General features: G+C 73.4%; 88 protein-coding genes and 1 riboswitch (2 of these 89 cut by a window edge). Of the genes, 54 read left to right on the forward strand and 34 right to left on the reverse strand.

What is annotated here, in order from left to right; all coding sequences use genetic code 11:
* The 3 genes from ACFYUZ_RS30550 to ACFYUZ_RS30560 all read left to right on the forward strand — a co-directional run.
* On the forward strand, window positions 1-379 hold the 3' portion of the coding sequence (locus tag ACFYUZ_RS30550; protein ID WP_389314645.1) for a YdbC family protein. The gene continues 227 nt to the left of window position 1, outside the view; only the last 379 of its 606 coding nucleotides appear in the window; the start codon falls outside the window, past its left edge; the stop codon is at window positions 377-379.
* Window positions 380-471: 92 nt separating this feature from the next.
* Window positions 472-1,131 (forward strand): histidine phosphatase family protein, encoded by a 660-nt coding sequence (locus ACFYUZ_RS30555; RefSeq protein WP_389314647.1) that lies wholly within the window; start codon window positions 472-474, stop codon window positions 1,129-1,131.
* 12 nt (window positions 1,132-1,143) lie between these two features.
* Window positions 1,144-2,052: an ADP-ribosylglycohydrolase family protein gene (locus ACFYUZ_RS30560; protein ID WP_389314649.1), complete on the forward strand. Its 909-nt coding sequence runs from the start codon at window positions 1,144-1,146 to the stop codon at window positions 2,050-2,052.
* Between the two features lie 160 nt (window positions 2,053-2,212).
* Here ACFYUZ_RS30560 and ACFYUZ_RS30565 read toward each other — a convergent pair whose 3' ends face one another.
* The gene (locus ACFYUZ_RS30565; RefSeq protein WP_389314650.1) at window positions 2,213-3,766 is read right to left on the reverse strand and encodes an MFS transporter; all 1,554 of its coding nucleotides are present in this window, start codon (window positions 3,764-3,766) and stop codon (window positions 2,213-2,215) included.
* A 133-nt stretch (window positions 3,767-3,899) separates the two neighbouring features.
* Between ACFYUZ_RS30565 and ACFYUZ_RS30570 the strand changes: the two genes are divergently transcribed.
* From ACFYUZ_RS30570 to ACFYUZ_RS30580, 3 genes are all read left to right on the forward strand, one after another.
* Window positions 3,900-4,517 carry a TetR/AcrR family transcriptional regulator gene (locus ACFYUZ_RS30570; RefSeq protein WP_389314652.1) on the forward strand — a complete coding sequence of 206 codons (618 nt, stop codon included), beginning with the start codon at window positions 3,900-3,902 and terminating at the stop codon, window positions 4,515-4,517.
* A 117-nt stretch (window positions 4,518-4,634) separates the two neighbouring features.
* Complete coding sequence (locus ACFYUZ_RS30575) at window positions 4,635-5,345, forward strand: ribonuclease HII (protein WP_389314654.1); 711 nt, start codon at window positions 4,635-4,637, stop codon at window positions 5,343-5,345.
* 107 nt (window positions 5,346-5,452) lie between these two features.
* The gene (locus ACFYUZ_RS30580; RefSeq protein WP_389314656.1) at window positions 5,453-6,085 is read left to right on the forward strand and encodes a hypothetical protein; all 633 of its coding nucleotides are present in this window, start codon (window positions 5,453-5,455) and stop codon (window positions 6,083-6,085) included.
* A 63-nt stretch (window positions 6,086-6,148) separates the two neighbouring features.
* Here ACFYUZ_RS30580 and ACFYUZ_RS30585 read toward each other — a convergent pair whose 3' ends face one another.
* Both ACFYUZ_RS30585 and ACFYUZ_RS30590 read right to left on the reverse strand, forming a co-directional pair.
* On the reverse strand, window positions 6,149-6,778 hold the full coding sequence (locus tag ACFYUZ_RS30585) for a hypothetical protein (protein ID WP_389314657.1): 630 nt from the start codon (window positions 6,776-6,778) through the stop codon (window positions 6,149-6,151).
* Between the two features lie 231 nt (window positions 6,779-7,009).
* Window positions 7,010-9,193 carry a RecQ family ATP-dependent DNA helicase gene (locus tag ACFYUZ_RS30590; protein WP_389314659.1) on the reverse strand — a complete coding sequence of 728 codons (2,184 nt, stop codon included), beginning with the start codon at window positions 9,191-9,193 and terminating at the stop codon, window positions 7,010-7,012.
* 141 nt (window positions 9,194-9,334) lie between these two features.
* On the opposite strand from ACFYUZ_RS30590, the gene ACFYUZ_RS30595 reads away from it, so the two are divergent.
* The 7 genes from ACFYUZ_RS30595 (at window position 9,335) to ACFYUZ_RS30625 (ending at window position 19,724) form a co-directional block, all read left to right on the forward strand.
* Window positions 9,335-10,786 (forward strand): DUF4192 domain-containing protein, encoded by a 1,452-nt coding sequence (locus ACFYUZ_RS30595; RefSeq protein WP_389314661.1) that lies wholly within the window; start codon window positions 9,335-9,337, stop codon window positions 10,784-10,786.
* A 115-nt stretch (window positions 10,787-10,901) separates the two neighbouring features.
* Window positions 10,902-12,974 (forward strand): glycogen debranching N-terminal domain-containing protein, encoded by a 2,073-nt coding sequence (locus ACFYUZ_RS30600; protein WP_389314663.1) that lies wholly within the window; start codon window positions 10,902-10,904, stop codon window positions 12,972-12,974.
* 109 nt (window positions 12,975-13,083) lie between these two features.
* Complete coding sequence (locus tag ACFYUZ_RS30605) at window positions 13,084-13,848, forward strand: NUDIX domain-containing protein (RefSeq protein WP_389314665.1); 765 nt, start codon at window positions 13,084-13,086, stop codon at window positions 13,846-13,848.
* Window positions 13,849-13,970: 122 nt separating this feature from the next.
* Window positions 13,971-15,788: an ATP-binding cassette domain-containing protein gene (locus ACFYUZ_RS30610; protein WP_389314667.1), complete on the forward strand. Its 1,818-nt coding sequence runs from the start codon at window positions 13,971-13,973 to the stop codon at window positions 15,786-15,788.
* Between the two features lie 160 nt (window positions 15,789-15,948).
* Window positions 15,949-16,836, forward strand: a complete 888-nt coding sequence (locus ACFYUZ_RS30615; RefSeq protein ID WP_389314669.1) for a FadR/GntR family transcriptional regulator — start codon at window positions 15,949-15,951, stop codon at window positions 16,834-16,836.
* 378 nt (window positions 16,837-17,214) lie between these two features.
* The gene (locus ACFYUZ_RS30620) at window positions 17,215-18,762 is read left to right on the forward strand and encodes an RNA polymerase sigma factor (protein ID WP_389314671.1); all 1,548 of its coding nucleotides are present in this window, start codon (window positions 17,215-17,217) and stop codon (window positions 18,760-18,762) included.
* Between the two features lie 143 nt (window positions 18,763-18,905).
* Window positions 18,906-19,724: a S1 family serine peptidase gene (locus ACFYUZ_RS30625; RefSeq protein ID WP_389314673.1), complete on the forward strand. Its 819-nt coding sequence runs from the start codon at window positions 18,906-18,908 to the stop codon at window positions 19,722-19,724.
* Window positions 19,725-19,923: 199 nt separating this feature from the next.
* Here the strand turns inward: ACFYUZ_RS30625 and ACFYUZ_RS30630 are convergent, their stop codons facing one another.
* Window positions 19,924-20,157 (reverse strand): hypothetical protein, encoded by a 234-nt coding sequence (locus tag ACFYUZ_RS30630; protein ID WP_030687247.1) that lies wholly within the window; start codon window positions 20,155-20,157, stop codon window positions 19,924-19,926.
* A gap of 433 nt (window positions 20,158-20,590) precedes the next feature.
* On the opposite strand from ACFYUZ_RS30630, the gene ACFYUZ_RS30635 reads away from it, so the two are divergent.
* From ACFYUZ_RS30635 to ACFYUZ_RS30655, 5 genes are all read left to right on the forward strand, one after another.
* Entirely contained in the window at window positions 20,591-22,708 is a 2,118-nt protein-coding gene (locus tag ACFYUZ_RS30635; protein WP_389314676.1) for a type IIA DNA topoisomerase subunit B, read from the forward strand.
* 97 nt (window positions 22,709-22,805) lie between these two features.
* The gene (locus ACFYUZ_RS30640; protein WP_389314678.1) at window positions 22,806-24,056 is read left to right on the forward strand and encodes a sensor histidine kinase; all 1,251 of its coding nucleotides are present in this window, start codon (window positions 22,806-22,808) and stop codon (window positions 24,054-24,056) included.
* Window positions 24,057-24,130: 74 nt separating this feature from the next.
* The gene (locus ACFYUZ_RS30645; RefSeq protein ID WP_389314846.1) at window positions 24,131-24,958 is read left to right on the forward strand and encodes a response regulator; all 828 of its coding nucleotides are present in this window, start codon (window positions 24,131-24,133) and stop codon (window positions 24,956-24,958) included.
* A gap of 140 nt (window positions 24,959-25,098) precedes the next feature.
* Window positions 25,099-25,542, forward strand: a complete 444-nt coding sequence (locus ACFYUZ_RS30650) for a DUF485 domain-containing protein (protein WP_389314680.1) — start codon at window positions 25,099-25,101, stop codon at window positions 25,540-25,542.
* The gene (locus ACFYUZ_RS30655) at window positions 25,539-27,131 is read left to right on the forward strand and encodes a cation acetate symporter (RefSeq protein ID WP_389314682.1); all 1,593 of its coding nucleotides are present in this window, start codon (window positions 25,539-25,541) and stop codon (window positions 27,129-27,131) included. The genes ACFYUZ_RS30650 and ACFYUZ_RS30655 overlap by 4 nt, the downstream gene beginning before the upstream one ends.
* Before the next feature lie 16 nt (window positions 27,132-27,147).
* Here the strand turns inward: ACFYUZ_RS30655 and ACFYUZ_RS30660 are convergent, their stop codons facing one another.
* Both ACFYUZ_RS30660 and ACFYUZ_RS30665 read right to left on the reverse strand, forming a co-directional pair.
* A complete protein-coding gene (locus ACFYUZ_RS30660) occupies window positions 27,148-27,837 on the reverse strand; it encodes a response regulator (RefSeq protein WP_389314684.1) in 690 nt (229 codons plus the stop codon).
* Window positions 27,837-29,558, reverse strand: a complete 1,722-nt coding sequence (locus tag ACFYUZ_RS30665; RefSeq protein WP_389314686.1) for an ATP-binding protein — start codon at window positions 29,556-29,558, stop codon at window positions 27,837-27,839. The genes ACFYUZ_RS30660 and ACFYUZ_RS30665 overlap by 1 nt, the downstream gene beginning before the upstream one ends.
* Window positions 29,559-29,668: 110 nt before the next feature.
* Between ACFYUZ_RS30665 and ACFYUZ_RS30670 the strand changes: the two genes are divergently transcribed.
* Window positions 29,669-30,721 (forward strand): CobW family GTP-binding protein, encoded by a 1,053-nt coding sequence (locus ACFYUZ_RS30670; protein ID WP_389314687.1) that lies wholly within the window; start codon window positions 29,669-29,671, stop codon window positions 30,719-30,721.
* A 30-nt stretch (window positions 30,722-30,751) separates the two neighbouring features.
* Here the strand turns inward: ACFYUZ_RS30670 and ACFYUZ_RS30675 are convergent, their stop codons facing one another.
* Window positions 30,752-33,208 carry a DNA topoisomerase (ATP-hydrolyzing) subunit A gene (locus ACFYUZ_RS30675; RefSeq protein ID WP_389314688.1) on the reverse strand — a complete coding sequence of 819 codons (2,457 nt, stop codon included), beginning with the start codon at window positions 33,206-33,208 and terminating at the stop codon, window positions 30,752-30,754.
* 181 nt (window positions 33,209-33,389) lie between these two features.
* On the opposite strand from ACFYUZ_RS30675, the gene ACFYUZ_RS30680 reads away from it, so the two are divergent.
* The 4 genes from ACFYUZ_RS30680 (at window position 33,390) to ACFYUZ_RS30695 (ending at window position 38,149) form a co-directional block, all read left to right on the forward strand.
* Window positions 33,390-34,739, forward strand: coding sequence for a M16 family metallopeptidase (locus ACFYUZ_RS30680; protein WP_389314689.1), 1,350 nt, complete (start codon window positions 33,390-33,392; stop codon window positions 34,737-34,739).
* The gene (locus ACFYUZ_RS30685) at window positions 34,736-36,133 is read left to right on the forward strand and encodes a M16 family metallopeptidase (RefSeq protein ID WP_389314690.1); all 1,398 of its coding nucleotides are present in this window, start codon (window positions 34,736-34,738) and stop codon (window positions 36,131-36,133) included. The genes ACFYUZ_RS30680 and ACFYUZ_RS30685 overlap by 4 nt, the downstream gene beginning before the upstream one ends.
* Before the next feature lie 201 nt (window positions 36,134-36,334).
* A riboswitch (cyclic di-AMP (ydaO/yuaA leader) is annotated at window positions 36,335-36,499 on the forward strand.
* Between the two features lie 12 nt (window positions 36,500-36,511).
* On the forward strand, window positions 36,512-37,282 hold the full coding sequence (locus ACFYUZ_RS30690) for a M23 family metallopeptidase (protein WP_389314691.1): 771 nt from the start codon (window positions 36,512-36,514) through the stop codon (window positions 37,280-37,282).
* Between the two features lie 183 nt (window positions 37,283-37,465).
* Entirely contained in the window at window positions 37,466-38,149 is a 684-nt protein-coding gene (locus ACFYUZ_RS30695) for a GntR family transcriptional regulator (protein WP_389314692.1), read from the forward strand.
* A gap of 158 nt (window positions 38,150-38,307) precedes the next feature.
* Here ACFYUZ_RS30695 and ACFYUZ_RS30700 read toward each other — a convergent pair whose 3' ends face one another.
* On the reverse strand, window positions 38,308-38,589 hold the full coding sequence (locus tag ACFYUZ_RS30700; RefSeq protein WP_015036698.1) for an HPr family phosphocarrier protein: 282 nt from the start codon (window positions 38,587-38,589) through the stop codon (window positions 38,308-38,310).
* A 196-nt stretch (window positions 38,590-38,785) separates the two neighbouring features.
* Between ACFYUZ_RS30700 and ACFYUZ_RS30705 the strand changes: the two genes are divergently transcribed.
* From ACFYUZ_RS30705 to ACFYUZ_RS30720, 4 genes are all read left to right on the forward strand, one after another.
* Window positions 38,786-41,887, forward strand: coding sequence for a GNAT family N-acetyltransferase (locus tag ACFYUZ_RS30705; RefSeq protein ID WP_389314693.1), 3,102 nt, complete (start codon window positions 38,786-38,788; stop codon window positions 41,885-41,887).
* Window positions 41,888-41,954: 67 nt separating this feature from the next.
* Window positions 41,955-42,551, forward strand: coding sequence for a DUF5998 family protein (locus ACFYUZ_RS30710; protein WP_056556995.1), 597 nt, complete (start codon window positions 41,955-41,957; stop codon window positions 42,549-42,551).
* Window positions 42,551-43,756, forward strand: coding sequence for an alkaline phosphatase family protein (locus ACFYUZ_RS30715; protein ID WP_389314694.1), 1,206 nt, complete (start codon window positions 42,551-42,553; stop codon window positions 43,754-43,756). Before ACFYUZ_RS30710 ends, ACFYUZ_RS30715 begins: the two co-directional genes overlap by 1 nt.
* A gap of 41 nt (window positions 43,757-43,797) precedes the next feature.
* A complete protein-coding gene (locus tag ACFYUZ_RS30720) occupies window positions 43,798-44,448 on the forward strand; it encodes a thymidine kinase (RefSeq protein WP_093873670.1) in 651 nt (216 codons plus the stop codon).
* On the opposite strand, the gene ACFYUZ_RS30725 is transcribed toward ACFYUZ_RS30720, so the two are convergent.
* The 8 genes from ACFYUZ_RS30725 to ACFYUZ_RS30760 all read right to left on the reverse strand — a co-directional run bounded on the left by ACFYUZ_RS30725 (window position 44,435) and on the right by ACFYUZ_RS30760 (window position 51,819).
* On the reverse strand, window positions 44,435-45,253 hold the full coding sequence (locus ACFYUZ_RS30725) for a polyprenol monophosphomannose synthase (protein ID WP_389314696.1): 819 nt from the start codon (window positions 45,251-45,253) through the stop codon (window positions 44,435-44,437). The genes ACFYUZ_RS30720 and ACFYUZ_RS30725 overlap by 14 nt on opposite strands.
* 25 nt (window positions 45,254-45,278) lie before the next feature.
* Complete coding sequence (locus ACFYUZ_RS30730) at window positions 45,279-46,151, reverse strand: alpha/beta fold hydrolase (protein ID WP_389314698.1); 873 nt, start codon at window positions 46,149-46,151, stop codon at window positions 45,279-45,281.
* Window positions 46,151-46,363: an MbtH family protein gene (locus ACFYUZ_RS30735; RefSeq protein WP_389314700.1), complete on the reverse strand. Its 213-nt coding sequence runs from the start codon at window positions 46,361-46,363 to the stop codon at window positions 46,151-46,153. The genes ACFYUZ_RS30730 and ACFYUZ_RS30735 overlap by 1 nt, the downstream gene beginning before the upstream one ends.
* A gap of 25 nt (window positions 46,364-46,388) precedes the next feature.
* Window positions 46,389-47,186, reverse strand: coding sequence for an enduracididine biosynthesis enzyme MppR (mppR, locus tag ACFYUZ_RS30740; protein WP_389314702.1), 798 nt, complete (start codon window positions 47,184-47,186; stop codon window positions 46,389-46,391).
* Window positions 47,183-48,313, reverse strand: a complete 1,131-nt coding sequence (locus ACFYUZ_RS30745; RefSeq protein ID WP_389314703.1) for an aminotransferase class I/II-fold pyridoxal phosphate-dependent enzyme — start codon at window positions 48,311-48,313, stop codon at window positions 47,183-47,185. Before ACFYUZ_RS30745 ends, mppR begins: the two co-directional genes overlap by 4 nt.
* Before the next feature lie 59 nt (window positions 48,314-48,372).
* Window positions 48,373-49,524, reverse strand: a complete 1,152-nt coding sequence (gene mppP / locus ACFYUZ_RS30750) for an enduracididine biosynthesis enzyme MppP (protein ID WP_389314705.1) — start codon at window positions 49,522-49,524, stop codon at window positions 48,373-48,375.
* A 103-nt stretch (window positions 49,525-49,627) separates the two neighbouring features.
* Window positions 49,628-50,803, reverse strand: coding sequence for a tryptophan 2,3-dioxygenase family protein (locus tag ACFYUZ_RS30755; protein ID WP_389314707.1), 1,176 nt, complete (start codon window positions 50,801-50,803; stop codon window positions 49,628-49,630).
* Window positions 50,800-51,819, reverse strand: a complete 1,020-nt coding sequence (locus ACFYUZ_RS30760; protein WP_389314709.1) for a methyltransferase — start codon at window positions 51,817-51,819, stop codon at window positions 50,800-50,802. The genes ACFYUZ_RS30755 and ACFYUZ_RS30760 overlap by 4 nt, the downstream gene beginning before the upstream one ends.
* Before the next feature lie 434 nt (window positions 51,820-52,253).
* Between ACFYUZ_RS30760 and ACFYUZ_RS30765 the strand changes: the two genes are divergently transcribed.
* The 5 genes from ACFYUZ_RS30765 (at window position 52,254) to ACFYUZ_RS30785 (ending at window position 71,252) form a co-directional block, all read left to right on the forward strand.
* Window positions 52,254-53,006: an ABC transporter ATP-binding protein gene (locus tag ACFYUZ_RS30765; protein ID WP_389314710.1), complete on the forward strand. Its 753-nt coding sequence runs from the start codon at window positions 52,254-52,256 to the stop codon at window positions 53,004-53,006.
* Entirely contained in the window at window positions 53,000-55,699 is a 2,700-nt protein-coding gene (locus ACFYUZ_RS30770) for an FtsX-like permease family protein (RefSeq protein ID WP_389314712.1), read from the forward strand. Before ACFYUZ_RS30765 ends, ACFYUZ_RS30770 begins: the two co-directional genes overlap by 7 nt.
* 246 nt (window positions 55,700-55,945) lie before the next feature.
* Entirely contained in the window at window positions 55,946-60,850 is a 4,905-nt protein-coding gene (locus ACFYUZ_RS30775; RefSeq protein WP_389314714.1) for an amino acid adenylation domain-containing protein, read from the forward strand.
* Between the two features lie 17 nt (window positions 60,851-60,867).
* Window positions 60,868-69,993 (forward strand): amino acid adenylation domain-containing protein, encoded by a 9,126-nt coding sequence (locus ACFYUZ_RS30780; RefSeq protein WP_389314716.1) that lies wholly within the window; start codon window positions 60,868-60,870, stop codon window positions 69,991-69,993.
* Window positions 69,990-71,252 (forward strand): serine hydrolase domain-containing protein, encoded by a 1,263-nt coding sequence (locus ACFYUZ_RS30785; RefSeq protein ID WP_389314717.1) that lies wholly within the window; start codon window positions 69,990-69,992, stop codon window positions 71,250-71,252. Before ACFYUZ_RS30780 ends, ACFYUZ_RS30785 begins: the two co-directional genes overlap by 4 nt.
* A 53-nt stretch (window positions 71,253-71,305) precedes the next feature.
* On the opposite strand, the gene ACFYUZ_RS30790 is transcribed toward ACFYUZ_RS30785, so the two are convergent.
* Both ACFYUZ_RS30790 and ACFYUZ_RS30795 read right to left on the reverse strand, forming a co-directional pair.
* Window positions 71,306-71,947 carry a response regulator gene (locus ACFYUZ_RS30790; protein WP_389314719.1) on the reverse strand — a complete coding sequence of 214 codons (642 nt, stop codon included), beginning with the start codon at window positions 71,945-71,947 and terminating at the stop codon, window positions 71,306-71,308.
* Window positions 71,938-72,960 carry a histidine kinase gene (locus tag ACFYUZ_RS30795; protein ID WP_389314721.1) on the reverse strand — a complete coding sequence of 341 codons (1,023 nt, stop codon included), beginning with the start codon at window positions 72,958-72,960 and terminating at the stop codon, window positions 71,938-71,940. The genes ACFYUZ_RS30790 and ACFYUZ_RS30795 overlap by 10 nt, the downstream gene beginning before the upstream one ends.
* A gap of 323 nt (window positions 72,961-73,283) precedes the next feature.
* On the opposite strand from ACFYUZ_RS30795, the gene ACFYUZ_RS30800 reads away from it, so the two are divergent.
* On the forward strand, window positions 73,284-73,925 hold the full coding sequence (locus tag ACFYUZ_RS30800; protein WP_389314723.1) for an ATP-binding cassette domain-containing protein: 642 nt from the start codon (window positions 73,284-73,286) through the stop codon (window positions 73,923-73,925).
* 30 nt (window positions 73,926-73,955) lie between these two features.
* Here ACFYUZ_RS30800 and ACFYUZ_RS30805 read toward each other — a convergent pair whose 3' ends face one another.
* From ACFYUZ_RS30805 to ACFYUZ_RS30815, 3 genes are all read right to left on the reverse strand, one after another.
* Window positions 73,956-74,864 carry an ArsR/SmtB family transcription factor gene (locus ACFYUZ_RS30805; protein WP_389314725.1) on the reverse strand — a complete coding sequence of 303 codons (909 nt, stop codon included), beginning with the start codon at window positions 74,862-74,864 and terminating at the stop codon, window positions 73,956-73,958.
* A gap of 474 nt (window positions 74,865-75,338) precedes the next feature.
* Entirely contained in the window at window positions 75,339-76,367 is a 1,029-nt protein-coding gene (gene gntD / locus ACFYUZ_RS30810; RefSeq protein ID WP_389314726.1) for a guanitoxin biosynthesis L-enduracididine beta-hydroxylase GntD, read from the reverse strand.
* Window positions 76,368-76,389: 22 nt separating this feature from the next.
* Window positions 76,390-77,640 (reverse strand): MFS transporter, encoded by a 1,251-nt coding sequence (locus ACFYUZ_RS30815; protein WP_389314727.1) that lies wholly within the window; start codon window positions 77,638-77,640, stop codon window positions 76,390-76,392.
* Window positions 77,641-77,893: 253 nt separating this feature from the next.
* Here ACFYUZ_RS30815 and ACFYUZ_RS30820 point away from each other — a divergent pair, with 253 nt between their 5' ends.
* Window positions 77,894-79,483: a glycosyltransferase family 39 protein gene (locus tag ACFYUZ_RS30820; RefSeq protein WP_389314729.1), complete on the forward strand. Its 1,590-nt coding sequence runs from the start codon at window positions 77,894-77,896 to the stop codon at window positions 79,481-79,483.
* An 84-nt stretch (window positions 79,484-79,567) separates the two neighbouring features.
* On the opposite strand, the gene ACFYUZ_RS30825 is transcribed toward ACFYUZ_RS30820, so the two are convergent.
* The 6 genes from ACFYUZ_RS30825 to ACFYUZ_RS30850 form a co-directional block, all read right to left on the reverse strand.
* Window positions 79,568-80,215 carry an FHA domain-containing protein gene (locus tag ACFYUZ_RS30825; protein ID WP_389314730.1) on the reverse strand — a complete coding sequence of 216 codons (648 nt, stop codon included), beginning with the start codon at window positions 80,213-80,215 and terminating at the stop codon, window positions 79,568-79,570.
* Window positions 80,203-80,877, reverse strand: coding sequence for a 4Fe-4S single cluster domain-containing protein (locus ACFYUZ_RS30830; RefSeq protein WP_389314732.1), 675 nt, complete (start codon window positions 80,875-80,877; stop codon window positions 80,203-80,205). The genes ACFYUZ_RS30825 and ACFYUZ_RS30830 overlap by 13 nt, the downstream gene beginning before the upstream one ends.
* The gene (locus ACFYUZ_RS30835; RefSeq protein WP_389314734.1) at window positions 80,874-82,769 is read right to left on the reverse strand and encodes an AAA family ATPase; all 1,896 of its coding nucleotides are present in this window, start codon (window positions 82,767-82,769) and stop codon (window positions 80,874-80,876) included. Before ACFYUZ_RS30835 ends, ACFYUZ_RS30830 begins: the two co-directional genes overlap by 4 nt.
* A gap of 124 nt (window positions 82,770-82,893) precedes the next feature.
* Window positions 82,894-84,201: a hypothetical protein gene (locus tag ACFYUZ_RS30840; protein WP_389314736.1), complete on the reverse strand. Its 1,308-nt coding sequence runs from the start codon at window positions 84,199-84,201 to the stop codon at window positions 82,894-82,896.
* On the reverse strand, window positions 84,198-86,417 hold the full coding sequence (locus tag ACFYUZ_RS30845) for a protein kinase (RefSeq protein WP_389314738.1): 2,220 nt from the start codon (window positions 86,415-86,417) through the stop codon (window positions 84,198-84,200). The genes ACFYUZ_RS30840 and ACFYUZ_RS30845 overlap by 4 nt, the downstream gene beginning before the upstream one ends.
* 191 nt (window positions 86,418-86,608) lie before the next feature.
* The gene (locus ACFYUZ_RS30850; protein WP_389314740.1) at window positions 86,609-87,298 is read right to left on the reverse strand and encodes a TetR/AcrR family transcriptional regulator; all 690 of its coding nucleotides are present in this window, start codon (window positions 87,296-87,298) and stop codon (window positions 86,609-86,611) included.
* Window positions 87,299-87,476: 178 nt separating this feature from the next.
* Between ACFYUZ_RS30850 and ACFYUZ_RS30855 the strand changes: the two genes are divergently transcribed.
* The 4 genes from ACFYUZ_RS30855 to ACFYUZ_RS30870 all read left to right on the forward strand — a co-directional run bounded on the left by ACFYUZ_RS30855 (window position 87,477) and on the right by ACFYUZ_RS30870 (window position 93,283).
* Window positions 87,477-88,094, forward strand: a complete 618-nt coding sequence (locus ACFYUZ_RS30855) for an isochorismatase family protein (protein ID WP_389314742.1) — start codon at window positions 87,477-87,479, stop codon at window positions 88,092-88,094.
* A 182-nt stretch (window positions 88,095-88,276) separates the two neighbouring features.
* The gene (locus ACFYUZ_RS30860) at window positions 88,277-90,829 is read left to right on the forward strand and encodes a YfhO family protein (protein WP_389314744.1); all 2,553 of its coding nucleotides are present in this window, start codon (window positions 88,277-88,279) and stop codon (window positions 90,827-90,829) included.
* Window positions 90,830-90,958: 129 nt separating this feature from the next.
* Window positions 90,959-91,924, forward strand: coding sequence for a glycosyltransferase family 2 protein (locus tag ACFYUZ_RS30865; protein ID WP_389314746.1), 966 nt, complete (start codon window positions 90,959-90,961; stop codon window positions 91,922-91,924).
* 3 nt (window positions 91,925-91,927) lie between these two features.
* The gene (locus ACFYUZ_RS30870; protein ID WP_389314747.1) at window positions 91,928-93,283 is read left to right on the forward strand and encodes a polysialyltransferase family glycosyltransferase; all 1,356 of its coding nucleotides are present in this window, start codon (window positions 91,928-91,930) and stop codon (window positions 93,281-93,283) included.
* 87 nt (window positions 93,284-93,370) lie between these two features.
* On the opposite strand, the gene ACFYUZ_RS30875 is transcribed toward ACFYUZ_RS30870, so the two are convergent.
* On the reverse strand, window positions 93,371-94,144 hold the full coding sequence (locus tag ACFYUZ_RS30875) for a VOC family protein (RefSeq protein WP_389314749.1): 774 nt from the start codon (window positions 94,142-94,144) through the stop codon (window positions 93,371-93,373).
* A gap of 159 nt (window positions 94,145-94,303) precedes the next feature.
* Between ACFYUZ_RS30875 and ACFYUZ_RS30880 the strand changes: the two genes are divergently transcribed.
* Window positions 94,304-95,131, forward strand: coding sequence for a sulfurtransferase (locus ACFYUZ_RS30880; protein ID WP_389314751.1), 828 nt, complete (start codon window positions 94,304-94,306; stop codon window positions 95,129-95,131).
* A 330-nt stretch (window positions 95,132-95,461) separates the two neighbouring features.
* On the opposite strand, the gene sepH is transcribed toward ACFYUZ_RS30880, so the two are convergent.
* Window positions 95,462-96,502, reverse strand: coding sequence for a septation protein SepH (gene sepH, locus ACFYUZ_RS30885; RefSeq protein WP_389314753.1), 1,041 nt, complete (start codon window positions 96,500-96,502; stop codon window positions 95,462-95,464).
* Between the two features lie 486 nt (window positions 96,503-96,988).
* Here sepH and ACFYUZ_RS30890 point away from each other — a divergent pair, with 486 nt between their 5' ends.
* Complete coding sequence (locus tag ACFYUZ_RS30890; protein WP_389314755.1) at window positions 96,989-97,891, forward strand: hypothetical protein; 903 nt, start codon at window positions 96,989-96,991, stop codon at window positions 97,889-97,891.
* A gap of 3 nt (window positions 97,892-97,894) precedes the next feature.
* Here the strand turns inward: ACFYUZ_RS30890 and ACFYUZ_RS30895 are convergent, their stop codons facing one another.
* Entirely contained in the window at window positions 97,895-99,232 is a 1,338-nt protein-coding gene (locus tag ACFYUZ_RS30895; RefSeq protein WP_389314757.1) for a D-arabinono-1,4-lactone oxidase, read from the reverse strand.
* Window positions 99,174-100,433, reverse strand: coding sequence for an MFS transporter (locus tag ACFYUZ_RS30900; RefSeq protein WP_389314759.1), 1,260 nt, complete (start codon window positions 100,431-100,433; stop codon window positions 99,174-99,176). The genes ACFYUZ_RS30895 and ACFYUZ_RS30900 overlap by 59 nt, the downstream gene beginning before the upstream one ends.
* A gap of 145 nt (window positions 100,434-100,578) precedes the next feature.
* Here ACFYUZ_RS30900 and ACFYUZ_RS30905 point away from each other — a divergent pair, with 145 nt between their 5' ends.
* Both ACFYUZ_RS30905 and ACFYUZ_RS30910 read left to right on the forward strand, forming a co-directional pair.
* Window positions 100,579-101,706, forward strand: a complete 1,128-nt coding sequence (locus ACFYUZ_RS30905; protein WP_389314761.1) for a ferrochelatase — start codon at window positions 100,579-100,581, stop codon at window positions 101,704-101,706.
* Window positions 101,707-101,715: 9 nt separating this feature from the next.
* Window positions 101,716-102,516, forward strand: a complete 801-nt coding sequence (locus tag ACFYUZ_RS30910; protein ID WP_389314762.1) for an inositol monophosphatase family protein — start codon at window positions 101,716-101,718, stop codon at window positions 102,514-102,516.
* 113 nt (window positions 102,517-102,629) lie between these two features.
* Here ACFYUZ_RS30910 and ACFYUZ_RS30915 read toward each other — a convergent pair whose 3' ends face one another.
* Entirely contained in the window at window positions 102,630-102,803 is a 174-nt protein-coding gene (locus ACFYUZ_RS30915; protein ID WP_389314764.1) for a hypothetical protein, read from the reverse strand.
* A 363-nt stretch (window positions 102,804-103,166) separates the two neighbouring features.
* Between ACFYUZ_RS30915 and ACFYUZ_RS30920 the strand changes: the two genes are divergently transcribed.
* From ACFYUZ_RS30920 to ACFYUZ_RS30935, 4 genes are all read left to right on the forward strand, one after another.
* Window positions 103,167-103,820 carry a response regulator transcription factor gene (locus ACFYUZ_RS30920; protein ID WP_030687123.1) on the forward strand — a complete coding sequence of 218 codons (654 nt, stop codon included), beginning with the start codon at window positions 103,167-103,169 and terminating at the stop codon, window positions 103,818-103,820.
* Window positions 103,821-103,824: 4 nt separating this feature from the next.
* Entirely contained in the window at window positions 103,825-105,063 is a 1,239-nt protein-coding gene (locus ACFYUZ_RS30925) for a sensor histidine kinase (protein ID WP_389314766.1), read from the forward strand.
* Window positions 105,064-105,458: 395 nt separating this feature from the next.
* On the forward strand, window positions 105,459-105,755 hold the full coding sequence (locus ACFYUZ_RS30930) for a DUF4193 domain-containing protein (RefSeq protein WP_003955561.1): 297 nt from the start codon (window positions 105,459-105,461) through the stop codon (window positions 105,753-105,755).
* Window positions 105,756-105,767: 12 nt separating this feature from the next.
* Window positions 105,768-106,811 carry a hypothetical protein gene (locus tag ACFYUZ_RS30935; protein ID WP_389314768.1) on the forward strand — a complete coding sequence of 348 codons (1,044 nt, stop codon included), beginning with the start codon at window positions 105,768-105,770 and terminating at the stop codon, window positions 106,809-106,811.
* A gap of 19 nt (window positions 106,812-106,830) precedes the next feature.
* Here ACFYUZ_RS30935 and ACFYUZ_RS30940 read toward each other — a convergent pair whose 3' ends face one another.
* Entirely contained in the window at window positions 106,831-107,322 is a 492-nt protein-coding gene (locus ACFYUZ_RS30940; RefSeq protein WP_389314770.1) for a DUF3093 domain-containing protein, read from the reverse strand.
* Window positions 107,323-107,380: 58 nt separating this feature from the next.
* Between ACFYUZ_RS30940 and ACFYUZ_RS30945 the strand changes: the two genes are divergently transcribed.
* From ACFYUZ_RS30945 to ACFYUZ_RS30980, 8 genes are all read left to right on the forward strand, one after another.
* Window positions 107,381-107,965 carry a PaaI family thioesterase gene (locus ACFYUZ_RS30945; RefSeq protein ID WP_389314771.1) on the forward strand — a complete coding sequence of 195 codons (585 nt, stop codon included), beginning with the start codon at window positions 107,381-107,383 and terminating at the stop codon, window positions 107,963-107,965.
* Window positions 107,965-108,477 carry a dUTP diphosphatase gene (gene dut / locus ACFYUZ_RS30950; protein WP_389314773.1) on the forward strand — a complete coding sequence of 171 codons (513 nt, stop codon included), beginning with the start codon at window positions 107,965-107,967 and terminating at the stop codon, window positions 108,475-108,477. The genes ACFYUZ_RS30945 and dut overlap by 1 nt, the downstream gene beginning before the upstream one ends.
* A 1-nt stretch (window position 108,478) precedes the next feature.
* The gene (locus tag ACFYUZ_RS30955) at window positions 108,479-109,237 is read left to right on the forward strand and encodes a DUF3710 domain-containing protein (RefSeq protein WP_389314774.1); all 759 of its coding nucleotides are present in this window, start codon (window positions 108,479-108,481) and stop codon (window positions 109,235-109,237) included.
* Between the two features lie 361 nt (window positions 109,238-109,598).
* Window positions 109,599-110,327, forward strand: a complete 729-nt coding sequence (locus ACFYUZ_RS30960) for an ABC transporter ATP-binding protein (RefSeq protein WP_389314776.1) — start codon at window positions 109,599-109,601, stop codon at window positions 110,325-110,327.
* 184 nt (window positions 110,328-110,511) lie between these two features.
* Window positions 110,512-113,058, forward strand: coding sequence for an ATP-binding protein (locus tag ACFYUZ_RS30965; RefSeq protein WP_389314778.1), 2,547 nt, complete (start codon window positions 110,512-110,514; stop codon window positions 113,056-113,058).
* A gap of 110 nt (window positions 113,059-113,168) precedes the next feature.
* A complete protein-coding gene (locus ACFYUZ_RS30970; protein ID WP_389314780.1) occupies window positions 113,169-113,855 on the forward strand; it encodes a response regulator in 687 nt (228 codons plus the stop codon).
* Window positions 113,856-113,924: 69 nt separating this feature from the next.
* Window positions 113,925-114,323, forward strand: a complete 399-nt coding sequence (locus tag ACFYUZ_RS30975; RefSeq protein WP_123455838.1) for an OB-fold nucleic acid binding domain-containing protein — start codon at window positions 113,925-113,927, stop codon at window positions 114,321-114,323.
* A 3-nt stretch (window positions 114,324-114,326) separates the two neighbouring features.
* Window positions 114,327-115,076, forward strand: a complete 750-nt coding sequence (locus ACFYUZ_RS30980) for a DUF3159 domain-containing protein (protein WP_389314782.1) — start codon at window positions 114,327-114,329, stop codon at window positions 115,074-115,076.
* A 69-nt stretch (window positions 115,077-115,145) separates the two neighbouring features.
* Here ACFYUZ_RS30980 and ACFYUZ_RS30985 read toward each other — a convergent pair whose 3' ends face one another.
* Window positions 115,146-115,343, reverse strand: the end of a protein-coding gene (locus ACFYUZ_RS30985) for a TrkA family potassium uptake protein (RefSeq protein ID WP_041131657.1). Its footprint extends 480 nt past the window's final position; 198 of the gene's 678 nt are visible here — the last part of the coding sequence; its start codon lies off the right edge, out of view; the stop codon is at window positions 115,146-115,148.

The raw sequence follows: 115,343 nt of genomic DNA on the forward strand, positions 1-115,343 counted from the left end.
CACGTTCAAGGACGCCCAGGTCAAGCTCTTCGACCACCGCTTCGACGTGAAGACCGGCTTCGAACCGCGGTTCGCCGACGCCGACGTGGCGCGGGTGGCGCACTGCCGGGTCCACGAGGACCGTGCCGAGCACTTCGCGCTCATGCAGGAGAAGGTGTGGAATCCGGCCATGGCCGGGTCCCCCGGCATGCTGCGCGGCCTGTTCGGCGAAGCGCCCGGCAGCGAGTTCCTGGTGCTCTCGATGTGGCAGTCCGCCGCCGAACACGGAAAGTACCGGGTCGAACGCGTGGAGCGGCTCGGGCTGCGGGCCCGTACCGCAGCCGACGTGGCGGCGCTGAACGGGGACGTGGTGCAGCTCGAACCCTCCTGGACGGTCTGACCCGCCGACGCCGCCCCGGGGCACCCCCTCGGACGGACTCCGGGCCCGGCCTCGACTGAGCCCGCCGGAGAGCGGCGATCTAGGGTCGGGGTATGGCACGACCGCGGCGCATCGTTCTCGTACGACACGGAGAGTCCGAGGGCAATGTCGATGACACGGTGTACGAACGCGAGCCCGACCATGCCCTGAGGCTGACCGAGACCGGCCGGCGCCAGGCCGAGGAGACGGGGGAGCGGCTGCGGGAGCTCTTCGGCGAGGAGCCGGTCAGCGTCTACGTCTCGCCGTACCGCCGCACCCACGAGACCCTCCGGGCCTTCCGGCTCCCCGCGGAGCAGGTCCGGGTGCGGGAGGAGCCCCGGCTCCGGGAGCAGGACTGGGGCAACTGGCAGGAACGCGAGGACGTACGCCTGCAGAAGGCCTACCGGGACGCGTACGGCCACTTCTTCTACCGCTTCGCCCAGGGCGAGTCCGGCGCCGACGTCTACGACCGCGTCGGCGCCTTCCTGGAGAGCCTGTACCGCAGCTTCGAGGCGCCCGACCACCCGCCCAACGTCCTGCTCGTCACCCACGGGCTGACCATGCGGCTCTTCTGCATGCGCTGGTTCCACTGGACGGTCGCGGACTTCGAGTCGCTGTCGAATCCCGGCAACGCCGAGACCCGCATGCTCCTGCTCGGAGAGGACGGCCGGTACCGCCTGGACAGGCCGTTCGAACGCTGGCGCACCCCGGAACCGTACGGACCCACCGGATAGAGTGGCAGATCGATGACCGCTGACTCCTCACTCGACCGGCGCTTCGACCGCGCCCTGGCCAGCCTGCGCGGGCTGTCCGTGGGAGACGCCCTGGGCTCCCAGTTCTTCGTACCCTCCCACTACCCCCTGCTGAAGCGGCGCGAGCTCCCCGCCGGCCCCTGGCAGTGGACCGACGACACCGAGATGGCCTGCTCCGTCCTGGCCGTCCTCGTCCACCACGACCGCATCGACCAGGACGCCCTGGCCCGGTCCTTCGCGGAGCACCACGACTTCGACCGAGGCTACGGCCCTGCCGTCAACCGGATGCTCCGGCTCATCCGCGAGGGCGGCGACTGGCGCGAGCTGGCCGCCGCGCTCTTCAACGGCCAGGGGTCCTGGGGCAACGGCGCCGCGATGCGGATCGCCCCGCTGGGCGCCTGGTACGCCGACGATCCCGAGCAGGCGACGCACCAGGCCGAGATCTCCGCGTACACGACCCACCAGCACCGGGAGGCCGTGGTGGGCGCCATGGCCGTCGCGGCCGCGGCCGCGATCGCCGCCGACCCCGCCGGACCGCCCACGCCCGAGGCGCTGCTCGACGGGGTCATCGCCCTGGTGCCGCGCAGCGCGGTCGGGGCGGGCCTGCGCAGGGCCCGCGACATGCTCGACTACGGCGACGCCGGCACGGTCGCCGCGGTCCTCGGCAGCGGCCGCCGGACGAGCGCCCACGACACGGTCCCCTTCGCGCTCTGGTCGGCCGCGCGCGGGCTCGGCGACTTCGAGCGGGTGTTCTGGACGACCGCGCAGGTCGGCGGCGACGTCGACACGACCTGCGCCATCGCCGGCGGAGTGGTCGCTTCCACGACGGACGGCGCACCGCCGGAGGGCTGGCTGCGGCAGACCGAGGACCTCCCGGGATGGGTCTCGGAGGGGACGGCCTGAGACGGCTCGGTCACCCGACGGCCGAGGCCGGCCGGTGCGCCCACGACGCACGGCCGGAAACGGTCGGTGTCCCCACGCCCGGCAACGGACCGGTGTCCCCACGGTCGGCAACGAACCGGTGTCCCCGGCCCCGCTCGGGACCGGGGACACCGGGGTGTGATCAGGCCACCGGCCCCGCGGCTTCGGCGCGGCCGCTCAGTGCTTCCAGGTCGCTCTTGCGGACCCGGATCACCAGGACGGCCGTGACCAGCGCGATCAGCACCATGCCGACGGCGGCCGTGAAGGCCGAGGAGATGCCGGAGGTCAGCACCTCGTGGCCCCAGGGCGCGGGCAGCTCCTTCGTCTTCAGCGCCTCCGCCTGCTGCTCGGGCGTCGCGTGCGCGAGGAAGTCCGGCAGCTGCCGCTCGCTCTCCTCGCGGCCGGCCGTGCCGAAGACGGTGACCAGGATGGAGAGGCCGAGAGAGCCGCCGACCTGCTGGGTCGCGTTGAGCAGGCCCGACGCGGCGCCCGCCTCGTGCTGGGCCACTCCGGAGACGGCCGTGAGCGTGAGCGTCACGAAGTTGAGGCCCATGCCGCAGCCGAACACGACCATCGGACCGAGCACCCCGGCGACGTAGCTGCTGTCCGACGAGATGAACGTCAGCCAGAAGAGTCCCACGCCGGTGAGCGCCGAGCCGGTCACCATGAACGGCTTGGGGCCGAGGACCGGCAGGAGCCGCTGGGCGAGCCCCGCGCCGACGCCGATCGCGACGGTCACCGGAAGGAAGGCCAGCCCGGACTGGACCGGGCTGTAGCCCAGGACGTTCTGCACCCACAGCACGATGAAGAAGAACATGCCGAACATGGCGGCCGACAGGCTGAGCATGATGACGTACGTGCCCGAGCGGTTGCGGTCCGCGAACATGCGCAGCGGGGTGATCGGTTCCCTGGCCCGCGACTCCACCACGGCGAACGCCACGAGCAGGACCACCGCCGCGGCGAAGGAACCGATGGTCAGCCCGTCCTTCCATCCCTGCTCGGAAGCCCGGATGAACCCGTAGACCAGCGCGGCCATGCCGAGCGTCGACGTCGTCGCGCCCGCGATGTCGAACCGGCCCGGGTGGCGCTCGGACTCCGCGATGTAGCGCGGGGTGAGGAAGGCGATCAGCAGGCCGATCGGCACGTTGACGAAGAAGACCCAGCGCCAGTCGAGCCACTCGGTGAGCGCTCCGCCGGCGAGCAGGCCGATCGCGCCCCCGCCGGCCGAGACCGCGGCGAACACGCCGAACGCCCGGTTGCGCTCCGGCCCTTCGGGGAACGTCGTGGTGATCAGCGCGAGCGAGGTCGGTGAGGCGATCGCGCCGCCCACGCCCTGCAGGGCCCGTGCCGCGAGCAGCTGCCAGGGCTCCTGGGCGAAGCCGCCGAGCAGCGAGGCGAAGGTGAAGAGCAGGATGCCGGCCATGAACACCCGGCGACGGCCCAGGATGTCGCCGGCGCGTCCGCCGAGGAGCAGGAGGCCGCCGAAGGTGAGTGTGTAGGCGCTGAGCACCCACGACAGGTCGGTGGTGGAGAAGGAGAGCGCGTCCTGGATGTGAGGCAGCGCGATGTTCACGATGGTGGCGTCGAGGACGACCATCAGCTGGCAGGCGGCGATGACGGTCAAGGCGATGCCCGGCCGACCTCCGGCGCGGGCTGGCGCGTCCTTGATCTGTGTGTCCACCGGAGAAGTTGTCACTATGGAATCCCCCACGGAAGAATTAGTGAACGCCCACGTTCACTGTTCGCCACGGTAGTGAGTCCCCCTCAGTGAACGCAACCGTTCACTGAGCACTGCCGACGAATCGAATCGCGTCAACGGAGAGATCCTGATGGTTACTTCGCGCTCCACGGCCGCCGCCCGGCCGGAGGGGGCGGCGCTGCGGCGCCGCGGGCCCGTGCTCGAGAGGGCGATTCTGGAGGCCGCGCTCGACCAGCTGAGCAGTGTCGGCTGGAGCGGCCTCACGATGGAGGGTGTCGCGGTCGGCGCGCAGACGGGCAAAGCCGCGGTGTACCGGCGGTGGCCGTCGAAGGAAGACCTCGTCGCGGACGCCCTCCAGGCCGGACTGCCCACGTTCGACGAGGCTCCGGACACCGGCCGTGTGCGTCAGGATCTCTACGAACTGTGCCTCCGGGTCCGGGACGTGATGTACTCCAGGCCCGGCTTCGCCCTGCGCGCGGTGCTTCACGAATGCGATGCCGAGTCCGCCGAGCGCTTCCACGGGCTGATCGAGACGGGCGTGATCCAGCCCTGGAAGCATCTCTTCCGAGACGTACTACGCCGTGGAATCGCGCGCGGAGAGGTGCGACACGACGCGATCGACGACCTCGTCCTCGATGTGGTCCCCGCCATGATGATGTACCGCTCCAAGGTGTGCGGAAGCGAATGGCCGGACAGTGAGATCGCCGATGTGATCGACCGGATCATGGTGCCCCTCCTGCGTGCCTGAGGCCTTCGACGCGTGGTGCGGGTGAGGTCCGGGGAGGAGCGGGGCGGGCGCCTTCGGGCGTCTGTGGCGAATCCGGGTATCGCAGGTGAGGTCAGGCGGCGTAACCTGTCTGGCGCCATGCCGTACGAACCTCCCACCCACACCGTCGAGCGGTCGCTCCGAGCCACCACCGGCGCCAAGATCGTCGCCGGGGTCGACGAGGTCGGACGCGGAGCGTGGGCCGGCCCCGTCACGGTGTGCGCGGCCGTCACCGGCCTTCGCCGACCCCCCGAGGGGCTCACCGACTCGAAGCTGCTCGCCCCCAAGCGCCGCGACGCGCTGGCCGTGGAGCTGGAAGGGTGGGTCACCGCGTACGCGCTCGGCGACGCCTCCCCGCAGGAGATCGACGAACTCGGGATGACCGCGGCGCTGCGGCTCGCGGCCGTCCGGGCCCTCGAAGGCCTTCCGGTGCGGCCCGACGCGGTGATCCTGGACGGCAAGCACGACTACCTCGGCAGCCCCTGGCGGGTCCGCACGGTGATCAAGGGCGACCAGTCCTGCATCGCCGTCGCGGCCGCCTCCGTCATCGCCAAGGTCCGGCGCGACGCCCTCATGGCGGAGCTGGAGGCCGAGGGCGGCCAGTACGCGGCGTACGCCTTCGGTGCCAACGCGGGCTACCCTTCGCCGGTCCACAGAGCGGCACTCGAAGAGCTGGGGCCCACTCCCCACCACCGTCTCTCCTGGTCGTACCTGGACGCGCTGCCCCAGTGGCGCCACCTCAAGAAGGTCCGCCTCTCCGCCGAGGCGGCCGCGCTGGAAAGCGGGGGCCAACTCGGCTTCGACTTCTGAACTTCCGGTCAAGGAGGCCCTGCTCAGGGGCCGTCCACGCGGCCGGGGTGCACATGTGTGCCCACCCGCCGGTGCTTCGCGCAGCGGCATTTGATAGACATCCATTCATGCCTCTCATCCCCGAGGAGCCTCAGATTCACGAGAGCGCCCAGGGTCCCCGCGCCGCCACGGCCGCCGGCCGCCCCGCGTCGACCCCCCGTCCCGTACCCGGCCCGCGTTCCGCGGCCTCTCCGCGTCCCGGACGCCCCGTCCCCGGTCCGGCCAGGCCTGCCGCGCCGGCACCGCGCCCCGGTGCCGGGCAGTCTCCGGCCAAGGGCCCGGAAAATCGTTCCGACCAGCGGTCCACCCCGCAGCTCCAGCTGATCCCGGCCCCGGCCGACGGCGCGCTCGACGCCGCCGAGGAGGCCCTGGACCTGCTCCTGGACAGCGGACGGACCCCCGGCGAGATCCTGGTGCTCACCACCGGCGACCCGCACCCGTGGGCGGCTCACGAGCTGTCCTTCGGCGAGGCCGCCTACTGGGCCCAACAGGACACCAACGACGACGTGTTCTTCGCGGACGCCTCCGCCGTGGAGCGGGCCGCGGCCCGCCCCGTGGTGATCGTCGCCGTCAACGGCGGAGACGAGGAGACGGCCGCCCGGGCCCTTCCGGCGGCGATGGCCCGCGCGGGCGCGCTGCTCGTCGTCTGCGGTGACCCGCAGCGCATCACGGCGCTCCTCGGCGCCGGCGCCGGCGTCTGACCCGACCGCGCTCCTCCGCCGGGCCCCGTCGGGGCCGGCGGGGGCCCGGCGCCGCCCGAGCGATCAGCGTGCGGCGGCCCGGCGCAGGGGTTCGGTCGCGCCGCTCGCGGTCCTCGGTGTGAGCCGGTCGAGCTCGGCCGGCCCGTCACCCAGCGGCAGGGGGAGCGAGTCGGAGCTCGGCCGACGGCCTCCCCGGCCCTCGCCGAGCACCTGCCAGCCCGCCCCGGTCAGGGTGATGTACGCGCCGCAGCGGAGCCCGTGCAACGTGCAGGCGTCCCGAAGCCCCCACATCCAGGCCCCGTCCTCCTCCGTCCAGCGCTCGTCGCCCTCCCGGCAGTACAGCAGGACCGCGGTCCGCACGGGCGCGCGTCTGCGCAGGTCGTGCGGGATGACCCGCCGCAGATGCGCGAGGAGCGCGTTGCGGAACTCCCAGCCGTCCGCCGCGACGGGGCGTCGGACGAACGAGGCACTGGCGGCGAGTCGCTCCTCGTGGTCCAGGACGGCGAGGACCGCCGTCGAGGGCTTGGGCGCGTGCCGTGAGTGGAGCCCGCTGACGACCTCACGAGGGTTGCGCAGCAGGGGGATTCCCGCCGCGGCCCACTCGGAGGGCTCGAGTATCCGGGCGAGGCGGCTGGCGGACTCGGACGACGATCTGAGCGAGGCGGCTGTGGGCGGAGCGAATCCGAGGGTCACGGTCCTCCCTTCGGATACGCGCCCGCTGGGCGGCGGGCAGGGTCGGGTGAGGGCGCACCACGGCACAGTCCTTCCGGACCGCTGACGGGCCGTGTGGGGCGGTTTCCCAATTCTTGCTGGCCCGTGCGCGAGCGGCAACGAGCAATTGAGACCGCTGACGGGAATGGGTTGGTATGCCACTCATATCCCTGCCCAGTTGCCCATTGTTCACTCCCCGTTTCCCCTCCTGTTTCACCCCTGGACGGCGAGCACCAGCGGGAACACCCCTTCCGCACCGGCCCGCCGCAGCAGCCGCGCGGCCACCGCCAACGTCCAGCCGGTGTCGGAGAGATCGTCCACCAGGAGAACCGGCCCGCCGGCGCCGGCCAGCCGCCCGGCCAGCTCCGGAGGAACCGTCAGCATCCGCTGCAGACCGACGACCCGCTGGGCGCTGTTGGTCCGCGAGAGCCGGAGCTCCTCCGCCTCCGGCGCGTACTCCACCGCGCCGAGGAGGGGCATCCTGCCGATCTCGGCGATCCGCTGCCCGAGCGAACCCACCAGACGCGGCTTGCGGTGCGAGGCGACCGTGACCACACCGGCGGGCCGGGCCGGCGCGTCCGGCGCACCGGAGGCCCACCCGCCGGGCCCCTTGGCCCAGTCCGCCAGCACGTGCACCACCGCCTGTACGACATCGTCCGGCACGGGCCCGTCCGGCGTGCCGTCGGCCAGCAGCGGACGCAGCCGGTTGCCCCAGCCGATGTCCGACAGCCGCCCCAGGGCCCGGCCGCCGAGGGACTGCTCCCCGGGCGGGATGCGCCCCTTCAGATCGACCCCGACCGCGGCGAGCCCGGTGGGCCACATCTTCCGCGGCTCGACCTCCACGCCGGGCCGCCCCAGCTCGCCCTTGGCCGCGTCCAGCGCCGCCTCGGACACCTTCGGATCGAACCGGCTCCCCGCGCAGTTGTCGCAGCGACCGCACGGAGCGGCCTCCTCGTCGTCCAACTGGCGCCGCAGGAACTCCATCCGGCACCCGGTGGCCGCCGCGTAGTCACGCATCGCCTGCTGCTCGGCCGCCCGCTGCCGCGCCACCCAGGCGTACCGCTCGGTGTCGTACACCCAGGGCTGCCCGGTGCTCTCCCAGCCGCCCTTCACCCGGCGCACCGCGCCGTCCACGTCCAGGACCTTGAGCATGGTCTCCAGCCGGGTCCTGCGCAGCTCGACCAGCGGTTCCAGGGCGGGCAGGGACAAGGGCCGGCCCGCCTGCGCGAGCACGTCGATCGTGCGGCGCACCTGCTCCTCGGGCGGAAAGGCCACCGAGGCGAAGTAGCGCCAGATCGCCTCGTCCTCCTGGCCGGGCAGCAGCAGCACCTCCGCGTGCTCCACCCCTCGCCCGGCGCGGCCGACCTGCTGGTAGTACGCGATGGGGGAGGACGGCGACCCGAGGTGCACCACGAAGCCCAGATCGGGTTTGTCGAACCCCATCCCGAGGGCCGAGGTCGCCACGAGCGCCTTGACCCGGTTGGCCTGGAGGTCGTCCTCCGCCTGCTGCCGGTCGGCGTTCTCCGTCCGACCGGTGTAGGAGGACACGACGTGCCCGCACTGGCGCAGATAGGCGGTGACCTCGTCGGCCGCGGCGACCGTCAGCGTGTAGATGATGCCGGAACCGGGCAGCTCGCCGAGGTGGTCGGCGAGCCAGGCCAGCCGGTGCGCCGCGTCCGGCAGTCGGACCACGCCCAGACTCAGGCTCTCCCGGTCGAGCGGCCCGCGCAGGACGAGGGCGTCCGTGCCCGCGCCCGTGCCGAGCTGCTCGGCCACGTCCGCGGTCACCCGCGCGTTCGCCGTCGCCGTCGTGGCCAGGACCGGGACACCGGAGGGCAGGTCCGCCAGCATCGTCCGCAGCCGGCGGTAGTCCGGCCGGAAGTCGTGGCCCCAGTCCGAGATGCAGTGCGCTTCGTCCACCACGAGCAGCCCGGTGGCGGCGGCCAGCCGGGGCAGCACCTGATCGCGGAAGTCGGGATTGTTGAGCCGCTCCGGGCTCACCAGGAGCACGTCCACCTCGCCGGAGGCCACTTCCTCCTGGACCGTCTCCCACTCCTCGGTGTTGGACGAGTTGATCGTCCGTGCGCGGATGCCCGCCCGGGCCGCCGCCTCCACCTGGTTGCGCATCAGCGCGAGCAGCGGGGAGACGATCACGGTGGGGCCGCTGCCGCGCTCGCGGAGCAGCGAGGTCGCGACGAAGTACACGGCCGACTTGCCCCACCCGGTCCGCTGCACGACCAGGGCCCGGCGCCGGTCGGCGACGAGCGCCTCGATCGCCCGCCACTGGTCCTCGCGCAGTCTGGCCCTGCCGGTCGGGTCGGAGACGAGACGGGCGAGCACGGCATCGGCGGAGGCTCGGAGGGCGGCGCGGTCTTCCAGCGGGGCTGCTTGGGTCATGCCTCCATGCAACCTGATGCCTCGGACATCGCGCGAATGAGACCTCGAACCTGTGGACAACCCGGCGGTCGGCAGATGCCCCGTTCCAGGAGTTATCCACAGGGGTTTCGGATTTCGGGAGATCACGAGACTGTCCTGACCATGAACGCGAATCACCACGAATCCAGTGGACCCTCCCGTACCCAGCAGATCACCCTGCGCGGCCCGGCGGAGCTGGCCGACGCCCTGCCGTTCGTGCTGGGCTTCCACCCCACCGACTCCGTCGTCCTGGTCGCCCTCCACGGCGAGCACGGCCGCTTCGGGGGCCGGGTCAGGCTCGGCATCCCGCGCTCGCCCCGGGAGTGGGCGTCCACCGCCGACCACCTGGCCGAGTGCCTGGTGGAGGGAGGAGCCCGAACCGGCTCCCGGCCGGACGGCATCGTCGTCTTCCTGTGTCAGGACCCCGAACCCGGCGAGACGGGTCGCAGGGTCATGGAGCGGCTGCGGCCGTTCGCACAGCGACTGCGGACCGCCTGTGGCGCCCTCGACATCCCCGTCTACGAGGCCCTCTGCATCACCGACGGGCTCTACTTCTCGTACTGCTGTCCCGACCAGCGCTGCTGTCCGCCCGACGGCACCCCGCTCGCCCTCAGCGGCACCTCGGTGATGGCGGCTGCCGCGACCTACGCCGGAGTGCAGGTACGGGGCTCCCTGCGGGACATGGAGGCCCGGCTGAAGCCCCGCGGCGGCCCCGGGGACGAGGAGCAGCGGGCCGCCCTCGACGCGGCCGCCGCCTCGATCGTCCCCCGGATCCTCGAAGGCGCCGAAGCACAGGGACGGGAAGAGGTACGCGAAACCACGCTGCGTCTCGCCCGACAGGTCCTGCGCCGGTTCGTGAATCCGAAGGGCCCGAACGGCACGGGGGGCCGGTCCGGTGCGGTGGGGGCGCGGGGCACGGCGCGCCCGGTGCGGCCGCTCGTGCCGGGACGAGCCGTCGGGGCCACGAACACGGCTGCGGACGACGACGCCGACGACGCCCTGGTCACGACCGACGAGGCGGCGGCCCTGGTCATCGGCCTCCAGGACCGGGTCACCCGGGACCGCGCCGCCGAGTGGATGGAGGGCTGGGAGGGGACCGCCGCCCTGCGGCTCTGGCGCGTCCTGGCACGGCGCTGCGTCACGCCCTACCAGGAGCACGCCGCCGCGCCCCTCACCCTCGCCGGCTGGACGGCCTGGTCCACGGGCGACGAGCCGACCGCCCGGGTGGCCCTGGGGCTCGCACTCGACGCCGACCCCGAGTACGTCTTCGCCCGACTGCTGCACCAGGCGTGCAACGAAGGACTGAACCCCGAGTCGCTCCGCTCCTGCCTGCGCAGCGAGCGGGATGCCCGGGCCGCCTCGGAGCAGAAGGATCCGTCGCCCTCCCGGCGGGTGCGGATGCGGGCCACCCGCAGGCCGGGCACCCCGCCGACCCTCAAGAAGCCGGGCCTGCCGGCCGGTGGTACCGGACGCCGGGCGACTGCCGGCGTCCGCCCCGGCGGGCCCGCGACGGGGAGGCCGGGGAGCGGGACTCCACGGCACGGTGGACAGCGCGGCTCCAGGAGCGGCCGATGACGACCGTGACCCGGCCGCCCGCGAGCGCGTTCAGCTCTCTGGCGGAGTCGTACGAACCGTCCCGCCGACAGCCTGCCGGCCGCCCGGTCCGCACAGAGAGCACTCCGTACCCGCCATGGCCCCCAGCCCAGCTCCGGCCCCCGGCCGCCCCGCCGGACCGCCCACCAGCCAGTCGTCCGGACACACGTCAGGCTCCGGCATCGCGTTGCCGCGTGCGACGCGCCCCGCGGAACTTCCCGCGGTGCACGGTGCGCTTCTCTGCGTGGCCCTGCCCGCCCTCGCCGTCTGCGCCGAGCACGGGCAGCTCACCGGCGAAGGACCCGAGGGGGTGTACGAGGCGGGGCGACGCCTCCTGTCCCGCTGCGTCCTGCGGGTGGCGGGTCGTGAACCCATCCCGCTCCAGGGCCGCATGGCGGCCTCCGACCGGGCGGTTTTCCTCGGCGCCCTGCGCCTCCCCGGCGACACCGGCCCCGACCCCGCCCTCACCGTCGAACGCGTCCGGAGCGCCGACGGAACCGAGCGGATCACGCTGCGCAGCGCCGCGACCCGGCCCCTCCGGCTCCCCGTGGAAGTCGCTCTGGGCACGGATCTCGCGGACCTGGGCACGGTGGCGTCCGGGAGAACCGCACCCGAACTCGCAGCGAGCGTCCACGGCACCGGACTGCGATGGACCGGCGACGGCCGATCCGTCGCCGTCACGGCGGACCCGCCGCCCATGGACTCCCTGGCGGTGGCGGGAGTGCTGCGCTGGGAAGCCGAACTGGCGCCCGGAGCGGCGTTCACGCTCCGTCTGCGGGTGCGAGGGGAGTCGGCCGCCCGCCCCACCGCCTCCCTGGGGGCGGGCTCCGGACGGCCCGGCGGCCACCTCCTGGCCGAGGCCCGAGCCGAGGGCGACGACCCGAGGCCGGGCGAACTGCTCCGCGCCTCCGTCGACGACCTGCGCGCCCTGCTCCAGCGCGACCCGGCCCACCCCGCGGACGTGTACCTCGCGGCCGGCGTCCCCTGGCGCTGCGGACCGGCCACCTCCGAGGCGCTCTGGGCGGCCCGCATGGTCCTGCCGCTCGGCACCCGGCTCGCCGCCACCACCCTGCGCGCCCTCGGGCGCACCCAACTCCCCGGCGACGGAGCGGAGTCCGGTCGCCTTCAAGGACCCCTCAGGGACGCGGGCCCGACCCTCCCGCCCCGCTGCACGGGCATCGAAGCCACCCTGGCCTTTCCGACCGTGCTCGCCGAGGCGCGCCGCTGGGGGCTCCCGACCGCGGACCTGGAGGAGCTGCTTCCCGTGGCGGAGCGCTGCCTCCACTGGCTCCTTCGTACGGCCGGCCGGAACGGGTTCGTGCCGGACCCGGGGCCCGCCGGGCCATGGCGAGCCGAGACCCAGGCGCACGCCCACCGTGCCGCCCTGCTCGGTGCCGATCTCCTCGACGACTGCGGGCGGCCCGGCGCAGACGCCCTGCGCGACGGGGCACGGACCCTGCGCGAGCGGTTCCGGCGCGAGTTCTGGCTCGACGATCCGGCGGGCGGCCGTCCCGCCGTCGCCCGGGCGCAGGACGGCCGGACCTGGCCCCAGATGGGCGGATGGGCCGCACACCTGCTCGACAGCGGGCTGTTGGGCGGTGGCCGGTACGCGCCGGGCCTCCTGGACCGGGCGGAGACGGAACAGGTGGCCAGGCTGCTCGGTACCCCGGCGCTCGACTCCGGTTGGGGGCTGCGGAGCCTCGGGATCAAGGAGTCGGGCCACAACCCCTTCGGCCACCGGGCCGGAGCGGTCAGGGTGCACGAGACGGCGGTCGCCGTGGCAGGTCTCGCCGCCGCCGGTCACGAGAAGGAGGCCGCCTCCCTCCTGCGGGGGCTGCTCGACGCGGCGGAGGCCTTCGCCCACCGGCTCCCGGAGATGTACGCGGGGGAGCAGCGGACGACGGGCGGGCGCCCGGTGCCCCACCCGGCGGCGTGCCGGCCGGCGGCCGTCGCGGCCGCCGGAGCGGTTCAGGGACTCCTCGTCCTCGCGGGCATCAGACCCGATGTGCCGGGCCGGTCCGTCTCGGTGCACCCGCTGGCCTCGGCCCCGCTCGGCGCGATCAGGCTGTCGGGGCTCGTGGTGGCCGGTGAGGCCTTCGCCGTGAGGGTCGGCAGGCTGGGGCTCGGTATGGTCGAGGAGGCCGCCGAGGGCCTTCAACTGGGGGTGTGACGGGATGCCGGGCGCAGAGACGCGGGAAGCCCCGCGGCGCGGTGAGGAAGCCGCGGCCGATGCTTTGGCGAGGCGTGTTTATCGTCAGGAAGACGACTATGATCGCGGCATGCCTCCCTACGACCCGTCGGCCTTTCCTCCCTTCGCCGTGACCGTCGACCTGGTCGTGCTCACCGTGCGACGCCACGCACTCTGCACCCTGGTCGTACGGCGAGGAGAGGCGCCGTATCAGGGGCGTTGGGCACTGCCCGGCGGTTTCGTGCGGGCCGAGGAGGACCTCGGGGCCGCGGCGGCGCGCGAGCTGGTCGAGGAGACCGGGCTCCGCGCCCACGACCCGGCCGCCCCGCCGCCCGTGCCGACCAACGGCGCGCACCTGGAGCAGCTGGCGACGTACGGGGCGCCCGACCGCGACCCGCGCATGCGGGTGGTGAGCGTCGCGCACCTGGCGCTGGCGCCGGACCTTCCCGCCCCGCGCGCGGGCGGCGACGCGAACAGCGCCCGCTGGGCGCCGGTCGAGGAGCTCCTCGGCGAGGACGAGGCCGCCGAGGACGGGGGGCCGGGGGCGCTCGCCTTCGACCACGCCCGGATCCTCGCGGACGGCGTGGAGCGCGCCCGATCCAAGATCGAGTACTCCTCCCTGGCCACGGCCTTCTGTCCGCCCGAGTTCACGGTCGGAGAACTGCGCCGCGTCTACGAGGCGGTCTGGGGCGTGTCCCTCGACCCGCGCAACTTCCACCGCAAGGTGACCGGCACGCCCGGCTTCCTGGTCCCGGCCGGAGGCACCACGACGCGTCAGGGAGGGCGTCCCGCGCAGCTCTTCAGGGCAGGTGGGGCCACTCTTCTCAACCCGCCGATGCTGCGCCCCGAGGTCTGAGAGCTGCGCGCGTCCGGCGCCCCTGGGCGCCAAACCTGCACGGAAAGTCCGAAATGTAGCGTTATCTTGCTGCGATAGCGCCGCCCTGCCGCGGAGCGGTGTCACCTACCGCGAGAGAAGCGATGCTCCAGGCAATCGGACTGACCAGCACTCCCCGCCGCGATCGCCCGCCCGCCGTGGACGATCTGACCTTCGAGGCCCGGCCGGGCGCCGTGACCGCCCTCCTCGGCCCCCGGGGGTCCGGCAAGACCACCGCCCTCCGGCTCATGCTCGAACTCGAGCCGGGCCGTGGAGTCACCTACTTCCGGGGTCGGCCGCTGCACCGCATCGCCCACCCGCCTCGCGAGGTCGGCGTGCTCCTCGGCGACGTCCCCGGGCACCCCTCCCGCACGCTCCGGGGGCAGCTGCGGATGCTCTGCGCCGCCACGGGAGTTCCCGCCGCGCGCGCCGACGAACTGGTGCGGACCGTGGGCCTCACCGGCCTGGAACGCCGGCGGATCGGCACCCTCCCGATCGGCGCGGACCGTCGACTCGGTCTCGCCGCGGCCCTGTTGGGCACCCCCCACACCCTGCTGCTCGACGAGCCGGCCGCGGGGCTCTCCGTACCCGAGCGCGCGTGGCTCCACGAGCTGCTGCGCGCACACGCCGCCGAGGGGGGAACCGTGCTGTACACCACGGAGGACCCCAAGGACGCGGCCGGCAACGCCGACCGCGTCGTCACCCTCGACGGCGGCCGGCTCGTCGCGGACCAGGACGCCGTCGAGTTCGCCCGAACCCGCCTGCGCCCCCGGGTCGTCGTCAGGACCCCGCACGCCGCGCGCTTGGCCGCGGCCGTCACCCAGGAGGCCAGAGCGGCCCGCCGTCCCGTCGAAGTGGTCGCCGAGGGCGGCAGTCGCCTCTCCGTCTACGGGAGCGACTGCGCGGCCGTCGGCGACACCGCCTTCCGGCACGGCGTACCGATCCACCGGCTCGCCGACGAGAGGGGAGGCGACGGCGGCGCCGGCACCGGTCGCGGCGGCGTCGCCGGGCAGGTGCGGAGCGTGCGGGAGGGCGAGGAGGCGGGAGCCCCCGGAACCCGTGCCGTCGCGTCGGAGGGCGCCGGGCAGCCGCCCGGTGACGCGGGCCGGGAGGTCCCGGGCGGGCGCCGAGGCGCCGCGCGGCGGCCCGCACGCTCACCCCTGCGTCCCCTGCGGTACGAGCTCCACCGCCTCCTGGGCGTGCCCTCCACTCCGCTCGTCGTGGCCGCCGTCCTGCTCGTCTCCGTGACGCTCGCCCTGCTCCTCGGCCGCGGCGGCCGAGCCGAGCTGCCCGCCGTGGTCGCCGGCTGGCCCCCGCTCTCCCCGCTGCCGCCCGCGGCCCTCGGGGCCGGGCTGCTCGGGGCCTTCTCCTTCGGCGAGGAGTACCGCTATCCCGCACTCACCACCGGGCGCGGGGCCGTCCCCCGCAGGCCGGGCCTGCTGCTCGCGAAGCTCGCCGTGGCCGCGGTCGTCGCCCTGGTGCTGGGGGCGCTCGTGGCGGGGGTCGACCTGGGGGCGCTGCGGTTCGTCTACGGCGCCGAGTTGGTTCCCGTACCACGGAACTGGCCCACTCTCTGCTCGAGTTGGCTGGGCCTGGTCGTCGGCTGCGCGTGGGCGGGGGTGCTCGGCGCCGGGGTGTTCCGGGCCGCCGCGGCCGGGGTGGCGGCGGTGCTGGCGGTGCCCGTCGCCTTCGTTCCGCTGTTGCAGAAGGTACTGACGGGGCCGTCGGTGCGATCGGCGGCCGGACTCCCGGCGCGGCTGCGCGAGTTCGCCGGACCGCAGTGGTCCCCGGCCCTGGACCGGTGGCTCGCGGGGGTGCTGCGAGTGGTCGGTCAGCCCGCGGGAGTGGCGCTCTCGTTGACGTTGACAGGGTTGCTCTGCGCCTATGTGTTCACGGGCCTTCGCCGTAAGGCCCGTTGGTGATCACTTGGTGACCGAAAGGCTCCGCTTCCCCGTCAACTACCTTGGAATATGTCGCAAATGTCCAATTAATCGTCAATTGTGTAGCGGGTGCCGATCACCCTTTCGTGTGCTTTTCACCAAAGACCTCAAGGGTCACGGAGGCAACGCCGACAAAGGATGCGTGAGTACCCTTGCGCACACCATGATGACCGCCGCCCGCCCCGTCGACTCCGGCCTCGGCGCCCCGGGCGATCTCGACCGCTACCCCTACCCGGAGGCGCCCGCCACCGGCCGCGTGAGCCCGCCCTCCTGGGAGGGAGTGGACACCGACCTGGGTCGAGTCGGCCGCCGGCCCGCCGGAAACCGGGGCCGCGGACTGCACGGGCAGCTCGTCCAGCAGCTCGGCCAGATGATCGTCTCCGGCGATCTCGGGGCCGACCGTCCGCTCGTCCCCGAGGAGATCGGCCAGCGGTTCGAGGTCTCGCGCACCGTCGTGCGCGAGTCGCTGCGCGTCCTGGAGGCGAAGGGACTCGTCAGCGCCCGCCCGAACGTCGGTACGCGGGTCAGGCCCGTCAGTGACTGGAACCTCCTCGACCCGGACATCATCGAATGGCGCGCCTTCGGCCCGCAGCGCGACGACCAGCGCCGCGAGCTGAACGAGCTGCGGTGGACGATCGAGCCCCTGGCCGCCCGCCTGGCCGCCGGACACGGCCGCGAGGACGTGCAGCAGCGCCTCGCCGACATGGTCGAGATCATGGGGCACGCGTTCGCCCAGGGCGACGGCATCACCTTCTCGCGGGCCGACACCGAGTTCCACTCCCTCCTGATCCAGCTGGCCGGGAACCGCATGCTGGAGCACCTGTCCGGCATCGTCGCCGCCGCCCTCCAGGTCTCCGGCGGCCCCGTCACCGGTTGCGACCGGCCGAGCGAGGCCTGCCTGGGCCACCACGCCCGGATCGTGGACGCGCTCGCCACCGGGGACGCCCACGGAGCCGAGAGCGCCATGCGGCAGCTGCTCACCGTCCACCCCGAGGTGGAGCGCGTCGTCCCCGCCCCTCGCGAACACTGACCCGCGGGCCGTGGTCGGGAGTGCGGAGGCGCGCGCACCGCGTGCCGCCGGGTTCCGGGCGCCACCTGGGGCCCGGCAGGGGATCCCCGGACGGCGCCCGGGTTCCGGCGGCGCGGAATGTGCGGGGATCATCCGCCCTGGCCGTTTCGTCGCAAATGGGGTGTGACTCGGGCCACGAAGATTGGGCGTAACACTCCTCCGAGCCGTGCGATGACCTAAGAGGTGACAGCCGAGGAAGGAATACAGCAGCCGACGGAGGCGCTGTGCAGTTCCCCGGCCCAGCCCGCGCCGTCGACACATTCCCCGTCGACGGTCGTCGGCTCCAGCCCGATCCAGGGCGGGGCCGGAAGCCGTTTCCATCGTTCCGAGAGGTTGTTCGTGTCGGCCAGCACATCCCGTACGCTCCCGCCGGAGATCGCCGAGTCCGAGTCTGTGATGGCGCTCATCGAGCGGGGAAAGGCTGATGGGCAGATCGCCGGCGATGACGTGCGTCGGGCCTTCGAAGCCGACCAGATTCCGCCAACCCAGTGGAAGAATGTTCTGCGCAGCCTCAATCAGATCCTCGAGGAAGAGGGTGTGACGCTGATGGTCAGTGCAGCGGAGTCGCCGAAGCGCGCCCGCAAGAGCGTCGCAGCGAAGAGCCCGGCCAAGCGCACCGCCACCAAGACCGTCACTGCCAGGACGACCGTGACGAAGAGCACCGTCTCGGCCTCCACGGCCCCCACGGCCGAGGGCGCCGACCCGGCCGACGAGGCCGGATCCCCCGCCAAGAAGGCGGCCGCGAAGAAGACCGTCGCCAAGAAGGCGGTCGCCAAGAAGACCGTCGCCAAGAAGACGGCGGCCAAGAAGACCACGTCCAAGAAGGACGCCGACGAGCTCATCGAGGGCGAGGAGCTCCTCGAGGACGTCGCGCCCGGCAAGGGCGAGGACGAGGAGACCGAGGGCGAGAGCAAGGGCTTCGTCCTGTCCGACGAGGACGAGGACGACGCTCCGGCGCAGCAGGTCGCCGTCGCCGGCGCCACCGCCGACCCGGTCAAGGACTACCTCAAGCAGATCGGCAAGGTCCCGCTGCTCAACGCCGAGCAGGAGGTCGAGCTCGCCAAGCGCATCGAGGCCGGTCTGTTCGCCGAGGACAAGCTGGCGAACTCGGACAAGCTGGCTCCGAAGCTCAAGCGCGAGCTGGAGATCATCGCCGAGGACGGCCGCCGGGCCAAGAACCACCTCCTGGAGGCCAACCTCCGTCTGGTGGTCTCGCTGGCCAAGCGCTACACCGGCCGCGGCATGCTCTTCCTGGACCTGATCCAGGAAGGCAACCTGGGTCTGATCCGCGCCGTCGAGAAGTTCGACTACACCAAGGGCTACAAGTTCTCCACGTACGCCACCTGGTGGATCCGTCAGGCGATCACCCGCGCCATGGCCGACCAGGCCCGCACCATCCGCATCCCGGTGCACATGGTCGAGGTCATCAACAAGCTCGCGCGCGTGCAGCGCCAGATGCTCCAGGACCTGGGCCGTGAGCCCACCCCGGAGGAGCTGGCCAAGGAGCTCGACATGACCCCCGAGAAGGTCATCGAGGTCCAGAAGTACGGCCGTGAGCCGATCTCCCTCCACACCCCGCTGGGTGAGGACGGCGACAGCGAGTTCGGCGACCTCATCGAGGACTCCGAGGCGGTCGTGCCGGCCGACGCGGTTAGCTTCACGCTGCTCCAGGAGCAGCTGCACTCCGTCCTCGACACCCTCTCCGAGCGTGAGGCGGGCGTCGTCTCCATGCGCTTCGGCCTCACCGACGGCCAGCCGAAGACGCTGGACGAGATCGGCAAGGTCTACGGCGTGACGCGGGAGCGGATCCGCCAGATCGAGTCGAAGACGATGTCGAAGCTCCGTCACCCGTCGCGCTCGCAGGTCCTGCGCGACTACCTCGACTGATCCGTACGAGGCGCGCGGCGACACACGGAAGGGCCCGGTTCCCCGAGAGGGGGAGCCGGGCCCTCCGGCTTTGCGCGGGTGCACGGTGGGGACGCGTGTTGGACGCTGGGTGAGCCGACATCACCCGAGAGTCAGGAGGCTCCATGCGTGGTTTCCTCACCCGAGCATTGACGGGCGCACTGGGCCTGGCCGCCGCGGCGGCGGGACAGCTCGCCACCGCCGGTCCCGTGGCCGCCGACAGCGTCGTGGTGGGCGGGCAGCCGGCCCGGATCGCGGAAGCGCCGTGGGTCGTGGCGCTGTCCAGCCGTGACCGGTTCGGGGGTACGCGGGCGGGTCAGTTCTGCGGGGGTGTGGTCGTCGCGCCGACCAAGGTGCTCACGGCGGCCCACTGCCTGGGCCGTGAGGTGCTCGGCGGGGAGCCCTGGGAGGTGCGCGACTTCGTGGTCATCGCCGGTCGCGCGGCGCTGCGCGGACAGGAGGGGACGGAGGTCCGGATCTCCGACACCTGGATCAACCCCGACTACGACCCGACGACCAACTCGGGTGATCTGGCCGTGCTGACGCTGGTGAGCGCGCTGCCGCAGTCGTACGTGATCGGCGTCGCCCGGTCGGGAGACGCGGCGTACGCGCCCGGGACGGAGGCGGACGTCTACGGCTGGGGCGACACGACAGGGAACGGGTCCTACGCCTCCGCGCTGCGGACGGCGCCCGTCCAGGTGCTGCCGGACACGGCGTGCGAGCGGGCGTATCCGGGCGGTTTCGGCGTCCACTACCAGCGCGGGACGATGCTGTGCGCCGGCGACCCGCAGGGCGGGAAGGACGCGTGCCAGGGGGACAGCGGAGGACCGCTGGTGGCCAAGGGGCTCCTCGTCGGCCTCGTGTCCTGGGGGAGCGGCTGCGGGCAGGCGGAGAACCCGGGCGTCTACACGCGGGTCTCCGCGGTCCTCCCGGCGCACTTCTGACGCCTCGGAGGACGGGCGCGGATGCGCCCTGAATTCGGAGGAGGGGGCAGAACGCCGATTCCGCCGGAGCAGGGGACGCCTATTCCGCCGGGGGCGGAAGGGCGTCGGGTACGAGAACGGGCGGTCACCCACGCGGAACGCGTGGCGCGACCGCCCGTCGTCCGGTCAGCGACCGGCCCTGGGCTCGTCGTGGATGGCGTCAGGCGTGGTCTTCGCCCATCGTGCGGGCCGGCACGTCCGTGAGCCGGTCCGTCTCATCCTGTATCTCAACGGCGATCTTCTTGAGTTCCGGCTCGAACTTGCGACCGTGGTGGGCGCAGAAGAGCAAGTCACCTCCGCTGGTCAGAACGACGCGCAGGTATGCCTGGGCGCCGCAGCGGTCGCAACGGTCAGCGGCCGTCAGGGGGCTCGCGGGGGTCAGAACAGTAGTCACGTCGCCTCTTCTCTAGCTCGACGAGCTGTCGTACCAGGGTCAACATCCAACCAGGCCGAAAACGTTCCCGCTCGTGCCTTTTCCTTGAAACTTCTTCCCAAGGCGGCTGTCTGCTGCCGGTTGGCGGCGAATGAGCCGTATTGCGTCGCTCTACGGATTTCGCGTTGCTTGTGTCGGTCAGCCCTCCCGGCCGGGTTGCCGGTTGTTCATGAGGACGTGCCCGGAGCCTAAATGGTTCATGCCTGGAAGGGAACGTGATGTTCACGTCACCCCATCGAGGGATCGAACATCCATGCGAGTCTGGACTAGCATGAGGAATCAGGGTGGGTGGCGTTACAACGGCTCTACCAGGCATCGGTACCCTCTGAGCGGTGACCGACGCCGGGCCTTACCCCACCGGGCCAGATTTCAAATTCAGCGAGGAGCGAACCGCGTGACCGCCGAGACGTCCGTGCCGTCCAGTGCGCTGCTGACCGCAGACCGTGACGGTTCCAATTACACCGCTCGGCACCTGCTCGTACTCGAAGGGCTCGAAGCGGTCCGCAAGCGCCCCGGCATGTACATCGGGTCCACCGACAGCCGCGGTCTGATGCACTGCATCTGGGAGATCATCGACAACTCGGTCGACGAGGCCCTCGGCGGCTACTGCGACCACATCGAGGTCATCCTCCACGACGACGGCTCCGTCGAGGTCCGGGACAACGGCCGGGGCATCCCGGTCGACGTCGAGCCGAAGACCGGTCTCTCCGGCGTCGAGGTCGTCATGACCAAGCTGCACGCCGGCGGAAAGTTCGGCGGCGGGTCGTACGCGGCCTCCGGTGGTCTGCACGGCGTCGGCGCCTCCGTCGTCAACGCCCTGTCGGCCCGCCTCGACGTCGAGGTCGACCGGAACAGCGCGACCCACTCGATCTCCTTCCGTCGTGGCGTCCCCGGCATCTTCACCGAGCCGGGCCCCGACAGCCCCTTCGACCCGGCCAACGGCCTCGTCAAGGGCAAGCGCGTCCCCAAGACCCGCACCGGCACGCGCGTCCGCTACTGGGCGGACCGGCAGATCTTCCTCAAGGACGCCAAGCTCTCCCTGGAGACGCTCCACCAGCGCGCCCGGCAGACCGCCTTCCTCGTCCCGGGCCTCACCATCGTCGTCCGCGACGAGCGGGACCTGGCCGGCGTCGGCAAGAGCGAGGAGACCTTCCGCTTCGACGGCGGCATCAGCGAGTTCTGCGAGTACCTCGCCCAGGACAAGGCCGTCTGCGACATCCAGCGCCTCACCGGACAGGGCACCTTCAAGGAGACCGTCCCGGTCCTCGACGAGCGCGGCCACATGACCCCGACCGAGGTCACCCGCGAGCTCGCCGTCGACGTCGCCCTGCGCTGGGGCACCGGCTACGACACCACGGTCAAGTCCTTCGTCAACATCATCGCCACCCCCAAGGGCGGCACCCACGTCTCGGGCTTCGAGCAGGCCGTCACCAAGACGGTGAACGAGGTCCTGCGCTCGGCCAAGATGCTGCGTGTCGCCGAGGACGACATCGTCAAGGACGACGCTCTGGAGGGACTCACGGCCGTCGTGACGGTCCGCCTCGCCGAGCCGCAGTTCGAGGGGCAGACCAAAGAGGTCCTCGGTACCTCCGCCGCCCGCCGGATCGTGGCGAACGTGGTGGCCAAGGAGCTCAAGGCCTTCCTCACCTCCACCAAGCGGGACGCCAAGGCGCAGGCCCGCGCCGTGCTCGAGAAGGCCGTCGCCGCGGCGCGGACCCGGATCGCGGCCCGGCAGCACAAGGAGGCGCAGCGCAGGAAGACCGCGCTCGAGTCCTCCTCGCTGCCGGCCAAGCTCGCGGACTGCCGCAGTGACGACGTGGAGCGCAGCGAGCTCTTCATCGTCGAGGGGGACTCGGCCCTCGGTACGGCCAAGCTCGCCCGGAACAGCGAGTTCCAGGCCCTGCTGCCGATCCGCGGAAAGATCCTCAACGTCCAGAAGTCGTCCGTCTCGGACATGCTGAAGAACGCCGAGTGCGGCGCGATCATCCAGGTCATAGGAGCGGGCTCGGGCCGCACCTTCGACATCGACGCCGCCCGGTACGGCAAGGTCATCATGATGACCGACGCCGACGTCGACGGCTCCCACATCCGCACCCTGCTGCTCACGCTCTTCCAGCGCTACATGCGGCCCATGGTCGAGCAGGGCCGGGTCTTCGCCGCGGTGCCGCCGCTGCACCGGATCGAGCTCGTCCAGCCCAAGAGGGGCCAGGACAAGTACGTCTACACGTACTCGGACAACGAGCTGCGGCAGACCCTGCTGGAGTTCCAGCGCAAGGGGGTCCGCTACAAGGACGCCATCCAGCGCTACAAGGGTCTGGGCGAGATGGACGCCGACCAGCTCGCGGAGACCACGATGGATCCGCGCCACCGCACCCTGCGCCGGATCAACATCGGCGACCTGGACGCGGCGGAGCAGGTCTTCGACCTCCTCATGGGCAACGACGTGGCACCCCGCAAGGAGTTCATCACCGGCTCGGCGGCGACGCTCGACCGCTCGCGCATCGACGCCTGAGCCTCTCCACCCGTGGGTGGAGCCACACGCTCCACCCACGGGCCGATCACAGCGGCGCCTACTCTCCGTAGCATCGAAGTGTCGGAGGGAGACGGACATGATCGGGAAGCGCGACCCAGGACTCGCGAGCGCGAGTACGGGTACGAGTACGGGCGAACAGATCGGCGAGAGGCGGCCGCGCGGCGCTTCCTGGCGCTCCTGGCCCTCGCGGGAGGCGCTCACCCGCGTCGGTGTGCCCCGGGGACGGATCGTCCTCGACCACACCATGATCGCGGGCCTGAGCGTCCTGGTGGTGAGCGGCTGCTACACCTCGGGCGCGTTCGACGGCTGGTACGCGCTCTTGCCTCCGCTGGGGTTCGGGCTGTGTGTGGCCGCGGCGCTGCGGTATCACCACACGACCCTGGACCATCGTCTGGCGGCCTCGCTGGGACTGCTCGCCGGGATCGCGCTCTGCGGCCTCGGTGCCTATGCGGCAGGCGCTCCGACGCCCGCGACGGTGATCTGGATCGTCGTCTCGATCATGGCGATGGAGAGACTGCCCCTCCCCGTGGGACTGGCCACCGTGGTGGTCCTCGTGGCCGGGTTCGTGGAGGCCGACGAGACGGGGATCGTCGGGGCCGGTCTCACCACGGCGGCCGTGCTGCTCGCCGGCTACTCGCTCCGGCTGGACGCCGAGGCACGGGGGGCCGGGTTCCAGCTGCTCGCCCAGGAGCGGCTCGCCCGGGAGGCGGAGGCCGCCTCGGCGGCGCTCGCCGAACGGGCCAGGATCGCCCGGGAGATACATGACGTGCTCGCGCACAGCCTCTCCGCCCAGATGGTGCACCTGGAGGTCGCACGGCTCCAGATCGAGGCCGGAGCGGACCGCTCGGAGATCCTCAAGCTCGTGACCTCGGCCCGTTCCATGGCCAGAGAGGGACTCGCCGAGACCCGTCACGCACTCTCGGCCCTGCGCGGCGACATGGCGCCGGTCGAGGACTATCTGCGGGAGCTGGCGCGGGAGGACCGGGCCGAGGTCGATGTCACCGGCGAGCGCCGGGACCTGCCCGCCGAGGCCTCGCAGGCGGTGCGGCGGGTCGCACAGGAGGCCCTCACCAATATCCGCAAGCACGCGCCGGGCGCCCGGACCAGGATCCGGTTCTCCTACGGGACGGGCGAGGTCTCCCTGGAGATACGCGACTCCGGGCCGCCCCGGACGGTCGACGGGGCGCCGGTGGCGGAGGAGCTCGGGGCCTCCGGCTCCGGATACGGACTGCTCGGCATGAGGGAGCGGGCCGAGCTGCTCGGCGGCAGCCTGGACGCGGGGCACGAGGGACCGGGATTCACGGTGCGGCTGCGGGTGCCGGCGTGAGCGCCGCGAACGGCGACCGGGTCGCACGAGTCGTCGTCGCCGACGACCAGGCCGTCGTGCGGGAGGGGATCGTGATGCTGCTGGGTCTGCTTCCCGGGATCGAGGTCGTCGGGTCGGCCCGGGACGGGGAAGAGGCGGTCGCGCTCACGGCCGAGCTCGCTCCCGACGTCGTCCTGATGGATCTGCGGATGCCCCGCTGCGACGGCGTCGAGGCCACCCGTCGGATTCGCGACCGGCACCCCGGGACGGAGGTCGTCGTGCTCACCACCTACGCCGACGACGACTCGCTGTTCCCGGCGCTGCGGGCCGGGGCGCGGGGTTACCTCACCAAGGACGCCGGCGGGGAGGAGATCGCGCGGGCCGTGCGGGACGTGATCGACGGGCGGGCCGGGCTCTCGCCCTCCGTACAGCGGCGACTCCTGGAGCGGCTGATCGACCGGGAGGCCAGGGACGACCGGGAGGCCAGGGACGACCGGGAGGCCAGGGACGACAGGGAGGACGGGGGCGACAGGGAGGACGGGGGCGACAGGGAGGACGGGGAAGACCGGGAGGGCCGCAGTGGTCGGGAGGGGCAGGGCGAACGGGGCGGGCGGACTGGTCCCGGGACCGGATCCGGGGCGTGGTCGGCGATGGACGGGGGCCCTGGGGTGGCGCCGGGGGCGGGCGGCTCGTCCGGGCCGTACGCCGACGGTCTGACCGAGCGGGAGACGGAAGTGCTCGCGCTGGTCGCGGACGGGCTGTCCAACGCGGAGATCGCGGGGCGGCTGCGGATCTCCACGGCCACGGTGAAGACCCATATCAACAACCTCTTCGCCAAGACCGGGGTGCGCGACCGTGCCCAGGCCGTGCGGTACGCATATCAGCACGGTCTGGTCAGGGCGCCTGGGAGAAGAGTCACCTGATGGGGTGAAGAGAGGGGGGAGAAGAGTCCGGGATGTTCCCGCTCTGTCCATCCTTGGGCACGCGGCCGAAACGGTTCGCTGACAAGGAGAGTTGGTCGGTGGAGCAGGTGGACAGGCAAGAGGGGCGCGACGCTACGGCGATGGCGGTCGACGACCCCTGGTACGACGCGACGGCTTCCGGTGGGAGCGGCGAGGCGGCGGCCGGGGCGGCCGGCGACGGACGCCCCGACGCGGTGCCGAGGCAGCGGGTCCACAGCGCGGCGGAGATCTACCTGGAAGTCCAGCGGAGTCCCGCCTTCCAGGAAGTGCGTGGCCGCTACCGCCGGTTCGTCTTCCCTGCCACCCTGGCGTTCCTCCTGTGGTACCTCGCCTATGTGGTCGCGGCGACCGTCGCACCCGGGCTGATGGCGCGGCCGGTGGCCGGAGCGGTCAACGTCGCGATGGTCGCGGGGCTCGGGCAGTTCCTCACCACCTTCCTGTTGACCTGGGCGTACGCGCGTCATGCACGGCTGCGCAGGGACCGGGCCGCGCTGGAACTGCGCTGGGACACCCAGGAGATGACCCGAGGGGTGGTGCAGCCGTGACCGGAAGCCATCAGAGCCTGGCGCTCGTGCTGTTCAGCGTGTTCGTCGCCGTGACGCTGGGGATCACCACCTGGGTGGGCCGCCACCGGCGCGGTTCGGCGGAGGAGTTCTACGCCGGAGGGCGACTGTTCTCCCCTCTGGAGAACGGGTTCGCCATCGCCGGGGACTACATGTCCGCGGCCTCCTTCCTGGGCATCTCCGGGCTGATCGCGCTCTACGGCTACGACGGCATGCTGTACTCCGTCGGCTTCCTCGTCGCCTGGCTGCTCGTGCTCCTGCTGGTCGCCGAACTGGTGCGCAACTGCGGGCGGTTCACACTGGCCGACGTCGTCGCCGCGCGGATGGCGGAGCGGCCGGTGCGGATCGCCGCCGGAACGTCCTCGGTGGCCGTCTCCGTGCTCTACCTCGTGGCCCAGATGGTGGGTGCGGGGAGCCTGGTGGCGCTGCTGCTCGGCGGTTCCAGCGAGGCCGCGCGCTCGTGGACGGTGATCGGTGTGGGCGCGCTGATGGTGATCTACGTGACGCTCGGCGGCATGCGGGCCACCACGTGGATCCAGATCGTCAAGGCGGTCCTGCTCATGGCGGGCACGGTCGCGCTCACCGTCCTCGTCCTGCTCCGGTTCCACGGCGACGTGAACAGCCTGCTCTCCACCGCGGCCGAGCGCAGCGGGCACGGTGCGGGCTTCCTCGCGCCCGGGCTGCGCTACGGCGGGGACTGGACGGCCCGCCTCGACTTCATCAGCCTCGGGCTCGCCCTCGTCCTGGGCACGGCGGGGCTGCCGCACATCCTGTCGCGCTTCTACACCGTGCCGACCGCCCGCGCCGCCCGTCGCTCCGTCGTCTGGTCCATCGGGCTCATCGGCAGCTTCTACCTGATGACCATCGTGCTCGGCTTCGGGGCGGCCGCGCTGATCGGCCCCGACGAGGTCCGCGCGTCCAACGCCTCTGGGAACACCGCCGTGCCGCTGCTCGCCCTCGACCTCGGCGGCGGCGAGGGCTCCACCGGCGGCATCGTGCTCTTCGCGGTCGTCGCCGCCGTCGCCTTCGCGACCATCCTCGCCGTCGTCGCGGGGATCACGCTGGCCTCCTCGGCCTCCGTCGCCCACGACCTGTACGCCTCGCTGCGCCGTCGGCACGCGAAGCAGTACAGCGAGGTGGCCGTGGCCAGGGTCGCCGCCGCCGGGATCGGGGCGGCCGCCATCGGCCTCGGACTGCTCGCCCGCGACCTCAACGTGGCCTTCCTCGTCGGCCTGGCCTTCGCGGTCGCGGCCTCCGCCAATCTGCCGGTGCTGCTCTACTCGCTGTTCTGGCGGAAGTTCACCACCCGGGGCGCGGTCTGGTCGGTGTACGGCGGCCTGATCCCCGCGGTGCTGCTCGTCCTGGTCTCCCCGGTCGTCTCGGGCAGCCCGGAATCGCTGTTCCCGGGCGTCGACTTCCACCTCTTCCCGCTGCAGAACCCGGGCGTGGTCTCCGTCCCGCTCGGCTTCCTGGCCGGATGGATCGGTACGGTCACCTCGTCCGAGCCGCCCGACGAGGCCCGGCACGCGGAGACCGAGGTGCGCTCCCTGACGGGGGCGGGTGCCGTCTGACCGCCCCGGGCGGGCGTCAGCCGGTGGGCGGTGAGCTCGCCCAGGCGTATCGGTGCTCGGGGCGGCCCGTCTCGCCGTATCGGAGGGAGAGGCGCACCCGGCCGGTGCGCTCCAGGAGCTTGAGGTAGCGCTGTGCGGTCTGGCGGCTGACGCCGGCCCGCTCGGCGATCTCCTGCGCGGACAGCGGGCCGTCGGCGGCGAGCAGCACCTGCCGGACCACCTCGGCCGTGGTGGGGGAGTGGCCCTTGGGCAGGTCGGGGGCGACGGCGCCGGCCGACAGGACCCCGAAGATCCGGTCCACCTCGGCCTGCTCCGCCTCGCCGCCGGTCTCCAGGGTGCGACGGAGCGTCGCGTACGCCTCCAGCTTGGCGCGGAGCCCGGCGAAGTTGAACGGCTTGACCAGGTACTGCAGCGCCCCGTGTCGCATCGCCGACTGCACGGTGGCCACGTCACGAGCCGCCGTCACCATGATCACGTCGCACTGGTGGCCGCGCGCGCGGAGCTCCCGCACCGCCGCGAGTCCGTTCTCGTCGGGGAGGTAGTGGTCCAGGAGGACGAGGTCGACCGGCCGGCCGTCCAGGGCGGCGAGCGCCTCGGCGGTCGAGTGGGCGAGGGCGACGACCCGGAAGCCGGGCACCTTGGCGACGTAGGCGGCGTTGATCCGCGCGACCCGCACGTCGTCGTCCACCACGAGCACGTCGATCATCACGCCTCCTCGGAGGACGCCGGGACGGAGGACGCCGGGACGGTGGGCTCTGGGGTGGCGGACCCCGGGTCGGCGGACTCCGGGTCGGCGGACTCCGGGTCGGTCAGGGCGTCCGGGAGGACGACCGTGAACACGGCGCCGCCCTCGGCGCCGTCGGCCACCTCGGCTGTGCCGCCCCGGCGCTCGGCGAGCCGGTGCACCAGGGCGAGGCCGAGTCCGCGCTTGCCGTGGGACGGCAGCGCCTTCGTCGTCCAGCCCTCGGTGAAGATCAGCTCGCGGCGGTCCTCCGGGACGCCCGGGCCGCTGTCCGAGACCCGCAGCACCACCGTACGGCCCTCGGCGCGGAAGGAGACCTCGATACGGCCGCCGGGAGTGCCGGCGACGGCGTCCAGGGCGTTGTCGACCAGGTTGCCGACGACGGTGACCAGTTCGCGCGGGTCGACGAGCCGGTCCGGCAGCAGGGAGTCGGGCGCGAGCCGCAGCGAGACGCCCCGCTCGGCGGCGACGGTCGCCTTCCCGACGAGGAGCGCGGCGAGGAGCGGGTCGTGGACCTTCTCCGTGACCTGCTCGGCGGTGGCCCGGTGCACGCCGACCACCTCCGTGACGAACTCGACCGCCTCCTCGTGCATCTCCAGCTCCAGGAGGCCGAGGAGGGTGTGCAGCCGGTTGGCGTGCTCGTGGTCCTGGGCGCGGAGCGCGTCGATCAGGCCCCGGGTGGAGTCGAGCTCGCGTCCGAGGCGTTCCAGCTCGGTGCGGTCCCGGAGGGTCGCCACCGCGCCGCCGTCGTCCGTGGGCATCCGGTTGGCGATCAGCACCCGGTGTCCCCGGACGGTGAGCAGGTCCTCGCCGGTCACCCGGCCCGCGAGGACGTCGGCGGTCCGGCCGGCGCCGAGGACCTCGTCGAGCGGTCGGCCCTCGGCCTCGCGGCCGAGGCCGAGGAGGCGCTGCGCCTCGTCGTTCATGAGCCGTACGGAGCCGTTCCGGTCGAGGGCCACGACGCCCTCGCGGATGCCGTGCAGCATAGCCTCGCGCTCGGCGAGCAGGGCGGAGATGTCGGAGAAGGCCAGGTCGTGGGTCTGCCGCTGGAGCCGCCGGGAGATCAGATAGGCCGCGAGCGCCCCGGCGGCGAGCGCACCGCCCGCGTAGGCGAGGAGGCCGGGGATGGCGGCGAGGAGCCGGTCGCGGACGCTGTCGTACTCGATGCCGACGGAGACCGCGCCGACGATCCGCCCGTCGGCGTCCCGCAGCGGCACCTTGCCGCGCGCCGAGCGGCCCAGGGTGCCGCTGTCGATCTCCATCACCTCGTGACCGGCGAGGGCGCTGCTCGGGTCCGTGGAGACCACCCTGCCGATCTCGGCGGGGTCGGTGTGCGACCAGCGCACCCCGTGGGTGTCCATGACCACGACGTACTCGGCGCCCGTGGAGATCCTGATCCGCTCCGCCTCGGTCTGGACCGGGCCCCGCGCGGACGGCGGGCCGCCGGTGAGGTCCGCGGCGAGCCGGGGCGACGCGGTGGTGCCGGCGATGGCCAGGGCCCGCCGCATGGCCTGGTCGTCGAGCTGGGCGCTCAGCGGGGCGAGGAAGAGGCCGGTGGCGAGGACGGTCACACCGGTCGCGATGGCCAGTTGCATCAGCAGGACCTGGGAGAACACCCGCTGCGGCCACCCGAACCGTCGACGGCGCGCGCCGGGGCGCGGGGGGCGGGTCTGTGCGGGGCTCATGCCGGAAACGGTAAGGGGAGGCGGCCCGGGACCGGAAACGGTGACGGAACGGACGCCTATTCTGGGGGTTTCCCACGCCCGTGGGACGCGAAGGAATGGAGGCACGTCCCTTGAGCACGCAGCAGATCCCCGTCGTCGTCCTGGCCGGGTTTCTCGGGGCAGGGAAGACCACGCTCCTCAACCATCTGCTGCGCAGCGCCCGGGGCACCCGGATCGGGGTCATGGTCAACGACTTCGGTGACATCGGCATCGACGCGATGACCGTCGCCGGCCAGGTCGGCTCCACCGTCTCCCTCGGCAACGGCTGCCTGTGCTGCGCCGTCGACGCCGGCGAGCTCGACGAGTACCTGGAGGTCCTGACCCGGCCCGAGTCCCGGCTGGACGTGATCGTGATCGAGGCGAGCGGGCTCGCGGAGCCGGAGGAGCTGGTCCGCATGGTGCTGGCCAGCGAGAACGACCGGGTCGTGTACGGAGGGCTCGTCCAGGTCGTCGACGCGTCCGAGTTCGCGGCCACCCGGCAGCGGCACCCCGGGACCGACCGGCACCTCGGCCTCGCCGACCTCGTCGTCGTCAACAAGGCGGACCGGGTGGCCCCGGACGAGCTGCGGAGCGTCCGGGAGACGGTGACCGGGCTCGCCGGGCGCGCCGCCGTCGTCGAGGCCTCCCACGGGCGCGTCGACCCGGAGCTGCTCTTCGACCGGGTCGTACCGGAGGGCGAGATCGAGGGCCAGATGTCGATCGAGGACATCCTGTACGGCTCCGAGGAGGCCGGTGACGCCCATCCGCACGCGGCCTACGAGAGCCTCTCGGTGACGGCCACGACGCCGCTGCACCCGCGCCGCCTCATGGCCTTCCTCGACTCCCGCCCCGAGGGCCTCTACCGGATCAAGGGCTTCGTCGACCTCGGCCCCGCCGATCCGGACAACCGCTACGGTGTGCACGCCGTCGGCCGCTTCCTGCGCTTCTACCCCGAGCCCTGGCCCGCCGGCGAGGAGCGCCTCACCCAGCTCGTGCTGATCGGCTCCGGCATCGACGCGCCCGCCCTGCGCAAGGAACTCGCCTCCTGCGAGCTGAACGGCCCGCAGGACGCCCCCGACGAGCACGGCATGTGGGGCGTCCTGCGGTACGTACAGCGGACGGAGGAGGAGCCGGACGCGTCCTAGGACGCGTCCGGCCCGGGCCGCGGGCGGGTCCTAGAGCGCCGGGCCCGCCACCACGTCGACCGGCTTCGGAAGGGGAGTGCCCGAACCGTCGCGGCGGGGGTCCGCCTCGGGCAGCTCCACCGGGGTGCCGGTCTTCTGGGCGGCGCGGGCCGGGGTGGCGCCCGCCCAGGCGAAGGTGAGGACGTCCTCGCCCTTCAGGAAGCGCTGGCAGCGGACACCGCCGGTCGCGCGGCCCTTGCGCGGGTACTGGTCGAAGGGGGTCAGCTTCGCCGACGTCCCCGCCGAGGAGTCCAGGGTGCCCGTGGAGCCCGCGACGGTGAAGACCACGGCGTCGGCCGCCGGGTCGACGGCCGTGAACGAGATCACCTCGGCGCCCGCGGCGAGCTTGATGCCCGCCATGCCGCCCGCCGGACGGCCCTGGGGCCGCACCTGCGAGGCCTGGTAGCGCAACAACTGGGCGTCGGAGGTGATGAAGACCAGGTCCTCCTCGCCCGTCCGCAGCTCCGTCGCGCCGACGATCCGGTCACCGTCCTTGAGGGTGATGACCTCCAGCTCGTCCTTGTTCGCCGGGTAGTCCGGCACCACGCGCTTCACCACGCCCTGCAGCGTGCCGAGGGCGAGGCCCGGTGAGGACTCCTCCAGCGTGGTCAGGCAGACCACCGTCTCGTCCGCCTCCAGGGAGAGGAACTCCGACAGCGGCGCGCCGCCCGCCAGGTTCGGGGCGCTCGCGGTGTCCGGGAGCTGCGGCAGGTCGATCACCGCGAGGCGCAGCAGCCGGCCGGCCGAGGTCACCACGCCGACGTCACCGCGCTGGGTGGCCGCGACCGTCGAGACGATCACGTCGTGCTTGGACCGCTTGCCGTCCTCCGCGGGCGGGAGGTGCTCGGTCACCGTCCGGGCCAGCAGGCCCGTCGAGGAGAGCAGCACCCGGCACGGGTCGTCCGCGACCTCCAGGGACACGGCCGCGACGGGCGCGCCCGCCGACTCCAGGAGGACCGTCCGCCGGTCCGTGGCGAACTTCTTGGCGACGCCCGCCAGCTCCGCCGAGACCAGCTTGCGCAGCTCCGCGTCGGATTCGAGGATGCCGGTCAGCTCGTCGATCTCGCCGTTGAGCCGGTCGCGCTCGGTCTCCAGCTCCAGGCGGTCGAACTTGGTGAGGCGGCGCAGCGGGGTGTCCAGGATGTACTGCGTCTGGATCTCGCTCAGCGAGAAGCGCTCCATCAGGCGCTCCTTGGCCTGGGCGGAGTTCTCGCTCTCCCGGATGAGCCGGATGACCTCGTCGATGTCGAGCAGCGCGACGAGGAGGCCCTCGACCAGGTGGAGCCGGTCGCGCTTCTTGGTGCGGCGGAACTCGGAGCGGCGCCGGACCACCTCGAAGCGGTGGTCGAGGTAGACCTCCAGGAGCTCCTTGAGACCGAGGGTGAGCGGCTGTCCGTCGACCAGCGCCACGTTGTTGATGCCGAAGGACTCCTCCATCGGCGTCAGCTTGTAGAGCTGCTCCAGGACCGCCTCGGGCACGAAGCCGTTCTTGATCTCGATGACCAGACGCAGGCCGTGGCTGCGGTCGGTGAGGTCCTTGACGTCCGCGATGCCCTGGAGCTTCTTGGAGCCGACCAGGTCCTTGATCTTGGAGACGACCTTCTCGGGGCCCACCGTGAAGGGCAGCTCGGTCACGACGATGCCCTTGCGGCGCGCCGTCACGGTCTCCACGGTCGCGGTGGCGCGGATCTTGAAGGAGCCGCGGCCCGACTCGTACGCGTCCTTGATGCCGGAGAGGCCGACGATCCGGCCGCCGGTGGGCAGGTCGGGGCCGGGCACGAAGCGCATCAGCGTCTCGAGGTCGGCGTTCGGGTGGCGGATCAGGTGGCGGGCGGCCGCGACGACCTCGCCGAGGTTGTGCGGGGGCATGTTCGTCGCCATGCCGACCGCGATCCCGGACGCGCCGTTGACCAGCAGGTTCGGGTAGGCGGCGGGGAGCGCCACCGGCTCCTGCTCCTGGCCGTCGTAGTTCGGCGCGAAGTCGACCGTGTCCTCGTCGATGGACTCGGTCATGAGGAGCGCGGCCGGGGCCATCCGCGACTCGGTGTACCGCATGGCGGCCGGCGGGTCGTCGTTGCCCAGGGAGCCGAAGTTCCCGTGGCCGTCGACGAGGGGGAGGCGCATGGAGAAGGGCTGCGCCATGCGGACCATCGCGTCGTAGATCGACGCGTCGCCGTGCGGGTGGAGCTTGCCCATCACCTCGCCGACGACACGGGCGCACTTGACGAAGCCGCGGTCGGGGCGGAGCCCCATCTCGCCCATCTGGTAGACGATGCGCCGCTGGACGGGCTTCATGCCGTCGCGGGCGTCGGGGAGGGCGCGCGAGTAGATCACCGAGTACGCGTACTCGAGGAAGGAGCCCTGCATCTCGTCGACGACGTCGATGTCGAGGATTCGCTCCTCGAACGCGTCGTCCGGCGGCGGTGTCTTCGTGCTGCGGCGGGCCATCGCGGCTGCGGCTCCTTCACCAACAAGGTTGATCTGACGCGGACCATTGTGGACCGTGCCACCGACAACGCCGACCGCGACCCGGAAGAGGGACATCACGAAGGGTCGGGAACTTCGCCAGGTGTCGGCGCGCTTGCATACAGTGGCAGGACTTTTTCACATCGCGATCGAAGGGACGTACATGCCCATGGGTCACACGGCCACGGCCGAGGCCGGCTCCGGCGGCCTGACAGCGACCGAGCACCGGTTGGCGAACGGCCTGCGCGTGGTGCTCTCCGAGGACCACCTGACCCCGGTCGCCGCGGTCTGCCTCTGGTACGACGTCGGCTCGCGTCACGAGGTCAAGGGCCGCACGGGCCTCGCCCACCTCTTCGAGCACCTGATGTTCCAGGGCTCGAAGCAGGTGCACGGGAACGGCCACTTCGAGCTGGTGCAGGGCGCCGGCGGCTCGCTCAACGGCACGACGAGCTTCGAGCGCACCAACTACTTCGAGACCATGCCCACGCACCAGCTGGAGCTCGCGCTCTGGCTGGAGGCCGACCGCATGGGCTCGCTGCTCGCCGCCCTGGACGACGAGTCCATGGAGAACCAGCGGGACGTCGTCAAGAACGAGCGCCGCCAGCGCTACGACAACGTGCCGTACGGCACGGCCTTCGAGAGGCTGACCGCCCTGGCCTACCCGGAGGGCCACCCCTACCACCACACGCCGATCGGCTCCATGGCCGACCTGGACGCGGCCACCCTGGAGGACGCGCGGAACTTCTTCCGCACGTACTACGCCCCGAACAACGCGGTGCTGTCCGTCGTCGGCGACATCGACCCGGCGCAGACGCTCGCGTGGGTCGAGAAGTACTTCGGCTCCATCCCCGCCCACGACGGCAAGCCCGAGCCGCGCTCCGGCGAGCTGCCCGAGGTCATCGGCGAGCAGCTGCGCGAGGTCGTCGAGGAGGAGGTCCCGGCGCGCGCGCTGATGGCCGCCTACCGGCTGCCGCACGACGGCACGCGCGAGTGCGACGCCGCCGACCTGGCCCTGACGGTCCTGGGCGGCGGGGAGTCCTCCCGCCTGCACAACCGCCTGGTCCGCCGTGACCGCACGGCCGTCGCCGCCGGCTTCGGCCTGCTGCGGCTCGCCGGGGCGCCCTCGCTGGGCTGGCTGGACGTCAAGACCTCCGGGGGCGTCGAGGTCCCGCAGATCGAGGCGGCCGTCGACGAGGAGCTGGCCCGGTTCGCCGAGGAGGGCCCCACGCCCGAGGAGATGGAGCGCGCGCAGGCCCAGTTGGAGCGCGAGTGGCTGGACCGGCTCGGCACCGTCGCCGGCCGCGCCGACGAACTGTGCCGGTTCGCCGTCCTCTTCGGAGACCCGCAGCTCGCCCTGACCGCCGTCGACCGCGTCCTGGCCGTCACCGCCGAGGAGGTGCGGGCGGTCGCCGCGGCCAAGCTGCGCCCCGACAACCGCGCGGTGCTCGTCTACGAGCCCCTGGCGACCGAGCAGAGCGAGAACGGCGACGAGGAAGAGGGAGCGGACCAGTGACCGACGCTGCCGTGTCTTTGACCAGCATGGACTTCCATCCGCAGCCCCAGCCGGGCGCCGCCAGGCCGTGGGCCTTCCCGGCCCCGGACCGCGGCAGGCTGGACAACGGTCTGACCGTGCTCACCAGCCACCGCCCCGGCCAGCAGGTCGTCGCCGTGGAGGTCTTCCTGCCGGCCCCGCTGGACGCCGAGCCCGCCGGCCTCGACGGTGTCGCCACCATCATGGCCCGCGCGCTCTCCGAGGGCACCGACCAGCACAGCGCCGAGGAGTTCGCGGCCGAGCTGGAGCGCTGCGGCGCCACGCTCGACGCGCACGCCGACCACCCGGGCGTACGGGTCTCCCTGGAGGTCCCGGTCTCCCGGCTGCCCAAGGCGCTCGGTCTGCTCGCCGAGGCCCTCATCGCCCCGGCGTTCCTGGAGACCGAGATCGAGCGCCTGGTGCGCAACCGTCTCGACGAGATCCCGCACGAGACGGCCAACCCGGCGCGCCGCGCGGCCAAGCAGCTCTCCAAGGAGCTGTTCCCGGCGGAGTCCCGGATGTCCCGGCCGCGCCAGGGCACCGAGGAGACCGTCGCCGCGATCGACGCCGCCGCCGTCCGCGCCTTCTTCGACGCGTACGTCCGGCCGGGCACGGCCACCGCGGTGGTCGTCGGCGACCTGACCGGGGTCGACCTCGACAAGGTCCTCGCCGAGACGCTGGGCGCCTGGACCGGTGAGCCGGCCGAGCCGCTCCCGATGCCGCCGATCACCGCCGACGACACCGGACGGGTCGTCATCGTGGACCGTCCCGGCGCCGTCCAGACGCAGCTGCTGATCGGCCGGATCGGTCCGGACCGGCACGACCGCGTCTGGGCGGCCCAGGTCCTCGGCACGTACTGCCTGGGCGGCACCCTGACCTCCCGTCTGGACCGGGTCCTGCGCGAGGAGAAGGGCTACACGTACGGCGTGCGGGCCTTCGGCCAGGTGCTCCGCTCGGACGCCGAGGGGAACGGCGCCGCGATGCTCGCCATCAGCGGGTCCGTCGACACCCCCAACACGGGCCCGGCCCTCGAGGACCTGTGGAAGGTGCTGCGCGTCCTCGCCGCCGAGGGCCTCACGGACGCGGAGCGCGAGACGGCCGTGCAGAACCTCGTCGGGGTGGCGCCCCTCAAGTACGAGACGGCCGCCTCGGTCGCCGGGACGCTCGCCGACCAGGTCGAGCAGCACCTCCCGGACGACTTCCAGGCCCAGTTGTACGCGCGCCTGGCCGAGACCGGCACCGTCGAGGCGACGGCCGCCGTGGTCAGCGCCTTCCCGGTGGACCGGCTCGTCACCGTGCTCGTCGGTGACGCGGCGCAGATCGCGGAGCCGGTGCGTGCGCTCGGCATCGGCGAAGTGACCGTCGTGACGGGCTGATTCCGGCTCCGGGACGACAACGGGAGGGCCCCGACGACACAGTTCGTCGGGGTCCTCCTCTTTGTCCGTATTGGGATCAAGGGTGATCGTTTGCCCTGTGGCATGTCTTACAAAAAGCGCGTCTGGTTGGTGATTGAAAGGCGATCCCGCATAGCGTCGGGGCGGCTGTTCGTCAGTTGCACGTGCCGCAACCGCGGCATCGGACAGTCATCGCCGAGTCCCCGTCAGGCGCGAGCCTGGGGAGCCGGGGACCCGTACGCAGTCCCTGGGGTGAATCGGGCGCCTTCGTCTCGACGGAGGGGCCCGTAGGAGACCTTCCTGCTCCGAACCCGTCAGCTAACCCGGTAGGCGAGAAGGAAGGAAAGGATCAGCTCCTCCATGGCGTTCACCCGTGCCACCGGGAAGCACCGTGCTCCGAGCCGGATGGCGCGCCGCGGCGCGGGCATCGCCGGCGTCGCGACGCTGGCCACCACCGGCGTCATCGGAACCCTCGCCTCCCCGGCGCTCGCCGCCGACACGGACAACCGCTCCGTCGAGGACACCGGCCTCACCCAGGTGATCACCGAGGACTCCCTCGTCGACCCGCTCAACGCCCAGGCCGCCGCCCAGGAGCAGGAGGCCGTCGAGGCCATCGCCAAGGCGAAGGCCAAGGCCGAGGCGAAGCGCAAGGCCGAGGCCCGGGCCAAGGAGATCCGCCTGGAGCGCGAGCGCGCCGCCCGCGAGGCCGAGCGCCGCCGCCTGGCCTCCTTCCAGCTCCCCGTCGCCGGCTCGTACGTCTCCACCGGCTACAAGACCGGCGGCTCGCTCTGGTCCTCCGGCAGCCACTCCGGCATCGACTTCCACGCCGCCTACGGCACCCGGGTCGTCTCCGTCGGTTCCGGCACCGTCGTCGAGGCCGGCTGGGGCGGCGCGTACGGCAACAACATCGTCATCCGGATGAACGACGGCACGTACACCCAGTACGGGCACCTCTCCTCCATCGAGGTCTACGTCGGCCAGACCGTCGAGCCGGGCCAGCAGATAGGCATCTCGGGCTCGACCGGCAACTCCACCGGCCCGCACCTCCACTTCGAGGCGCGCACCAGCTCCGAGTACGGCTCGGACATCAACCCGATCGCGTACCTCCGCGCCCGCGGCGTCAGCGTCTGACCCCGCCCGCACCGCGTCGCAAAAGCCCCGGCTCGTACTGAGCCGGGGCTTTTCTTCGGCCGGAAGACATCCATGGATTCCGTGGGGGCATCGGAAATTCCGGCGTGCTGCAATAGAGTCGAAGATCGGCGCAGAACAGGCGCCGCTCGAATTGTCTCGCGCGCACCAAGGCGGAGGTCGGACATGCGCATTCCCGCGCACTCGGTATGCACGGCGATCCGGGACGACATCGTCTCCGGCGTGTTCGAGCGGGGTGCTCGGCTCACCGAGGAGCAGCTCGCCCGCCGGTACGGGGTCTCCCGGGTCCCGGTCCGCGAGGCGCTGCGCACCCTGGAGTCCGAGGGCTTCGTCGTCACCCGCCGCCACGCGGGCGCCCAGGTCGCCGAGCCGACCGAGCAGGAGGCCGCCGACCTCCTCGACATGAGGGCGCTGCTCGAACCGCTGGGTGCCGCCCGGGCCGCGCAGCGGCGCACCGAGGCGCACCTCAAGGTGCTGCGCGGCCTGGTCAGGCTGGGGCAGGAGCGGGCCAGGCGCGGTCAGGGGGAGGACCTGCGCTCGCTCGGCGGCTGGTTCCACGAGACCCTGGCGCAGGCCTCCGGGAGCCCGGCCCTCACGGCGCTGCTCACCCAGCTGCGGCACAAGATCGCCTGGACGCACGTCGTGGAGCAGCCCGACCGGCCGGTCGAGGCCTGGGCCGAGCACGGCGCGATCGTGGACGCCGTGGCGCGCGGCGACGCGGAGCGGGCGCGGGCGCTGACCGCGCTGCACGCGGAGCGCTCACTGCCGCTGTACCGGCTGAAAATTCCGGCGAGCGGCCGTGTGAGGGTCTCGCAACATGCCGTCAACACGACGGGTGCCCGGAATTAACACGCGCGCCGTACAAAGGGAAAAGGCATTCGGGCCGTATTTTCGCGCTGCCCGGGGACGGGCCTTTCTCCGTCCGGAAAAAGAGTCCGGGAAAAGCGGATGGCCGGGGCCGCCGGAATTCCGGCGGCCCCGGCCATCCGTGGTGCGGGGGACCGGCGTCAGACGGTCTCGGGCAGCTCGTCCAGGCCCTCGGCGACCAGCTTCGCCAGGCGGTCGAGCGCGGCCTCGGCGCCGTCGGCCTCCGAAGCGAGGACGATCTCCTCGCCGCCCTGCGCGCCCAGACCGAGCACCGCGAGCATGGAGGCGGCGTTCACGGGGGTGCCGTCGGACTTGGCGATCGTCACCGGCACGCCGGAAGCCGTGGCGGCACGGACGAAGATGGACGCGGGGCGGGCGTGCAGGCCCTCGGCCCAGCCGACGTTGACGCGGCGCTCAGCCATGGTGTTGCCCTTCAAGTCTCAAGCGGGTTGTCTAGACCAGTCTCTCACGGGTTGCGCGGTGCTCACGCCGACCTTCGGCCCGGACCGGACCGCCCTTCGGCCCTCCCTACCTTGCAACACCTTGCATCGCCCGCCCCCGCGCCGCGACCGGTGCCGCGGTCGTGTCGCGCTCGTGCCGCGGCCGTAGGCTGGCCCCATGCAGAGCGCGTCGGAGAAGTCGGAAGCGGCGGAACCACCGGCCCCGTCGGCGCGGCCCGCCCCGCCGGAGCACGCCTACCCCGACCACTGGGAGGCGGACGTGGTGCTCCGCGACGGCGGCACCGCGCGCATCAGGCCTATCACGGCCGACGACGCCGACCGGCTCGTCAGCTTCTACGAGCAGGTCTCGGACGAGTCGAAGTACTACCGCTTCTTCGCCCCCTACCCGCGCCTGTCCGCCAAGGACGTCCACCGCTTCACCCACCACGACTTCGTGGACCGGGTCGGGCTCGCGGCGACCGTCGGCGGCGAGTTCATCGCCACCGTCCGCTACGACCGCATCGACTCCCGCGGACTGCCCGCCTCGTCCCCCGCCGACGAGGCCGAGGTCGCCTTCCTCGTCCAGGACGCGCACCAGGGCAGGGGCGTCGCCTCCGCCCTCCTCGAACACATCGCGGCGGTCGCGCGCGAGCGGGACATCCGGCGCTTCGCGGCCGAGGTGCTCCCCGCCAACACCAAGATGATCAAGGTCTTCACCGACGCGGGCTACACCCAGAAGCGCAGCTTCGAGGACGGGTCCGTCCGGCTCCACCTCGACCTCGAACCGACCGACCGCTCCCTCGCCGTCCAGCGCGCGCGGGAGCAGCGCGCCGAGGCGCGCTCCGTGCAGCGCCTCCTCACCCCCCGGTCCGTCGCCGTCGTCGGCGCCGGGCGCGCCCCCGGCGGTGTCGGCCGGACCGTGCTCCGCAACCTCCTCGGCGCCGGCTTCACGGGACGGGTGTACGCGGTGAACGCCGCGCTCACCGGAGAGACCGAGCTCGACGGCGTCCCCGCCCACCCCTCCGTCGGCGCCATCGGCGAACCGGTGGACCTGGCCGTCGTCGCCGTCCCCGCCGAGCGGGTGCCCGAGGCCGTCGCGGACTGCGGCGAGCACGGGGTGCGCGGCCTCGTCGTGCTCTCCGCCGGATACGCCGAGAGCGGGGCCGCCGGCCGCGAGCGCCAGCGCGAGCTCGTACGGCAGGCCCGCTCGTACGGCATGCGGATCATCGGCCCCAACGCCTTCGGGATCATCAACACCGCCGCCGACGTCCGGCTCAACGCCTCCCTCGCCCCGCAGATGCCGGGAGCCGGGCGGATCGGGCTCTTCACCCAGTCCGGCGCCATCGGGATCGCCCTCCTCGCCGGACTGCACCGGCGCGGCGCGGGACTCTCCTCCTTCATCTCGGCAGGCAACCGCGCCGACGTCTCCGGCAACGACTTCCTCCAGCACTGGTACGACGACCCCGGCACCGACGTCGTCCTCCTCTACCTGGAGTCGATCGGCAACCCGCGGAAGTTCACCCGGCTCGCCCGCCGCACCGCCGCCGTCAAGCCCGTCGTCGTCGTCAAGGGCGCCCGGCACAGCGGCAGCGCCCCGCCCGGCCACCGGGTGCCGGTCACCCGCATCCCGCACGCCACGGTCTCCGCCCTGCTCCGCCAGGCCGGCGTCATCCGCGTCGACACCGTCACCGAACTCGTCGACGCCGGACTGCTCCTGGCCGCCCAGCCGCTGCCCGCCGGGCCCAGGGTCGCGATCCTCGGGAACTCCGAGTCGCTCGGCCTCCTCACGTACGACGCCTGCCTGACCGAGGGGCTGCGTCCGCTGCGGCCCCTCGACCTCACGACGGCGGCGGTCCCGGCGGACTTCCGGGACGCGCTCGCGGCGGCGCTCGCCGACGAGACGTCCGACGCGGTCGTCGTCAACGCGATCCCCTGGGTCGGCGAGGACGGGGCCACCGAGTTCGGCGACGGCGAGGTGCTCGCGGCGGCCCTCCGCGAGGCCGTCGCCTCCGCCCCCGCGCCGGCGAAGCCGGTCGTCGTCGTCCACGTCGAGATGGGCGGCCTCGCGGAGGCCCTCGCGGCGGCGACGAGCACCCGGCCGACGGCGTCGGGGCGCGGTGCCGTCACCCAGGAGAACCGTGCCGGTGGCGCTCCGGCGGGGACCGGCGCTCCGGCGGGGACCGGCACTCCGGCAGGACCCGGCACTTCGCCGGGACCCGGCACTTCGCCGGGACCCGGTGCTCCGCCGGGACCCGGCATCCTGACCGCCCCGGCCGGGGCGGACGCGGTGCCGACCGTCGCTCCGGGGAGGGCGGCCGGACCCGCCCACCCGCCCGGCCCCGCGGACGCCGTCACGACCTCCGCCGTCGCCGCCTTCGAACAACAGGCCGCCACCCCCGCGAGGCACGCCGCCATCCCCGCCTACCCCGCCGCCGAGCGGGCCGTGCGGGCCCTCGCCGAGGCCGTGCGGTACGGCCAGTGGCGACGCCAGGCGGCCGATCCCGGGCGGGTGCCCGAGTACGAGGACATCGACGAGGCCGGGGCCGCCGCGCTCATCGAGGGCGTCCTCGGCGCCGACGAGGTGGACGCCCGCGGTGTGACGCTCGACACCGAGGAGACCGGGGCGCTGCTCGCCCGCTACGGCATCACCGTCCTGCCGACCCTCCCCGCGCCCGGGCCCGACGCCGCCGTCGCGGCCGCCGCCCGGCTCGGCTACCCCGTCGCGCTCAAGACGACCGCCCCCCACCTCCGCCACCGCCCCGACCTCGGGGGCGTCCGGCTCGACCTCGCCGCCGAGGAGCAGCTGCGCACGGCGTACGCCGAGGTGACCGAGGTCCTCGGCAAGCCGGAGGAGCTCCAGCCGGTCGTCCAGGCGATGGTGCCCCGGGGCGTCGACACCGTCGTCCGCGCCGCGATCGACCCGGCCGTCGGCGCCGTCCTCTCCTTCGGCCTCTCGGGCGCGGCCTCGGAACTGCTCGGCGACACGGCCCACCGGCTGGTTCCGGCCACCGACCGGGACGTCGCCGAGCTCGTCCGCTCCCTCCGCACCGCCCCGCTGCTCTTCGGCTGGCGCGGCTCCGCCCCGGTCGACACCCCGGCCCTCGAAGAGCTGCTGCTCAGGGTCTCCCGGCTCGTCGACGACCACCCCGAGGTGGTCGCGGTCTCCCTGGAGCCGGTGGTCGTGGCGCCCCGCGGACTCTCCGTCCTCGGCGCGACCGTCCGGCTGGCCCCGCCCGCGCCCCGCACCGACCTCGGGCCGCGGAGCCTGCCCCGTTACTGAGGTCCGCGCGGCCCGCCCCGTCGCGGACGGGCCTGAGGGGCCCCCTCGGCCCCGTAGGATGGAGTCCATGGCAAAGAGCGGTACGACGACCCAGGGGCTGCGCGCGGCGATCGAGCGCAGCGGCTACTACCCGGCCCTCGTGGCCGAGGCGGTGGAGGCCGCCGTCGGTGGCGAGGCCGTCGCGTCGTACGTGGTCCACCAGGAGACCACCTTCGACGCGAACGAGGTCCGGCGCCACGTCACCGTCCTCGTCCTGACGCCGCACCGCTTCATCGTCAGCCACACCGACGAGCAGGCCGCCGACACGAGCTCCCCGACGCCGTACGCCACCACCTCCACCGAGTCCGTGAAGCTCGACCGGATCTCGTCCGTCGTCGTCAGCCGCGTCGTCGCCAACCCCGAGTCGTACACCCCGGGCACGCTGCCCCGCGAGGTGGTCCTCACCATCGGCTGGGGCGCCGTCTCCCGCATCGACCTGGAGCCCGCCGCCTGCGGCGACCCCAACTGCGACGCCGACCACGGCTACACCGGCAACGCCACCGCCGACGACCTCAGCCTGCGGGTGAGCGACGCCGGCGACGGCCCGGACACCGTCCGGCAGACCCTCGCCTTCGCCCAGGCCCTCTCCGAGGCCATCGCGGCGACCGCCGCGCCCACCCGCTGATGGCGCAGCCCACCGCCGTGACCCACGGCTGGCCCGACGACCCGGTCCCGCTCGCCCCGGAGACCGCGCCGGTGCCGGAGTACGCCTCCGGTTCGCTCGGCGACCTGCTGCCGACGCTCGTGGCCGGCCAGGGCGTGCCCGGTTTCGAACCGCGGATCGCGGAGCTGGCCCCGGCCGACCGGAACTGCGTCTTCCTGATCGACGGGCTCGGCTGGGAGCAGATCAAGGCGCACCCGGACGAGGCCCCGTACCTGACCTCGCTCCTCGGCTCCTCGCGGGGCGGCACGGGCCGTCCGGTCACCGCCGGCTTCCCCGCCACCACCGCGACCTCGCTCGCCTCCGTCGGCACCGGCCGTCACCCCGGGACGCACGGACTGCCCGGCTACACCGTGCGCAACCCGGAGACCGGCGAGCTGATGAACCAGCTGCGCTGGAGGCCCTGGACCGCGCCGCAGGTCTGGCAGCCGTACCCCACCGTCTTCCGGCTCGCCCACGAAGCCGGGATCCACACCGCCCAGGTGTCGTCCCCGATCTTCGCGGAGACCCCGCTCACCAAGGTCGCGCTCAGCGGCGGAACGTTTCACGGGCGGCTCTCCGGCGAGGAGCGCATGGACTTCGCCGCCGAGCAGCTCGCCGCCGGCGACCGCTCGCTGGTCTACACGTACTACAGCGAGCTCGACGGAGCCGGCCACCGCTTCGGCATCGACTCCGACGCCTGGCGCGGCCAGCTGATGTTCGTCGACCGGCTCGTGCAGCGGCTCGCCGAGCAGCTGCCGCCGCGCTCGGCCCTGTACGTCACGGCCGACCACGGCATGGTCGACATCCCCTTCGACGAGCAGCACCGCATCGACTTCGACGAGGACTGGGAGCTGAGCGCGGGCGTCGCCCTCCTCGGCGGCGAGGGACGGGCCCGCCACGTCTACGCCGTGCCCGGCGCCGAGGCGGACGTCCTCACCTGCTGGCGCGAGGTCGTCGGCGAGCAGTTCTGGGTGGCGAGCCGGGACGAGGCGATCTCCCTCGGCTGGTTCGGTGCCGAGGTCGACGAGCGGGTGTACGGCCGGATCGGCGACGTCGTCGTCGCGGCCCACGACGACGTGGCGATCACGGCCTCCGTCAACGAGCCCAACGAGTCCGCGATGGCCGGCATGCACGGGTCCATGACCCCCGCCGAGCAGCTCGTCCCGCTGCTCGAAGTCCGCTCCTGACCCCCTCTCCCACCCACGACCCGAAAGGTCCCCGTTCCGTCATGCCCGAGCTGGTCTTCTTCTCCGGAACCATGGACTGCGGGAAGAGCACCCTGGCGCTCCAGATCGCCCACAACCGCGACGCGCGGGGGCTCCAGGGCGTGATCTTCACCCGCGACGACCGGGCGGGCGAGGGCAAGCTGTCCTCCCGGCTCGGCCTGGTGACGGAGGCGGTCGAGGCGCCGCGGGACATGGACCTCTACGCGTACCTGGTCACCCAGCTCTCCCAGGGCGGCAAGGCCGACTACGTGATCGTGGACGAGGCCCAGTTCCTCGCCCCGGAGCAGATCGACCAGCTCGCCCGCATCGTCGACGACCTCGACCTGGACGTCTTCGCCTTCGGGATCACGACGGACTTCCGCACGAAGCTGTTCCCGGGCTCGCAGCGGCTGATCGAGCTGGCGGACCGGATCGAGCAGCTCCAGGTCGAGGCGCTGTGCTGGTGCGGCGCCCGCGCCACGCACAACGCCCGCACGGTGGGCGGGGAGATGGTCGTCGAGGGCGAGCAGGTCGTCGTCGGGGACGTGAACCGTCCGGCCGAGGAGATCGGCTACGAGGTCCTCTGCCGCCGCCACCACCGCCGCCGGGCCACCTCGGCCTCCGCGCGGGCGGGCGCCCTCTCTCCCGACGTGCTGCCGGTCACCTCGGACTGACCCGCGCGGGGCCGCCGCTCCCCCCGTCCTCCCGGCCGCGTCGGGCGCGACGCCGGACCGCGAGGTCCCGGCCGTGTCCGCCGCCGAAGCGCAGCCTCCACGGGGTGAGGGCGGATTCGAGCTGCACCCCCAGGTCCATCTTCGACGTGCCCTGTCCGCGCTCCTCGAAGCGGATCGGCACTTCGAGGAGGGCGAACCCCCGTGAGACGGCCCGGTGGTTCATCTCGACCTGGAAGGAGTACCCGTTGCTGTGCACGGAGTTCAGGTCGAGCGCGCGCAACGTCTCGGCCCGCCACGCCTTGAAGCCGGCGGTGGAGTCCTTCAGGCCCAGCCGCAGGATCGCGTTCACGTAGAGGTTGGCCCAGGCCGACAGCGCCCTGCGGGACCGGGGCCACTCGGAGGCGGTCGAGCCGCCGGCCACGTAGCGCGAACCGATCACGGCGGCGACGCCCTCCGTCAGCAGCGCGTCGAGCATGACCGGGATCGCCGAGGCCGGGTGCGAGAGGTCGGCGTCCATCTGGACCACGACGTCGGCGCCCTCGTCCAGCGCGCGGGCCATTCCGGCGAGGTAGGCGCGGCCGAGTCCGTCCTTGGTGCGGCGGTGCAGCACGCCGATGGTGTCCGGTGCCCCGGCGACGAGCTTGTCCGCGACCTCGCCGGTGCCGTCGGGCGAGTCGTCGTCGACCACGAGCAGATGCAGGTTCGGCACCGGCAGGTCCGCGAGCAGACCGGCCAGCACGGGCAGGTTGTCCCGCTCGTTGTAGGTCGGCACGACGACCACGGTCTTCGGGGGCACGACGGCCATCGGCGGCTCCTCGGTCGGAAACGGTTCAGGGGCTGGTGACCCGGACGTGGGGCGCGGCGCGGCCCGTCCGGGCGAGGGGGCGGCCGGGAACGCCGCGGAAGAAATCGAGGATCTGGCGGTTCACCTCCTCCGGCCGCTCCATGTACCCGTAGTGGCCCGCGCGGTCGATCAGACGGTGGACGGCGCCGGGGATGGCCTCGGCCACCTCGGCGACCAGGTGCGGGGGCGTGACCAGGTCGTCGGCGAAGGCCAGGACCAGGCACGGCGTGGTGATCGCGGCGTAGGCCGCGAGGCGGCCGGGGGCCGGCGTGACGGCGAGCTGGTGCCGCAGTCCGGGGCCGGTGGACAGCGACTGCTCGAACACCGCCAGCCAGTCGGACACCTCGATGTCGTCGTTGAGGGTGTGCGGGGACAGGTTCTGGATCGCCTGCAGGGCCGCGTGGTACCTCCGCGGCAGCGTGATGCCGGAGTCCAGCAGCTCGATCTCGGCCCGGGCGGCGGCCGCGCGCAGCCGGTCGTCGCGGCCGCGGGTGGCCATCAGCACGGCGGCGGTGGCCAACTCGGGCCGGGTCAGCAGCAGTTCCTCCACCACGTGCGCGCCGAGCGAGGTCCCCACCAGACGGCAGGGACCGGCGTCCAGGTGCTCGATGAGCGCCGCCAGGTCGGCCGCGAGATCGCCGACCGTCAGACCCGCCTCACCGGGGTCGCTGGGGGGCACGCCCCGGGAGTCGTACGTGATCACCCGGTGGCCGGCCGCGACGAGCGCCGGTACCTGGTGGAGGTGCCACGCCCGCCCGCGACCGCCCGCGCCCATGACCAGGACGACCGGCTCCCCGCCCGCCGGGCTCTCGATGTCGTCGTAGTGCAGCCGTACGCCGCCGACGGTCGCGACGCCCATCAGCGTGCGGTCATGCGGTCGGCCAGGCTCTTCGGGCGCATGTCGGTCCAGTGCTCCTCGACGTACGCGAGGCAGGCCGTGCGGTCCGTGTCGGCCAGCGCGACCCGCCACCCCTCGGGAACGGCGGCGAAGGCGGGCCAGAGCGAGTGCTGCCCCTCGTCGTTGACCAGCACCTTGAAGGTCGCGTCGGGGTCGTCGAACGGATTGGTCATCTTCTGCTCCTTCGGGGGAGGGGGGTCAGGCGAGGGTCTGGCCGGAGACGAGCGTCTCGGCGTACCCGAAGACGTGGCCGCGTCCGACCGAGACCGGCCGCAGCGAGGCGAAGTCCGCGTCGAGCACGTCGAACATCTCCAGGTGCGCGTCGCCCGACCACACCTCGGAGAACTCGACGCCGGTGACGGTCGAGGTCACCAGCTCGACGGGGGGCTCCTCCCCGGCGACCCAGGACGGCTGGACCCGGCTGTGCACCAGCGGCACGGTGTGCAGCGCCGGCGGCTCCGCGGCCGGGGCGGTCACGTTCACCGAGGCCTGGACGAAGCGGCGGCCGCCGGCCGACGCGGTGCCGTGGTACGTGCCCGCGGCCGAGCCCAGGGGCCCCGCCTTGCCGACGCGCATCGGCCGGGTCTGGTGCAGTTCGCCGAACTGCTTCGGCATCCCCTGCACCCAGCCGCGCAGCAGCGGCACGGGCTGGTCGACCCAGGCGTACGGGCACCGGGCCAGGGGACGGCCGCGGTACTCGCAGCCGAGCAGGATCAGGAACTCGCCGAACTGGCTGGTCCCCGGATCGGCCAGCTCGGTCCCCGGCTCCGAGCACCACTGCCAGTGCGCGAAGACCGCGGCGGCCCGCCCCGGATCGGCGCCGAGGTCGAGCTCGGGCGGGAGGAAGGCCGCCGCCGCCACCGGATCCACGCGGTAGTCGACCATGACGACCTCGCCGGAGAAGTGCCACGGCGGGGGAGTCAGCATGGCCGAGGTGCCGGAGGGGGAGAGCGGAAGACTGTAGCCGCGCAGGCGGCTGAGGACGGAACTGGTCATCGAGGGGTCTCCTCGTTTCTCCAGGCGGCGGCGAGCCGCGCGGCGGCCTCCGCCAGACGGTCGGGGGAGTTGAGGCTGTAGGCCAGCCGCAGATGGGTGCCGGCCGGGCTGCCGTAGCGGGAGCCCGGAGCCACCGCGACGCCCGCCCGGTCGGCCGCGGCGAGCAACGACGCCTCGCTGCGCCGCGGGCCGAAGTCCAGCCAGAGGAAGAAGCCGCCGGCCGGACAGCCGACGGTCACCGAGTCGCCCAGGCCGGCCCGCAGGGCCGCCACGAGGGTGTCGCGGCGCAGCCGGAGTCCCTCGCGCAGCCACGACAGGCGCCGGTCGTAGCGGCCGTCCCCCATGAGCATGGTCACGGCCAGGGAGGTCAGATGGTTGAGCGCTCCGCCGCTGACCAGCTGGCCACGGCCGGTCAGCGTCCCGATCAGCTCCGGTCCGGCCTCCAGCCAGCCCAGCCGCAGACCCGGTCCGAGGGTCTTGGCGAACGAGCCGAGCCGGATCACGCCCCGCCGTCCGGACAGTGCGGCGAGCGAGGGCGGCAGGGCGACGCGGTCCAGGCTCAGCTCCGCGTACGCGTCGTCCTCCACGATCGGCACGCCGTGCCGGGCGGCGACGGCGAGCAGCTCCCGGCGGCGCGCCGCGCCCGCGACCGTGCCGGTCGGGTTGTGGAACGTCGGCGTCAGGTAGACGAACGCCACGTCGTCGCCCCGGGACGAGGACAGGGACAGGGACCGGTCCAGGGCCTCGGGCCGCACGCCCTCACCGTCCGCGTCCACCTCGCACGGGCGCAGACCGTGGTCGGTCATGATCTTTCGGCCCAGGTCGTAGCTGGTGCGCTCGACCAGGACGGACCGGCCGGGCCGGCCGAGGACGGTGCACAACAGGGCCAGCGCCTGCGAGGTGCCGGAGGTGACCATGACCTCCTCGGCCGTGCAGCCGTGCCGGGCGGCCAGCAGGGCGCGCAGCGGCTCGGCTCCGGCGTTGGCGCCGTAACCGAGCGCCGCGGGGCCGAACTCGGCGAGGGCCTCCGCGTAGAGCGGACGCACCTCGTCGACCGGCAGCAGGTCCGGTTCGAGGTAGCCGGGCTCCAGGTCGATGACGCCGGGCGGGGAGACGGCCTGCACCACTCCCTCACGCCACCATCGGGCGTGCGGGAGCGGTGGGGCCGCCGTAGGCGGTCGAAGCATCAGCCCTGCAGCTCCGGCGCGTCGAGCAGGGCGGAGCGCAGCACCCGCGCGCTTGCCAGCAGGGTGGACGGGTCGCGCGAGAGGGCCAGGCGCAGCATCCGCTCGCCCTCGTGCGGCCTCGCCCAGTGGAACTTCTGGCAGGGCAGCACGTAGAGGTTCCGGGAGCGGACCGCCGACCAGACGTCCATGCCCAGCCGCGAGCCCACGTGCAGGCGCTCCACGCTGACCCGGGCGTGTTCGTCGACGAAGGCGATGTCGGGCACGCCGTCGAGAGCGGCACGGACGAGGGCCCGGTGGTCGGCGATCGTACGCTGCAGCTCGGCCAGGCCGCCGTCCGCCCCGTCGTCCGCGAACCGCTTCACCAGGAGCAGGACCAGCGGCGAGGTGCCGAGGAGGATGTCCGAGTGGATCTTCTCGATCGGCAGGTCCACCTCGGCCGAGCGGACCAGCCAGCCGATCTTGAGTTCGAGCGTGGGCCACAGCTTGCCGGTGTCCTCGATGACCACCCAGCGGCAGCCGCTCGCGTCGAGCACGGCGTAGTGGTCGAACTGCGCGGCGGGGTCGAAGCCCCTGAACGAGGTGTCCAGGGCCAGCACCACGCCGTGTTCGGCGCACTGCTCGGCGAGCCTGCGCAGCCGGTCCTCGCTCATCACCCGCCCGGTGGGGTTGTTCGGCGTGGTGATGAAGACGCAGCCGACCTGTTCGAGCAGCTCGGCCGGCAGGTCCTCGTCGTGGGCCCGCTCCTCCTCGACCGGCACGAGCCGCAGGCCGACTCCGCGCAGGATGTCGGGGATGTTGTCGAAGGTGGGGTGGATCAGCGCCACCGCGTCGGTCGTGGTGACCAGCGAGCGGGCGAGGATCTCCATGGCCACGGAGGACGAGTAGCAGCTCAGCGTCCGCCCGGCGGCGAACGGATGACCGTGCTGGCCGAGCATGCCGAAGAAGGAATCGGCGGCCTCCTGCTCGATCTCGTCCACCGGCCGCAGGACGGCCTCGGCCCACAGGTTCGGCAGCTCGGAGACGATCTTGCCCTGTGCGGCCGTGAGTTGCTGGCGCGCGTGGCCGTCGGCGAGATTCATCGCACTGGCGAGGGCGAGGGTCTCGAATTGGGTCAGGTTCTCCGCGGAGACTTTCGGCAGAATTCTGTTCACAAGCACCCCTTGAACGAGTGGCGGGCGAAGCGTGCTTGGAGCCTCGGCGGGTGCCGGGACTCACCGGCGCACGGGCGCCGGGATAGGAATCGAGTGACCTCCGTCAGCAGAAGGCGAACCGGGTGAGCAACTGCTCGGCATCGTCGATGCGGTCACCGGAGGTCAGTCCGGCTTTTCCGACGAAGCGTTTGAGGTAACCGGCACCCTCGGTGCCGCCGGACCCCGTCATCTCCGGCAGATAACGGCGCCCGAATCCGTAGTGCCGGCCGCGCCAGACGTGCAGCGGGGCCTCGCCCGCCTCGAACGCCTCGCGGGCGTCGGCGTCGCCGGAGCCGGCCGCGGCGTCCCGCAGGGAGGTGAACCCGCGCAGCAGCGGACTGCTGACCGGGGCCAGGTGCGGGAACCGCCCGTAGGTCTCGATCTTCCGTTCGTCGTAGCCGTACACCACCAGCTCCATCAGGTGGTAGTTGAGCGACTGGACCGCGCTGGCGTTGCCGGTCGCCTCCCGGAAGCCCATGAAGAGCTCCGGGGTCAGCGTCCGCAGCGCGTGGAAGACGACGTTCAGGAGCTCGCCCGCCGAGGCGAAACGGCTCATGTGCAGGGCGTACGCGGCGCGGTCGCGGCCGAGCGCCTCGGTGGCGCGGCGCGCGGTCCGGCGGACGAGGAAGAAGAGGATCTCGCAGGCCTGCACGGAGCGCATGAACATGTGCTCGTCGTGCTTGTCCGACCGGCGGAAGCCCGAGCAGCGGTTGACCACGAGCAGGTCGCGGACCAGGACGTCGTCGTGGTCGGCGAGCCGGACCAGCTCGGCGCTCGCCATGGTGCGGTCCGGGCCGATAGGGGACCCGTCCAGGTGGTCGAGCACGGCCTCCAGGCGGCGCACGCGTTCCGCGCCCTCCTCGACGGTCGTCTCGTGCAGCCCGGCCTCGCGCTCCTCCAGCGCGATCAGATCGGTCACGAGCGCGTGCAGGAGCAGCAGGCCCGCCTCGTACGGGTCCTCCCGCCGGGCGAGGTACCAGCCGGCCACGTGCAGCCCGGTGTACCGGTAGTACTCGGGTATGTCGAGCCGCTTGCTGAACGGGCGGGTCAGGAGCCGGAGGATCTCGTTCTCGTCGGTCTCCGGTCCGGCCACGGCCGCGTCGTGGCGCTCGGACAGCCGGAGGACCTCCTCCTCGGGCAGCTCGGCGAGGGGCGTGCCGTGCAGCCGGTCGGCCAACTCGGCGCAGACCGAGGGAAGTTCCCGCGATCGGGCCGGGGCGAGGGAGCGCACGGCGTTCACCGCCCGGCCTCGCTCTCGGCGGGCCGCCGGCCGATGACCAGGTGCTTGTCGCCGCCGGAGCGCCGTACGGCGCCGTCCACGAAGCCGGCGCGGCGCAGCAGCTCCAGGTACTCGGCCGCCGTACGGTGCCGGCCCTCGGTCTCGACGTGCATGGAGAGATTCATGACGGCCGTGGCGAGCGGGCCGCCGCGGTCGTCGTCGAAGAGCCGCTCCATGACGAGGACGCGGCCGCCGGGGAGGCACGCCTCGTAGGCCTTGCGCAGCAGTGCCGCGCAGGTCTCGTCGTCCCAGTCGGACAGGATGTAGCCGAAGGCGAAGCAGTCGCCGGCCGGCAGCGGGTCGCGGAAGAAGTCGCCGGCCGTGAAGTCCAGCCGGCCCTCGAGCCCGTGCTCGACGGCCCGCGCGGCCAGGTGGGGGCCGACCTGGGGGAGGTCGAACACGGTCGAGCGCAGCCGCGGGTGGGCGTGGAGAGCGGCCACCGAGAAGGGGCCGCTCGCTCCGCCGACGTCGATCAGCCGCCGGCAGTCGTCCAGGTCGGCCAGGGCGGCGAGCTCGTGCGAGACGTGGTGGCTGAGGCCCCACATCGCGTTCAGGAAGCGGCCCACCGACTCGTCGTCGCGGTAGAGGGACTCGAACGGAGCCGGCGCGTCCCGGTCGGTCTCGGCCTTGCCCGCGCGCAGGTAGCCGTCGAGCCGCCCGAACTGCTCGGCGGTGTCGTCGACCAGGTGGCCGACGAATCCCATCAGGTAGCGGGGGTCCTCGCGGTCGACGTAGGGCCGCACGCCCGCCGCCAGTGCGTAGCGCCCGTCCTCCGCGTCGAGGACGCCGAAGGAGGACAGCACCAGCAGGAGTCGCTCCAGGGTGTCCTCGTCGACGGTCAGGGCGGCCGCGATCTTCTCGGCGCTGTCGCCGCCGTGTCGTGTCAGGTGCTCGAAGACGCCGTGCCTGTCCGCGACGCGCAGGGCGTGGGTGGCGTACATTCCGTAGACGGCGCGTTCCAGATTCGCAGGAATCATTTTTTCGCTGCCCATCGATGCGAGGGAACGGTCAGGCATTCATCGGCGCGGCGAATTGTCGACGCGACCGCCGAGATCTCCGGGCGCGATGCGCCCATTACCCGGCGGTAAAGAATCCTCCGGGTCGTCGAGAAGTATTTCGGTGGGCGTGGTGGATCGGCCATCTTGTTGCCCGCAGAGTGAAACCCCCAGCTCGGGACCGCTCCTCGGGCCTCCTGCTCCGGCCCCGGACCGGGCCCGGAGCAGGAGGCCCGGGGGCGGCGGACCGCGGTGGACGTCGGGATCCGGCCACGCGGCCGGGCGGGGGAATCCGGGGCGCAGGAAAAGTCCACAGGTGGGAGCGGTATTCGCGAGCGTTCGAGACGCGGCTCGAAATCGGTTTTCCGCCGGATCCGGTTGATCGGACGGCGCGCCGAACGGTACCGTTCCGCAAAATGGGGAAAGGGTGTGCAGTGGCTGGCAGGTATGCTCTCTTATTGGAATCCGTGACAAAAACCTACGGTTCCGGCCGTAACGCGGTCACGGCCTTGGACGACGTGACGATGGGTGTGCCGCGAGGGACGTTCATCGCCGTCATGGGGCCCTCCGGCTCGGGCAAGAGCACGTTCCTGCACTGCTCGGCGGGCCTCGACAGACCCACCCACGGGGGCGTGACCCTCGGCGACACCCGGCTGACCGGCCTGAACGAGGAGCAGCTCACCGAGCTCCGCAGGGAACGGGTCGGATTCGTCTTCCAGGCCTACAACCTGCTCGACTCGCTCACCGTCGCCGACAACGTGGGCCTGCCCTTCCGGCTGGCCGGCGCCCCCGTCCCCGCCGACCGGGTGCGCGCCGAACTGGCGAACGTCGGGCTCGCGGACATGGGCGACCGCTATCCCGGACAGCTCTCCGGCGGACAGCGGCAGCGCGTGGCCATCGCCCGTGCCCTCATCACGGGACCCGACGTGATCTTCGCCGACGAGCCGACCGGCGCGCTCGACACACGGACCGGCAAGCAGGTCCTGGAACTGCTGCGGGGGGTCGTCGACCGGACCGGCCAGACCGTGGTGATGGTGACCCACGACCCGGTGGCCGCCTCGCACGCGGACTCGGTGACCTTCCTGGCCGACGGCCGGCTGGCCGGCGAACTCGCCGCGCCGACGCCGGAGAAGGTGGCCGAGCGGATGACCAGGCTGGGTGAGTGGTGAGCCGCGGGAGCGGGGCCGGGGCGGCGGATCCGCCCACCAAGAAGGCGGAGAAGGCCAGGAGGGCGGAAGAGGCCAAGAGGGCCGGGAAGGCGGAGAAGACGAGGAGGGAGGAAGAGGCCAAGGCGGCCAAGAGGGCGAGGAAGGCCGAGAAGGCCAGGAGGAAGGTCCGCACGCTCTCGCGCCAGAACCTCTCCCTGGCCTGGAGCACGATCCGCGGCCGCAAGGGAGGCTTCGCGGCGGTGCTGGTCGCCGTCGCGGTCGGCTCCGCCGTCATCAGCGCCTGCGGTGTGCTGCTGGAGACCGGCATCAGCTCGGGAGCCCCGGCCGAGCGGTACCACGGGGCGGCCGTGGTCGTCGGCGGCCACCAGGCCATGTCCGTCGAGGGCGACACGGACCCGCGGCTCTCCGAGCGGGTCAGACTGCCCGCCGACACGGTCGCGAAGGTCGCCGCCGTCAAGGGCGTCGAGTCCGCCGTCGGGGACGTCAGCGTCCGTACGACCGTCCTCGGGAAGGGCTCCGTCCTCGACGGCCCGCCCGTGTACGGACACGGCTGGTCCGCCTCGGTGCTCACGCCGTTCACGCTGCGCTCGGGCACCCCGCCGCGAGCGGCCGACGACGTCGTGCTCGACGGCGACCTCGCCCGGCGGGCCGGGCTCGCCCCGGGAGACACGGTCACGCTGGTGACCGGGTCGGCACCGGGGTCGTACCGGGTCAGCGGCGTCGCCGAGCCCGCGGCCCCGTTCGCCCGGCAGTCGGCGGTCTTCTTCACCGACGACCGGGCGGCGCGGCTCCACGGCCCGCCCGGCACGGTCGACGCGGTCGGGGTGCTGGCCGCGAAGGGCACCGACGCGGGCGACCTCGCCGACCGGATCGAGAAGGCTGTGCCCGGGGCGGTCACGTACACCGGCGACGACCGCAGCGACGTCGAGACGCTCGACGTCGGGCAGATGCGGGCCTTCGTCATCGAGGTGGCCAGCGCGTTCGGCGCCACCATGATCCTCCTCGTGGTCATCGTGGTCGCCGGCACGCTGGCGCTGTCGGTGCAGCAGCGGCGCCGCGAGCTGGCCCTGCTGCGGGCCGTCGGCGCCACCCCCCGGCAGGTGCTGCGCATGATCGGGGGCGAGGCCGTGCTCGTCGGCGGGATCGGGGCCGTGCTCGGCGCCGTCCCCGGCGTCCTGCTCGCCATGCTGCTGCACACCGTCTTCACGGCGGCCGGCGCGCTGCCGCCCGGATTCTCCCTGGTGATCACGCCGCTGCCGCTGCTGTTCGCCCTGCTGGTCTGTGTCCTCGCGGCCCGGATCGGCGGCTGGCTCGCGGCCCGCCGCGCCGCGAAGGTCAGTGCCGTCGAGGCGCTCGGCGACGTGGCGGTCGAGCCCAAGAAGCTCGGCTGGTTCCGGCTCTCGCTCGGTGTGCTGCTCGTGCCGGCGGGCCTGGCCGTGGCGGTCGTGCTGCCGATCGTGCTGCCCGGTGAGGCGGCGATCGAGGGCGCCGCCAGTTCCGCCCTGGTCCTGGTGATCGCCGTCGGCCTGCTCGGACCGAAGCTGTTCGGCGGTGTCGCCCGGCTGCTCGGCCGCCGCCCGGGCGAGGTCACCCGCTTCCTCGCCATCGCCAACTCCCGGGCCAGGGCCCGCCGGGTCAGCGCCGCCACCACCCCGCTGATCATGGGCGTGACCATGGCGTCCGCACAGCTCTTCAGCGGCACGACGCTCGCCGCGACCGCCCACGACCAGGCCGTCGACGGAGTGATCGCCGACCACGTGGTGACCTCCGTCGGCGCGGGCATCTCACCGGACCTGGCCGAGGAGCTCCGCCGCGTCCCCGGCGTGCGCACGGTCGGCCGGGTCGCCCGGACCTCGACGATCCTCACCTGGCCCGACGGCGACAGCGTCCAGTACCGGATCTCCACGGCGCAGGGCGTCGACCCCGCGGCCGTGCCGGACACCCTGGACCTGGGCGTGCTGCGCGGCGACCTGAACGGTCTCACCGGATCCACGGTCGCCCTCAGCCGCCTCGTGGCCGGCACGGTCGGCGCCGACGTGGGCGACCGGGTCGAGGTGCACCTCGGCGACGGCACCGTGGAGAAGGCCGAGGTGGTCGCGGTCTACGAGAACGGGCTCGGCTTCGGCGACGTCACACTGCCCCACGACGTGGTCGTCGCGCACACCACCGACCGCCTCGACCAGTGGCTGATGGTGAACTCCGACCGGGAGGCGGAGCTGACCGCGGCGCTGAAGGCGTATCCGACGTTGAGCGTGAGCGACGCCGGCGCGGTCACCGCCGCACCGACCGACGGCGCGGGCGACGGCGGGATCAGCCTCGTGCTCAACGCCGTACTGCTCGGCTACCTCGCCATCGCCGTCGTCAACACCCTGGTCATGGCGACGATCTCACGGCGCCGCGAGTTCGCCCTGCTGCGCCTCGTCGGCACCCGCACCGGCCAGGTCAGGGCGATGATGCGGCAGGAGGCGGGCATCATCGTGCTCTCCGCCGTCGTCGTCGGCACGATCGCCGCACTGCCGTCGCTGATCGGGATGAGCTACGCCATCCGGCACTCGGTGTTCCCCTCCATCCCGCCCCTGCTCTACCTCGGCATCGTGACCGCGGCCGCGGTGATCGCCTGGCCCGCCGTGATGCTGCCGGCCCGGCTCGCCCTGCGTCCCCCGGCCGTGGAGGCGATCGCCCGGCCCGAGTGACGCACCACCGCCGAAGCGGGTGAGGCACGGCTCCGGCCGCGCCCCACCCGCTTCGCGCACCTCGTGCCCTGCCTCGGCCCTCTCGCGGACCTCGGACCACGCCCCACCCGTGTGCGCGCACCACGGGGCCCCGTCGAGCGGGCAGTTTCCTCACCGCTCAAGAACGTGGAGCCGGTCCGCCTTCGCACGCCAAGCTCGACCGTCGAACAGATCCGCGCCCCACGCGTCTCCAGTGGAGGGTCGAGCATGTCCCACGATTTCGGCAACGCACCCGCCGTCCCGGAGAACCGGGCCGTCCACGACATCGTCGCCGCGCACGCCCGCCGGAACCCCGACGCGCCCGCGGTCGTCGACGCCGACAGGACCCTCACGTACGGCGAGTTGGACGAGCGCGCCAACCACCTGGCCCACCTCCTCGTCGCCGCCGGAGTCACCGCCGAGTCGCGGGTCGGCATGCTGACGGGCCGCTCGGGCCACTCCTCGGAGACCGTCGTCGCCCTGCTCGCCGTCCTCAAGGCGGGCGGGGTCTACGTGCCGCTGCACGAGAGCCACCCCGACGAGCGGATCCGCTGGACGCTCGCCGAGACCGGGGCGGTCGTGCTGATCGCCGACCGGTCGACCGTCGGGCGGGCGGCGACCGCCGGGATCCCCGTGCTCGTCGTGGACGGCGCCGACACGGAGCGGCGCCCCGACGCCCCGCACGTGACCGTCGACCGGGAGCAACTCGCCTACATCATCCACACGTCGGGCTCGACCGGCCTGCCCAAGGGCGTGTCCATCACCCACCGCAACATCACGGCGCTGGCCCGCGAACCCCACATGCGCGCCGCCTTCGGCCGCTGCACGCTCTTCCACGCCCCGCTCGCCTTCGACGCCTCCACGTACGAGGTCTGGCTGCCGCTGCTCAACGGCGGCCGCGTGGTCATCGGCCCCCCGGAGCCGACCGCGCAGGGCCTGGCCGCACTCGTCGCCGAACACCCCGTCGACGCGGTGTTCCTGACGGCGACGCTGTTCCGGCTCTTCGCCGAGGAGCAGCCCGACTGCTTCGCCGGGCTGCGCGAGGTGTGGGCGGGCGGCGAAGCCCCGTCGGCGACCGCCGTGGAACGGGTGCGGCGCGCCTGCCCCGACACCACGCTCGTCAACGGCTACGGCCCCACCGAGTGCACGGTCTTCGCCACCACGCACCGCACGCCCCCGGGCGAGGCGCCCACCCGGCCCGCGGTGATCGGCACGGCCCTCGACGACACCGAGGCGTACGTGCTCGACGAGCGGCTGCGACCGGTCGGCGCGGGCGGCACCGGCGAGCTGTACCTGTCCGGCGAGGGCACGGGCCGAGGCTACTTCGGGCGCCCCGCGCTGACCGCCGAGCGCTTCGTGGCCAGCCCCTTCGCGCCCGGCGACCGCCTCTACCGCACCGGCGACCGGGTGCGCCTGACCGAGGACGGGCTCATCGAGTTCCTCGGCCGGACCGACCACCAGGTCAAGATCCGGGGGTTCCGGATCGAGCTGGGCGAGATCGAGGCCGCGCTGCGCGACTGCGCAGGCGTCACCGACGTCGTCGTGGTCGTGCGGGAGAACGGCCCGACGCGCAGCCTCGTCGCGTACCCGACGGGGCCGGACCCCCTCCCCGAGCGGGAACTGCTCGACCGGCTGGCCCAGCGCCTCCCGGCCTACATGGTGCCCGCGCGCGTCGTCTGGATGGACCGGCTTCCGGTCAACGCCAACGGCAAGGTGGACCGGCCCGCCCTGCCCGACCCCCCGGCCGACGGCGCCGGGGCCCACCGCGCGCCGCGCACGGACGCGGAGCGCGCCCTCGCGGCGATCTGGGCCGAGACGCTCGGCCTCGAACGGATCGGCACGAGGGACGACTTCTTCGCCCTCGGCGGCGACTCCGTGCTGGCCATGAAGTGCGTCGCGCGGGCGCGGGCAGCGGGGCTCGTCCTGCGCACGGCCGACGTCTTCACCCACCCGACGGTCGAGGCGCTGGCCGCCGCGGCGACGCGGCTCGACCAGGAACCCGCGGCGACGACCCGGCCCCCGCGCGCGGGCGACTACCCCCTGACCCCCCTGCAGAGCGGCATGCTCTTCGACGCCCTCATGCTCGACGACCCGGCGCTGCACCTGATCCAGTTCGTCGCCCGGCTCGGCGACGTCGCCGACCCCGACCGCCTCGGCCGGGCCTGGCAGGAGGCCACGGAACGCCACGCGGTGCTCCGCACCGAGCTCCGCTGGGCCGACGTCGAGGAGCCCGTGCAGCTCGTCAGGGACCGGGTCGTGCTGCCGGTGACCCACCTCGACTGGAGCGCCCTGCCGGAGGCGGAGCACCCCGCGCGGCTGCGGGAGCTGCTCGACGCCGACCGCGCCGCCGGCCTCGACCTCACCCGGGCCCCGCTGAGCCGGGTCACGATCGTGCGGCTCGGCCCGGACTCCGTCCAGCTCGTCTGGACGATGCACCACGTGCTCACCGACGGCTGGAGCTCCGCGGAGCTGCTGCAGGACGTCCTCGACGGATACCGCGGCGAACCGGTGCGACAGCGGCCGCCGTTCGAGGACTTCGTGCACTGGCTCGCGGACCAGGACCTGGACGCCGCCGACGCCTACTGGCGCGGCCGGATGGCCGGCTTCACCACCCCCGTGTCCGTGCCCGGCGACCGACAGCCGCCCGAGGGCCACCGGCCCGCGGCCAGACGGTCGGTGCAGGTGACGGTCCCCGCGGAGACGGCGGCGCGGGTCTCGGCGTACGCGCGGCGCACCGGGCTCACCACCAACACCCTGGTCCAGGGGGCGTGGGCGATCCTCCTCGCGCGCCTGGGCGGCGAACGCGACGTCTGCTTCGGCACGAGCACGGCGCTGCGGCCGGCGGAGCTGCCCGGCGTCGAGTCGATGGTCGGCATGATGATCAACACGCAGCCGGTCCGGGTCCGGGTGGACGACGACGCGCGGACCCTGCCCTGGCTGGAGGAGCTGCAGCGCGAGCAGGCCAGGGCACGGGAGTTCGGGTACGCCCCGCTGAACCGGGTGCAGTCCTTCGCCGACGTGGCGCCCGGGTCCGCGCTGTTCCCCACCGCCGTGGTCTTCCAGAACTATCCGTTCGACCGGACGGCCGTCCGCGCGTTCGACGTCGAGTTCGCCACCAACCACTCGCTGGCGCTGAGCGTGTTCCCCGACGAGTCACCGGTCATGCGGCTGCTCTACGACGAGGCGGTCTTCGACCCGGCCACCGTGGAACGGGTCGCCGCGCGCCTGATCACCGTCCTGGACGGGCTGGCCGCCGGAACCGCGCCGAGCGTCGGCGACGTGACCGCGCTGACCGGTGCCGAGCGGGAACTCGTCCTCGGCGAGTGGGGCGTGGCCGCGCCCTCCGAGCACTCCATCGAGCGGCGCATGCACCGGATCATCAGCGAGCGCGCCGCCCGGTGGCCCGACACCGTCGCGATCGAGCGCGGCGGGCACCGGCTCACCTACGCGGAGGTCGAGGAGCGCTCCAACCGGCTCGCCCACCACCTGGTGGACCTCGGCGTCGGCGCGGACGTGCTCGTCGGGGTGTCCGTCGAGCGGGGCCCGGACCTGGTCGTCGGCGTCCTCGGCGTGCTCAAGGCCGGCGGCGCGTACGTACCCATCGACCCCGACTACCCCGCCGCGCGCACCGCCGCGATCCTGGAGGAGGCGCGGCCGGCGGTGGTCCTCACCCACACCCGCCACCTCGGCGTCTTCACCGGCACCACGACCCCCCTCGTCCTGCTCGACGAGGACTGGCCCGCCATCGCCACCCGGCCGGCGACCGCCCCGCCCGACCTCGGCAGCCCCCGCGACCTCCTGTTCACCGTCTACACCTCGGGCTCGACCGGGAAGCCCAAGGGCACCATGATCGAGCACCGGTCCATGGTCAACACCGTGGAGACGGTCGTCCCCCTGCACGTGCGTCCCGGCAGCCGGATCTACCAGCTCGCCCCCATGAGCTTCGACGCCGCCTCGCTCGTCCTGCTGAGCACGCTCGCGGGCGGCGCCACGCTGGTCGCCCCCGTCACCACCGGGACCTACAGCGGCGCCGAACTCGTCGAGCAGCTGCGGGAGGCCGACGCCGACGCGGTCACCGGCCCGCCGACCGTCCTGCCGGTGCTCGACCCGGCCGCGCTGCCGCACCTGGAGTCCATCCTGTGCGGCGGCGAGGTCCTCACCCCGGACCTCGCCGCCGCCTGGTCCCCCGGCCGCCGCCTGCTCAACGGGTACGGACCCAGCGAATGCGCGGTCGCCGCGACGCTCTTCGCCGTGGAGCCCGGCGCCCGGTACGACAACGTCCCGATCGGCAGGCCGATCCCCAACACCAGCGTCCACGTCCTCGACGACCGGCTGCGCCCCGTGCCGCCCGGCGTCAGGGGCGAGCTCTACCTGGGCGGCGACGGCGTGGGCCGCGGTTACATCGGGCGGCCCGGCCTGACCGCGGAGCGTTTCGTGGCCGACCCCTTCGGACGGCCGGGAGCCCGCCTCTACCGCACCGGCGACCTGGCCCGCTGGAACCCGGACGGCACGCTGGAGTTCGCCGGCCGGGCGGACGACCAGGTCAAGATCCGCGGCTTCCGGGTGGAGCCGCGCGAGGTCGAGAACGTGCTGCTGCGGCACGAGGCGGTGGCCGAGGCCGCGGTCGTCGTGCAGGCCGACGGGGCCGGCAAGCGGCTCGTCGCGTACGTGGTGCCGCGCGCGGGCGTGCCGACCGCGGACGAGCTGCGCGCCCACGTCGCCCGGCACGTGCCCGCCTACATGGTCCCGGCCGCCGTGGTGTCGCTGACGGTGCTGCCGGTCAACCGCAACGGGAAGCTCGACCGGGCGGCGCTGCCCGTGGCGAACGTCCGCCCGGACGAGGAGTCGTACGTGGCGCCGGCCAACCCGACCGAGGAGGCCCTCTGCCGGATCTGGGGCGAGGTGCTGGCCGTACCCCGGGTGGGCACGCACGACAGCTTCTTCGACCTCGGCGGCGACTCGATCAACGCGATCCGCCTGGCCGTCCGCATGCGCGCGGCCTTCGGTGTGCCGGTCTCCCCGAGGGACCTGTTCGAGCACCGGCGTGTGAGCGACCTCGCCGGAGTGGTCCAGGATCGCGTCTTCGCGAGCCTGACCGCCGTCTCCGGCACCCAGGCGCCCGGCCGGATCTGACCCAGGGAGGAACGCAGATGACCCAGCCAGACGAGAAGTTCGCGTCCGTACCGGCGCACCTGCAGGCGGAGCTGCTGCGTCGCCTCGCCGGCGAGTCCGCGTCCGAGGAGCGGCCGATCCCGACCGTCCCCCGCGACGGCCTGCTGCCGATGTCGTCGGCGCAGGAACGGCTCTGGTTCCTGGCCGAACTGGAGCCGGACAGCGCCGAGTACAACACGCTGCGCGCCCTGCGGCTGCGCGGCGACCTCGACACCGCGGCGCTCACCGCCGCGCTCGACCGGGTCGTACGCCGGCACGAGACGCTGCGCACCACGTTCGACGCGCCGGCCGGCCGGGGCGTCCAGGTGGTGCACGAGCACACCGAGCAGAAGGTGCCGACCGTCGACGTGTCGGGGCCCGACGCGCGGACCGCGGTCGGGCACTTCCTCGCGACGGAGATGAACAAGCCCTTCGACCTGCGCCACGGGCCGCTCCTGCGGGCCACGCTGCTGCGCGTGGACGACCGCGAGCACGTGCTCGTCCTGGCCATGCACCACATCGTGTGCGACGGCTGGTCGACCGGACGGCTGCTCGGCGAGCTGGCAGCCGGCTACGAGGCGGAGACCGGCGGCGCCCCCGCGTCCCTGCCGCCTGTGCCCGTGCAGTACGCCGACTACGCCGCCTGGGAGCGCGAGCGGGCCGGCGCCCTCGACGAGCAGCTCGCCTACTGGCGCGACCGGCTCGCGGGGATGCGCACGGCCGAACTGCCCACCGACCGGCCGCGGCCGCCCGTCCGCACGCCCGCGGGCGCGACCCTGCCGGTGGAGATCCCCGCCGACGTGCTGGACCGGCTGCGCGAGCTGAGCCGCGGACAGGACGCGACGCTGTTCATGGCCCTGGTCACGGTCACCAAGGTGCTGCTGGCCCGCTACTGCGGCGAGACGGACGTGGCGGTCGGCACCGTCACCCTGGGCCGGCAGCGGCCCGAACTGGAGAACCTGATCGGCTTCTTCATCAACACCGTGGTGCTGCGCTCCCAGGTGGACGAGTCGCTGTCGTTCACGGAGCTGCTCGGCCGGGTGCGCACCGGCCTGCTGGAGGCGTTCGCCCACGACGAGGTCCCCTTCCAGCGACTCGTCGAGGCGCTGCGGCCGGACCGGGACGCGTCCCGGCCGCCGCTGGTGCAGGTGATGGTCAACCTGCAGAACATGGCCGACACGCTGCCGGCCTTCCGGGGCCTCGACGTCACCGAGATCCAGCCGCCGGTCGACGTCGCGAAGCTGGACCTCACGTTCGACTTCTACGAGGACGCCTCCTCGCTCGTCTGCTACCTGGAGTACAGCACCGACCTGTTCGACAGGGAGACCGTCGAGCGGCTCGGCGGGCACCTGGTCACCCTGCTGCGCGCGGTGGCAGAGGAGTCCGCGGCCCCGCTCGCCGGTCTGTCCATGCTGCCGGCCGACGAGCTGCGGACGCTCACCGCCGACTGGCAGGGCCCGGTCCTGGAGACACCGCCCGCGCGGACCCTCCACCGGATCTTCGACGAACAGGCGGCCCGGACGCCCGACTCCGTCGCGGTGAGCGACGGCAGCCGACGGCTCACCTTCGCCGAACTGGCCGAGTGGGCCAACCGGCTGGCGCACCACCTGGTCGCGGCCGGCGTCCGCCCGGGCGTGCTGACCGGCGTCTGCCTCGACCGCGGCGTGGACGCCATGGTCGCGCTGCTCGCCGTGCTCAAGGCCGGCGGCGCCTTCGTGCCGCTCGACCCCGAGCACCCCGCCGGGCGGCTGGCCATGATGCTGGAGGACGCCGCGACCCCGGTGCTGATCACCGACTCGTCGGTGGTGGGCGAAGGCCCCTGGACCACCGTCCGGCTCGACACCGACCAGGACGCGATCGCCCGCCGGCCCGCCACCCCGCCCACGACGGCCGCCGGGCCGGACGACCTCGCGTACGTCGTCTACACCTCCGGCTCGACCGGCCGCCCCAAGGGCGTGATGGTCAGCCACCGCAACGCCGTCCACATGATGAACGCCTGGGACGCCCGCTACGACCTGACCGGACTGCGGGGCCGCTCCCTGTCGGTGTCCAGCCTCGCCGTGGACCTGTTCCTCGGCGACTTCCTGATGTCCGCCATGTACGGCGGCGAGATGGTGATCTGCCCGGCGGAGGTGATCACCGACCCGCCCGCCCTGGCCGCCCTGATCTCCGAGGTCCGCCCCCAGCTCCTCGTGACCACCCCGTCGCTGGCCAAGGCGATCGCCCAGGAGCTGTCCTGGACCGGTGGCCGGGCGGACTCGCTGCGCGTCCTCGCGGTCGGCTCGGAGGCGTGGCTGGCCGACGACGCGGCCGCGGTCCTGGAACTGCTCTCCCCCGACGCCGTCGTCACCAACAACTACGGCGCCACGGAGACCACCGTGGACTCCACCACGTACCGGCTGCGGGCCGGCGAGCCGGTCGGCACGGCGATCGTGCCGGTCGGCCGGCCGCTGGGCAACACCCGTACGTACGTGCTCGACACCCGGCTGCGTCCCGTCCCCGTCGGCGTGCCCGGCGAGATCCACATCGGCGGCGACGGCGTGGCACAGGGCTACTGGAACCGGCCCGAGCTGACCGCGCAGCGCTTCGTCGACGACCCGTTCACCGGCGGGCGGCTCTACCGCACCGGCGACATCGGACGCTGGCGACCCGACGGCGACGTGGAGTACCTCGGCCGCGCGGACGACCAGGTCAAGGTCCGCGGCTTCCGGGTGGAGCTCGGCGAGGTCGAGGCGGCCATGCTGCGCCACCCCGGCATCGCCGCCGCGGCCGCCGCGGTACGACCCGACCCGGCCGGCCGCGACCGGCTCGTCGGATACCTGCTCGCGGACGGCGCCGCGCCCACCCTCACCGAGCTCCGCGCGTTCCTCGCGGGGATCGTCCCGGACCCGGCGATACCCTCCGCCCTCGTCGTCCTCGACGAGCTTCCGATGACCCCGAGCGGCACGCTCGACCGCAAGGCGCTGCCGACGCCGACGGCCACCGACCACGCCCCCGCGAGCCACGTACCGCCGCGCAACCGCACCGAGTCCGAGCTCGCCGCGATCTGGGCCGAGGTCCTGGGCCTCGAACCCGGCACGGTCGGCGCCGACGACAACTTCTTCGAGCTCGGCGGCGACTCGATCGTCGGACTGCAGGTCGTGTCGAAGGCACGGCGGGCGGGCCTGCGCCTGACCGCCAAGCAGATCTTCCTGTACCAGACCGTCGCCGACCTGGCCGCCGTCGTGCGGGCCTCGGACGAGCAGGCCCCGCGGACGCCCGCCACCGCGGTCGGCGACGTGCCGCTCACCCCGGTGCAGCGCTGGTACTTCGAGCAGTACCCGCGGGGTGCCGCCCACTTCAACCAGTCGATGTTCGTCGAGCTCGCCCCCGGCACCGACCCCGCCGCCCTGCGCACGGCGGTGACGGCGCTGCTCGACCACCACGACGCGCTGCGGCTGCGCGCCGCCCCCGCCGACGGCTCCTGGCGGCAGCACTGCGCGCCCGCCGAGACGGGCGAGCCGTTCCGCACGGTCGACCTGTCCGGGCTCGACCGCGAGGCCCGCGAGCGGGCGGTCCACGAGGCGGTCACGGCGGCACAGACCGGCTTCCGGCTCGACGCCGGACCCCTGCTCGGCGCGGTGCTCCTCACCGGTGCGCCCGGGCCCGACCGGCTGTTCGTCACGGCGCACCACCTCGTCGTCGACGGGGTGACCTGGCGGGTGCTGCTCTCCGACCTGGAACTCGCCCACGACCAGGCGGCGCGGGGCCTGCCGGTCGGCCTCCCGGAGAAGACCACCTCCTTCCGGGACTGGTCGAGACGGCTGACCGAGGCGGCCGGATCCGGCCGCTTCGACGGCGAACGGCCCTACTGGCGGGCCGTGGAGGCCGCGTCCGCCGCCTGCCCGCCCCTGCCGGCCGCCGGCACGGGACCCGACACCCTCGCCCACGCCCGCACGGTCGAGGCCGGTCTCGACGCGGAGCTGACCCGCGCGCTGCTGCGGGACGTGCCCGCGGCGTACCGCACCCAGGTCAACGACGTGCTGCTGACCGCGCTCGCGGCGGTGCTGACCGACTGGACCGGCGGCGACGCCGTCGCGGTCGAGCTGGAGGGCCACGGCCGCGAGAACCTCTTCGACGACGTCGACCTCTCCCGCACGGCGGGCTGGTTCACCACGCTCTTCCCGGTGGTGCTGCCCGTGTCCGGCGAGGACTGGGGCACCCGGCTCAAGGCGGTCAAGGAGACCCTGCGCGCGGTCCCCGAGGCCGGCATCGGATACGGCGCCCTGCGCTACCTGACCGAGAACGCCGGGCTCGGCGGCGGCCGTTGCCAGGTCGGATTCAACTACCACGGCCACTTCGACGTGGCGACGGGAGACGGCCTGCTGCGCGCCTGGCACCCCAGCCCGGCGCCCGACCGCGGCACCGACCTGGCCCGCCCGAACCTCCTGGAGATCACCGGGATGGTCCGCGACGGCCGGCTCGAGTTCTCCTGGGAGTACTCGGCCGCGCGGCACGACGAGGCGACGATCGCCGGCCTCGCGGAGCGGTTCACCGCGGCGCTCGCCGACATCGTGGCGCACTGCTCCGGGGCCGGCGGCTGCACCCCGTCGGACTTCCCGCTCGCCGGCCTCGACCAGGAGGGCGTCGACCGGATCGCCGGGGACGGCCGCGCGGTCGAGGACGTCTACCCGCTCACGCCCATGCAGAGCGGCCTGCTGTTCCACTCGCTCGACGCGCACGAGGACGACATCTACCTCACCCACGTCGGGCTCGTCCTCGACGGCGTCCCCGACCCCGCGCTGCTGGTCGAGGCGTGGCAGCGGGTCGTCGACCGCACGCCCGTGCTGCGCACGGCGATCGCCGACGCCGAGGGCGGCCGCCCCCTGCAGGTGGTCCACCGGGACGTCCGCGTGCCCGCCGTGATCGAGGACTGGTCGGAGCTGACCGAGGCGCAGCAGCAGGACCGCGTCCGCCTGCTGGCCGAGGCCCCGAGCGAGCCGCTGGACCTGTCGCGGCCGCCGCTGCTGCGGCTGCACCTGGCCCGGCTCTCCGCCTCCACCGTCCACCTGCGCTGCTCCTCGCACCACCTGCTCCTCGACGGATGGAGCTTCGCCGACGTGCTCGGCGAGGTCTTCGCGGAGCACGCCGCGCTCCGCGGGCGCGAGGTCGCGCCGCCGCGCCCGCGCCGTCCGTTCCGCGAGTACGTGCGCTGGCTGGCCGAGCAGGACACCGCCGCGGCGCGGGCGTACTGGACGGGGCTGCTGGCCGGGTTCTCCGCGCCGACCGCGCTGCCGTACGACCGGCCGCCGCTGCGCTCGCACCAGTCCCGCGACACCGGCCACATCGACCTCGCGCTCACGGCCGAGGAGACCGGGCGCCTGGAGGGCTTCGCCCGGGAGGCCCGGGTCACCGTCAACACCCTGATCCAGGGCGCCTGGGCCCTGCTGCTGTCCCGCTACAGCGGCGACCGGCAGGTCTGCTTCGGCACCACGGTGGGCGGCAGGCCCGCCGAGCTGCCCGGCTCCGACGACATGGTCGGCCTGTTCATCAACACCCTGCCCACCCGGCTGACCGTCTCCCCCGACCGCGAACTCCGCTCCTGGCTGCGCGAGATCCAGGAGCAGCAGGTCGACGGCCGCCGGTTCGAGTACGTCTCCCTCGCCCAGGTGCGCGGCTGGGCCGCGATCCCGGCGGGCACCGACCTCTTCGACAGCTGCGTGGTCTTCGAGAACTTCCCGTACGACGAGCACGCGGCCGGGCGGCACGGCCTGGAGGTGCGGTCGCTGGCCGGCCTGGAGACCTCGAACTTCCCCCTCACCTGTGTGGCGCACCTGGTCGACGGACTCCACCTGCGGCTCGGCTACGACCCGCGCCTGTTCGACGACGCCACCGCGGGCCGCTTCGCCGAGCACCTGCTCGGCATGCTCGACGCGATGGTGACGGCGCCCGACGCCGCCCTGCGGGACCTGCCGATGGTCCGCGGCGCCGAACGCGACCGGCTGGTCGAGGAGTTCAACGGCACCCCGTCCGGCTACCCCGACCGGTGCCTGCACGAGCTGTTCGCGGAGGTCGCGCGGGAGCACCCCGACCGGCTCGCCGTCGTCGCCGGTGACGTCCGGCTCACCTACGCCGAACTGGACGCCCGCTCCGACCTGCTCGCCCACGACCTCGTCGGCCGGGGCGTCGGCCCGGAGGTGCCGGTGGGCATCTGCCTGCCGGGCGGCGCCGAGATGATCACCGCCATGCTCGGCGTCCTCAAGGCCGGCGGCGCGTACGTGCCGCTCGACCCCGGCTATCCGTCCGAGCGCCTCACCTACCTCTTCCGCGACTCGGGCGTGCCGGTGCTGCTGACCAGCGCGGCGCTCGCGCCCGGTCTGCCGCCGACCGGCGCCCAGGTCCTCCTCGTCGACGCTCTGCGGCCGGGACCCGCCGTCGGACCGCCGCCCTCGCGCACGGTCCCGGACAACCTCGCCGTGCTCGTCTACACCTCGGGCTCGACCGGCGTCCCCAAGGCCGGCATGGTCACCCACCGCGGCCTCGTCCGCCTGGTGCGCGCCGCGGGCGGGCACACCTTCGGCGACGCCACCACGATCGCCCAGCACCATTCGATCTCGTTCGACGCCGCGCAGAACGAGCTGTGGCAGGCGCTGCTGAGCGGCGCGTGCCTGGCCGTGCGGCCGGGCGACTTCCGCTCGGTCGACGAACTCGACAAGTTCCTGCGCGACCACGAGGTGCAGGCCATGTCGTTCTCGGCGGGCTTCTTCCACGCCGTCGCCGACACCGACCCGGGAATCCTCGCGGGGCTGCGGACGGTGGTCGTCGGCGGCGAGGCGCTGTCCGCGCCGCACTGCGCACGCGTCCTCGACCGGCTGCCCGGCCTGCGGATCGTCAACGCGTACGGGCCCACCGAGTGCTCGGTGACCGCGACGTGCTTCCCGGTCGAGCGCGGCGGGCGGCCCGGACGGACCGTCCCGGTCGGCCGGCCGACCGCGGACACCCGGGTCTACCTGCTCGACCGGGACCTGCAGGTGGTGCCGGTGGGCGTGGCCGGGGAGGCGTACCTCGCCGGGGACGGCGTCTCCCGCGGTTACCGGGACCGGCCCGCGATGACCGCCGAACGCTTCCTGCCGGACCCGTTCGGGAAGCCCGGTTCCCGGATGTACCGCACCGGCGACCTGATGCGGTGGCGCCCCGACGGCACGCTGGAGTTCGTCGGCCGCACCGACGACCAGGTGAAGCTGCGCGGCTACCGCATCGAGCTCGGCGAGATCGAGCAGGCGCTCGCCGAACACCCGGACGTGGCGCGGGCGGCCGTCGTCGTCCGCGAGGACCAGCCGGGCCGCCGGCGTCTCGTCGGATACGTGGTCTCGGAGCAGGACCCGGTCGAACTGACCTCGTACCTCGCCTCCCGCCTGCCCGAGTACATGGTCCCGGCCGCGCTCGTCCGGCTGGAGCGGATCCCCCTCACCCCGCACGGCAAGGTCGACCGCCGGGCCCTGCCGGAGCCCGCGACGGCGGCGGCCGGCCGGCTCTCGGTGGAGCCCCGCACCCCCGACGAGCGCACGATGGCCGCGATCTGGGCGGAGGTGCTCGGGGTGGAGCGCGTCGGGGTCACCGACGACTTCTTCGACCTCGGCGGCGACTCGATCCTCAGCATCCAGGTCGTGTTCAAGAGCCGCCGGGCGGGACTGCAGGTCTCCTCCAGCGACCTGTTCCGCCACCCGACCGTCGAGCAGCTCGTCGCCGCGGCCGGCCGGGACCGCCGGGTCGCCGCCACCCAGCGGGCCGAGGCGGGCGAGGTGCCGCTCACCCCGATCCAGCACGAGTTCTTCGCGCGCAACACGGTCGCCCCGCACCACCTCGCCCAGTCGATCCACGTCGAGCTGGCGACGGGCGCCGACGAGACGGCGCTGCGGGCCGCCCTCGCGGCGGTCGTCGCGCACCACGACGCGCTGCGGATGCGGTACGTCCGCGACGGGCGGGGCGCCTGGTCGCAGCGGAACGCCGAGGCCGAGACCGGCGAGCTGTTCGAGCGCCACGACCTCTCGGGGCTGCCCGACGAGGAGCTGCCCCCGGTCATGGACCGGCTCGCCGCGGCGGCCGACACGGGCTTCGACCTGGCGGAAGGGCCGCTGCTGCGGGCGGTCCTGTTCGACCTCGGCCCGGACCGGCGGGCCCACCTGCACCTGACCGTGCACCACCTCGTGGTCGACGCGGTGTCGTGGCGGATCCTCAACCACGACCTGGACCTCGCCTACCGGCAGGCCCTCGGGGGCGAGGCGATCGACCTCGGGGCCAAGACCTCCTCGTTCCGGCAGTGGGCCACGAGACTCGCGGCGCACGCGGCCGACGGCGGCTTCGCGGACCAGGCCGCGCACTGGGAGGCCGTGCCCGAGGCGGTGCCGCTGCCGACCGACGGCCCCGGACCGAACGTGGTGTCGTCGCGGCGGATCACGCCGGTGCGGCTGGAGCGGGACGAGACCGAGGCGCTGCTGCGCGTGGCGCCGGGCAGGTTCCGGGCCCGGGTCAGCGACGTGCTGCTCTCCGCGCTGGCCTGGACGATGTGCCGCTGGTCCGGCGACGACCGGCTCGTGATCGAGATGGAGGGCCACGGCCGCGAGGAGATCTTCGACGACATCGACCTGTCCCGCACCGTCGGGTGGTTCACCAGCTCGTACCCCGTCGCGCTGAAGGTGCCCGGGCGCACGGACGACGAGCCCGACTGGCCCGCCGTCGTGCGGTCGGTGCGCCGCTGCCTGCGCGCCGTCCCCGGCAACGGGCTCGGCCACGGGGCGCTGCGCCACCTCGCCGGGTCCGGCACGCCGGCGGCGGAGCCCGCGCCTCCCGCGGTGTTGTTCAACTACCACAGCCAGACCGAGGAGATCACCCGCACGGCCGACCGCTCGCTGTTCCACGCCTTCCACGACCCGATCGGCCGGGAGCAGGACGACCGCGAGCGGGTCGTGCAGGCCCTGGAGGTGGTCGGCGCTGTCGAGGACGGCCGGCTCGGCTTCGACCTCTACTACTCGGTCAACCTGCACGAGCGCGGGACGATCGAGCGGGTCGGCTCCGAACTCGTGGCGGCGCTGCGGTCGATCGCCCGCCTCTGCGAGCCGGCCCTCGGGACGGAGGGCGACCGGTGAACGAGCTCCTTGCGGAGCTCGCGCTCCGGCACGGCGTGCCCGGCGCCCAGGTGGCGGTCTGGCGCGACGGCCTCCTGCACACCGCGGAGACCGGGGAGGAGGAGGCCGGTTCGGGAAGGCCGGTGACGGTGGCGACGGCGTTCCCGCTCGGATCGCTCACCAAGCCGTTCACCGCGACCCTCGCGGCCCTGCTGGTCGCCGACGGCGACGTGGACCTGGACGAACCGCTGGCGGAGCAGCTGGGCGAGCTGCGCGCGGGCCCGGAGTGCACCCTGCGGCAGGTGCTCAGCCACACCGCGGGCCTGGCGGCCAACACCGTCGAGCCGCCCGCCGGAACCAGCCGCGCCCGCTGGCTCGCCCGCCACGCGGCCGAGCCGGCCGTGCACGAACCGGGCACGGTCTTCTCCTACTCCAACCCGGGGTACGTGATCGCCGGCCGGCTGGTCGAGGAGATCACCGGCCTGGACTGGACCGAGGCCGTGGGGACGATGCTGCTGCGCCCGCTGGGGCACGATGCCGCGGCGCCGACCGCCCTGGGCCATCTCGTACGCCCGGACGCCCCGCCCCGGCCCCTCGAGGAGCAGTCCGTACCGCCGCTGGAGGACCCGGCCGCGGGACTGTGCGCCTCCGCCCGGGACCTCGCCGTGTTCGGCGCCGCGCACCTGGGCCTCGGCCCGGGCGGCGCCCTGCTCGACGCCGCGACGGCGCGGACGATGCGCGAGGACGTCACGGAGGGACTCGCCGTGGGGGCCCACGGGCTGGCGGACGGCTGGGGCGCCGGATGGGCGTGCTACGGGACCTGGTTCGGCCACGACGGAACCGGCGACGGGGCGTGGAGCCATCTGCGGGTGGACCCGTCGACGGGGACCGTGGTGGCGCTCACCGCGAACGGCAGCAGCGGGGCTCGCCTGTGGGAGTCGTTGCTCGGGCGGCTGCGCGAGACCGGCCTGGAGGTCGGCGACCGTCCTCGGGACGCGGGCGGCGCCGAGTCCGTCCCGGCACCGCCGGAGTGCGCGGGGCACTACGTCAACGGCGACTGGTCGTGCCGGGTGGAGGCCGAGGACGGCGACCTCCTGCTCTCGGTCGCCGGAGCGGCACCGGTCCGGCTCCTCGTCGGCGGGGACCTCTCCTTCCGCACGCCCTCGGAAGGCGGCCCGCGCGCGGCGATGCCGTACCTGGGGCGGTTCCTGCGCGACCCGGCGACCGGCGCCCCCGACCGCGTGCAGATCACCGGGAGGCTCTGCGTCCGGCAGGGGTAGCGCGTCCCGCCGCGGCGGGGCCCCTCTCCCGGAGGGGCCCCGCCGCTCTCGTGTCAGCGCGCCTCCAGATAGGTCAGCACGGCCCGGACCCTTCGGTGGCCGGCGTCGGTCTCGGTGAGACCGAACTTCGCGAAGATGTTGCCGATGTGCTTGTGCACGGCGTTGTCGGTGACGGACAGCTTCCCGGCCAGCGTGGCGTTGTCGTGTCCCTCCGCCATGAGCGCCAGGACCTCCCGCTCCCGGCGGGTGAGCGTGGACAGCGGCCGTGCGCGCCCGGCGAGCAACTGGGCCACCACGTCGGGGTCGAGCGCGGTGCCGCCGCCGGCCACCCGGTCGAGCGCCTCCAGGAACTCGTCGACCCGGCTGATGCGGTCCTTGAGCAGATAACCGACGCCGCCCCCGCCGCCGGAGAGCAACTCGGAGGCGTACGTCTGCTCCACGTACTGGGACAGGACCAGGACCGGCAGGCCGGGGTGGAGGCGCCGGGCCTCGATCGCGGCCCGGATCCCCTCGTCGCGGAACGAGGGCGGCAGCCGTACGTCGACGATGGTGACGGCCGGGCGGTGCCGGTCGACCGCGGCCAGGAACCCCTCGGCGGCGTCGGCGACCTCGGCCACCTCGTAACCGGCATGGGTCAGCAGCAGTTCCAGGCCGGTGGCGAGCAGGACGTTGTCCTCGGCGATGACTATCCGCACGGCAGCTCCACGGTGATCGTGGTGGGGCCGCCCGCCGGGCTGACGACCGTGACGCGGCCGTCGAGGGCCTGCGCCCGGCCGCGGAGCCCGGCCAGTCCGCTGCCGGCGTTCTCCCGCGCGCCGCCCACGCCGTTGTCGGTGACGACGACCGTCAGCACGTCCTCGACGCGCCACACCCTCAGCGCGGCCTCCGTGGCCCGGCTGTGCTTGGCCACGTTCGTCAGCGCCTCGGTGACCACGAAGTAGGCGACCGCCTCGATGGCCGCCGGGATCCGGTGCAGCTCGCCGATGTCGATCGAGACCGGGACGCCGCCCCGGGCGGCGACGGTCCGCAGGGCTCCCCGCAGCCCCCGGTCGGCGAGGATGGGCGGGTAGATGCCGCGGAGCACCTCGCGGAGCTCGACCATCGCCTCCTCGGTGACGTCGGTCGCCTCGCGCAGCATCCGGGCGACGGTGGACAGGTCGCGGTCGAGGCACTGCCGGGCGACCGCGAGCCGCATGGCCACCGCCACCAGCCGTGCCTGGGTGCCGTCGTGCAGGTCGCGCTCGATCCGCCGCAACTCGGCGCCGTGCGCCTCGATCGCGTCGATGCGGGTGCGGGTGAGCGCGGCCACGCGGTCGGCGAGCAGCCGGGTGCGCGACGGCGCCAGCACCGCGAGGGTCATGCGGGCGTAGCCCGTGGCGAGCGGCGGCAGCGCCAGGCACCCGACGGCGAACAGGACGGATCCCACCGACGGACCGGTGACGGCCTCCTGCCAGCCGGCCACCGGGATGTCCAGCACCGTCTTCGGGTGCCCCTGCGCCGGAAACGCCCATGCCAGCAGGGGAGTCGCCGCGATCACCAGCGCGTTGCCGACGCAGATGACCGTGGCGAGTCCGCAGGCGATGCCGAGCGGGACGTGCAGGGCGAGCCAGTACAGATGACGGGAGAGGTCGATGCCCTGCTCGCGGACCGGTCGGCCCAGCAGACGGCCGGCCCGCTGCCGGTGCCACTCGGCCCACGACCGCCGCATGCTCGGATGGAAGAGCGGCAGAAAGGAGAGAATGCTCATGAGCGCGGTGCCGAATTCCCCGAGGAGATAAGCAGTGGCCCGCAGCGGCGGCGACCAGGCCCGGAACATCCGAGCAGACCGCGCCCTCACGCGCATTACAGCAGGCTGTAGTTCTTTCCCTGTGGCGGAAGGTATGTGCTCTTCCGTACCGAAGGCCCTAACATGCCGGTCAGACCGAGTGTCGGGGACCAGAGGTGGGCGGAATCGACTCACTTCCGCCGGAGTGGAACGGGGACGGCGGACCGGTTGCACAACCTACCTCCCGAGCATGGAAAGAGACCACCATGACCGAACAGAGTCCGGCTCTGCAGCTATGTCATGTCGGCACGAACGGCGCCGGAGGCGCCGAATCCGGATACGTCATCGAGAATGTGTCCTTCGCGTGCGACGGCGGCACCTGGACGGCGTTGGCCGGACCGGCCGCCGCGGGCAAGACCGGCGTGCTGCGGTGCGCCGCCGGCCTGGAGCCGGTGACGGCGGGCGAGGTCCGTCTCGCCGAGGGTCTCCGTCTCGCGCACGTCGGTCTCCTGCCGGTGCCGGAGCAGGCGGAGACGATCGCCACGCTGGCCTCGGGGCTCGGTCCGATGCCGGCCGGAGCGGCGGAGGTGGTGCGGGACGCGCTGCGCCGACTGGACCTCTGGGAGGAGCGGGACACCCCCGTGCGCGAGCTGACGGAGGGCCGGCAGCGGGTGGCCGCGGTCGTGGCCGCGGTCTCCGGCGCCCCCGACGTGCTGCTCGCCGACGACCTCACCGTCGGACTTCCGCCCGCCACCGCGGAGGGGGTCCTGGACATGGTGCGCGGGCTGGTGGACCGGCAGGGGCTCTGTGTCGTGGCCTCCGCCACGGACCTGGCCTCTCTCGAACGGGCCGACGCGGTGGTGCTGCTCGCCGAGGGCCGTGTGGTCGAGACGCGGGTCATGCCGTAGCGGCGTGGCCGTCGGGACGCGGGTCATGCCTCAGCCGCGCGGCCCGGCGGTGCTCCTCGGCTCGCGCGCCCGCGGCTCGCCCGGGTGTCCCGACGGGCCGGCGGCCTCGGCGGGCAACTCCCTCTGCAGGAGCGCCAGGCCGAGCGGAGTGAGCGTGTGCGTGGCGGTGGTGCGGTTGCGGAGCGTCGTGATCAGCCCCGCCTCTCGCAGGACCGTGGCCTGCTTGCTGGCGCCGGAGAGGGAGATGCCGAGGCGGTCCGACAGATCGCCGGTGGTGCCGCTCTCGGAGAGCGCGCGCAGGGCCGCCGCGCGGGTGGATCCGACGAGGGCGGCCAGCGCCCGGTCGCCCTCGACGTCCGACTCCTCGGAGGGCGACTCCAGGTCGTTGAGGTCCAGGGGCACGGAGAAGACGAGCGCCGGCATGCTGGACTGCCGCTCGGAGCGCACGAGCACGCAGGTCTTGTCGGGGAGGAAGAGCGAGGGGCTCAGGATCAGGCCGCGCCCGTCGAGTTTGATCTCCAGGTCGGTGCTGGACGCGATGCGCAGCTCCGAGGACTCCCACGTCACCTTGGGGTGCAGCCCCGCGAGCAGGAACTCGACGCCGTTCGTGATGGCTATCCGTCCGCGCACGTCGCGCTCGATCTCCAGCCGGGCCCGTATCTGCGACCAGTAGGGCAGGATGCCCGCGCTGCAGAACAGGAAGACGATCTGGGCGAGGCGGCGGGCCCGGGCGCGCACGGCCGGCGGTACCGAATCGGCGTCGGCGCCCTCCCGCTCCAGCAGCCACAGGAGATCGGGAACCACCTGGTACTTGGACACGACCTCTCCCACGGCGGGCAGGTCGTCGCCGAGCCGCTCGCGCACGAACTTGTGCCAGCCGACACCGCCGCGCGTCCGGTCGCGTCCGAAGTGGTGGAGGGCGAAGACCGCTTCGGACACGGGTCCTAAAGTATGGACCATTCTTAACCGCTGTATGTCTTCGCTGGAAACTTTGATGCGCAACATTGCCACCCCCGAGACGCAATTTGCATGCAAGAGACCATGCGTGGGTCGCCGACGATGGCAATGATATTGATCCGTCAATGATTTGGTAGAGGGATGACTCCTCGTGATTTAGTGCCCCGGCCACGTAATTGCGATCCGTGTGACCGGCCCATCTCCCGCCGTCGCCGATTCCCGGCCCCCTCCACCCCGCTGACCGGCCCCGACCGTCTCGCGCCGCCGTTGATCATTTCGCCGAACTCCGCATGCGTCTGCCGCGCTTTTCCGTGTGTCTCGAAAACGACGGGTGCGATTCAGTCGCAGTCGGCCGAAAATTCATTGTCGGAGACCGCCGGGCCGGTCGGAGGTCATGAGTCGTGCGCCGGTGGACGACCCGTCAGTCAATAAGACGACCCGTCAGTAGATAAAACGTCAGTGGATGACCCGCGACTCCGCCGTCAGCCGCGCGTGCCGGGACTTGCGCAGATCACGGGTGATGTTCAGCCGCCGCAGCCAGCGGTCGGTGCCGTCGAACCGCGCCCGGAAGGGCTTGCGGCCGTGCACCACGCGGTAGTTGTCGATGAAGGCGATGTCGCCGGGAGCCAGGGCCACCCCGCTCATCGTGCTGTCCAGGGCCTTCCCGATCTCGTCCAGCACCCGCTGCTCGCTCTCGCCCTGCACCCCCTGCATGTAGTACGGATCCAGCCGGATGTACGGATCCTTCGGGGAGCCGAACAGAACCGCGACCGGCTCGGGGGACCGCAGGGCGCTCTCCACCCGCTCGGCGCTGCGCCTCATGAGCTCGGCCACCTCGGGATCCCCGTGGTCGCCCCCGACCTGGTTCTGCGGACGGTGCGAGTCGTCCGGAAGGATCCTGAAGCGCTCCTCCGCCAGGGCCGCCCGCGTCGCGTCGTCGAGCCGCACGTCGGCGATGTCGGCGAAGGTCGTCTCCACCCCGTCGGGGTTGCGCAGGCACATGAGCCCCAGGTAGTCGGTGCGCAGGGGGTGGAAGGCGTCCTCGGTGTGCCAGGCGAGCGTCTCCGCGCTTCCCCAGCCGATCTGACCGTGCTCGTGGGCGCGTATCGGGAAGATGTCGTGCATGACCCGCCCGTCCTGCTGGGTGGCCCAGCCGATCGGCTCGCCCAGCAGGCAGCCGATGAGCAGGAACGGGATGTCGAGGCGCAGCGTCGCGTCGGGCGCGGCCTTCTCGCGCCAGTCCGGCGGGGTGGGGCCGAGCGACAGGTCGTCGACCGGCAGCCCGGACACCACCAGCACCCCCGACGGCTCGGTCAGCCTGAAGTCGACCAGCGCCGTCCGCAGCCCGCGGGGCAACTCGTGCGCGTAGACCTGGGCGGCCCGGTGCAGGGCGGGATCCTCGATGGACGAGAAGCGTCCCGCGACCTCCGCGGTGACCTTCTCGATCGCGACGACGTCCTCGTCGCGCAGCTGGAGCTGCAGCATCTTCTTCCTCCGTTGTCGGTGGTCAGGAGTGCGCCGGCTGGGGTGCGTCGGACGGCCGGGGCAGCGCGAGGCGGCGCAGGGCCGGGCTCAGGGTGGCGCCGACGGCGACGACCGCCAGCAGCCCGGCCGCGCCGAGCATGCTCACGGCGCCGTCCCCGGTGCCGGTCGACAGCACGCCGGCCGTGACGGGGCCGGCGGTGGCGGCCAGTTCGGAACCGAGGGCGACCAGGCCGGACAGCCGCCCCCGCAGGCCGTCGGGCACGGATGCCAGCTGACAGGTGATCACGGTCGTGTTCGCGACCGGCATGGCCGTCGCGGCCACGCCCAGCAGGATGCCGAGCGGCACACCGCGCGACGCGTACGCCATGGCGACGGCGACGGCGGCGAAGACCCAGGTCGAACCGATGACCAGCGCCCCCGGCGACAGCGCCGCCGCGTGCAGACGGTCGGCGATCAGGGCGCCGACCAGACCGCCCGCGCCGAAGCAGGTCATCATCAGGCCCATCTGTCCGGGCGCGACGTGCTCCTCGCCCGACACGACGAGCACGAGCACGACCAGGGTGTGGAACGCGAGGTTGACGCCGACGATCCAGGCCATCGTCGCGCGCACGGTCCGCATGCGCAGCAGCGGCCCGAACCCGCCGGGCCGCGGCGCGGCGGCGGTCGCACCCCCTTCGCCGGCCGGGGGCCCGGCGGCGCGGCGCGGCAGGTGCAGGGCGGCCAGTGCCGTGAACGACACGGCGAGGACGGACGTGTTCAGCGCGAACGGCAGGACCTCGTGCAGCCCGAACGCGAAGCCGGCCAGCGCCGGACCGACCAGCAGCGCGGCGAACGGCCGGGCCGCGTTGCGCGCCAGTGCCCGCGGCAGCATGTCCTCCGGCACGACCTGGGGGAGGGCCGCGTTCTCGGCCGGCACGAAGACACCGGCGGCCGCGCCCTCGACGACGGCCACGAGCAGGATCTGCCACAGCGGGCAGTCGCCCAGCAGGAGGGCGACGGCGACGCTGAGCATCGCCGCCGTACGGACGCCCTGGGTCGCCACCATCACCCGCTTGCGGTCCACGCGGTCGGCCAGCACCCCGGCGGGCAGGCTGACCAGGGTGCGGGCACCGGCGAGCACCGCGGCGACACCGGCGACCGCGGCCGCCGAGCCCCCGTGGGCCAGCACCAGCAGCGGAAAGGCGATGTAGGCGATCTCGCCGGCCAGCTCGGACAGGAGCATGCCGGACCAGAGGACGCGGTAGTTCCGGTTGCGCGGCAGGGGTGGGTTCATGCCGTGCCTTCCGTGTGTGACGGCAGCCGACGCCACCGAGTCTTCCGGCGGCGGGGCGGCCCCCGCCATCAAGTTGACCCGTGGACGAAACTCCCAGGCCAATCGCCTCCCGCCCCGGACGCGGGCCGCGGCCTGCGCAATGTCGGCACGGTTCAAGTTCGTTGAGGACACCGGTGGGCGCGCCGATATTGGAGGGCTGAGTCGTGTCCGGCCCTCCGACACGGCAGCGAGCCCTGACGGAACGGAGTCCCCGATGACTTTCGTGAAAGCGACCGCGCCCTCGGACCAGGAGGCGTCCACGCCGCCGCCGGAGGAGACGGGGCTCGCTCCCGTGCCGTGGCGGCCGGTGTCCCTGACCGCCGCCGCGATGACGGTGTGCCTGCTGGTGCTGGCCACCCGGCACGGCTACCACGTGGACGAGCTCTACACCCGGGCGGCCAGCCGCCATCTTGCGTGGGGCTACATCGACCAGCCGCCGCTCGTCGCGCTCGTCGCCAAGGCCGAGATGGCGGTCTTCGGGGACAACCTCCTCGGCTTCCGCGTGGTGCCGGCGCTGCTGGCCTCGCTGGCCGTGCTGCTCGCCCCGCTGATCGCCCGCGAGCTGGGCGGCGGCTCCCGGGCGCAGACACTCGCGGGGCTGATGGCGTTCGCCTCGGGCCTGGTCATGTACACCGGCCACATCATGGGCACGAACAACTGGGACGAGCTGTCCTGGATCACGGTGACCTGGCTGCTGATCCGGATGGTGCGCACCCGTGACACCCGGCTGTGGTGGGCGATCGGCGTCGTGGTCGGCGTCGGCCTGACCGCGAAGTACCTGCTGGTCCTCCTGCTGCTCTGCCTCGGGGCCGGTCTGCTGGTGTTCGGGCCGCGACGGGTCTTCCGCACCTGGCGCTTCCCGGCCGCGGTCGGCGTGGCCGTGGTGATCGCCTCGCCGGTGCTGATCTGGCAGATCACGCACGGCCTGCCGCAGCTGGAGATGAGCGCCGCGCTGTCCAAGGCGCTGGAGAGCCTGTCCCGCAGCACCTTCCTCCCGATGCAGCTCCTCCTCATCGGCTTCTTCCTCAACCCGGTGTGGATCGCCGGACTGGTCGCGCTGCTGCGCCGCCCCGAGTGGCGCGCCTACCGGTTCGTCGGCTGGTCGTATCCGCTGATGGTGGTCGTGCTGCTGGTCGTCGGCGGGCAGGGCGCCTACACCACCGCGCTGCAGTACGTGCTCCTCGCCGCGGGCGCCGTGGTCGTCGACCGGTGGGCCCGCGACGCCAAGCGGCTCGGGGCGATCGGCGGACTGACCGCGCTCAACGCCCTGAGCAGCGCGATCCTGCTGCTGCCGACGCTCCCGATCAACGTGTACGCGGGGAATCCCGTCCTCAGCGGCATGGCGATCGTCCAGTTCGACCAGGTCGGCTGGCCCGAGATGACCCGGCAGGTGGGCGCCGTCTACCGCTCGCTGCCGGCGGACGAGCAGGCGCACACCGTCATCTACGGCAACCACTACGGCCAGGCGGGCGCGATCGACAAGTGGGGGCCGGAGTACGGGCTGCCGAAGGCGTACAGCGGCCACAACTCGTACGCCGACTTCGGCGTGCCCGGCGAGGACAAGACGACCGTCATCGCCATCGGCGTCGACCCGAAGCGGTTCGGCACGCTCTTCGCCTCGTGCGAGCCGCGCGGCGCGTACGAGAGCGACCTCCCGGTCTCCGACGACGGCCAGGGGTTCCTGGTGTGCCGCGGCCCGCTGCAGCCCTGGCCGCGACTGTGGGAGCAGTTGCGCTGGATCGGCTTCCAGTGCCCGTACACGGCCGAGGCGATCACGGCCGAGAGCACCAAGGGGTGCGACTGAGCCCGGAGGGACGACGGGTGACGGAACGGGGGCGGCCTCGACGCGAGGCGACGGCCGGCCCGACCGCCTCCGGGGCCCCGGCCGTCACCGCCCCCCTTCCCCCGGCTCGTCGAGAGCGACCACGAGCGTGCAGTCCGCGGCGAGCCTCAGCACGTCCCCGTCCCGGAGGGGCGTGCGCACACCGGCGCCGACCGGACCGCCGTTCACGAAGGTGCCGTTGGTGGAGTGCTCGTCCCGCACCCAGGCGGTGCCGTCCGGTTCCAGGCCGACGGTCGCGTGCCGACGGGAGACGTTGTCGTGGCGGGCCAGCAGGCCGCGCGTCGTGCGGGCTGCCGGGTCCCGGCCGAGGAGCAGGGTGCCGCCCGGCGCCACGGTGCGCTCCACCGCGCCGAACCGGATCCGCAGGACGGCGGCGGGGAGGTCGCGGCGGGTCGCCCGCGCGTCCACGGCGGCGGCACGGGACGGCCGCACCTCGCCCAGCAACCGCTGGCAGGCCACGCACACCTGATTGGTCGGCACGGGAACCGGGGCCCCGCAGTGCGGGCAGACCAGGGGCCCCTCCTCCTGCTCCTCCCCGGCCGGATCGCCCTCGTCCGCCGGCCCCGGGGCCCCCGCCCCGGGCAGCGGGTGACGGGCGACGACGGGACGGCTGAGGTTGCCGGAGCACCCCCGGCAGACGAGGTCGTCCTCCTCCGCCGCCAGGTCACAGATCGAGCAGATCAGCTGCGCCACGACACTTCTTCCATGGTGATGCCGGCCGATCGGAGCCGGGCGCTCAGGCGGTCCATGTCGCCCCGGCGGGGGACGCCGATGAACCAGACGCGGCCGTCGGCCACCGCGACCTGCATGGGCGGCGATCCGGCCGGGCCGGTTCCCTCGTACCGCTCCCGCCCGAGATCGGTCAGCGCGGTCAGCCGTTGGTTGCTCGAACCCCTCCACCGCAGGCCGGGGGTGTTGAGGCGCTCGACGTACGGACCGGTGAGCACCGCGTCGCACCGGTCGAGCAGCGCGGAGTGCTCCTTCCGCAGCCGGGCGAGGGAGTATCCGCTGTAGACGAGCACGTCCAGCGGCGCGGACCGCTCGCGGCGCAGGACCCGGATCCGGTCCAGGAGCGCGGCGAGCGCCTCCGGCTGCTGGAACGGCTCTCCCCCCGAGACCGTGATCCCGTCGAGCGGATCGGGCAGGCCGGCGAGCCAGGACCCGACCGCCGCGACGTCCACGAGCGTGCCGGGGTCGGCCGCCCAGGTGTCCTGCGAGACGCACCCGGCACAGCCGATCGTGCAGCCCTGCGTCCAGATGCCCGCCCGGGTCCCGGGGCCCAGCGAGGTCACCGGATAGTGCGCCTTGTTCAGCATCAGCCCGACGGGGCGGGGGGAGGCGGGGGAGGCCGTCATGCCAGCTCCACGGAGACGATGTCGCCCTCGCGCCGCAGACCGGTCACCCGGACGTGCGCACCCGCTGCCGGGTCGCGGTCGAACAGGGCCCGGGCGAGGGGATTGACGAACTGCGATTCCAGGGCCGTGCCGATGCCCCGGCCGCCCATGGGGAGGTTGCCGGTGCAGCGCTTCCGCAGCTCGGCCCGGGCCTCGGGGGCGACGTCCAGGACGATGCCCTGCTCCTCGTGGACCCGGGAGACGATGTTGTCGAGCTGGAGGTCGAAGATGCGGGCGGCCGCCTCGGGACCGATGAAGTCGAAGACCACGATGTTGTCCCCGAAGCGGTTGAGCAGCTCCGGCCGGCCGAGGACCCGGGTGAAGTGGTCGCTGATCGCCGCCTTCACGCGCTCCTCGATCTCCCCGTACGGCATGCCGGGGTGGACATGGGGCACGAGCCGCCCACCGCCGTCCTCCACGCTCATGCCGAGGTTGGAGGTGAACACGAGGACGGACTCGGAGAAGTGCACCGTCGAGCCGCGTCCGTCCGTCAGCCGGCCGTCCTCCAGGATCTGCAGGAACTTGTCCAGGATCCGCGGGTGCGCCTTCTCGATCTCGTCGAAGAGGATGACCCGGAACGGCTGTTGGCGCACCGCGTTGGTCAGTTCGCCGCCGGCCTCGAAGCCGACGTATCCCGGCGGCGCCCCGATCAGCCGGTCCCCGGCGTGCTCCGAGGAGAACTCGCTCATGTCGAAGCGCAGGTACGCGGACTCGTCCGCGAAGATCAACGACGAGACGGCCTTGGCCAGTTCCGTCTTGCCCACGCCCGTGGGACCGGCGAAGAACAGCACGCCGCGCGGCCGGTCCGAGGACCTGGACTGCTGCGCGCCGGACAGTCCGAGGGCCGCCCGCTTCAGGATGTCGAGGGTCTTGGTGACGGCCTGCGGCTGTCCGACGACGCGCCGCGGGATCGAATGCTGCCCGTCCGTGACCCGCTTGCGGAGGTACTCCCGCTTCCAGGGGTTGTCCATGACGCCGAGCTTGTAGATGCGGATCGCGTCCGGAAGCTCCGTCATCGTCAGGCCGCGGTCCCGGGCCAGCCGGGTGACCTCGATCATCGCCTGCAGGGTGAGCCCGTCCGTCTGGGCCGCGAACGCCTCGCACGCCTGGGCCGCCCGCGCGTCCGCGTCGAGGTCCGTGACGCCGAAGGGCTTCATCAGCAGGCGCGCGGTGGTCTGACGGTCACCCAGGTCCGGGACGGGCAGCCCGATGGACCGGATCTGGTCGTTGCCCGAGGTGAGCCAGGCCGGCAGATCGCCCTCCCGGTCCGCCAGCCAGATCACCGGGTTGTACAGCGGGGTCGTACGGCCGTCCGGCGCGCCCACCGGGACGGCGAGCCGGGAGAGCCTGGCGCAGAACCTGAAGAAGTCCCGCTCGTTCGGCTCCAGTTCGGTCGCGCCGCGCGCGATGCGGGAGGCGTCGTCGATTGCCAGCGCCGCCCGGATCCGCGGTGCGGGGCGGGCCAGTTCGGCCATCAGCGTCCGCAGCGTCTCCAGCGAGGGGAGCGTCCCCGGCCGTGGAAGCCGGGGGAGCAGCCGGGCCGCGGCCGCCTCCGCCCGCTCGGTCTCCTCGGCCGTGGCGGTGGCCGGCAGGTGCACCCTCAGGCCGTCCACGGGGTCGTGCACGAGCAGGCACGCGTAGCCGCTCGCGCGGAGCGTCTCCCAGAGCAGGTCCGGCAGGGACAGCAGACGCGGGCGCGCGCCGCCCGGCTCCCGGACGAGGAAGCTGTCATGGCGGTTCCCCCACAGCACGAACTGCGAGTGGACGGGCAGGGTGGCCTCGAACTCCCTGATGAACGGCGGTCCCGCGGTCGGCGGGACGCTCCCGGGTGCGCGCGTGCCCTCGGCGGACAAAGATCGCCTCCTCCTGTCACCGGCTCATGGTCCACAACCTGTCGTCACCCAGGGGGTGCCGTGTCGATCGGGCCGGGCTCGCGGCGCCCGGACCGATGGGCACGACACCTCCTGGGGGGCGGGGTCACCGCTCGCGCTCCCGGGGCCTGGGCCGGGCCCGGGAGCCCGGCGCCGTCGGGGCGACCACCAGGGGCACGGGAACCTGTCCGGGCGGAACCGCGACCTGGACGTCCGTCCTCAGCCCCGCCCGGGCGAGGCGGCCGCGCAGTTCGTGGAAGTCACGGCACCACTGCTCCTCGCGCTCGACGTCGACGTGCGCGTCGTCGTCGCCGCGTCCGGCGGCGGTGCGCACCACGGCGGTGCGCAGCTGACCGCCCTGCCGGTCGACGGCCAGGTTGACCGCGTGCTCGGGCCATTCGCTCCGGGACAGGCGCAGGACGCCGTCGGCGACGGTGAGCGTCTCGAACCCTTCGCCGACGTGGTAGCCGAGGTCGACGAGGGCGTCGGTCACCGTGTTGACCACGTACCGCTGTTCGGCCTCCGCCTCGGCCGCGGCCCGGCAGTCGGCCGCCCTCCTGCGCAGCGACTCGTCGAGCCCACGGTGGCCGGAGACGACCTCCGTCAGCAGGGCCCGTACGGAGTCCGCTTCCGTCTCCCCGGTGCTCTCCAGGTCCTCCAGGTCGTGGAGGAGCTCGATCGCTTCGCCGGCCTCGTGCCGCGCGGCCTCCGCGGCCGCGTTGGCGTGCTGGACCCGGAGCCTCGTCTCGGTCAGCCAGGTGCGTGCCTCGTCGAGGGAGGCCGCCCCGGCCACCCGCGCCGCGGCCGCCCGGGCGGCCGCGCGATGCTCCTCGCGGCAGTCGGGGAGGAGGCGCGAGAGGACCCGGGCCAGGGCCCCTCCGACGTCCTCGCGCGCGGCCTCGTCGCCGTCGGGGTCGCCGGCGCCGGAGGGCTCCGCGGAGGACGCCCCCGGGCGGTCCGCGAACAACTCGGCGGCGTCGACCGGGCGGTGCCCGGCGGCGTGTCCGCTCATGTCGGCGAACAGTTCCGTCGCGAGGGCGCGAGCGGCCCGTTCCCGCAGCTCCCGCTCCGCGGCGGCCAGCGCGGCGTCGGTCTCGGCGCACCAGGATTCCAGCCGGGACGTGGGCTGCGTCCCGAGGAGGAGCGGCTCGGGAACGCGCACGGAGACGGCGGGCCCGTACTGCTTCCCGAGGTCCTCCCGGGCCAGGGAGAGCGCCGTGATCCGGGCGTTGCGCGCCTTCACCCCGCGCACGGCCGCGTCCCGGGCGGCCGCCGCCAGGAGGGCCGCCTCGCGGGCGGCCTCCTGACGGCGCCGCGTGGCCTCGCGCACCGCCGCGTCGCGCGCGGCCGCGCGCAGCTCGGCGGCGGTGAAGGACTGGTCGAGCTGGTACGTCGTACATTTGGGCCCGCTCATCGCTCCCCCAGAACCTGTGTCCGCTGTGACTGGTGTGCCGTGCGCCAATCCCGGTACCGGGCGAACGTCCAGAGCCCGTACCCCGCCCCGACCAGGAGGGGGACCGGTGACCACGCGCGCAGGGTGACGATCGCCCAGATCGCGGTGCCGAGCGCCAGGTAGAGGAGGCAGCCCCCGCCGCAGGCGATCGTGCTCTTCCGCATGGGCTGCAGTTGTGTCGCCAGCGCTCCCTGCCGGTCGGGCAGCCGACGGCGGAGGCCGGCGAGGCGGGACCGGAGCGACCACCCCGGGTGGTAGTCCCCGCCGAGCCCCGCCGCCAGCGCCAGCTCGCAGGCGAGCGGAATCCCGCAGGTCACCGTCGCGGCGGGGACGAACCGTCCCAGGAACTCCCCGTCGCCGATCAGGGCTCCCACGACCAGCGGAAGACCGACCGGCAGGGCGAACAGCAGGGCCACCGCGCCGAGCGCGCGCAGCACGGCCTCTCCGGTGCCGGACCGCCGGTGCTCCTCGGAATCCCGCCACTCGTGCCGGTGGGCCGTCTCCGCGGCCGCGTGGGCGCGGCGCAGCTCCTCCAGACGGCGGGCCTCGGCGACGGCGGCCGGCAGGGCGCGGGTGGCCGCCAGATGGCGGACGGGGTCCCCGCCGTCGGCCAGCAGCGCGTCGAACCAGCCGGTCCTGCCCCGGACGGACTCCGCGGCGGACTCGATCCGCCGGCGTAACGCCCGGGCCCACTCCGGGGCCACCGCGACGGCCAGGGCCTCCACCCGGATCTCGGAGTCCACGAGCTCCCTCCGGACCCTGGTCGGCAGCGCGGTCGACTTCCGCAGCTCGTCCCACCGGGCGTTCAGGTCGCGCCACCGCCGGTCGACGTCGGCGAGCTGCCCGGCGCCCTCGCCGAACGTCGCGAGGACGGCGAGCAGGTCGCCCGTGTACAGCTCGTCGACGAGCTCTCGCGCGGTCCGGCGCCCGTCGTCGTCGTGGGGGGACGAGGCCTGCTCGGCGAGCGCGAGCAGGTCCTCGGGAAGCATGCGCCTGCCGCGGTAGACGGGCGGCATCGTCGGATCGAGCCAGTGCAGCAGCCGCAGCACCTTCACGTCCGGGGCGTCGGCTCCGGGGAGGTGGACGTCGACCAGGTCCACCAGGTCTTCGAGGTCGTCGTCCTCGGGGTCCTCGAACTGCGCCAGCCAGTTGCGCAGTTGGCGCCAGCCCTGGCTGGGGTCGTCCCGGTCTCCCATGGAGACGAAGAACCGGCGCGCGGCGGTCTCCCAGTCCGCTGCCAGGGCCCGGGCCAGTGCCGCCCTCTCCGTGTGCTTCACGCCCTTGAACTGCAGGGGCCCGCGGCCGGCGGCGCTCGTCGGCCGAACCCCGGGAGGGGACGGCTCCTCCGGCAGCTCCGGGGTCTCGCCCCCGATCCACCCGCGGACCTCGGAAGCGCCCCATCGGCGTCCCGGGTCCCGGACCAGCAGCCCGCCGCACAGCAGTCGCACCCGCTCGTCCGGCACGTCCGACACGTCGACCGGCCGCGTCGCCAGATGATGCCGGACCGCCTGCTCCGACAGGCCTTCGAACGGCGGCCGGCCGGTCGCCAGTTGACGGGCGATCGCCCCTACGGCCCACCAGTCCTGGGAGCCGGAGACCTCCGCGCCGAACACGTACTCCGGGGCCGAATACGCCAGCGTCCCGAAGACGCGCTGCGTGAACCGGGACGTCGCGTCCAGCGACTTGCTGACGCCGAAGTCGGCCAGCGCCAACTCCAGCGGCTCCCGGCGGCGGAGGAGCACGTTCGACGGCTTCAGGTCGCCGTGCACGATCCCCGCGCCGTGCAGATGGGCCACGGCCGCCGCCAGTTGGGAGACGACGTCGGACAGGACGTCCGGCGACACCGGGGCCCCGGCCCCGACCAGGTCCTCCAGCGACCCCCCGGAGAGGTACTCCGACACCTCGAAGTCACGCCCGTCCGAGAAGCCCGTCTCGATCACGCGCGCCACGTGGCTGCTCTCCAGCCCCCGCAAGCGCTCCCAGACCTCCGGCGCGACCCGGACCCCGCGGCGGTACACCTTCGCGACGCACTCGTTCCCCGCGGCGTCGCGGACGAGCAGCACATCGGCCTCACGGCCCTGGTGCGGTAACTCCCGGACCACCGTGAACCGTTCGGCCAGCGCCGAGGGTAATCGCAGCAGGGCCCCGGGCTCCCCGCCGCCGTCCCGGAGCGTCACGGCGGCATCGGGCACCCCTTCGCCGGAACCCGCGTCGTCACGTCGCGTCACATCGGCTGCCGAAGTCCACTCTTCCAAACCGTCACCCCCCGCGGCGGGATTCTATCCGGCCGGGTCTTGCTTCCAGGTGACCAAAGAGGGAAATGAACCTCCGCACCGCCGAGGGCGGACGGCGGTGCCACGGCCGGGGGTCACGGCTCCGGGGTCGTCTCCGGTGTCCGCCGCGCGCGCGTCAGCCGTTCGAGGTCCGACGCGCTCACCGGCGCCGTCCCCGTCAGGGTGTCGACCAGCGCCTGGGCGAGGACGGTCGCGGAGCCGAGCCGGGTGTCCTCGCGCTCGTCGCCGGTGACCTTCCCGATGACGGCGTCCCGGACCGCGTACGAGATGGAGAGGTCCCCGAACAGCTCGGGGAAGGAGAGCGCCATCATGCACACGCCCACGTTGGCGGAGAGGATCGACTGGCCGGCCAGCTCGGGGCTCATGCGCAGGCGGCCGGCGTCACGGCAGCGCTCCACGGCCTTCAGGAGGATCGCCTGCGCCTCCTTGACGGCCTGCGGCTTGGCCTCGCCCGTCGGCGTGAACATCAGGCGGTAGAGGTGCGGGTTGCGCAGGGCGAACGCGACGTGGCTGTCCCAGGCCGTGCTCAGGTCCGCCACCGGGTCCTCGGTGAGCGGATTGCGCCGCTTCTCGGCGAGGAAGCGCTCGAAGCCGATGTCGGCGACCGCCGTGAGCAGCCCCTGCTTGTCGCCGAACTGGCGGTAGATCTCGGGCATGCCCACCTTCGCCCGGTCGCAGATGGCCCGGGTCGAGATGGCCAGCGCGTCCTTGGTGGCGAGCAGTTCCCCGGTGGCTTCCAGGATGCGCTCTCGTGCCGTCGACATGGCTCCCACGATAACAGCGCTAACACCGCGGACCTGGGCGGATCCGGGGCCGGGGGCGTCCGCTCGGGGCGCCGCCCCACTGGCGTTATCGATGCTAACGAATTGTGTTAGCGTGTGAAACATGCCCGGGAGGCGGCCCGCCCGGGCCGCCCCGCCCTCCGCGACGAAAGGAACCGCCATGACCGTGTCCACCACCCTGCGCGATGTGATCGGTCTCCCCCAGGAGCTGCCGCGCCTGGGGGAGTCGGCGCTGATCATGATCGATTTCCAGAACACCTACCGCACCGGCGTCATGCGGCTCGACGGCGCCGAGGAGGCCGTGGCCGCCGGTGCCCGGCTGCTCGCCGCCGCCCGCGCCGAGGGCACCCCGGTCGTCCACGTCGTCAACGACGGCGGTGAGGGCACCCCGTACGACATCCGGGCCGAGATCGGCTCGATCAGCGACGAAGTCGCCCCGGCCGAGGGCGAGAAGGTCGTCGTCAAGCAGTTCCCCAACGCCTTCCACGCCACGGACCTGGAGGAGACCCTCAAGGAGCTCGGCGTGAGCGGCGACCTGGTCATCGCCGGCTTCATGACCCACATGTGCGTCCTCTTCACCGCCCAGGGCGCCTTCAACCTCGGCTACCGGCCGACCGTGGTCGCCGAGGCCACCGCGACCCGCCCCCTGGAGGCCCTGGACGGCACCGTCCTGCCGGCGGAAGCCCTCCGGGCCGCGAGCCTCACCACGGTCCGGGACCTGTTCGGCACGGTGGCCCGCACGGTCGACGAGCTCGTCGCCCCGGCAACCGTCGGGTGACGCGGAGGGCGGCGCTCTCGGCTCCGGCGGGTCCGACTGCGCCGCCGGCACCCGGAGTTCACCCGGGGGGCGCCTGAAGAGCGCCTGCCGCTCGGTTGCGGGTCGCCCGCCTCGGCGGTAATGGCGGTCGGCCCGTGACGACCCCTCCGGGCCCTCCGTACCGTGCGCCCCCTGGAGGACGTGTGCCCCCCGCCGTCGAGGCCGCCCGCGCCGAGGACGAGACCGTACGCGACGAGGCGGAGCGGCGCCCCGGCGGCGGCCGGCGACGGGCCGCCCCGCGGGCCCCGGCCGCCGCCGCCCTGCTCACCGCGGTGCTGTTCTGCCTCGCCACCCGGCTCTCCCGCACGTACCCCTTCGGCCCGGTGACCCGGAACACCGTCGACCTCGGCCAGCAGTACCTGCCGTTCCACGCCTACTGGCGGGCCTTCCTGCGCGGCGAGACGCACGGGGACGCCTTCCTCAACTGGAACTCCGGCTTCGGCTCCAACTTCCTCGGCGACATCGGCACGTACCTGAGCAGCCCCTTCGACCTCCTGGTCGTGCTCTTCCCGGCGGACCGCGTCGAACTCGCGCTGTACGTCGTCACCGCCGCCAAGATCTCCGCGGCGGCGGCCGCGATGGCACTGCTCCTCCCGCGGCTGCGCCCCGGCCCGTGGCCGGTCGCCGCCGTCCTCGGCACCGCGTACGCCCTCTCCGGCTGGACCCTCGACCACGGCGCCACCGTCCCGATGTGGCTCGACGGCCTCGTCGCCTTCCCCCTGCTCTGCCTGGTCGGCGAATGGGCCCGCGCCGGCCGCCGCCCCGTCCTCGGCCCCCTCGTCGTGGCCCTGGCCTGGATCGCCAACTTCTACACCGCCTACATGGCGACGCTCGGCGCCGCCGTCGTCCTCGCCGTCCGCCTCCTCACCGCCGAGGAGGCCGCCGGTGCCCGGCAGCGCCTCGCCGGGGCGCTGCGCGCCGCCCGGACCGTCCTCATCGGCATCGGGCTCGCCGCGCCGCTCGTCCTGGTCGTCTTCCTCGCCACGAAGGTCGCCGACCCCACCCCCGAGACCGTCTTCGCGCCGGCCTCCTGGACGGACGTCCTCGCCCGGCTCATGCCCGCCACCGCGAGCGTCGCCGGCCCCGCCCTCTTCATCGGCACGCCCGCCCTCGCGCTCGCGCTGACGCTGCCCTTCAACGGGGCCGTCGCCCCGCGCGTCCGGGCGGGCTGGACGGCCGCGATCGTCCTGGTGACGCTCTCCCTCCAGTGGGAGCCCACGCATCTGCTGTGGCACGCGGGCGCCTCGCCCAACGGCATTCCGTACCGTCAGGCCTTCGTCCTGTGCGGCCTGCTGCTCATCGCCGCCTGGTTCTCCGCAGCCCGGGGCGTGCCCCGGCCGGCCGCGCTCCTCGGGGGCGTGGCACTGCTCGGAGCCCTGGCGTGGACGGCCCGGGGGAGCGCCGACATCGACCGGTGGACCTTCCCCGCCTTCGGCGCGGCCGCGCTCCTCGCGCTCGCCGCCGCCCCCCTCGCCCTGGCCGCCGACCGCCACGGCCACGCGCGCGTGAAGCCGGATCGGGCGCCACGCGCGCGCGTGCTCGCCGTCCTGGCCGTGGTCCTGCTCGTCGCCGCGCAGGCCGGGGAGGTGGCCGTCAGCGGGAAGCGGATCGAGGAGCAGCGGCGGAGCGAGGTCGCCTGGTCGCCCCGGGTCGGCCCCTGGCAGGCGACCGCCGCCGCCGAGACGGCCCGCGCGGACGCCTGGCCCCGGTACCGCACGGACCCCGGCGAGATGCCCGGAGGAAACGACGTGCTGCTCGTCGGAGGGCAGGGCGCCGACTACTACAGCAGCCTCACCTCGGACGTGACCTCCCGGACCCTGGCCTCCCTCGGCTTCGGCCACTACGCGAAGGGCCGGCACCCGGTCACCCTCGACAACCCCGTCACGGACGCCCTCTTCTCCATCGGCACCCGGCTGCGCTCGGAGCCCACGGAGCCCGTACGGCAGGACGCCCTGCCCCGCGCCACGGTCACCGCCACCACCATCCCCGTGCCGCCCCTGGTCACCGTCCGCCCGCCGGGGCGCCCGGCCACGCACCCCGGCGACTCGGCCTTCGCCCGGCAGGAACGCCTGCTCGGCGCCGACGTGTACGAGCTGCCCGCCCCGCGCCGTACCGGACGCACCCTCACCGCCCGCTGCCCCGCGGGCTCCCAGGTCTGGTTCTGGGCGCCCGAGTACAAGGGCACGGCGGCCCTGGCCGGGCAGGAGCCCGTGGAGTTCGACGGCAGGCCGCCCGCCGTCCGCGCCCCCATGCGGGCCCTCGGCGCCGTCCCGGACTCCGGCGCGGTGCGGATCGAGCTGCGGCCCGAGGGCAGGGTGCGGCTGCCCCGGGAACCGGTCGGCTGTCTGATCGACGCCCGGCTCGACTCCGCCGTACGGCAGCTCACCGCCGACGGCGCCACGCGCGTGCGTGCCACCGGACACACCGTCACGGCCGAACTGCCGCCGGGCAGCGAGGGGATCGCGGTCCTCGCCGCCCCGCGCGTCTCCGGCTGGCGCTGCGCCGCCGGCGACGCGGACGCCCGCCCCGCGCGCGCCTACGAGGGTCTCGTCGCCGTCCCCCTCGACGGACGGGCGAGCACCGTCAGCTGCTCCTTCCGGCCGCCCGGGCTGAAGCTCGGCGGCGCGGTCGGCGCGGCGGCGCTCCTCGCGCTCGCCGTGACGGGAGCCCTGCACCGCCGACGGGCCCGGAGGTGACGGGGTTTCCGCCGGAGACGACAAGAGTTCACCCGGAGTGCACGCGCGGATCGTTCACCGGGAGAAGTCGGTCGTTACTGTGCCCGCCATAACGGCGTTTAATTGTTCGATTCAGTGTGGGGATCCCGAGTGCCGAAACTGTCCGTCGTCGTACCGTTCCACAATGTCGGGGCATACGCGCCCGACACCTTGCGCAGTCTCGCGAACAACGCGGATCCGGAATTCGAATTCCTGCTGATCGACGACTGCTCGACGGACGAGACCCCGGAGATCCTCGACCGCTGGCGCGACCGCCTGCCGAACGCCACCGTCATCCGGCATGAGACGAACCAGGGCGTCGCCCAGGCCCGCAACACCGGGATCGACGCGGCGCGCGGCGACTACCTCACGTTCCTCGACGGCGACGACTGGTACGCGCCCGGCCACCTGAGCGCCGCCGTGGCCGGAATCTCCCGCCTTGGCTGCGATTTCGCCCGCACCGACCACGTCCTGTCGGAGGGCCGGAAACGGCAGATCCGCTATGCCCCCGCCAAACGGCGCGACACCGTGATGGACCCCAGGGACGGAATCTCGCCGGCCAGCATGGTGACGATGGTCGACTATCCCTTCGTGCCCTTCGGGATTTACAGCGGACGTCTTTTCGAGAACGGGGAATCCCGCTTCGAGACGTCCCTGAGGACCGCTGAGGACCGGCTCTGGGTCTGGCAGCTCCACCTCAAGGCGCGCACGTTCGCGGCGCTTTCCCTGCACGGCGTCTTCTACCGACGGGGCGTCACCACCTCGCTCACCCAGATCTCCGACAACCGGCAGCTGGACTTCATCCCCTCGTACGACCTCCTGCTCGACGAGGTCTCCCGGGACGCGGAGGCCGACCGCTTCCTCCCGAAGGCGGTCCGCACCTACTGCGCGATGATCGCCTTCCACATGGGCAAGGCGGACACGTACGAGCCTGCCGTCGCCGCGCGGCTGCGCACCGACGTCCGCGACGCCCTGCACCGCATGCCGCGGGCGGTCCTCGACGAGACCCTCGCCACCATGGACACCCCGCGCAGCACCCTCCTGCGGAGCCTGCGCGACACCGGAAGGACCGCCTGACCCATGGCCCCCGACGCCACCCCCGACACACCGGTCCAGATCTTCCAGGTGTCCACCCTGTACGGCGCCGCCACCGTCGCCGCCGCGCTCGACGCCGGACGGTTCGGCCCCCGCGACTCCGCCCGCCGGCTCCTGCTGGTCTCGCACAACGCCGAGATCCCGGAGACCGCGCTGCGCCTGGAGACCATGACCGGGTACGAGCGGATCGCCGCTCGCTTCGACGGCACCCTCGACTGGAACGAGACGATCCACCCGTACCACCCCGCCGCCTGGGCCCCCCGCCCCGAGGAGGCCCCCCTCTGGCAGCGTGTCTTGCGCACCGCCTGGGACCTCGGCGCCGGCCCGGTCGAGCTGATCGTCGAATCCATCCAGGTCAACCCGGCCAAGGCGCTCGCCGGCGCCTTCCCCGAGAGCGCCGTGCACGTCTACGCCGACGGTCTGATGAGCTACGGCCCGACCCGCTCCGACCTCGCGCAGTCGATCGCCTGCCGCGTCCGCCGCGTGCTCCACCTCGACCTGGTCCCGGGCCTCCGCCCCCTCCTCCTCGGCGAGTACGGGGTCGAGCCCGAGCTCGTCCCCGACACCGCCTTCCGCGCCGTCCTCGCCGAGCTCGCCGAGGAGGCGGCCGACGACCCGGAGATCACGCGGGCGGCCGCCGCGGGCCCGACGGCCCTGCTGCTCGGCCAGTACCTCGCCGCCCTCTCCCTGCTCACCCCCGAGGAGGAAGAGGAGCTGCACGTACGGATGCTGCGCGGGGCCGCCGCGGCCGGCCACCGGTCGGTGGTCTTCAAGCCGCACCCGACCGCCCCCGCCCGCTATTCCCAGGCCCTGGACGAGGAGGCCGAGCGGAGCGGCGTGAGGCTCACGGTCCTCGACGGGCCGCTGCTCGCCGAGACCTTCTACGAGCGCTGCCGGCCCGAGCTCGTCGTCGGCTGCTTCTCCACCGCGATGCTCACCGCAGCCGTCCACTACGGCATCCCCATCGCGCGCGTGGGCACCGCCGAGGTCCTCGAACGGCTCACCCCCTTCGAGAACAGCAACCGCATCCCGCTCACCGTCGTCGACCACCTGGTCGCGGACCTGGAGGGAGGCGAGGAGCCCGCCGTGCCCGGAGCGGCCCCGGCCTCGCTCACGCCACTGGTCAGGGCCGTCGGCTACTGCATGCGGCACAAGGCCCACCCGGGGCTCCGCGAGGAGGCCGCCGCCTTCCTGGCGGAGCACCACGCGGACCCCGGCACCGCGCACCACTTCACCGCGGAACGGCTGACCCGGCTCGGCCTCCCGGGCGGCGGCCCCGCCCCGCGGCGGACCGGCACCTCCCGGCTGCGCCGCGGCCTGACCCGGAGCCGACGCGGCTGAGCCCGGGCGGCGGGCCGGGCCCGCGTCGGGCGGACCCGTGTCAGGGGCCCGAACCGGCGTCCCGCCGAGGGCCCGCGCCGTCGGCGCTCAGTGCCCGGCGGACCTGACCAGGGTGAAGACCGCGCCCTCCGGGTCCGCCACCAGGGCGAGCCTGCCCGCCGTGCCCTCGCGGGGCGGGCGCAGCACCCGACCGCCGAGCTCCAGGACGAGCTCCGCCGCCGCGTCCGCGTCGGCGACCTCGAAGTACGTCATCCAGTGCGGGCCCCGGTCCCGGGGAAGCGCGTTGCCGACGCCGTGCAGCGAGGCCACCGGGGCCCCGGCCACGTGGAGCGTCGCGTAGTCGTGGTCGGCCGAGACGACCGGCTCCACGTCGTAGCCGAAGACCGAGCGGTAGAACTTGCCGATCGAGGACGTGTCGTACGTGAGGAGCTCGTTCCACACCGGGGTCCCCGGCGGTCCCGCCGCCGCGATGCCGTGGTGCGCCTCCGCCTGCCAGACGCCGAAGACCGCGCCGGACGGGTCGGAGCAGATGACCAGGCGGCCCGCCTCGCCCGCGTCCAGCGGGCCGACGGCGACGGTGCCGCCGCAGCAGCGGATGTCCTCGGCGGTCTCGTCGGCGTCCGCCGCGGCCAGGTAGGGGGTCCAGGCGATCCGCAGGTGCCGGTCGGGCGGCAGCCGGCCGATGCCCGCCACCTCCTTGCCGTCGAGCAGCGCGCGCACGTACGGGCCGAGCTGCTGCGGACCGGGGACGAAGTCCCAGCCGAAGAGCGCGTGGTAGAACTCCTGCGTGGCGTCGATCCCGTGCACCATCAGGCTCACCCAGCAGGGTGTGCCGGGCGGGCGCGGAGTCGCCTCGGTCATCGTCACCCTCTCCTCGGACCGTCGTCGTGGCCGTGCACCGTCCGATGGTGACACCGACGGGGGCGCGACGTGCCCAGGCCACACCGAACGTGGCGCGATCCCGTCGGAGGTCGCGGGGACCGTCCCCCGCGGCCGTGCGGCTGCGCGAGGATGGCTCCCATGAAGCCCATCATCTCCGCAAGCGAACTGCTGAGCGAGTCGGCCGGGGTCCGGCCGCCGGTCCTCCTGGACGTCCGCTGGACGCTCGGCGGCCCGCCCGGGCGGCCGGCCTACGAGGCCGGTCACCTTCCCGGCGCGGTCTACGTCGACCTCGACGCGGAACTCGCGGGCCCGCCCGGGAGCGCCGGCCGCCACCCGCTGCCCGACCCGGAGGCCTTCGGAGCCGTGATGCGCCGGGCGGGCGTCTCGGCGGACCGGCCGGTCGTCGTCTACGACGGGGGCCTCGGCTGGGGCGCGGCCCGCGCCTGGTGGCTGCTCCGCTGGGCGGGCCACCCGGACGTGCGGGTCCTGGACGGGGGCCTCGCGGCCTGGACGGGGGAGCTCACGGAGAAGGTCCCGACGCCGGAGCCGGGCGACTTCCGGCCGGAGCCGGGCTCCCTGGAGCTGCTCGACGCCGACGCGGCCGCGGCGCTGCCCGACACGGGGCTGCTCCTGGACGCGCGGGCGGCCGAGCGCTACCGGGGCGACGTGGAGCCGATCGACCGGGTGGGCGGGCACATCCCGGGCGCGGTCTCGGCCCCGACGACGGAGAACGTCGACGCCGGGGGCCTCTTCCTGGCGGCCGGCGCCCTGCGGGACCGCTTCGCCGCGCTCGGCGCGACGGAGGGGACCCCGGTGGCCGTCTACTGCGGCTCGGGCGTCTCGGGCGCCCACGAGGTGCTCGCGCTGGAGATCGCGGGCATCCCCGCGGGCCTCTACGCGGGCTCCTGGTCGGAGTGGTCCTCGGACCCGGCCCGCCCGGTCGCCACGGGCCCGGACCCGCGCTGACCCCGTACGGGAAGGGCCCGCGGCGCCACGCACCGAGGGTCCTTCCCCCGCACGGGGGCGCGTGAGCGACCGGGGTCCCGCCGGCTCGTGACGCGTGCGCGCAGGAGGGCCGGCTTCACGCCCGTTCACGCGCCCGCGTGGGGCGGCCGGTCCCGTACCCCGTTCACGCCTCGGCGTGGGGCGGCCGGTCCCGCACTCCGTGCACGCGTGCCCGTAAAGGACCGGTCCCACACTCCGCGCGCACGCGCGTGCAGAAGGGTCGATCCCGATCCCGATCCCGAGCCCGGCGCACGCGGGGCCGGTCCTGCGCCCCGCGCCCGCGTACGGCCGTCAGTCCTGCTTCTTCCTGCGGGTGCCGAAGACGATCTCGTCCCAGCTCGGTACTGCGGCGCGGCGGCCCGGGCGGACGCCGTCCGCCTCGGCCTGTCGGTCCGTGGCGCCGTGCAGGCGGTCGCGGTGACCGGAGACCGCGCGGGGCATCAGGACGTCGGCGTAGGCCGAACCCGCGCCCGCCGAGGCGGCCGGGGCCGGCGGCTCCTCCGCCTCGGTCTCCTCCGAGGGCTCGCCGTCCGGCTGCTCGGGCACGACCATGTCGCCGCGGAAGCTCGGCACGGCCTCCAGGAGGCTGGTCAGCGAGTCCCGCTCCTCCTCCGGCTCGACGGGCGCGGGCGCCCGCTCCAGCTGCCGGTCGGAACGGTCGATCTGGCGGTCCAGCGCCCGGTCGAGCGGCCTGTCCCGGGGCAGTCGGGCGATGCGCGGCACGAAGGGGAAGCTCGGCTCCGGCGCGGCGGCGATCGTGTCGTCCGTCTCGCCGATCAGGGCCCGTGCCTCGTCGTCCACGGCCTGGACGAGCCGCCGCGGCGGGTCGTACGTCCAGCTCGCCGTGTGGACCTCGCCCGCGACCCGGTAGACGAGCAGCACCTCCCAGGTGCCGTCGTCGCGCCGCCAGGAGTCCCACTGCACGGTGTCCTTCTCGGCGCCGCGCAGCAGCAGTCGCTCCTGCACGGCCTCGCCGAGCTGCGGGCCGCTGTTCTCCCCGGGCCTGCGGACCGGGGTCTTGCGGGCGCGCTCGGCCATGAAGGCGCGCTCCGCGAGCACGGGACCCTCGAAGCGGCGCACGCGGTCGACGGGGATGCCGGCGAGCTGGGCGACCTCCTCGGCGGAGGCACCGGCTCGTATCCGCGCCTGGATGTCACGGGGGCGGAGGTGGCTCTCCACCTCGATCTCGATCTGGCCGAGGCGCGCGCGGTCGTTGCGCACGGCGGCACGGAGCCGCTCGTCGATCGGAAGCGTGTACTCCGTGCTGTCAGCAGCCTTCAGCACCAGTCGTGTGCCGTCGTTGGAGACGGCCACGACACGCAGTTCGGGCATGGGGACCTCCCGGGTGGTGCCTGCCGACGTCACGTGCGTCGCTGCTTCCGCTAGTCGAGTGTGGCCTGCCCGGGTGCAGCCTGCCACTACCTTGCCGAGTTGCCCGGCGTGTCGGGCATGGACCCTGGAACGCCGTTATGGCACGGTTACCTGTTCGCTACTGGGAGTGACTGGCGGTCACTCTGTGCAGCCGATTTCCGTGCGATGCCGAGGCGTCGCCGGTTCGAGCGCCGTGTACGGCCCCCTCCCCGTGATTCCGGGCACCCGTGAGGGCGTCCGGACCCAGGGTTCGTCAATGTACTCCATTCGGGCCACCTGGGTGGACCGGCGCGCCGCCCAACTTCTCGGGCGATACGGGAGTTGAGTCTCCGCGATCTTCCCCCGTACGTGTCACTCTTCACAGAAACGGCAGAAACGGAACTATTCGCTTCGCCTGTTTGTCCCTTCTGGGTGCAAGACGAACGGATGAGCCAGCAGGGGTCGGAGATGCGTCACAGGCCGGAAAACGACGGGGACGAGCCGGAGGAGGGGAAGAAGAGCGGCGGCAGGGTCGACCTGAGCGTGGCTCAGGTCTCCGGCAGCGCCCTGGCCGCGGTCATCGCCGCCAAACTCGCCTCGACCCTCGGCGTGTACGGCACGATCCTCGGCGCCGGTGTGATCAGCGTCATCGCGACCTGCGGCGGCCCGCTCTTCCAGCAGCTCTTCAAACGCACCGGCGAACAGGTCCGCGACGCGACCGCGGCGGCCAAGCCGAAGGCGCGTCAGATACCGGTCCCCGCCGGACCGCGGGACGACCGCACCCTGATGCTCGGCGTGCTCCCGCCGCCGTCCGCCGAGGAGTTCGGCGAGGAGTTCGGCGAGGCGACCGTCCACGGCACCCGCGTCCGGGGCTGGAAGCGTCCGGCGATCGCCGCCGCCCTGGTCTTCGGCGTCACCATGGGCGGCATCACCGCCTACGAACTGGTCGCCGGACAGGACTTCAGCGGCAAGCAGGGCACCACCACCTTCGGCTCCGTCGTCCGGGGCGGCGGAAGCACCGGCCGGGACGCGTCGGAGCGGGATCAGGAGCCCGCCCCCGTGCCCTCGGGGTCCACCGACGGCACCGGGCGGCAGCGGGACGGCGCCGGCACCCCCGCGACGGGGTCCACGCCGACCCCGGGCGACCGGGAGACCGGGACGGGAACGCCCTCGGCGGAGCCCGCCCCCTCCGGTTCCGCCGACGACGGGACGACGCCCGCCCCGACGCCGCCCGCCCCGACGCCGACCGCCCCCACGGCGGAACCGACGGCGCCGACCCGGGAGCCGACCACCGGCACGGAGCGGCCCGAGACCCCCTCGGCCCCGGCGACGTCCGGAGCCGGGGCCGGGACCGGCCCGGAGACCGGGTGACCGTCAGTCGCCCAGGACCCGGCGCAGGTAGTCGTTGGCGAACAGCCGGTCCGGGTCGAGCCGGTCGCGCAGCGCCGTGAACTCGGCGAAGCGCGGGTAGGCCTCGGAGAAGTAGGCGGCGTCGCGGGTGTGGACCTTGCCCCAGTGGGGCCGGCCCCCGTGCGCCGTCATGATGCGCTCCACCGCGGTGAAGTACGCCCGGTGGGGCGTTCCCCGGTAGAGGTGGACGGCGATGTACGCGGTCTCCCGCCCCGAGGCCGTGGAGAGCGCGACGTCGTCCGCCGGAGCCGTGCGCACCTCCACCGGGAAGCTCACCTTGAGCGGCGAACGCTCGATCATCGCCTTGAGCTCGCGCAGCGCGGCGACCGCCGCCTCGCGCGGGAGCGCGTACTCCATCTCCAGGAAGCGGACCCGGCGCGGCGAGGTGAAGACCTTGTAAGGGATGTCGGTGTACGTACGGGCCGACAGGGCCCGGCTGGAGACCTTGGCGATCGAGGGGATCACCGGCGGCACCGCGCGGCCCAGCGAGCAGGCGAGCTGGAAGATCCCGTTGGAGAGGAGCTCGTCCTCGATCCAGCCGCTGATCCGTCCGGGGGGAGCGGCGGGGCCCGCGCTGCGGTTGTTGCGCTTGGTGTTGCAGTTGTCCGTGTGGGGGAACCAGTAGAACTCGAAGTGCTCGTTCTCCGCGTGCAGCGCGTCGAACTCCGAGGTGACCCGGTCGAAGGTCATCGGCTCCTCGCGCGCGGTGAGCAGGAAGACCGGTTCCACCGCGAAGGTGATGGCCGTGATCACCCCGAGGGCACCGAGGCCGATCCTGGCGGCCGCGAAGACCTCCGGATTCTCCTTCTCCGAGCAGGTGAGCAGCTCGCCGGAGGCCGTCACGAGCTCCAGCTCGCGGATCTGCGCGGCGATGGACGCCGAATCGCGGCCCGTGCCGTGCGTGCCGGTGGAGGTGGCGCCGGCGACGGTCTGCTCCATGATGTCGCCCATGTTCGTGAGCGAGAGGCCCTCCCGGGCCAGCGCCACGTTGAGCCGCTTCAGCGGCGTGCCCGACTCGACCGTCACGGTCATCGCCTCGCGGTCGATCCGCCGGATCCCGGTGAGCAGGCCCGGCCGGATCAGCACGCCGTCGGTGGCCGCGATCGAGGTGAAGGAGTGGCCGGTGCCGACCGTCTTCACCCGCAGCCCGTCCTCGGCCGCGCGGCGCACCGCCTCGGCGAGCTCCTCGGCCGAGGCCGGACTCACCTCGCGCGCCGGGCGGGAGGTGACGTTCCCCGCCCAGTTACGCCACGGGCTGCCCGTCCTGACGCTCCCCGACCCCGCTGCTGTCGTCCCGCTCACGCTGCCCCTCCCGGTTCGGCGCCGGCCTCCGCAGCCGGCGGTGTCCGAGGAGACCCACCGCGACCGCGAGCGCGCCCGAGACGACGGGCACCACGTACCCCGCCTCGGCCCCCGACGCGTCGACCACCCAGCCGGCGGCCGAGGAGCCGAGCGCCACGCCGATCGCGAGGCCGGTACCCGTCCAGGTCATGCCCTCGGTCAGCTTGGCGCGCGGTACGTGCGCTTCGACGAGGGCCATGGTGGTCACCATCGTCGGTGCGATGGACAGGCCCGCGACAAAGAGCGCCACGGCCAGCAACGGCAGGTTCCCGGCCAGTAGGAGGGGGATCATACTCACGGCCATCGCACAGACGCCCAGGAGCCACCGGCGGGACGGTTCGCCCTTGAGGTGGAGCAGTCCGAAGACGGCTCCGGCCACGCCGGAGCCCAGCGCGTACACGGCCAGGACGAGGCTGGCGGCGGCCTTGTGACCCTGCTCCTCGGCGAAGGCCACGGTCACCACGTCCACCGAACCGAAGATCGCGCCGGTGGCGACGAAGGCGAGGGTGAGGACCTGGAGGCCCCGGGAGCGGAGCGCGGAGGCGCCCCGGGTGCCGGACTGGGGGTGGGGGACCGGCTCGGTGGCGCGCTGCGCGGTCAGCCAGAACACGCCGACGGCCAGGAACACCCCGGCGAACAGCGGACCGGCCTCGGGGAACCAGGCCGTCGACAGGCCGATCGAGAGGATCGGCCCGAAGATGAAGCACACCTCGTCGACGATCGACTCCCAGGAGTACGCCGTGTGCAGGCGCCGCTCCTCGCCCCGGTAGATCTCCGCCCACCGGGCGCGGATCATCGCGCCGAGGCTCGGCACGCAGCCGATCACGCCCGTGAAGACGAAGAGGGTCCAGTCCGGGGCCTTCTGCTGCACGCAGAGGAGGAGCCCGGCGGCCGCCGCGAGCGAGACCAGCGTCACCGGGCGGAGCACCTTGCGCTGTCCGTGCCGGTCGACCAGGCGGGAGACGAGCGGGCCGAGGATCGCGGCGGACATCGCGAGCGTCGCCGAGAGCGCTCCTGCGAGGCCGTACCGGCCGGTGACCTGCGAAATCATGGTCACGACGCCGATGCCCATCATGGACAGCGGCATCCGGCCGAAGAAGCCCGCGACGGAGAACGAGGCGGTTCCGGGCGCCGCGAAGATCGCGCGGTAGGGACTGGGCAAGAGAGGTCCTTGGTCAACACGTGTAATTAATAGCTAAAGCCTACGGTGTTGAAGTCGATCGGTCATCCTCCTTTTTCGGACGAAGGACTCCGCGGACGACAGGCCACGCCCCTCGCCGTCCCGGGCGGGTGGGAGGATCGGTGCCATGTCCGATCAGCACGATCCCGCCCCGTACGACGCCCTGCTGCTGCTCTCCTTCGGCGGCCCCGAGGGCCCTGACGACGTGGTCCCGTTCCTGGAGAACGTGACCCGCGGCCGCGGCATCCCGAAGGAACGGCTCAAGGAAGTGGGACAGCACTACTTCCTCTTCGGCGGCGTCTCCCCGATCAACGACCAGAACCGGGCGCTCCTCGAAGCGCTGCGGAAGGACTTCGAGCAGGCCGGGCTCGACCTGCCGGTCTACTGGGGAAACCGGAACTGGGCGCCGTACCTCACCGACACCCTCCGCGAGATGGTCACCGACGGGCGGCGCCACATCGCCGTCCTCACCACCAGCGCGTACGCCTCCTACTCCGGCTGCCGCCAGTACCGCGAGAACCTCGCCGACGCGCTCGCCGCCCTGGAGGCGGAGGGGCTCCCGCTGCCCCGGGTCGACAAGCTCCGGCACTACTTCAACCACCCCGGCTTCGTCGGACCCATGGTCGAGGGCGTCCTCGCCTCGCTCGCCGAGCTCGACCCGGCCGTGCGGGACCGCGCCCACCTCGCCTTCACCACCCACTCCATCCCCGACTCCGCCGCCGACAGCTCCGGCCCGGTCACCGAGCACGGCGAGGGCGGGGCCTACGTCCGCCAGCACCTCGACGTCGCGCGGGTGATCGCCGACGCCGTCCGCGAGGAGACCGGCGTCGACCACCCGTGGAAGCTCGTCTACCAGTCCCGCAGCGGCGCCCCCCACATCCCGTGGCTGGAACCCGACATCTGCGACCACCTGGAGGAGCTGCACGGCGCCGGCGTGCCCGCCGCCGTCATGGTCCCGATCGGCTTCGTCTCCGACCACATGGAGGTCCTCTACGACCTCGACACCGAGGCCACGGCGAAGGCGGCCGACCTCGGCCTGCCCGTCCGCCGCTCGGCGACCGTCGGGGCCGACCCGCGCTTCGCCGCCGCCGTCCGCGAGCTCGTCCTGGAGCGGGCGGCGCGCGAGCGGGGGAGCAAGGCGGAGCGGTGCGCCCTGGGCGCGCTCGGCGCCTCCCACGACCTCTGCCCGATCGGCTGCTGCCCGGCCAGGGCCGAGCGGCCGGCGGCGGCCGGCGCCGACAGCCCGTACGCGTAAGGAGCCGACGTGACCGACCCCCTGCTCACCGAACTGCTCGACCTCGCCCTGGAGGCCGCCCGGCGGGCCGGAGCGCTGCTGCGCGACGGCCGGCCCGACGACCTGGCCGTGGCGAGGACCAAGACGAGCTCCATCGACGTGGTCACCGAGATGGACATCGCCGCCGAGAAGCTGATCACCGGCTTCCTCTCCGAGCACCGCCCCCACGACGGCTTCCTCGGCGAGGAGGGCGCGTCGAGCCCCGGGACCAGCGGGATCCGCTGGGTGATCGACCCGCTCGACGGCACCGTGAACTACCTGTACGGCCTGCCCACCTGGGCGGTCTCGATCGCCGCCGAGCGGGACGGCGAGACCGTCGTCGGCGTCGTCGAGGCGCCGATGCGCGGCGAGACCTACCGGGCGGTCCTCGGCGGCGGGGCGTACGCGGGGGAGCGGCGCCTCGCCGTCCGCCCCTCGCCCGCGCTCGACCAGGCCCTCCTCGGCACCGGCTTCGGGTACATCCAGGTCCGCCGCGCCCACCAGGCCGACGTGGCCCAGCGGGTCATCCCGCGCGTCCGCGACATCCGGCGCGGAGGCTCGGCCGCCATCGACCTCTGCGACGTCGCCGCCGGCCGCCTCGACGCGTACTACGAGCGCGGCCTCAACCACTGGGACCTCGCGGCGGGCGCGCTCATCGCCCGCGAGGCCGGCGGCCGCACGGGCGGCCGCCCCGGGGAGCCAGAGTCGGGCGAGCTGACGCTCGCGGCCTCCCCGGGCCTCTTCGAGCCGCTCCAGGAGCTCCTGGAGGAGCTGGGCGCCTGGCACGACTAGGGCCTGCCTCCTCCGGCCCCCATCGGCCCCGACCGGGGCCGGAGGGACGGGAGACGGACGCACGTGGGCCCCGGTGCCGGGACGGCGCCGGGGCCCACGCGTGCGTGTACGGGTCAGACGCCCGGCGAGGCCACCTCCACGCCGTGCTCGGCGGCCAGCCGGTGCAGGTCGTCCAGCTCCGCCTGCTCCATCTCCGCCAGGTAGTCGTCGCCCGTCTCACGGGCCCGCGTGAGGTCCGTCTGCGTGGTCCTGATGCGGTGCAGCAGTCCTGCGGTGAAAGCGTCCATCGTGCGCCCCCTCCTCGTGGGTCCGGTGGCACGGGGGTGTGCCGAGGGTGGGTGGATCACGCACTGCGAACTCTGGGGGACAGAGAGCGGTAGGTGGCGCGCCACATACAGGGCGTGATCACGGGGTGTGCAGTCGTCCTCCCCAGACCCTTCCGCGGAGAAACCTCAACTGGCCCGCGAATCCGGTGAATTCTTCGCTCCGGCCCGCGCGCCGCACCGCGCGCCCCCTCCCGCCCGGGGCCCCGCACCCCCGTCTTACAGCCGGTTTACGCGCGTACGGGGCAGGATGGACACGCACAGTCAGTGCTCGGATTTCAGCCGGTCCCCACCCCGGACAGCGGCTCAACGGGAAGGATGTACGACGTGCGCGTACTCGTCGTCGAGGACGAGCAGCTGCTCGCCGATGCGGTGGCCACCGGACTGCGCCGGGAGGCCATGGCCGTCGACGTCGTGTACGACGGCGCCGCGGCCCTGGAGCGCGTGGGGGTCAACGACTACGACGTCGTCGTCCTCGACCGCGACCTCCCGCTCGTCCACGGCGACGACGTCTGCCGCAAGATCGTCGAGCTCGGCATGCCCACCCGCGTCCTGATGCTCACCGCCTCCGGCGACGTCAGCGACCGCGTCGAGGGCCTGGAGCTCGGGGCGGACGACTACCTCCCCAAGCCCTTCGCCTTCACCGAGCTCACCGCGCGCGTGCGCGCCCTCGGCCGCCGCACCACCGTCCCGCTCCCGCCCGTCCTGGAGCGCGCGGGCATCAAGCTCGACCCGAACCGCCGCGAGGTCTTCCGCGAGGGCCGGGAGGTCCAGCTCGCGCCGAAGGAGTTCGCCGTCCTGGAGGTCCTCATGCGCAGCGAGGGCGCCGTCGTCTCGGCCGAGCAGCTCCTGGAGAAGGCCTGGGACGAGAACACCGACCCGTTCACCAACGTCGTCCGCGTCACCGTCATGACCCTCCGGCGCAAGCTCGGCGAGCCGCCCGTCATCGTCACCGTCCCCGGCTCCGGGTACCGGATCTGACCCGATGGCCACGACTCCCGCGCCCCACCCCCAGGCGCCCCCGAAACCGACCTGGGACCCCCGGGACCCCGTCCGTCCGCTGCTGCGCCCGACCATCCGGATACGGCTCACGCTGCTGTACGGCGGGATGTTCCTGATCGCCGGCATCCTGCTGCTGTCGATCATCTACCTCTTCACCGCCCAGGCGCTCAGCGACAGCACCTCCCAGCTGCCCTTCAAGGTCGTCAACGGCACGGTCCAGCCCACCACCTCCTGGTGCCGGCTGCCCGAGTCGCCCACCGGCGACCAGCTCAACGACGCCGTCACGCTCTGTCTGCGGCACCAGAGCGACATCGCCCTGGACGACCTGCTGCGCCGGTCCCTCTTCGCCCTGCTCGGCCTGAGCATCATCGCCTTCGCCTTCGGCTACGCCATGGCGGGACGGGTGCTCTCCCCGCTCGGCCGGATCACCCGGACCGCCCGCCAGGTGGCCGGCTCCGACCTGTCCCGGCGGATCGAGCTGGACGGCCCCGACGACGAGCTCAAGGAGCTCGCCGACACCTTCGACGAGATGCTGGACCGCCTGGAGCGGGCCTTCACGGCCCAGCAGCGCTTCGTCGCGAACGCCTCGCACGAGCTGAGGACCCCGCTCGCGATCAACCGCACCCTCCTGGAGGTCCACCTCTCGGACCCCGGGGCCCCGGTGGAGCTCCACCAGCTCGGCAAGACCCTGCTCGCCACCAACGAGCGCAGCGAGCAGCTCGTCGAGGGCCTGCTGCTGCTCGCCCGCAGCGACAACCAGATCATCGAGCGCAAGCCCGTCGACCTGGCCGAGGCCGCCGAGCGGGGCGTCGACCAGGTGCACGCCGAGGCCGAGGCCAAGGGCGTGGAGATCCGGGGCGAGCGCGCCCCCGCCGTCGTCCAGGGCAACGGCGTGCTCCTCGAACGGATCGCGCTGAACCTGCTCCAGAACGCCGTGCGGTACAACGTGCCGGAAGGAGGCTGGGTGGAGGTCACCACGGAGGTCAAGGACGGCCAGGCGGTCCTGGTCGTCTCGAACACGGGACCGGTGGTCCCCGCGTACGAGATCGACAACCTCTTCGAGCCGTTCAGGAGGCTCCGGCAGGAGCGGACCGGCAGCGACAAGGGGGTCGGCCTCGGCCTGTCGATCGCCCGGTCCGTGGCCCGCGCCCACGGCGGCCGTATCATCGCGGAGCCGCGCGAGGGCGGCGGGCTCGTGATGCGCGTCACTCTGCCGATCTGACACACTGCACGGGCCGACCGGTTCCGTTCGCTTTGCGCGGAATTCCGGAGCCCCGATCCTGAGACGCTCATGTGTGATCGATCACAGGGGAAGGTGTTCGGCCCTCCACTCTCCGTGACCGGGAAAACCCTCGGAAAACCAGGAAAAGTCCGGGTTTCCGGGGCCCGGAATGACGGGAAGTACACGGGGTGGCGCCTGCGAGGGCCGCCCGGAGGACCGTGTACGGTCCGGTTCGCCACCCGAAGCCGATCACTCGTGAGAGGGCGCGACGGGTGTCGATTGAGTAACAGACCTTGATGTGAGGCAAAATCTCCGCCTCAGGTCGGGCACAAGTCCGACCTCTCACGCGTTACGTGCGCTGGAGACACCGCAACCACCCAGAGGGGGAGAGCGACATGGCAACGGATTACGACACCCCACGCAAGACCGACGACGACGTCGACTCGGACAGCCTTGAAGAGCTGAAGGCCCGCCGGAACGACAAGTCGACCTCGACCGTCGACGTCGACGAGTTCGAGGCCGCCGAAGGCCTGGAGCTTCCCGGCGCCGACCTCTCGAACGAGGAACTGGCCGTCCGGGTCCTGCCCAAGCAGGCCGACGAGTTCACCTGCATGAGCTGCTTCCTCGTGCACCACCGCAGCCAGCTGGCGCGGGAGAAGAACGGCCAGCCGATCTGCCGCGACTGCGACTGAGACCGCTCGGCCGTGGCAGGCGACACACCGTCCCGGAAGCGACGTCTGCGGCTCCCCGGGAGCCCGGAGACGCACAAGGGCGGCTCAGGCCCGGCAGAGGGCGCCCAGGAGGCCCCTGAAGCCGAGCGCACCGCCTCCCTGCCCTCCCTCGGCGCACGTGACGACGAGCGAGGCCTCCCGGCCTCGCTCGAAGCAGTCATCGAGGTCGCCGAGACGGACCCGGCGCGCCTGCCGGCAGGACAGGGCGACGCGCCGGCCGACGCCCGGCAGGGCGGACGCCTCGGCGCCGTCAGGCGGCTGGCCGATCCCGCGCGGGCCCGGCTCGACCGCATCAGGATCGGATCCGACCGGATCGACGCCGTCCGGCGCGGCGTCACGCAGGGCGTCCGACAGGGCGTGAAGCGTGGCGGAGACAGCGCCAAGGCCGGCCTCGGCTATCTGGCCGACCGGCTGATCGACCTCGCCCCGCGGATCCCCGTCCGCGACCTGGCGACCCTGCGCAGGCAGTTCCCCGGGCTCGGCCCCGAGGAGATCGCCGACAAACTCGTCGCCGGCGCGGCGAACGCGAGCTCGACCGTGGGAGCGGGCGTCGGCGCCGCCGCCATGCTCCCCGTGCCCCCGGCCCTGCCGGCCGAACTGGCGGCCGAGATCACCGGCGTCGCCGCCGTGGAGCTCAAGCTCATCGCCGAACTGCACGAGGTCTACGGACTGCGGCCCCCCGGCCGGCTCGCGCAGCGCTCGGCGGCCTACCTGACCTCCTGGTCCGAGGAGCGGGGCATCGACCCCACCAAGCCCACCACGGTGAACGCGGCACTCGGCGGTCAGCTCAAGCGCGAACTGCGCCAGCAGATCATGAAACGCATGGTGCGCAACCTGCCGAACCTCATGCCCTTCATGGTGGGCGCCGCCGTCGGCGCCGTCATGAACCGCCGCGACACCAAGAGGCTCGCCGGGCACATCCGCAAGGACCTCCGCGCCCGCCAGGTCCCCTGGGACGCCCTCCCGGAGCTGCCCCCGCTGGAGCAGCCCGAGAACCCCGAGGAGCTGGACTTCTGACCCGGGCGGGCGCGCCGCGTCAGGCGCGCTCCGCCTCCAGGGCCGCGACCAGCGCCTCCGGATCGCGGCTGGACAGGTACACGTACGGCGTCGGGTCCGCCGGGTCGGTCACCTCGACCCGCACCGCCCCCGGGACGTAGCTGCGCATCAGCATGAAGGCACGCGGATCCGCCTTGTGGGTGCGCCAGGCGCGCGCCTCCTCCGCGTCGAGCGCCTCGGCCGCCCCGAGCGCCGCCACCGGGATCCGGGCGTCGCCCGCCACCAGCGAACCGGCCACCACCCGGATCCGGGCGGAGCCGTACGAGGAGACCACCACCCCGGAGATCACCACCGCCGCGATCAGGCCGCCCAGCATCGGGACCGTGCCCAGCGGGAACATGATCAGGGCACCGGAGAGGCCGATCAGACCCACGATCACCCACCACGAGCGGGGCGCCGTCAGCCGCTCGTCGAAGCGCGGCACGGCGGCGGACGCGGGGGAGGGGTTCGGGGACGGCGCGGAAGGCTGCATGCGTCCAAGCTTGGCACGGCGCGACCTGCGCCCATCCGCGCGGGTAAGGTCTGCGGCTGTGACTGCAACATCTGCCGCCCTCACCCCGCCGGCCGACGCCATACCACCGGTACGCCACCCGGACGGGCCGGCCCCCGGCGAGCTGCTCGGTGCGCACTACGAGTACTGCTTCGGGTGCGGCGGCGGGCAGCCCCACGGCCTCCACCTGGAAGCGCGCGCGGGCGAGGGCGTGACCGTCACCGCCGAGTTCACGGTGACCCCCGACCACCAGGGCGCCCCCGGCCTCGCGCACGGCGGCGTCCTCGCCACCGCGCTCGACGAGACCCTCGGCTCCCTGAACTGGCTGCTGCGGGTCATCGCCGTGACCGGACGCCTGGAGACCGACTTCGCCCGGCCCGTCCCGGTCGGCACCGTGCTCCACCTGGAGGCCGCCGTCACCGCCGTGCACGGCCGCAAGATCTACTCGACCGCCGTCGGGCGGATCGGCGGGCCCGAGGGCCCCGTCGCCGTCCGCGCCGACGCCCTCTTCATCGAGGTCAAGGTCGACCACTTCATCGACAACGGCCGCCCGGAGGAGATCCGGGCCGCCATGTCCGACCCCGACCAGGTCCGGCGCGCCCGCGCCTTCGAGGTGAACCCCTGATGCGCAACCCTGTCGACGTACTGATCCGGCGAGTGGACCCGGACGTCCCGATCCCGGCCTACGGGCATCCCGGCGACGCCGGTGCCGACCTCGTGACCACCGAGGCCGTCGTGCTGGCCCCCGGGGAGCGCGCCGTGCTGCCCACCGGGGTCTCCATCGCCCTGCCGGACGGGTACGCGGCCTTCGTGCACCCGCGCTCCGGTCTCGCGGCCCGCTGCGGAGTGGCGCTCGTGAATGCCCCCGGGACGGTCGATGCCGGGTACCGTGGAGAGATCAAGGTGATCGTGGTCAATCTCGACCCGCGCGAGGACGTGCGGTTCGAACGGTTCGACCGGATTGCCCAACTCGTCGTCCAGCAGGTCGAGAGGGTCCGCTTCCACGAGGTGGCGGAGCTTCCCGGTTCGGCGCGGGCCGAGGGGGGCTTCGGGTCCACCGGCGGTCACGCCGCCGTGGACGGCACAACGGGTGGGAATCGATACGCTTCGGTCGTATCCGACCGGGAAGGACAGTGACGTGTTCGGACGTCGCAAGAAGAGCGGTGCCGCCGAGGACGCGGCGGGCGAGGCCGAGCAGGTCGTCGACGCGGTGGAGGACGAGGACGCGGCCGAGCCGCGCCGCGTGAACCTTCCGCCCGCGCCCCGGCCCGACGGGCCCTGGGACATCTCCGAGGTCGCCAAGCCCGACGAGGGCCGCGTGGACCTCGGCGGAATCTTCGTGCCCGGTGTCGAGGGCATGGAGCTGCGGGTCGAGGTGGCGGGCGACGCGATCGTCGCGGCCACCGTCGTCCTGCGCGACAGCGCCGTACAGCTGCAGGCCTTCGCCGCGCCCAAGAACGAGGGCATCTGGGGCGAGGTCCGCGACGAGATCGCCACCGGCATCGTCCAGCAGGGCGGTGCCATCGACGAGGTCGAGGGCCCGCTCGGCTGGGAGCTGCGGGCCCAGGTCCCGGTGCAGCTGCCGGACGGCAACCGCGGCGTGCAGCTGGTCCGCTTCGTGGGCGTCGACGGGCCCCGCTGGTTCCTGCGCGGAGTGATCTCCGGGCAGGGCGCGGTCCAGCCCGAGGCCGCCGGCCTCCTGGAGCAGATCGTCCGGGACACCGTGGTCGTCCGCGGCGACGGCCCGATGGCCCCGCGCGACCCGATCGTCCTCAAGCTGCCGAACGACGCGCAGATGGTGCCGGACGGCGTGCAGCAGGAGGAGCAGGAGGGCTCCCGCTTCTCCGGCGGCATGGGCCAGCTCCAGCGCGGCCCGGAGATCTCCGAGATCCGCTGAGAAAGCCGCCACGGCCGGTGGGGCGCGTCCCCCCGGGCCGCAGCCCGCCCCCCGCCCCCCCCCCGGGGCCCCGGCCCCGCCGGGCCCCCGCGCCGGGGGCCCCCGCCACCGCGCCCCGCCCGGGGCGGGGGGCGGGGGCCCCCCCGGGCGGGGCCGTTTTACGCCGTGCCGGGCCTATAAACCCCCCCCGGGGGGGGGGGCGCGCCCCCCGGGGGCGGGGGGGGCCGGGGCCCCACCGGCCGTTTCCACGGGCCCGGAAGCCCCCCGGTCGTTTTCCACAGGGCGAGGCCCCGGCTCTGGTCCTCGGGCACGGCCGCGGACCATACTGGCCGCGCAGATGATCGAGGAGGGGGAGCACGGGATGAGCGAGAGCAGCACCAGGTCCGCCACGGCCGTCGTCGAGGACCCGGCCGGACCGCCGATGGTCCGCGTCGAGGGCCTGCGCCGCTCGTACGGCACGGGCGAGGCCGCCGTCCACGCCCTGCGCGGCGTCTCCTTCGAGATCCCCCGCGGCGAGCTCGTCGCGCTCAAGGGCCGCTCCGGCTCCGGCAAGACGACCCTGCTCAACCTCGTGGGCGGCCTCGACACCGCCGACGGCGGCCGGATCGTCATCGACGGCACCGACCTCTCCACGCTCGGCGAGAGCGGACTCCTGGAGCTGCGCCGCGACCGGATCGGCTTCGTCTTCCAGTCCTTCGGGCTGCTCCCGATCCTCTCCGCCGCCGAGAACGTGGGCGTGCCCCTGCGGCTGCGCAAGACGGACCCCGAGGAGCGCGAGGAGCGGGTCGCCCTGATGCTCGGACTCGTGGGCCTCGCCGACCACGCGAACCAGCGGCCGGGCGAGCTCTCCGGCGGGCAGCAGCAGCGCGTCGCCATCGCCCGCGCCCTCGCCAACAAGCCGGCGCTGCTGATAGCCGACGAGCCCACGGGCCAGCTGGACGCGGAGACCGGCCTCGCCGTCATGCAGCTGCTGCGCGCGGTGGTGCGCAGCGAGGGCTGCACGGCCCTCGTCGCCACCCACGACCCCCAGCTCCTGGGCCTCGCGGACCGGGTCCTGGAGCTGAGCGACGGCGAGATCATCGAGCACTGAGGGACGGGGCACGCCGACGCGGAGGGGCCGGCGGCGGGGCGGGGCGGATCGGTGGCGGGGCGGGCCGGCGGTGGCGCACGCCGACGGCGGGGCAGACCGCGGGGCACATCAGGATCACGTCAATACCGCCCACCGCCTCTCCTCGCGCACCGAATGTCCGATTGGCTGGAGATATGGTCGAGCCATGGGACGCGGCAAGCTTCGGATCTACCTCGGCGCTGCGCCGGGCGTCGGCAAGACCTACGCCATGCTCGCCGAGGGCCGCCGCCGGGTGGAGCGCGGCACGGACTGCGTGGTGGCGTTCGTGGAGCACCACGGGCGGCCGCGCACGGAGGCCATGCTGCACGGCCTGGAGGAGGTCCCGCGCCGCGCCCTGGAGCACCGGGGGACGACCTTCACGGAGATGGACGTCGACGCCGTCCTCGCCCGCCGTCCCGCCGTCGCCCTCGTCGACGAGCTCGCCCACACGAACGTGCCGGGCTCCCGCAACCCCAAGCGGTGGCAGGACGTCGCCGAGCTGCTCGCGGCCGGCATCGACGTCGTGTCGACCGTCAACATCCAGCACCTGGAGTCCCTCGGCGACGTCGTCGAGTCGATCACCGGGGTACGGCAGCGGGAGACCGTCCCCGACGAGGTGGTGCGCCGGGCCGGCCAGATCGAGCTGGTCGACATGTCCCCGGAGGCGCTGCGGCGGCGGATGGCCCACGGCAACGTCTACACCTCGGACAAGGTCGACGCGGCCCTCTCCAACTACTTCCGCCCCGGCAACCTCACGGCCCTGCGCGAGCTGGCCCTGCTCTGGACCGCCGACCGGGTCGACGAGTACCTCCGGCAGTACCGGGGCGAGCACGGCATCCGCTCCACCTGGCAGGCCCGGGAGCGCATCGTCGTCGGTCTGACCGGCGGCCCCGAGGGCCGCACCCTCATACGTCGCGCCACCCGGCTCGCCGAGAAGGGCGCCGGCGGCGAGGTCCTCGCCGTCTACATCGCCCGCAGCGACGGCCTCACCGCCGCCTCCCCGAAGGAGCTGGCCGTCCAGCGCACCCTCGTCGAGGACCTCGGCGGGACGTTCCACCACGTCATCGGCGACGACATCCCCTCGGCGCTCCTGGAATTCGCCCGCGGGGTCAACGCCACCCAGATCGTCCTCGGCTCCAGCCGCCGCCGGACCTGGCAGTACGTGCTCGGCCCCGGCGTCGGCCAGACCGTGGCCCGCGACTCCGGACCCGACCTCGACGTCCACATCGTCACCCACGGCGAGGTCGCCAAGGGCCGGGGCCTGCCCGTCGCGCGCGGAGCCCGCCTGGGCCGCTCCCGGATCCTCGGCGGCTGGCTCGTCGGCGTCGCGGGCCCGATCGCCCTGGCCCTGCTCCTCACGCACGTCGACGCCGACCTCGGGCTCGCCAACGACATGCTGCTCTTCCTCGCCCTGACCGTGGCCGCCGCGCTGCTCGGCGGGTTCCTGCCGGCACTCGCCTCGGCCGCCGCCGGCTCCCTCCTCCTCAACTGGTTCTTCACCCCGCCGGTCCACCGCCTGACCATCGCCGACCCCCTGAACATCGTCGCCATCGCCGTCTTCTTCGGCGTCGCGATGTCGGTCGCCTCCGTGGTGGACCTGGCCGCCCGGCGCACCCACCAGGCCGCCCGGCTGCGCGCCGAGTCCGAGGTGCTCTCCTACCTGGCCGGCAGCGTGCTGCGCGGCGAGACGAGCCTGGACGCCCTCCTGGAACGGGTCCGCGAGACCTTCTCCATGGAGTCGGTGGCCCTCCTGGAGCGCGCGGACGGGGCCGAGCCGTGGACACGGGCGGCGAGCGTCGGTCCCCACCCCGCGGCCCGGCCGGAGGACGCGGACGTGGACATGCCCGTCGGCGACCACCTGGCGCTCGCCCTGACCGGCCGGGTGCTGCCCGCCGAGGACCGCCGGGTGCTCGGCGCCTTCGCCGCCCAGGCCGCGGTCGTCCTCGACCGGCAACGGCTCGTCGGCGAGGCCGAGGAGGCCCGGAAACTGGCCGAGGGCAACAAGATCCGCACCTCCCTGCTCGCCGCCGTCAGCCACGACCTGCGCACCCCGCTCGCGAGCATCAAGGCCTCCGTCTCCTCCCTCCGCTCCGACGACGTCGAGTGGTCCGAGCAGGACCGGGCCGAGCTCCTGGAGGGCATCGAGGCCGGCGCCGACCGCCTCGACCACCTCGTGGGCAACCTCCTCGACATGTCCCGCCTCCAGACCGGCACGGTCACCCCCCTGATCCGCGCCGTCGACCTCGACGAGGTCGTCCCCATGGCCCTCGGGGGAGTGCCCGACGGCAGCGCCGAGCTCGACATCCCCGAGACGCTGCCCATGGTCGAGGTCGACAAGGGCCTCCTGGAGCGGGCCGTCGCCAACATCGTGGAGAACGCCGTGAAGTACAGCCCCGAGGACGTGCCCGTCGCCGTCGCCGCCAGCGCCCTGGGGGACCGGGTCGAGCTGCGGGTCGTGGACCGCGGCCCCGGCGTCCCCGACGAGGCCAAGGACGGCATCTTCGAGCCCTTCCAGCGCCTCGGCGACGCCCCGCGCGGCTCCGGCGTCGGCCTCGGCCTCGCGGTCGCCCGCGGCTTCGTCGAGGCCATGGGCGGGACGCTCGGCGCCGAGGACACCCCCGGCGGGGGCCTCACCATGGTGCTCACCCTGCGCGCCGCGCCGGGCGGACCCCGGACCCCGGCCGCCGACCTCCCGGCCCACGCCGTGACCTGACCCGCGGCCCCGGCCGCCGGGCCGTGACCCGACCCGGGCGCCGGGCCCGTGCCCCGCGCCCGCACCCACCTCCGTACCCACCGACACGACGAAGAAGGCAGGCCCCCTCCATGACCCGGGTCCTCGTGGTCGACGACGAGCCGCAGATCGTCCGCGCCCTGGTGATCAACCTGAAGGCGCGGAAGTACGAGGTCGACGCCGCGCCCGACGGCGCCACCGCCCTCCGGCTCGCCGCCGAACGCCAACCCGACGTCGTCGTCCTCGACCTCGGACTGCCCGACATGGACGGCGTCGACGTGATCAAGGACCTGCGCGGCTGGACGAGGGTGCCCATCCTGGTCCTGTCCGCCCGGCAGACCTCCGACGAGAAGGTCGAGGCGCTCGACGCGGGCGCCGACGACTACGTCACCAAGCCCTTCGGCATGGACGAGCTGCTCGCCCGGCTGCGCGCGGCCGTGCGCCGCGCCGAGCCGGTCGGCGGAGCCGAGGACGGGGTCGCCGTGGTCGAGACCGAGGGCTTCACCGTCGACCTGGCCGCGAAGAAGGTGCACCGCGACGGGCGCGACGTCCGGCTCACCCCCACCGAGTGGCACCTCCTGGAGGTCCTCGTCCGCAACGCCGGCCGGCTCGTCGGCCAGAAGCAGCTGCTCCAGGAGGTCTGGGGACCCTCGTACGGCACCGAGACCAACTACCTCCGGGTCTACATGGCGCAGCTCCGACGCAAGCTGGAGACCGACCCCTCGCACCCGCGCCACTTCGTCACCGAACCGGGCATGGGGTACCGCTTCGAACGCTGAGACGGGGGCCGTCGGGACGGGTGGTCCGGGGCCGCCTCCGGTGACAGCGGTGGCCGGTACGCTTTCTGTATGAGTGCTGCACCACGTACAGAGAAGCCGGCCGGACGGTTCCGCCGGATGCTCGACCGGCTCTCCTCCTCCCCGGAGGACCTGGAGTCGGAGGAGCTCCAGGAGGACACCGAGGCCTCGGGGTGCACGCGTATCTCCGACTGCTCCGACCGACAGATAGTCAAGGTGACTGGTACCTTGCGCACGGTCACGCTGCGTCCCCGGGCCGGTGTGCCCGCGCTGGAGGCCGAGCTCTTCGACGGCACGGCACCGCTCGACGTCGTGTGGCTCGGCCGGCGCTCCATCGTGGGCATCGAACCGGGGCGCAAGCTGATCGCCTCCGGCCGCATCTCCATGAGCCACGGCCGGCGGGTCCTCTTCAACCCCAAATACGAGCTCCGACCGCTCGGACAGGAGTAGCCGGTGACGTCCCTCGACAAGCCGACCGCGGACCGCTCGACCCCGGACCAGGACGCCCAGGCGGACAAGGCCGTGACCGAGGCCGCGCTCTTCGAGGCCTTCGGCGGCCTGCGGGGCATGATCGAGACGGTCGTGCCCGGCCTGCTGTTCGTCACGATCTTCACGATCAACAAGAACCTGCACGTCTCGGCGATCGCCGCGCTCGCGGTCTCGCTGGTCCTGGTGGCCGTCCGGCTGATCCGCCGGGACACCGTCAAGCACGCCTTCAGCGGCGTCTTCGGCGTCGCCTTCGGCGTGGTCTTCGCGATGATGACGGGCAACGCCAAGGACTTCTACCTGCCGGGCATGCTCTACACCCTGGGCCTCGCCCTGGCGTACATCATCACCGCGCTCGCCGGAGTGCCCCTGATCGGCCTGATCCTCGGCCCGGTCTTCAAGGAGAACCTCTCCTGGCGCACCCGCAACCCGGGCCGCAAGAAGGCCTACACGAAGGCCAGCTGGGCCTGGGGCCTGATCCTGCTCGCCAAGGTCGCGATCCTCTTCCCGCTGTACTGGTGGGCCGACCCGACCAAGTTCGGCTGGGTCTCGGTGGCCCTGAAGATCCCGCCGTTCCTGCTCGCGGTCTACCTCACCTGGGTGTTCCTCGCGAAGGCCCCGGCGCCGATCGACGTCTTCGCCGAGATGGAGGCCGAGGAGCGCGCCGAGAAGGAGCGCAAGGCGGCCGCCGCCGCGCAGCGCCACCCGGAGGTCTGAGAAGCGGTACGCGAGAGGGCCCGGACCTGTCCGTCAGGTCCGGGCCCTCTCGCGCACCCACGTCCGGGGTCAGGACTCGGGAGTCTCCCGGCGGACCTGGAGGAGGTCCTCCAGCTGCTCCTCGCGGGCCTGCGCCGCCACGAACAGCAGCTCGTCGCCGGCCTCCAGGGTCTCCTCCGGGCCCGGCGTCAGCACCCGCGAACCGCGGATGATCGTCACCAGCGAGGTGTCCTGCGGCCAGGCGACCTCGCCGACCTGCGTACCGGC

Source organism: Streptomyces sp. NPDC004266 (genome assembly GCF_042874095.1).
Classification (GTDB): domain Bacteria; phylum Actinomycetota; class Actinomycetes; order Streptomycetales; family Streptomycetaceae; genus Streptomyces.

Bases quoted from the DNA above. Each gene is read 5' to 3' on its own strand.
- ACFYUZ_RS30555 (WP_389314647.1), top strand. From the start codon at position 472: ATGGCACGACCGCGGCGCATCGTTCTCGTACGACACGGAGAGTCCGAG.
- ACFYUZ_RS30560 (WP_389314649.1), top strand. From the start codon at position 1,144: ATGACCGCTGACTCCTCACTCGACCGGCGCTTCGACCGCGCCCTGGCC.
- ACFYUZ_RS30570 (WP_389314652.1), top strand. From the start codon at position 3,900: ATGGTTACTTCGCGCTCCACGGCCGCCGCCCGGCCGGAGGGGGCGGCG.
- ACFYUZ_RS30575 (WP_389314654.1), top strand. From the start codon at position 4,635: ATGCCGTACGAACCTCCCACCCACACCGTCGAGCGGTCGCTCCGAGCC.
- ACFYUZ_RS30580 (WP_389314656.1), top strand. From the start codon at position 5,453: ATGCCTCTCATCCCCGAGGAGCCTCAGATTCACGAGAGCGCCCAGGGT.
- ACFYUZ_RS30590 (WP_389314659.1), bottom strand. From the start codon at position 9,193: ATGACCCAAGCAGCCCCGCTGGAAGACCGCGCCGCCCTCCGAGCCTCC.
- ACFYUZ_RS30595 (WP_389314661.1), top strand. From the start codon at position 9,335: ATGAACGCGAATCACCACGAATCCAGTGGACCCTCCCGTACCCAGCAG.
- ACFYUZ_RS30600 (WP_389314663.1), top strand. From the start codon at position 10,902: ATGGCCCCCAGCCCAGCTCCGGCCCCCGGCCGCCCCGCCGGACCGCCC.
- ACFYUZ_RS30605 (WP_389314665.1), top strand. From the start codon at position 13,084: ATGCCTCCCTACGACCCGTCGGCCTTTCCTCCCTTCGCCGTGACCGTC.
- ACFYUZ_RS30610 (WP_389314667.1), top strand. From the start codon at position 13,971: ATGCTCCAGGCAATCGGACTGACCAGCACTCCCCGCCGCGATCGCCCG.
- ACFYUZ_RS30625 (WP_389314673.1), top strand. From the start codon at position 18,906: ATGCGTGGTTTCCTCACCCGAGCATTGACGGGCGCACTGGGCCTGGCC.
- ACFYUZ_RS30640 (WP_389314678.1), top strand. From the start codon at position 22,806: ATGATCGGGAAGCGCGACCCAGGACTCGCGAGCGCGAGTACGGGTACG.
- ACFYUZ_RS30645 (WP_389314846.1), top strand. From the start codon at position 24,131: ATGCTGCTGGGTCTGCTTCCCGGGATCGAGGTCGTCGGGTCGGCCCGG.
- ACFYUZ_RS30650 (WP_389314680.1), top strand. From the start codon at position 25,099: ATGGCGGTCGACGACCCCTGGTACGACGCGACGGCTTCCGGTGGGAGC.
- ACFYUZ_RS30660 (WP_389314684.1), bottom strand. From the start codon at position 27,837: ATGATCGACGTGCTCGTGGTGGACGACGACGTGCGGGTCGCGCGGATC.
- ACFYUZ_RS30665 (WP_389314686.1), bottom strand. From the start codon at position 29,558: ATGAGCCCCGCACAGACCCGCCCCCCGCGCCCCGGCGCGCGCCGTCGA.
- ACFYUZ_RS30675 (WP_389314688.1), bottom strand. From the start codon at position 33,208: ATGGCCCGCCGCAGCACGAAGACACCGCCGCCGGACGACGCGTTCGAG.
- ACFYUZ_RS30680 (WP_389314689.1), top strand. From the start codon at position 33,390: ATGCCCATGGGTCACACGGCCACGGCCGAGGCCGGCTCCGGCGGCCTG.
- ACFYUZ_RS30690 (WP_389314691.1), top strand. From the start codon at position 36,512: ATGGCGTTCACCCGTGCCACCGGGAAGCACCGTGCTCCGAGCCGGATG.
- ACFYUZ_RS30695 (WP_389314692.1), top strand. From the start codon at position 37,466: ATGCGCATTCCCGCGCACTCGGTATGCACGGCGATCCGGGACGACATC.
- ACFYUZ_RS30700 (WP_015036698.1), bottom strand. From the start codon at position 38,589: ATGGCTGAGCGCCGCGTCAACGTCGGCTGGGCCGAGGGCCTGCACGCC.
- ACFYUZ_RS30705 (WP_389314693.1), top strand. From the start codon at position 38,786: ATGCAGAGCGCGTCGGAGAAGTCGGAAGCGGCGGAACCACCGGCCCCG.
- ACFYUZ_RS30710 (WP_056556995.1), top strand. From the start codon at position 41,955: ATGGCAAAGAGCGGTACGACGACCCAGGGGCTGCGCGCGGCGATCGAG.
- ACFYUZ_RS30715 (WP_389314694.1), top strand. From the start codon at position 42,551: ATGGCGCAGCCCACCGCCGTGACCCACGGCTGGCCCGACGACCCGGTC.
- ACFYUZ_RS30720 (WP_093873670.1), top strand. From the start codon at position 43,798: ATGCCCGAGCTGGTCTTCTTCTCCGGAACCATGGACTGCGGGAAGAGC.
- ACFYUZ_RS30725 (WP_389314696.1), bottom strand. From the start codon at position 45,253: ATGGCCGTCGTGCCCCCGAAGACCGTGGTCGTCGTGCCGACCTACAAC.
- ACFYUZ_RS30730 (WP_389314698.1), bottom strand. From the start codon at position 46,151: ATGGGCGTCGCGACCGTCGGCGGCGTACGGCTGCACTACGACGACATC.
- ACFYUZ_RS30735 (WP_389314700.1), bottom strand. From the start codon at position 46,363: ATGACCAATCCGTTCGACGACCCCGACGCGACCTTCAAGGTGCTGGTC.
- mppR (WP_389314702.1), bottom strand. From the start codon at position 47,186: ATGACCAGTTCCGTCCTCAGCCGCCTGCGCGGCTACAGTCTTCCGCTC.
- ACFYUZ_RS30760 (WP_389314709.1), bottom strand. From the start codon at position 51,819: ATGATTCCTGCGAATCTGGAACGCGCCGTCTACGGAATGTACGCCACC.
- ACFYUZ_RS30765 (WP_389314710.1), top strand. From the start codon at position 52,254: ATGGGGAAAGGGTGTGCAGTGGCTGGCAGGTATGCTCTCTTATTGGAA.
- ACFYUZ_RS30775 (WP_389314714.1), top strand. From the start codon at position 55,946: ATGTCCCACGATTTCGGCAACGCACCCGCCGTCCCGGAGAACCGGGCC.
- ACFYUZ_RS30780 (WP_389314716.1), top strand. From the start codon at position 60,868: ATGACCCAGCCAGACGAGAAGTTCGCGTCCGTACCGGCGCACCTGCAG.
- ACFYUZ_RS30795 (WP_389314721.1), bottom strand. From the start codon at position 72,960: ATGCGGCGGTCGTGGGCCGAGTGGCACCGGCAGCGGGCCGGCCGTCTG.
- ACFYUZ_RS30800 (WP_389314723.1), top strand. From the start codon at position 73,284: ATGACCGAACAGAGTCCGGCTCTGCAGCTATGTCATGTCGGCACGAAC.
- gntD (WP_389314726.1), bottom strand. From the start codon at position 76,367: ATGCTGCAGCTCCAGCTGCGCGACGAGGACGTCGTCGCGATCGAGAAG.
- ACFYUZ_RS30815 (WP_389314727.1), bottom strand. From the start codon at position 77,640: ATGAACCCACCCCTGCCGCGCAACCGGAACTACCGCGTCCTCTGGTCC.
- ACFYUZ_RS30820 (WP_389314729.1), top strand. From the start codon at position 77,894: ATGACTTTCGTGAAAGCGACCGCGCCCTCGGACCAGGAGGCGTCCACG.
- ACFYUZ_RS30830 (WP_389314732.1), bottom strand. From the start codon at position 80,877: ATGACGGCCTCCCCCGCCTCCCCCCGCCCCGTCGGGCTGATGCTGAAC.
- ACFYUZ_RS30840 (WP_389314736.1), bottom strand. From the start codon at position 84,201: ATGAGCGGGCCCAAATGTACGACGTACCAGCTCGACCAGTCCTTCACC.
- ACFYUZ_RS30850 (WP_389314740.1), bottom strand. From the start codon at position 87,298: ATGTCGACGGCACGAGAGCGCATCCTGGAAGCCACCGGGGAACTGCTC.
- ACFYUZ_RS30855 (WP_389314742.1), top strand. From the start codon at position 87,477: ATGACCGTGTCCACCACCCTGCGCGATGTGATCGGTCTCCCCCAGGAG.
- ACFYUZ_RS30870 (WP_389314747.1), top strand. From the start codon at position 91,928: ATGGCCCCCGACGCCACCCCCGACACACCGGTCCAGATCTTCCAGGTG.
- ACFYUZ_RS30875 (WP_389314749.1), bottom strand. From the start codon at position 94,144: ATGACCGAGGCGACTCCGCGCCCGCCCGGCACACCCTGCTGGGTGAGC.
- ACFYUZ_RS30880 (WP_389314751.1), top strand. From the start codon at position 94,304: ATGAAGCCCATCATCTCCGCAAGCGAACTGCTGAGCGAGTCGGCCGGG.
- sepH (WP_389314753.1), bottom strand. From the start codon at position 96,502: ATGCCCGAACTGCGTGTCGTGGCCGTCTCCAACGACGGCACACGACTG.
- ACFYUZ_RS30890 (WP_389314755.1), top strand. From the start codon at position 96,989: ATGCGTCACAGGCCGGAAAACGACGGGGACGAGCCGGAGGAGGGGAAG.
- ACFYUZ_RS30905 (WP_389314761.1), top strand. From the start codon at position 100,579: ATGTCCGATCAGCACGATCCCGCCCCGTACGACGCCCTGCTGCTGCTC.
- ACFYUZ_RS30915 (WP_389314764.1), bottom strand. From the start codon at position 102,803: ATGGACGCTTTCACCGCAGGACTGCTGCACCGCATCAGGACCACGCAG.
- ACFYUZ_RS30925 (WP_389314766.1), top strand. From the start codon at position 103,825: ATGGCCACGACTCCCGCGCCCCACCCCCAGGCGCCCCCGAAACCGACC.
- ACFYUZ_RS30930 (WP_003955561.1), top strand. From the start codon at position 105,459: ATGGCAACGGATTACGACACCCCACGCAAGACCGACGACGACGTCGAC.
- ACFYUZ_RS30940 (WP_389314770.1), bottom strand. From the start codon at position 107,322: ATGCAGCCTTCCGCGCCGTCCCCGAACCCCTCCCCCGCGTCCGCCGCC.
- dut (WP_389314773.1), top strand. From the start codon at position 107,965: ATGCGCAACCCTGTCGACGTACTGATCCGGCGAGTGGACCCGGACGTC.
- ACFYUZ_RS30960 (WP_389314776.1), top strand. From the start codon at position 109,599: ATGAGCGAGAGCAGCACCAGGTCCGCCACGGCCGTCGTCGAGGACCCG.
- ACFYUZ_RS30965 (WP_389314778.1), top strand. From the start codon at position 110,512: ATGGGACGCGGCAAGCTTCGGATCTACCTCGGCGCTGCGCCGGGCGTC.
- ACFYUZ_RS30970 (WP_389314780.1), top strand. From the start codon at position 113,169: ATGACCCGGGTCCTCGTGGTCGACGACGAGCCGCAGATCGTCCGCGCC.
- ACFYUZ_RS30975 (WP_123455838.1), top strand. From the start codon at position 113,925: ATGAGTGCTGCACCACGTACAGAGAAGCCGGCCGGACGGTTCCGCCGG.